The organism is Nakamurella sp. UYEF19 (assembly GCF_040546275.1).
GTDB lineage: Bacteria > Actinomycetota > Actinomycetes > Mycobacteriales > Nakamurellaceae > Nakamurella.
The window spans coordinates 115,344-230,166 of record NZ_JBEPNO010000007.1 but is presented as its reverse complement, the minus strand read 5'-3'; the positions used below and the strand labels follow the sequence as shown (position 1 = coordinate 230,166).

Below are 114,823 nucleotides of genomic sequence, written 5' to 3'. Positions count from 1 at the left end.
CGGCATCGCCTACACCGCTTTCCGGCTCTTCACCGACGTCTCCGGCGGTATCTTCGAACGGTTCCAGTCGATGCCGATCGCCCGGTCGGCCCTGCTGTGGGGCCATGTGCTGACTTCGGTGGTGGCGAACCTGATCTCGCTCGTCCTGGTCGTCCTCGTCGCGCTGGCCATGGGTTTTCGTTCCGGCGCCGGAGTACTCGCCTGGCTCGCGGTCCTCGGAATCCTGTTGCTGTTCACCCTGGCGCTGACCTGGCTGGCCGTCATCCCCGGGCTGACCGCGAAGTCCGTCGACGGGGTCAGCGGATTCTCCTACCCGCTGATCTTCCTGCCGTTCATCAGCTCGGCATTCGTGCCCACCGCCGGCATGCCCGGCCCGGTGCGCTGGTTCGCCCAGCATCAGCCGGTCACCCCGATCGTGAACACCCTCCGCAATCTGTACGCCGAACAACCGGTCGGAAACGACGGCTGGATCGCTATCGTCTGGTGCGTCGGCCTGCTGGTGGTGGCCTATGCACTGGCGATGAGGACCTATCGCCGCAAGATGGCTTGACGCTCGGAGATCCTTTCAGCCGAAAAGGGAATTCATGACCGATATCCTGACGACATGCTGACCATCAGCCAGCTCGCGTCGTATGCCGGCGTCACCGTCCGCGCAGTGCGGCATTATCACGCGAAAGGTCTGCTGCCCGAACCGGACCGGGATCACTCCGGCTACCGGCGTTATGGCGCAGCGGCCGTGGTGGAGCTGATCAAGATCCGCATCCTGGCCGATGCCGGTGTACCGCTGTCCCAGGTGCACGAACTACTCGCGGCAAGTGACGAGGAATTCCACGCTTCCATCGCCAATATCGACCGGCGCCTGCGCGGGGAGATCAGAGAGCGGCAGCAGCACCGGGAGCGGATCGCACAACTGGCGGCCGGGGACAGCCTGGCCCTGCCACCGGAGGCGGTGGCCTATCTCGAGAGGCTGAGCGAGTTCGGGCTGCCGCCCCTGTTGATCGAGGCCGAGCGGGACGCCTGGATCCTGGTCGCAGCCAAGCTTCCGGAGCAGATGCCGATGTACATGAAGTCGAAAGAGCACCAGCTGGACGACCCGGCAACCATCGGGCTCTACCGCGATCTCGCGTCAGCGATCGATTGGGAGGCAGACGATCCGCGGGTGACGGCGGTCGCAGACCGGCTCGTCGGCCTGCTCGAGGCTGCCGATGCAGCGGGCTGGGACCCCTACGACGACGAGATGACCGACGCGCTCGCCCAGCTTCTCGACTCTGTCTTCCTGGACTCGCTGCCCATCGCGCGGCGGCTCATCAGCCTTCTCGAGGCCCGCGGCTGGACCGGCTGGACCACCATTAGGCGCACTCAACCGCGGTCTTGAGGAGGCTCCTCTCCGGCGGACCGCAGTCTACGTTCGGCACTTCGTCAGGACTTGCGATAGGCGGCGACCAACTCGGCCATCCGGTCCGCAAAGCTCTCGGGTGCGCCGCATTTCACCGCGACAGCGTCTGCGCCGGCCGCCTCGAACCCGCGGACCTCGGCCACCACCTGGTCGAGTTGCGCGGTGCCGTCCCACTCGATCCTGGTGCCGACCCGGATGGGCCGGTCGGTCGAGGACCGGATCGTCGCGACGTGGGCCGCGAACTTCTCCGGGGACAGGCCGAGTCCCTGCCACTCGTCGGCGTAGGACGCGACCCGGCGCAGGGCCCGCGGGGTGACGCCGCCGATCATGATCGGGATCGGGTGTCGGGGGACCGGTGCGAAGACGCCGGACTCGTTGCGATGGAACCGACCCACGAACGGTCCAGCACCCTCGAACAGGTGCCGCAGCAGGGTGATTGCCTCGTCGGTGCGGGCTCCGCGCTCGGTGAAGTCGACCCCGACGGCGGCGAACTCGCTTGCCTCCCAGCCGATGCCGACCCCGAGCGTGAGCCGGTCACCCGACAGGTGCGCCAGGGTCGCGGCTTGTTTGGCCAGCAGGAAGGGATCCCGGAGCGGGAGGATCAGCACCGACGTCCCGAGCCGGATCGTCGTGGTCGCCGCGGCCAGGTAGGTGAGCGTCACGACGGGTTCGTAGACCCCGCCGTAGACATCGCCGTAGGCACTCGGAGGCAGCAGATGATCGGGTAGCCAGACTCCCTGGAAACCCAGCCGCTCGGCGGTGACCGCCAGCTCGACGATCTGCGCGACCGGCATCGCCGGGTCTTCATCGGGCAGCACCACTTGGAGGTCCATGACCTCGAACATAAGGCACGCTGCAATTCGTCGACGTGGGGATGCGGCTTACCGAGTTGCGTGCAGCGGCAACGGGTGTCCGGCGGGAACGCCCAGCCAGCCGCGTACCCCGATCATCACGTCGCGGCCGGCGTCCTCGTTCACGTCACGCGCGAGGTCAGCGATGGTGCTGGCGCGCAGGGCTTCCCGCCAGGCCCGATCGGCCGCTGCCATCGCCCGGGCGATCGCACAGGGCTTGACGCACTTCTCCACCGGCGTCGCCAGCGGTCCGCGCTGACGGATCTCGGTGCAGTGGAACGCCGGCTCGCCGCCGTCCACGGCGTCCACGACGTCGAGCACGGTGATGCTGTCGGCGGAGCGGGTGAGGACATACCCGCCCGCCTGGCCCTGCACCGAGCGCACCAGCCCCGCGCGGGACATGCTCTGCAGCTGCTTGGCCAGGTAGGTCGGTGAAACATCGTGGAACTCGGCCAGTTTGGCTGCGGGCACCGGCACCGTGACTCCGCTCAGCACGACGCAGCAGTGCAGCGCCCACTCGACACCGCCGGACAGCTTCACCCTTCGATCGTACTTGACTCGGACACTCCATATCCGAGTAGTATTCCGGACAAGAGTTATCCGAGTTGAGGGAGACGCAGATGTCCATCGCCGTTGCCGGTGCCACCGGTCTGGTCGGGAAGGCGCTGACCCGCGCACTCCAAGAACACGGTCACGCGGTGATCCCGCTGTCCCGGTCCTCCGGCATCGATCTGCTGTCGGGCGAAGGCCTGGAGTCCCGACTGCGAGGCGTGACCACGATCATCGACGTCACCAACTCGCCGGACCAGGAGGAGGGGCCGGCCACGCACTTCTTCACGACCGTGGCCCGGAATCTCGGCGAGGCGGCGGGCCGCTCCGGGGTTCAACACCTGATCGTCCTGTCGATCATCGGTGTCGACCTGTTGCCCGGTGGCTACTTCGTTGCCAAGCACGCGCAGGAAGTGGCTGCCCGGCAGGCGTTTCCGGGCACGGTCGTGCTCCGCGCGGCGCAGTTCCACGAGTTCGCGGAGCAGTCGTTGGGCTGGGGGCGGGACGGCGACCGTTGCTCGGTGCAGGACATGCCGGTGCAGTCGGTCGCCTTGTCGTCGGTGGTGGACGAACTGGTGGCCAGGGTCGGGTCGCCGGGAATCGACGGCGAGATCGCCGGTCCGCAACGAGAGGCCCTGCCGGACATGGTCCACCGACTGACCGTCAGGCTCGGGGAAACGCTCGAGATCGTGCCCGTGGCGGTCGACCGGCCGACGCACGATGGCGGCCTGCTGCCCGGCCCGGACGCCAAACTTGTCGGACCGACCTTCGACGAGTGGCTCGCGAGGCGATAGCCCCTTCGCCGTTGATCACCCGACCGGTGGGTGATATGTCTGAAAAGCCGCTTTCGCAGCATCGTTTTTTCTGGGGTGGCTGAACGTCCGTGCATGATGGGCGACATGGATGAGGCGCTGGCGCGAGCCATGGAACCGGTGCTGCGGGACATCGCGGGCACGGGCGCTCCTCGGCCGACGATTCGGGACGGCAACTGGCAGATCAGCTCTGAATACCCCTGCGCGATGCTGTGGGGCCGGGACGGCAGTGGAATGGGGGTGAGCGTGTACCTCGGCGATGCGGAGTCCGTCCGGATCGTCGCCGCCGCCGAGAATGTGCAGCAGTGGGTGATCGACGAACTGTGGGCCGCGTCCCGGACGAATTGGCCGGTGTGCCCGGGGCACCCTTCCACCCACCCGCTCACGCCGACTGAGAGCAACGGTGTCGCAACGTGGGTGTGCCCGCTGGACCGAGCGGTCGTTGCGGAGATTGGATCGCTCTGATCGCATCCCTGCATCCGCCGGCGAGGCAGAAAGCATTTGTCGCCGGTATCGACCGCACGACAACCCGACAGGTGACCCACGCGTGCGACTACAGCGCAAGCGTCGCCGCCGCGACCTGATCGGCGGCTGCGTCGGGGATCGCGGTCGAGGCGTCGAGGACAAGGAGCCGGGCGTCGGGGATCTCTCTCGCGATCGCTTCGCCGTTGCCGAGCGGGAAGAACGGATCGCGTCGGCCGTGCACCACCAGTGTCGGGATCGTCAGGTGGGGTAGCCGCTCGCGCCAGCGCGGCGTGCAGTCCAATTTCGAGAACACCGTTCTCATCTGGTTGGCCATCTGCACTGCGGGCTCCGTACTCGGCGTGCGGTCCCAGATGCGTCCGGCGGTGACGTGCGCGGCGGCGGGGTCGTCTCCCAGGATCCCGGCGCTGGTGGCGATGAACTCCTGGACGGCAGCACGGTCGGACCAGTCCGGCATCGGGCGCGAGAACATCCGTTGCATGGTTGCCGCGTCGTGCTCGGGCAGATCAGCGTCGACCGGGCCCGGAGCGACGGGTCTGGTCCCGATGAGGGTGAGCGCTCCGAACGCGGAGGGGTGGTCGAGCGCCGCGACCTGGGCGACCATCCCGCCGACACCGATTCCCGCCAGGTGCGCCGGCCGGTCGTCGAATTCGTGGGCGAGCGTCGCGGCGTCGGCTGCCAGATCGCGCAGCGTGTAGGCCGGGGCCTGGGGGTCGACGGTGCTCGATTTCCCGGAGTCACGCAGGTCGTACCGGACGACATGGCGCCCACCGCGGGCCAGTGCTGCGCAGAGCGCGTCCGGCCACGAGAGCATGGTGGTTCCGCCGACGAGCAGAATCAGCGGCGCCGCCGCATCCCCGAAGTGCTCGACCCCGTAGGTGATATCGGTGATGTCGATCGTTGTCATCCTGAAATCCTCTCTGCTGCATGCTGTCTCGTCGGAAAACGATGCCCAGCGCGGGGTCCGATCGCCGTAGGTGGACCGATCGGTTGCGAAGGTATCGAAGTCCTTTCACCTGTTCTACGTCCGCCGCGCCGACAATTCATCGGTGGGCCTCCCGCCGGGTGCCGTCAGGGTGGGCGGTAGGCCGAATTCGGTGAATCGGTCGGCGGTGCCCAGGAACGTCACCACGTGGGTGACGGCACCCTGGTAGATCTCCACCAGCACGATGCCGAACGGGCGGAGAACATCGTCCGCATCCGGTCGATACTGGCCGAAGCCTGGTGAACCGTTGATCGCAGTGGGCACGAGGCGGGCGCCGTCGCAGGCACCGTTCGTCATCAGCTCGGCCAGGACGCGAGCGCAGTGGACCCACCACAGGAACGGCGGCATGGAGCTACGCGCGTCGGCGCGAAGCACCGCCGTCAGCTCGTCGATGTCGTGCCGCTGGAAGGCATTCACATACCGCTCGAGCAGGGCGCGCTGGGTTTCGTCTGTCTCGTCGAGAGGATCCGTCATCTCCGGGCGGTGCCGCGCCATCGTCGCCTTGGCCCGCTGCAGAGCACTGTTCACCCCAGCGGTCGACGTGTCGAGAATTTCGGCGGTTTCACCTGCCGAATACTGCAGCACATCGCGCAGGATGAGAACGGCACGCTGCCTGGGTGGCAAATATTGCAGCGCAGCGATGAAGGCCAGCCGAACCGTTTCCCGTTCGACGACGACCGCTGCCGGATCCGACGCCGCGATGACCCGGCTGTCCGGCATGGGTTCGATCCACCGCTCCGGCGGAAGGGCAACACCCAAGGGTGAACCGGCCTCGGCGGCCGGCCCCAGATCCATCGCCAGTGCTCGACGGCCCCGGCTCCGCAGCATGTCGAGGCACACGTTCGCTGCGATGCGGAAGATCCACGGACCCACCGCTCCGCGCGCAGCGTCGTAGCGACCGGCATGCGCGATGACCCGGATCATGGTCTCCTGCACCGCGTCGTCGGTGTCGGCCGCCGAACCCAGCATGCGGTAGCACAACCCTGTCAGGGGCCGCCGCTGCTCCTCCAGCACGACCGAGAGGTGATCCATGCGGCCGATGCTGCCACGGTCGGTCGGCGGGGAGCGCAAGTTTCGCGGACGAACCCTCCACCCGGTGAAACATGATCAGAGGGCTGGGCTGATCCGATGGGTGGGATCGGGTGCTGCTGCGAGGAGCGTTTTGGTGTATTCGTGCTGCGGGTTGAGGATCACGTCGTCGCTGGGCCCGCGTTCGACGATCCGGCCCCGGTAGAGAACCAGGATCTCGGAGGAGAAATGCCGGGCGGTGGCCAGGTCGTGGGTGATGTAGAGAACCGCGAGGTTGTCCTCCCGCTTGAGGGTGTCCAGGAGGCTCAGCACCTCGAGACGGATCGACACGTCCAACATGGACACGGGCTCGTCGGCGAGCAGGACGCTGGGCCGCGAGGCCAGCGCCCGGGCGATGGCGACCCGTTGCCGTTGCCCGCCGGACAGCTCGTGCGGGCGCTTGCGCATCATCTCCTCGACGGGGGTGAGATTGACCCTCGTCAGCAGACGTCGGACCTCTGCCCGCTCCGCGTCGGATCCCTCGGCGATTCCGTGAATGCGGATCGGTCTCAGCAGGTGGTGTTCGACCGTGTGAAAGGGGTTCAGCGAGGCGAATGGATCCTGGAAGACCATCTGCACCTGGTTGCGGTAGTGCTGCAGTGCCTTCCCCCGCCGGCCGATCGGCGCGCCGTTGAGCGTGATCTCGCCGCTGCTGGGACGTTCCAGCTGAGACAGCATCCGTGCCAGGGTGGACTTTCCCGAGCCGCTCTCGCCCACGAGGGCCACCGTCCGGCCAGAGGTCAGTTCGAACGACACATCGTCCACGGCAACGATCTTGCCACTGCGGACCCGGAACTCCTTGGTCAGATTGCGCACCACGAGTGAACTGTCGGCGGTGTTCCGCTGCGCGAATCCGGTACCACCGGCCCGGGAGTAGTCGCGGCGCGGTCCGGTCAGGCTGGGGAACGAACCCAGCAGCTTGCGGGTGTAGGCGTGCTGTGGTCGGAGGTAGAGATCCTGCGCCGCAGCCAGTTCGACGATCTGTCCACGCAGCATCACCGCGATGCGGTCGCTGATCTCCAGCAGCAGGGCGAGATCGTGGGTGATGAAGATGACCGCAAACCCGTATTGATCCCGGAGTCGCAGCACCTCGGCCAGGATCTCCCGCTGGACCACCACGTCCAGGGCCGTGGTGGGCTCGTCCATGATCAGCACGTCAGGCCGCAGGGCCAGCGCCATGGCGATCATCACCCGCTGCCTCATCCCACCGGACAGTTCGTGGGGGTAACTCGAGAGGCGGGACGGATCGACGTTCACCGTTCGCATCAATTCGATGCACCGGGCGGCCCGGTCACGCCTCGACATGTCCGGTTGGTGGGCGGTGAGGACGTCTTCGAGTTGCGCTTTGATGCACAGCACCGGATTCAGAGCATTCATCGCGCCCTGGAAGACCATGGCCATCTTCTGCCACCGGAAGGTGCGCAGGCCCTCCCCGGACAGGGCAAGGACATCGGTGGTGGTGCCGTCCTTCTCACGCAGCAGCACCGAACCGGCGGTGATCAGGGCCGGCGGACGGGTCAGCCGGTTGATCGCGTAGGCCAGGGTCGACTTGCCGCAGCCGCTCTCGCCGGCCAGGCCGAGGATCTCACCTCGACGTAGGCTCAGATCCACGTCGACGACGGCATGGGTATCGCCGAATTCCCCCTGGTAGTCCACCGACAGCCCGGAGATGGTCAGCACCGGTTCGTGATCCTCCGCCGGGGCCCGGACACCGGACATCGGAGGGGCTGATTGATTCGCGGGAGCGTTCATCTGACGGATTTCCTTCGTTTCATCCGACCGGCGACCTTCAGCTGTGGATTGATCACCTCGTCGATCGAGAAATTGATCAGGGAGAGGCCGCAGCCGAAGAGCGCGATCGCCAGTCCGGGTGGTACGAACCACCACCAGGCCCCTACCGTCAGGGCTTGGCCGTTCTGCGCGAAATAGAGCATGGTGCCCCAGGTGATGGAGTTGATGTTGCCCAGGCCGAGGTAGGACAGGCCGGCCTCGGAGAGGATGCCGAGAATGACGGCGAAGACGAACTGCGAAGCGATGATGGGGAGCAGATTGGGCAGGATCTCCACGCTGATGGTGCGGGGAGTGCGCTCCCCGATGGTGCGGGAGGCGTTGACGTAGTCCCGGCTGCGCAGTGACAAAGTCTGCGCCCGCAGCACTCTCGAGGATGCGGCCCAACTGGTGATGGCGATGATCAGGGCGATCACCACTTCGCCGCTGTTCTTGAGGTAGGCGGTGATCATGATCAGCAACGGCAGCCCGGGAATGACCAGCACCACGTTGGAGAAGAGGGACAGGGCCTCGTCCCACCTCCCCCCGAGGAAACCGCCGACCACCCCCACCAGCACCGAGAGGATGGTTGCGGTCACTCCGACGATCAGTCCGACGAGCAGCGATGATCTCGTCGCCACCATCATCTGCGTGAAGACGTCCTGGCCGGTCTGCGTGGTACCGAGCCAGTGGGCGGCACCGGGGGAGGCCAGCAGATCGTCCGTCTGGTTCTGCGGGTCCCCGGTGAAGATCGGCCCGAGCACGGCGATCAGCAGGAAGAACCCCACGATGATGCAACCGATGGTGAGCTTGACGCCCGGGCGCCACACCTTTGCGGACTTCGTCTCAGCCGACATTGCGCGTCCTCGGGTCGATGAATCCGTACAGCAGATCGACGATCAGGTTCGCCCCGAGCACGGCCAGCGTGATGATCAGGAAGATTCCCTGCATCAGCGCGTAGTCGTTGTTCTGGACGGCCTGCAGCAGTGCGAATCCGATTCCTGGATAGGAGAAGACCGTCTCGGCGACGATCGAGCCACTCACCACGAATCCCAGCGAGATGGCGAACCCGGCCACCGACGGCAGCACCGCGTTACGGGCGGCGTAGCTGACCAGGATCCGGCCGCTGCGCAGACCCTTGGCCTCCGCGGTGACGACATAGTCCTCGGACAGCGTCGTCACCATCATGTTTCGCATGCCGAGCAGCCATCCCCCGACCGAGGAGATGACGATGGTGATGGCCGGTAGAACAGCGTGGTAGAGAGCGCTGCTGATGAAATCCGAATAGAAGCCGATCTCGGTGTTGTCGACGTCGTAGCCGCCGGCCAGCGGGAACCAGCCCAGCTTCAGAGCGAAGAAGTAGATCAGGACCAGCGCGAGCCAGAAGTACGGCACGGAGGCGAGGAATGTGGTCGAGGGCACGAGGGAATCGAGCCAGCTACCCCGCTTCCACCCGACGAACGTCCCGAGCACCACCCCCAGGACAGAGGAGATGACGGTGGCGACACCGATCAGGACCACCGTCCAGGGCAGGGAATCCTTGATCACCGAGCCGACTGACGACGGGTAGAAGGTGACCGAGGTGCCGAAGTCGCCACGGACCAGATGTGCCCAGTACGAGAAGTACTGGCTCACGATGTTCTGGTTCCCACTGACACCCAACATGGCCTCGATGGCCTCGCGCTGAGCCGGCCCGGTGGCACCGCCTGTTTTCTGCAGGCGGGCCAGCAGGGCATCGACCGGGCTACCCGGCATCAACCGCGGGAGGGCGAAGTTCAACGTGATCGCGGCCCAGGCCGCCACCGCGTAGAACGCGACCTTTCGCAGGACGTATCGCATCGGCGGCTATTTTGCCGTCAGGTTGGCGGCCACGATGCCGAGGTCCGGATGGGCCCACGGTGCCGGAATGGCGAAGAGATTCTGCGCAGTCGGCCACCCGCCGGTGCTTCCGTCGCGGAACTCGGTGAGCGAACTGGACTGCCCGATCGGAATGTACGGCAGGTCCTTCACCACCTGGGTCTGGATCACGCCGTACGCCTTCTGCTGCACTGCCGCATCATTGGTGCCGGCAATGGTCGCCAGTGCCTTGTCGACCTCGGGGTTGGAGTAGCGCGCCGAATTGTTGCCGTTCGGCGCCTGACTCGCGGTGTTGAGCCACGTGTTGTAGAGGTAGTAGGGGGTCGGTCCACCGAAGAGGTTCTGCAGCGCGAAGGTGAAGTTGCCGCTGGTCAGATCGGCGTTCCAGGCCGTGTTGGAGACGCCGGTCGGGCGCAGGTCGATACCGACGGCCTTCAATTGCTGCTGCATGACCTGCAGGGCCGCAACCCAATCCGAGTATCCGGAGGGAATCTCCACGGGGAAGGACAGCTTCTTCCCGGCCTTGGCGTAGATGCCGTCCGATCCCTTGACCCATCCGGCGGATTCGAGCGTGCTCTGTGCCTTCGCGGTGTCGGTGGCGATCTTGGCGCTCGCGGCGACCGACGGGTCGAGGTACTTGCTGTCGCGGGGGGACAGCAGCAGAGCCGTGTTGGCCTCGGTGTCCAGGCCGGAGAACGCCTTCTTGTTGATGCCGTCCCGGTTGAGCGCCAGGTTGAGTGCCTGCCTGACCACCGGGTCGTTGCCGGGGAACTTGGTCAGGTTCGGGAGCAGCACGGTGGTGAACAGGGGCGTGTTGATGTACTTGTTGTTCGGTCCCTTGGTCGCGTAGACCTTGTCGATGTCGGCGATGAAACCGCCCTCCCAGTCGATCTGGCCACCGATCAGGCTGGTCAACGACGAGTCGTTGCCCGAGAACGCCTTGAACCGCAGTCCGGAGATCTGGGGCTTGCCGGCCTGCCAGTAGCCGGGGTTCTTGTTCAGCACGTAGACCTGAGGAGCGAATGACTGCAGCATGAACGGGCCGGTGCCCACCGGCTTCGAGTTGAGATCGGTCACCACGTCGGACATCTTCGAGAAGATGTGCTGGGGAACCATGTACGTCTGTCCGGCGATGTACCAGAGGTTCGAGTACGACGGAGCGGTGAAGGTGAGCTTGACGTGGCTCGCGTCGGTGGCGGTGATGCTGCCGAACGGAATCCCGTTGCCGTTCAACGCCTTGTGGTCCTTGAGGACCTGGAAGGAGTAGGCCACGTCGGCGGCGGTGAACGGCTGGCCATCCGTCCACTTGACGCCGTCGCGGATGGTGAAGGTCAACGTCTTCCCGCCGTCCGACCACGCATAGGCCGTGGCCAGGACCGGTTTGGGTGGATCCGCCCGTAGCTGGTTGAAGAAGTACAGGGTCTCGTAGATCGGCCCGGGAGCACCCGAGTTGACGCTGGTCGCCTGCAGAGGATTGAAGTTGGCGGTGTACGAGCCGCTGCGGCCGTCGTTCACGTTCAGGATCGTCGAGCTTCCGGCTGCTGCGGGAGCGCCCGACGCCGGTGTACCCGCGCCGCCGGCGGCGGACGAGCTCTGAGATTTGGGACTGCTGGTGCAACTGCTCATCACCAGTGCGGCAGAGACTACGACTGCAAACACCGTCGCACGACCGCGACGCCGTGACCATCCGATGGTCGCCATTGATCCTCCTTGATCGGGTGCGCCGGCCAGCACGACGGAAGGACCGAACCCGACCCCGACGTCAAAGAAGCAAGCACAGAAGCTAGACCTTTCTTTCTTAACCGATTTGGTGAACTAAGTCAATGTCGACGGCCGGACGAAGCCGTTCAGGGACCCGTGCGGGTGACGAGGGCTGCCGAATCAGACTTCTCGGTGGCCGGCGTTCCACGTCGGGCCGACGACAGGGCATCATCAGCATCGACAGTCACGAGAATCGGAGATGCGATGGCGGGCGGCGCGAACCTTCCTCTGGTCAGCAGCTACAACCGAAGTGTCGTGCTCGACGCGATCCGCTCCGCGCACGACCTGAGCCGCGTCGAACTGGCGACGATGACCGGACTGACCGGGGCGACCGTGTCCAACATCGTCCGTCGCCTGATCGCCGAGCAGTACGTGATCGAGAGGGGTCAGAGTGTGTCGACCGGCGGCAAACCCAGAACCCTGCTGAGGATCAATCCCACCGGTGGCTATGCGGTGGGTGTGCAGATCGACGTGGATACGACGACGTCGGTGTTGACCGATCTGCTGGGAGCGCCGTTGGGTCGGCTGCGGACAGCGGCCGGGCAGACCAGCCGCCCGGCCACGGTGATCGCCCATGTCGCCCGCGATGTCCGTCGTCTGGTCCAGGACGCGGGAATCGATCCTGCGCGGGTCGTCGGCGTCGGCGTGGCCACTCCGGGTCCGATCGACCAGGCCACGGGGATGGTGCTCAACCCACCGAACATGGGGCGGTGGCAGCACGTCCCGCTGCGTGATGAACTCGAGCGGCTGCTGCCGTGGTCGGTGACGGTCGACAATGACGCGACGGTGGCGGCGATGGGAGAGCGCTGGGCGGGTGGAGCATCGTCGAGCAACAACTTTGCGTGCATCTACATGGGGACCGGTATCGGGGCCGGGATCTTCGTCGGGGGGCAGGTCTGCCGCGGTAGCTCCTCGAACTCGGGCGAGATCGGCCACATCTCGTTGGACCCACGGGGCGAACTGTGTTTCTGCGGCAATCGGGGCTGCGTGGAGCTCTTCTCCGCTCCTCCCGCGGTGGTCGCCGCAGCCCGGGCCAGGGTGGCCGGTGGCGAGGGTGCCGAACTGCGGCTGACGGGGACCAGCGTCCGACAGGACTACGCCCGCATCGGTCAGGCCGTCAACCGTGGTGATCCGCTTGCCATCGAACTGATCTCGCGTGCTGCCGACTATCTGGGTTACGCCGTCGTGACGCTGACGAACCTGTTCGACCTGGACCTGGTCGTACTGGCCGGACCGGCATTCGCACGGGTCGGGCAGCTGTACCTGAACGCGGTCAGGCGCGAAGTCGCGGCCACAGCGTTGGCCAGGGACAGTCATGCGGTCGAGGTCCGGCTGTCGGAGATCGCCGAAGACGTCGGGTCGATCGGCGCCGCGTCGCTGGTCCTGCACAGTGAGTTCGCACCCAGGCTGATCAGCCTGAAGGATAGAGCCGGTTGAGGCCCGGCGCCTCCCGGAAATCACATGCAGCACCATGACAGGAAGAGGAAAGACGGATGCCGCTGTTCGACCTGCCCGATGCCCAGCTTCGTTCCTACCGCACCAGCACCGTCGAACCGCACGGTCTCGACGCCTGGTGGTCCGGTCGGCTGACCACGGCCCGCGAGCTGGCCCGTCCAGTTCGGATGACGAGGTACCGACCGGAGATCTATGGTCCGACACCGGTCTGGGACGTCGAATTCAGCGGCGCGGGCGGTGATCCGATACGGGCCTGGTATCTCCGTCCCGCGGGCAGCGGGGAACGCCGGCTCCCGGCGGTGGTGACCTTCATCGGCTACGGGGGAGGGCGGGGGGTTCCGACCGAGCACATGGTGCTGCCGGGTGCCGGGTTCGCCCACCTGGTGATGGATACGAGAGGTCAGGGTGGCCGGTGGACGGTCGGGGCGACCGGCGATCGGACTCGCGGCGTCGACGGCCCGGAGTTCCCGGGATTCATGACGAGGGGTATCACCGATCCCGAGAATTACTACTACACCAGGCTTTTTGTCGATGCGGTGCGGGCCGTCGAAGTCGCCGCCGAGTTGCCGGGCGTTGATCCCGACCGGATTGCGGTGAACGGTGGCAGCCAGGGCGGCGGCCTGGCGCTGGCCGCCGCCGCTCTGGCCGGGTCGATGGTGCGTGTCTGTCACGCAGATGTCCCCTTTCTCTGCGACATCCAGCGCGGGGTCACGGTGGCCGGGACCGCGCCCTACAACGAGGTGGCCGACTTCCTTGCCCAGCACGTGGATCTGGTGCCGGCCGCGCTCGACACACTCCGCTACGTCGACTGTGCCCTGCTGGCCCGCCGCATCACCGCGGACTGCCTGCTGTCGGTCGGGCTGATGGACACCATCTGCCCGCCGTCCACGGTGTTCGCCGCGTACAACGAGATCACTTCGCCCAAGGAGTTGGCGGTCTTCGACTTCGGGGTGCACGCGACACCGCAGCTCCATGCCGAACGGAAGTTGGCGCACCTTCGCGCCCGACTGCTCGACTGAGACGTTCAGACGTTGACTTAGCTCAACAAATGAATTAAGAAAGAACCCAGCAACCGCTCCCGCCGCGATCCGGCCTGTACCGGTCGCGGCTTCGCTCCGCAACGCCGGACTCCCCGGCGGTGCGCCAGGCCCACATCGACGTGGAGGCAAACCATGACCAGAATTTCCCGGCCGGCTCGAGACGGCGATCATGTCGAGGAGCCCGAGGTACGAGGTGATCCGGGGGCCCTGGCGGGTCCGTCAAGGCGAAAGTTGTTGGCCGGGGCGGGAGTTCTGACCCTGGCCGGACTGGCCGGGACCGTACTCGACGGCGGGGTGGCGTCGGCAGCCGTGCCCGCAGCGCCGGTCGTCCCCTCGGTACGGAACCCGGCGCCGGCCGGTGCGTGGCCGAAGCTGGGCTTCGTCGGTGTCCGCAACGGCCAGTTCCAGCTCGCCGGCAAGCCGTGGCACTGGGGCGGGACCAACTGCTACTACCTGCATGCCCAGTCGCACTACATGATCGACAGCATGCTGAACGACGCGAAGGCCATGTCCATGCAGGTGGTGAGGGCGTGGGCGTTCTTCGACGGCAACACCACCGGCGCGCTGCAGACCGGGCCCTACGAATACGACGAAGCGAACTTCGATTCCCTGGATTACGCGGTGTACAAAGCCGGTCAGCTGGGGATTCGCCTGGTTCTGCCACTGGTGAACAACTGGCCCGACTACGGTGGCATGCAGCAGTACGTGAAGTGGTTCCTCGACCTCCCTGACGACAGCTACGGCGCGGCGGTCAACCACGACCGCTTCTACACCGACACCCAGATCCGGCGCTGCTATCTGGCCTATGCACGTCACGTGATCAATCGACGGAACCGCTACACCGGTCTCCGCTACCGGGACGATCCGACCATCATGACGTGGGAGCTCGCGAACGAACCCCGGAACCGCTCCGATTCCACCGGCCGGAGCATTCTGAAGTGGGCGGACGAGATGAGCCGCGCCATCAAGCATCTCGCGCCGCGGCAGTTGGTGGCAGTGGGAGACGAGGGCATGGGTCTGCAGGTCGGGAGTGCCGACTACCCCTACAGCACCTACGAGGGGAACCGCTGGCCGGCCCTGAGTTCGCTGAAGGCGGTGGACTACGCGACCGTGCACCTCTACCCACAGGGTTGGGGTCGCAATGCCTCGAACGGTGTCGACGCGATCGCGTGGGGGAGCAAATGGATCAGCGACCACATCGCCCTCGGTCGTACCACCCTGCACAAGCCGGTCGTCATCGAGGAGTTCGGGCTGAAGATCGAGGCGGCGACCGGCATCGCAGACGGAGCCACCCGCGATCGGGGTTACGACGCCTGGTTGACCGCGGTGGAGACCTCGGGCGGAGCAGCCACCCAATTCTGGATCCTGACCGCGTTGACGGATGCCGGTGTCCCCTATGGCGACTACGACGGATTTCGGGTCCTCTATCCCAGTGACACTGCGACTCTGCTGACGAGCCACGCTCGGACCCTGGGTGCCACCGCGCACTGAGTCCGACGTCGGGGCGACGGGGGCATCCCACCGGGCGGGGACCGGTCTTCACCAGGGCGCGATGGTGCCGTCCCAGGAGAAGAACCCGCCGGTGGGGCCGTCGTCCGGCAGCAGGGCCAGCCGAACGGCTTCGGCGGCCGCCTCGGCCGGGTCTCCACCGCTCCCGGCGGCGCGGCTGTTGAGATTGGTCGACCGCAGTCCGGGGGCAAAAGCGTTGACCTTGAACGCTTTCTCCTCGGCCAGTGCCTGCGCGTAGTAGACGGTGAGTGCATTCACCGCAGTCTTCGACGACCGGTAGGCCGCGGCGACGCCGGGCCCGCGGTGGTCGAACTGCGGGTTGGGCGACGTGCTCCAGGTGAGGGACCCGGTGCCGCTGGACACGTTGACGATGCGCGGGTGCGGCGAATGACGTAGGACGGGCAGGAAAGCGTTGGTGACGGCGAGGACTCCGAACACGTTGGTCTCGTAGACCCGTCGAAACGTGTCGACGTCTGATTGGGGCGCCGGTCGCCCGTCGTCGCTGATGCCGGCGTTGTTGATCAGGACGTCCAACTGGTCGATGCGGGTGACGGCGGCAGCGATCGACTGCTCGTCGGTGACATCGAGCACCAGCAGGCGAGCGCCTGCACCCAGTTCTTCGACCGCGGCCTGACCGCGAAGCGCATCCCGGGAACCGACATACACGGTGAAACCCGAGCCGAGAAGCTGTCGGGCGATCTCCTTCCCGATGCCGCTGTTCGCGCCGGTCACCACGGCGACCTTCGATGAATCGTTCATCGCTACCTCCTGAGGCAATCTCCAACGAAGCCGTTGGAGTTACCACGTTACGACTCGCGGTGAGAATCTGCAACGCTGGCGTTGGAATCCTCTACCGTGAGCAGATGGCCTGGGACACCGAAGGAACGCGGCGCCGGCTCAAGGAGGCCGCGACCGCGGAGTTCGCCGAGCGCGGGCTCGATGGCACCACCATGACGCGGATCGCCGGTCGGGCGGGCATCAACAAGGAGCGGCTCTACAGCTACTACGGCGACAAGAACGCGCTGTGGGAAGTGGTACTCACCGACGAACTCGACCGACTGGCCACCGCGGTCGGACTGACCGGGGCGGGGCTGGGCGACATCGGCGACTTCGCGGGTGCGACCTACGACTACCACGCGGCTCACCCGGAATTGGGGCGCCTGCTGCAGTGGGAGGGGCTGAGTCGCGGTCCCGCAGCCGATGTCGTCCGGCGCTCGGCGCACTACCGGGAGAAGGTCGAGCGGTTCGAGAAAGCCCAGCGTGAGTGCGTTCTCGATGCCGGACTCGATCCGGCACATCTGGTGTTCGCGCTGATCGCCCTGGCCGCCTGGTGGCAGGCCGTGCCCCAACTCGCCGAGATGATCACCGGCGTCGCCGGCGACGAACCGGTGGAACGTGATCGTCGGCGGGCGTTCGTCGTCGAGGCCGCCCGCCGTCTGGCCGCCGCCCGGTGACCCACGCCGACCGTCTGGATCACGGTGACGGTGGCCGTCCGGGCTGAAAGAACCACACCGATTGCCGTGAGCCGGAAATCGACTTACGTTCTATGCCATGAGTACATCCGGGTTGAGCATCGACGGCTATCGGATCGAGACGCTGGGTCCTCCGACTTGGGACGCGTACGCGGGCCTGGCCGAGCGTCACAACGGCGTGTGGGGCGGATGTTGGTGCGTCTACTTCCACGCGTTTCCGGATCCGCCCGAGCGGAAGGAACTCGGCAATCGCGAGTTCAAGCATCAGCTGGTCCTGCGGGACGGAACCCATGCGGCCCTGGTGTTCGACGGCGACCTCGCCATCGCCTGGGCGCAGTACGGGCCGGTGGCGGAGCTGCCGAACATCCATCATCGCAAGGAGTGGGAGAAGGGTGTCGTCGACGTGCCCGACTTTCGGATCACCTGCCTGTTCGTGGACCGGAAGTACCGGCGCCAGGGGATGGCCGCGGTCGTCGTGCGGGGCGCGCTGGCCCTGATCGCAGCGGCCGGCGGCGGTCTCGTCGAGGCGTACCCGCACGATCTCCCGCCGGGCAAGAAGACTTCGGCCTCGTTCCTCTACAACGCCACCCGCACCATGTACGAGCAGCTCGGGTTCACCTACCAACGCCCGAAGGGCAAGGGCAACTGCGTCATGACGACAGTCATCGGGCCGAGTTGACCACCGGTCCACGGCTGGAAACCGCAATCTCGATCGCCTCTGCCGTTCCCTCGATTGCCTAAATCAGGTGCGCAATCCGGCTCGCAGGAGGATCGTCATCCCAGGCGGCAGGCCTGCCCCAGAGATCCGATGCGACGGAGCAATCGTGACGACCACGCGCACCTTCACCATCTCGCCGGTGCAGATCCCGACATCCATCGAATCCGCTGACGCTGCAGACTTCATCGCGGCCATCGAAGTGCGGAACCTGGTCGAGGCGCACAGCTACGGCACCGACGAGCTCAGCTACTCGCCGGCGGAGATCCTGCCGCGGTGGCTCGATCCCCACAAGAAGCATTGGATGTTCGTCGCGTGGCTGGACGGCCGCATCGTGGGTCGCGGCTGCATCGACGCATTGCTGGACGAGCCGGACACCTGCTGGCTGGACCTCCGGGTGTTGCCGGAATACCGACGGCTCGGCATCGGCACGGCGCTGGCCCAAAGGGTCGAGGATGCCGCCCGCGAGGACGGCCGCACGAAGCTGATCGTCTACGCGGTGTCTGCCGGGAGCTCGGGTGAGAAGCTCCCTTCGCCGACCGGCTTCGGATCGGTGCCGCGGCAGAACCCGGAGGTGCGTTTCCTGCTGGGTCGCGGCTACAGCCTCGAGCAGGTCGAACGGGGCAGCCGGCTGGCCCTTCCCGTCGACAATGTCGAGCTGGCAGAGCGTCTCGCTGCATCCGCCGCGGCAGCCGGCCCTGACTACCGGCTCCACGAGTGGTCCGGCCGCGTCCCAGCCCGCTGGCTCGCCGACATGGCGGCGCTGTACACCGCGATGAGCACGGAGGAGCCGTCGGCCGGTCTGGAGGAACCGGAGAGCGTGTGGACGCCCGAGCGGATCACCCAGACGGAAGAGTTGCAGGCCGGCGACGGGCGGATCAGTCTGTTCGCCGTTGTCGAACACCTGCCCACCGGGAGGCTTTGTGGTCTGACGGTCCTGTCGGTGCCGGCGGAGAGCAGCCGCGTGGTCTCGCAGGAGGACACCCTCGTCATGCCCGCGCACCGCGGACACCGACTCGGCACCTGGATGAAGATCGCCAACCTCCGGCAGCTCCAGCGGGACCACCCCGGGCACTCCGCGATCACCACCTTCAACGCCGAGGAGAACCGCCCGATGCTCGACGTCAACGAGGCGGTCGGGTTCCTGCCGATGGGCTACGAGGGTGCCTGGAAGAAGCTGCTGGGGGTCCCGGAGAGCTGAGCACCCGCACCTGGGCCTGCGAACTTTCCGGTGACGGACCATACTGGGCAATCCACCGCCGGAAAATCGTGGAGGTGTTCAGCGAATGTCGCACATCTTGTGCATCGGAACCGAGAAGGGTTTGTTCACGGCGCGGAGCGAGGATGACCGCAAGACCTGGGAGATCGGCCCGCCGCAGTTCCAGATGACCAACGTCTACGCGGTCGGCGTCGACAAGCGTTCCAGCACAACCCGATTGCTGGCCAGCGTGACGAGCTCGCATTTCGGACCGAGCGTGGCGGTCAGCGACGACCTCGGCGCGACGTGGAGCGAGCCGGACGAGCCGCCGTTGGCTTTCCCGGACTCGGCCGGTGTTGCGCTGGTAAGAGTCTGGCAGTTCGCGGCCAGCCCGACAGCGGCCGGCGTCGTCTACGCCGGTACCCAGCCGTCGGCCCTGTTCAAGTCCACCGACGGTGGGGAGAGCTACGACCTGGTGCCCGGTCTGTGGAACCACCCGCACCGTCCGGAGTGGGGTGCCGGGTTCGGTGGGCAGGCGATCCACACCGTCCTTCCACATCCCAGCGACCCGGACCGGTTGCTGGTGGCCATGTCCACGGGTGGTGTCTATCGCTCGACGGATGCAGGCGAGAGTTGGAGCCCCGCCAACAAGGGCATCAAGGCCTACTTCTTCCCCGATCCCTGGCCCGAGTTCGGCCAGTGCGTGCACAAGGTCGCCCGCGACGCCGGCGACCCCGAGAGGCTCTACGCGCAGAACCACCACGGCGTCTACCGTTCCGACAACGGCGGGGACAGCTGGGAGAGCATCGCGGACGGGCTGCCCACCGACTTCGGTTTCACCATGGTGGCCCACCCCTCGAAACCCGGTGTGGTGTATACCTTTCCGATCGAGGCAGATGGTAGTCGCTACCCTCCCGACTTTCGTTGCCGTGTCTATCGTTCCACCGACGCCGGAGCCGCCTGGGAAGTCCTGCAGAACGGGCTGCCGCCGAACGACTTCTATCCCGTGGTGCTGCGGGATGCGATGTGCACCGACGACGCAGCCGTCACGGGCGTGTACTTCGGGACCCGGTCCGGCGAGGTGTTCGGCAGCGCCGACGAGGGCGATTCCTGGTCGATGATCGCCGAGCACCTCCCGGATGTGCTGTGCGTGCGGGCCTTCCAGGTGTGAGCATGGCCGACGATGCCTCGACCGTCCCGGTCACAGTGTTGGTCCCGGGCGTGCTGCGCGCCGAATGTGGGGGAGAGTCGACGCTCACCCTGCGGTCCGGGCCGACACTTGGTGCACTGCTGGATCAACTGGGCGCGACCCATCCGCGACTGCACCGCCGGATCCGGTCCGAGCGGTCGGAGATCCGTCGGTACGTCAACGTCTACGTCGACGGTGAGGACTGCCGCCTGACGGGCGTGCTCACCACGCCGCTGCGCGCAGGTGCGGAGGTCCAGATCCTTCCGTCGGTGGCCGGCGGCTGACAGCGAAGCCGTCCACCTCGGCCGCTGTTCGGATGATCCGCTGTGCGGGTGCTGGTCGGAGATCGGTCAGGCGGCGGGGCTCAGGCGGCGGTTGCGCGGCGGAACTTTGCCATGAGATGTGGTCCGGCCACAACTGATTCGTACTTCGCTGTTTCCCCCGGTGCCAGACAGGAGGGCAGACAGACGACTTCGGCGTCCCAGTTGGCGTTGTAGAAGAAGGGGATGCTCTGACGGCGGACGGCTGCGGCTGCCCCTTCGACAGGATTGACCACGCGGTGCAGGGTCGACCGCCAGCGGTCGTTCGTCCAGCGGGCCATCAGATCGCCGATGTTGATGACGTAGGCGTTCGGGACACTCGGCACCCCAACCCAGTTCTCGTCCTTGTCGACGACCTGCAGTCCGCCCACCGCGTCCTGCTTGAGGATCGTCAGGAGGCCGTAGTCGGTGTGGGCTCCGGCCCGGAGTTGTCCGATGGCAAGGGGTTCGGTGGTGGCCGGGTAGTTGACTCCACGGAGCGCGCTGGGCGCGTGGTCGATCATCGAATCGAAGTGGTCGGGGGACAGCCGTAGTGCCCGGGCGAACAGAGTCATGATCCGCTCGCTCAAGGTCGTGAGTTCTTCGTAGTAGGCGCCGCAGATGCTCTTGAGCTCCGGCATCGAGGCCGGCCACCGGTTCGGCGTGTAGATGATGGCCTCGTCCGGTCCCGACAGGGTGTGGTCCGGGCGTTCCAAGGGGCCGATGTTGATGCTCTCCTTCACATCTCCCGGTGCCTGCATGCCCAGCGACTTCGACAGCGACTCGGCGCTGACCGGGATGTAGCCGTACGGATCGCCGGCGTGCTCGGCCTGCAACGCGCGCTTCTCCTCCAGAGGGACGTCGAAGAATTGCTGCAGCGCATGCCAGGTGCGTTCCTCCACCCCTGAGTTCACGCCGTGCTCGACCACCTGGAAGAAGCCCACCTCGGTGCAGACCTGGTCCACCGCGGGCGCCAAGACCTCGTCGTCCTGGGACAGGTCGAGAATCGGAACGTAGGTCATCGTGTTCCTTCCGGTGTCGGTCAACGGGTCAGCAACCGGCTCTCCACGGGCCGCGAGCATCCCCGTCGCAGCCGTTCGTCTAGCGTGAGGATAGTCAATTCGTCGGAAGCGGTCCTGACCTTGCCCGTTCCTGATGCCGTCCTGATCTGACCACCACCACTACCCCGAGGACCAGACGATGCCACGCAAGATCATCCTGGACTGCGATCCGGGCCACGACGATGCACTGGCGATCCTGGCGGCCTACGGCAGTCCGGCGATTGAACTGCTGGCCGTCACGACGGTCTGTGGCAATCAGACTGTCGATCTGGTGACCCACAACGCACTGGTGATCGGAACAGTCGCGGGTATGCGCACGGTCAAGTTCGCCAGGGGCGCGGAGAGTCCGCTGCGCCGCGAGCACAAAGCTGCGCCGGACATCCACGGCGACAGCGGCATGGACGGGCCGGCGCCGCGGGAGGCCGACATCCAGTTGGATCCACGCGCCGCCACCCAACTGATCGTCGAGACGGTGATGACGTCGGATCCTGGTGAGATCACCTTGGTGGCAACGGCTCCGCTGACGAATCTTGCGCTCGCACTGCGACTGGAGCCGGCCATCGCCGGACGGGTAGCCGAGGTGGCGATCATGGGCGGAGCCATCGGCCAGGGCAACATGACGGCGTCGGCCGAATTCAACATCCTGGTCGACCCGGAGGCGGCGAAGGAGGTGTTCGAGGCCGCGTGGCCGATCACCATGATGGGGCTGGAGGTCTCGCACCAGGCCCTGGCCACCCCTGACGTGCGCACTCGGATCCGCGCTCTGGGCAACGATCTCGGCACTTTCGTCGACGAATTGCTGGAGTTCTTCGAAGCGCGTTATCTTGAGCACCAGCACTTCGAGGCGGCGCCCGTGCACGATCTCTGCCCGGTCGTCTACCTGATCGACCCGACGGTGTTCGACCTTGTGCGAGCACCCATTGCGGTCGAGACGAAGGGCGAGCTCACCGACGGGCGGACAGTGGTCGACCTGCGACTGCCCGCCGGGCTGGACTGCCGTCACCAGGTCGGGACGGGCCTGGATCACGCCAGGTTCTGGGACATCGTGGTGGAGTCGATCGCCGCCATTGGGTGATTGGCGGCGAACTGGACGTGCGCCGGCGGTGAGATCGCCAAGGCTCTGCTCTGATCGGGGGTTTGTCGGGTCCGAATTGGCGGTCATCGCCCAGACGTCGCAATCCGGGCTTAAAGTGCCGGTCATGACTTCCCGTCGGCTGGTCTCGTTGTGCACTGCCACTCTCGTCCCGATGCTGGTCGCCTGCGGTGGTAGCTCGACGGGAGGGACGGCCGTAGTAGCCAGGCCAGGCCAGGCCGATACCACCGGGTCGCAGACGGACGCTCCGTCAGCTGCGGGAGGCGCTTCGAATCGGGCCGGATCCATCGACGTCTGCGCCTTGCTGAGCGAGGCGGATGCCGTTGCTGTCGCACGGGAGCAGATGGCGGCCTCCCAGAGGGCGGCCGGTGTGTACACCCTGCAGGCGACGCCGACGTCCGGCAGCGGTATCAAACCCAGCTCGGGCTGCAAGTTCAACATCTCCGGCCTCGGGGGCTCCGGCACGGTGGAGATCGACATCACCGAGGGCGACGACATCGGTCTCTACCGGAGCGGCAAGAAGGTTCCCGGGCTCGGCGACGAAGCCTACAGCGGAATCGGGCAGACCGTCGTCCGCGTCGGTGATCTCATGCTGCAGACATCCGAGAACTCGTTCACCGACGCGTTCGCTGTCGCGCTCTACAAGAAGATGATCCCGAAACTCAAGTAGCCGGCACCTCACCCGGTCTCGACAGTCCTCCGGTACTCGGCAGCAAGGCCGGAAAGACGTCGGTGGACGGAACTGGTGGCCGATTCCCCCGGCACCCAGTCCTTCCGGATTTTGGCCACCGACGTGTAGTTGGTGTCGCAGACGTTGGCCAGCGGCGACTCGACCGCCTGCGAGAGCAGTTGGTAGGCATCGAGTTCGGACAGTCCGCAGTCACTTGACACCCACCGGACGAGATCGAGCTGGGCGATCCGGAAGGCGTCCTCCAGCGGGCGGGCCGAGCCCAGCGACATCAGATGGGTGTCGGACTCGATCCGCGGCCATGGGGTGGATCGGCCCTTGATCAGGTCGATCACGATGACGGTGTCCATCGCCGCCTCGACGGCGACGCCGCAGGTCTCGCCCTCACCCTGCCGGGCGTGGCCGTCCCCGAGGCTGAACAGGGCGCCAGGCACCGACACCCCGAGGAAGACGGTGACCCCGGCTCGCATCTCGGGCGAATCGAGGTTCCCGCCGTGCGCATCCGGGACCAGCGCGGAACGGACCTCCAGATTGGCCGGCGCGACGCCGATCGTCCCGTGCATGGGATCCATCGGCAGTTCGACCTGGTGGTCGGAATCCTGCGCGGTGAACAGACAGGTGCCCTTCTCCCGATCGAGCTTCCAGATCCAGACCCGTTCCGGCAGTGGTGGTTGGAGGGACGCGGTGGTGGTCGTCGAGGTCAGCGCCCCGAAGAGCGGAACCGTGGTGGACGCCGCCCAGTCACGGGCCGGCTGGATGGAGACGAAATGGATCGCCAGCGTGTCACCCGGTTCCGCGCCCTCGACGTGGAACGGGCCGGTCTGCGGATTGAGGAACGGGAAATGGCAGACCTCCGACACGAGGTCGCTCTCCTGCTTGACGGCGCCGGCGAAGCAGTCCTCGGTGAAGAGTTCGAGAATCGTCCCGGGCCGGACGGTGGCCTTGCTCGCCGCTCCGCCGAAGGTCCACACGAAATCCTCGGGACCGGGCCGGTACGTGAAGATCTCGGGCGCCATGGCTGTGCCTTCCTCTGCCGATCAACGGTTTCAATCCGACCAGCGTGATTGAACCAGATCTTTCGAAGCCGCGACGATCTCGGCCAGCCGATCCGGCCGGCGATCCAGCGCCCAGCGTGGGAGATCCAGCGCCGACAGCAACAGGAGGTCTTCGACCGTGCCCATCACCGAGCCCAGCGCGATGCCCGCCCCGTCGGCGAAGGCCGCCAACTCGTCCGTCGACGGCGAGCCATCCGACCGGTGAGCCTTCACCAGGTGCAGGAGGTCACCGAAGGGCACCGGCCCGGCCGACGCGGAGCCCCAGTCGATCAGCACGGGCGCGACCCCGTCGGCCACCAGCAGATTCCGCGGAGCGAGATCGCCGTGGCAGAGCCCGAAGTGCAGATCGAGGTCGGTCAGTCCGCCCACGAACTCCCGCAGCAGCGGCTGCTGCGCAGAGGTGTAGACGCCGAGTTCGATCAGGGGGTCCGCCGGGACCAGCTGCCGCCGGTTGTAGTCCAGATGAGATGTCCAGGCGCCCATCAGGTCGCGACCGAAACGGGTGAACAGGCCGTCCGGCGCGGAGGTCAGTGCGATGGTGCTGATCGCGTTCGAATACTCGCCGAGCACCCGCCACAGCTCCACCGACGGCGCCGAGCTGCCGGGAACGCCATCGACGAAGGTCTGGATCAGGTAGGGCACCCCCCTCGTGGTACCCCATCCGACGGGAATCGGACTGGGTATTCCCTGCTCGGCGGCCCGGGCCAACGCCCACGCCTCCGTCTCGAAGCTGTTGTCCCGCAATGGGTCGATCGGGAACCGGACGACGTACCGCTGTCGATCGCCGTGCACCAGGAAGACGTGATTGGTGAAGCCGTTGCCGACGATCTCCTCGATCCGGCCAGGTCGTAGACCATGCATGCGGGTGACCTCGTCGGCCAGCGCGAGATCCCTCGCGATCGTGGGCATCTCAGATCAGGGACGGCGCCGGGATGACGGCGCCGTCGGCGGACGTCCAGGCCTGCTCGTAGTGGTTGAAGCAGATCGAGTTGTCGATGGCGGCCCGATCCACGGCGGAGGCCGAGACCAGCTTTCCCGGTCGCTCGGGGTCGGGGGCGGCCTGCCGCAGCAGCTGGGTATAGGGATGCCTGGCCCGCAGGATCACGTCGTCCGACGGACCGCGCTCGACGATCCGCCCCCGGTACATCACCAGGATCTCGTCGGAGAAATGCCGGGCGGTGGCCAGATCGTGGGTGATGTACAGGACCGCGAGGTTGTCCTCCCGCTGCAGGCGACCCAACAGGTTGAGGACCTCCAGGCGGATCGAGACGTCCAACATCGACACCGGCTCGTCGGCGATCAACACCTGCGCGCCGGGGGCGAGGGCCCGGGCGATGGCGACCCGCTGACGTTGCCCGCCGGAGAGTTCGTGCGGACGTCGGGCCGCGATGTCCTCCGCCGGATTCAGGTTGACCCGCTCCAGCATCTGCACCACCCGGTCATGGGTCGCCTTGGCGCCCTTCGTCCGCTTGTGCAGCAGCAGCGGCCGCGCGATGTGGTGCTCGATCGAGTGGAACGGGTTCAGCGAGGCGAACGGGTCCTGGAACACCATCTGTACGTGCCGCCGGTAGATCGCGCCGTGCACGCGGGTCCCCTCGTCGAGGGTCACGTTGATCTCGCCGGATGTCGGCTTCTCCAGCCGGGCCAGCATGCGGGCGATGGTGGACTTCCCCGAGCCGGACTCACCGACCAGGGCCACCGTCCGCCTGGGCACCAGATCGAACGAGACCCGATCGACAGCATGGAGTTTCGTCCGTTTCAGGCCGTCCCTGAGCAGGAAGGTCTTGCTGAGGTTCTTCACCTCGATGCTGGTCACGATGTACCCAACTTCTTCTCGGCGACGCCGGATCTGATGAAATCCCCGCGCTCGCCCGTCAGGCTGGGAAAGGACCGCAGGAGCTTTCGGGTGTATTCGTGTTGCGGGTCGGAATAGATCAGCTGCGCGTCCGCCAGTTCGACGATCTCGCCGGCCAGCATGACGGCGATGCGGTCGCTGATCTCCAGTAGCATCGGCAGGTCGTGGGTGATGAAGATGACCGCGAAGTTGAGATCGTCCCGCAGCCGGACGATCTCCCGCAGGATCTCCCGCTGCACCACCACGTCCAGCGCGGTGGTGGGTTCGTCCATGATCATCACCTGCGGTTGCAGCAGCAACGCCATCGCGATCATCACCCGCTGGCGCATCCCCCCGGACAGTTCGTGGGCGAAGGACCTGAGCCGGGAACGGTCAACGCCGACGAGTTCGAGGGCGTCGCCGGCCCGACGGCGACGTTCGGCCCGGCCCATCCCGGGGCGGTGCGTGGTGAGCACGTCCTCGAGTTGGGCGCGGATGTTGATGACCGGGTTGAGAGCGTTCATCGCGCCCTGGAAGACCATCGACAACTTGTCCCACCGAAAGGCTCTCAGTGCTTCCGGGGCCAGGTGCAGCAGATCGGTGTCGGTGCCGTCCCGGTCGTGCCAGGTCACCCGGCCGGCGGAGATCCGGGCCGGGGGACGGTGCAGCCGATTGACGGCGTACGCCAGGGTGGTCTTGCCGCAACCGGATTCGCCGGCAAGTCCGAGAATCTCGCCGGCCGCCAGCGTGAGGCTGACATCCTTCACCGCGGCCACCGGGTGCGCGACCTCGTAGATCACCGAGAGGTTCTCCACCGTCAGCACCGGGCGACCACGTCGACCCGAAACCGGTTGGGCCAGCTCTTCGGGTCGGATGAGGTTGTCGGACAACGAGTTCGTCATGCGGCGACCTTCCGACTTGCCTTGGCCAGCTTGCGGTAGCGACGGGCGTTCTTGAGCTTGGGGTTGATGATTTCGTCGATGCTGAAGTTGATCAACGCGAGGCCGGTGCCGAACAGCGCGATCACCGCTCCCGGCGGGATGAACCACCACCAGGCGCCCAGCGGCAGGGCAAACCCGTTCTGGGCGTAGAACAGCATGGTGCCCAGGGTCGAGGAGTTGGACGCGCCGAGGCCGAGGAAGGAGAGCCCGGCCTCGCCCAGGATCGCCGAGATCACCGCGAAGACGAATTGGGAGGCCAGCACCGGCAACAGGTTCGGCAGGATCTCGACCGAGATCACCCGCCAGGAGGGCTCACCGGCGACCCTCGCGGCCGCCACGTAGTCCCTGGTACGCAGGGAGAGCGTCTGGGCTCGCAGCACCCGCGCCGAACCGGCCCAACTGGTCAGCGCCAATACGATGGCGATCGTCCACAACCCGCGGTTCTCCGGTGGCACGAACCCCGAGATCACGATCACCAGCGGCAGTCCCGGGATCACCAGGATGACATTGGAGAACAGCGAGAACGCCTCGTCGACGAATCCGCCGATGTACGTACCGAAGATCCCGAAGAAGGCCGACAGGACGGTCGCAAGTACCCCGACAAGCAGGCCGATCTCCAACGATCCACGGGTGGCAAAAGCCAACTGGGCCAGCACATCCTGTCCGGTCTGGGTGGTCCCCAGCAGGAAGTCGCCGTCCGGTCCGGCCATGCCGAGGTTGCGGATCGTCGTCGGGTCGCCGACCAGGAACGGGCCGAGGATGCCGAACAGTCCGATGACGCAGACCAGCCCGAGACCGATCGCCAGCCAGGGGGTCATGGTGGGCAGCATCAATCGCCAACCGGCGCGTGGTCGACCACCGCTCGGGGAGGACTTCTCGGCGGCGGCGAGCTGTTCGGGGGCATCGGCCACCGAGGGTTCCGTGGTCGGGGTCAGGTTCGTCATGCCGGCCTCCTCAGCTTCTCGCCCGGGTACGGGGATCGATGATTCCGTAGAGCAGGTCCACCACCAGATTCGCACCCAGGACGGAGAGGGTGATGAACAGGAAGAGTCCCTGCATCAGGGCGTAGTCGTTGTTGGTGACCGCGGTCAGCAGCTTCGACCCGATGCCGGGGTAGGAGAACACCTGCTCGGTCACCACCGACCCGCCGACCACGAAACCGAGCGAGATGGCGAACCCTGCGACGGACGGCAGCACCGCGTTGCGTGCCGCGTAGGTGCGCAGGATGCGGCCTTCGTGCAGGCCTTTCGCCTGCGCGGTGAGGATGTAGTCCTCGGACAGGGTCGACACCATCATGTTTCGCATCCCGAGCAGCCAGCCACCGACCGACGCGATGACGATGGTCAGTGCCGGCAGGATCGCGTACTTGAGGGCGGAGGTGACGAAAGGCCAACTCCAGCCCGGATCCAGGGCGACGTCGTAGCCGCCCTGGACGGGCAACCAGTGCAGCTTCGTCCCGAAGAAATAGACCAGGATGAGAGCCAGCCAGAAATAGGGCACCGCCGAGAGCAGGGTGGTGGCCGGCACCAGGGAATCGAGCCAGGTACCGGGCTTCCACCCGACGAACGCGCCGAGAGTCACCCCGATGACGGTGGACAGCACGGTGGCCAACCCGATCAGCACGATCGTCCACGGCAGAGACGTGGCGATGACGTCGGTCACCCTGGCCGGGAAATAGCTGACCGATACCCCGAGATCGCCTCGAAACACGTTGCGCAGGTAGGAAACGTACTGCGAGATCAGTGAGGTATCGGTGTCACCGCCCAGTAGGAGCTGATAGGCCTTGCGGGTGGAGGCATCGACGATCCCACCGTGCTGCTGGAATTTGGCCAGCAGGATGTCGACCGGATTACCGGGCAGCAGGCGTGGAATGATGAAATTCAACGTCAGTGCCGCCCAGATCGCCACCAGGTAGAAGGCCAGTTTCCGGACGTAGTAGTTCATCTCGGCCGACCGGACGTCAGTTGGAGGTCGGGACGAGGTTCTTGTAGATCTGCGCGTTGTCGGGGGAGGCCCAGATGGCCGGGAAGGCGTAGAGATCTTCCTTGGTCGGCCAGCCGGTGAACTTCTTGGCGTTGTACTCACTGGTGGTGCCGCCCGTCATCACCGGGATGTAGGGCATGTTGGCGACGATGGCCTTCTGGATGATGTCGAACTGGGTCTGCCGGGCCGCCGCATCTGTCGGGGCCGTTGCGGCAAGGGTCTTGACGGCGGCGTCGACCGTCGGATCGGAGTACCGGGCGAAGTTGTTGCCGGCAGCGGTCTTTCCGTCGACCTTGGCGGTGCCCGCGGTGGTGAAGTAGTTGTTGTAGACCCAGTAGGGGTCGGAGTTGCGTCCCTGGCCGAGCGAGTCGATCGCCAGCTGGAAGCTGCCCTTGGCCTTCTTGTCCGTCCAGTCGTTCCAGGAGCTCTGCGAGGTGAGGACCGCGATGCCGGCGGCCTTGAGCTGCTGGGTCATCGTGTCCAGGGCGGTGATGTAGTCGGTCCAGCCACTGACGACGGCGACCGTGAGCGAGAGCTTCACGCCGCCCTTGGCGTAGATGCCGTCAGCCCCCTTGACGTAACCGGCGGCGGTGAGAATGCTGTCGGACTTGGCCACATCGGGAGTCATCGGCACCATCGGATCGGTGATGGCCTTGGAGATCTGGTCCTTCTGGCTGAAGGGGAGCGCAAAGGTCGACGACATCTCGCTGGAGGTGTTCTGGAAGGCGAGGGAATTGACCTGGGTCCGGTCCATCGCGTAGTAGATCGCCTGCCGGACGGCCGGGTCGGTCTGAGGTCCCTTGCAGCCCATGGCCACACTCGAGCAGGCTCCGAGAACCACCTGGTTCTGCGGAATGGTGATGGCCTGGTAACCCGGATAGATCTCGGCCACCTTGGCGATGTCGGGGACCGGGCCGGTCTGCCAGTCGACCGTTCCGGCCGCGAGTGCGTCGGCGCCGGCGGTATTACCGGACAGGGACAGGAAGCGAATGGCCTTCACCTTCGGCTCACCGCCCCAGTACTTCGGATTCGCGGTGATCGTATAGGCCTGCGGCTTGAAGTTGGACAGCACGAAAGGGCCGGTACCGACCGGGGTCTTGTTCAGTTCCGTGGTCGGGTCCAGCCCCTTCCAGATGTGCTCGGGAAGGATGTAGGTCGAACCAAGTACGGCGGGACCGCTGACGAAGGCGGGGTGGCTCCAGTTGATGACGATGTGGGTCGCGTCCGGCGCGGACACCTTCCCGTCGAAACCACTCGTGTTCAACGAGGCGGTCTTGAGCAGCAGGTTGAAGGTGAACAGGACGTCAGCAGAGGTGAAAGGTGTGCCGTCGGACCACGTGACGCCACTGCGGAGTGTCACCTTCAGTTCGGTACCGGCCGTGTTCCAGGTGTAGTCGGTGCCCAGCAGCGGCGTCGGCTTGTTGGAATTCACGTTGGTCACGAAGAACAACGATTCGTAGATGGTGCCGATACCGCCGATCGATGACGGAGAATACGGGTTGAAATTGATCTGGTAGTCACCGGATTGTCCGGTATAGGCGACCAGCGTGTTGGCTTTGGTGGCTACCACGGCAGCGGGTGCGGCCGACCCTGCCGACCCTGCCGAGCCTGCGACGCCGGAGGGAGCAGCCGCGGTCGGATCGGAGGTGACGGCGATCGCAGTGGTCGAGCTGCCGCCACTGCAGGCGGCGAGGGAGAGGGCGGCGACGGTGAGTGCAACGACGAGCGTCGGCCTGCGACGTCTGGCGAACGACGTCCGGGGTGGTGCCTGTGCGCGGAGCGGGAGACGGAGAAGGAACATCTTTGGCCCTTTCGTGCGCTGATCACCACGACGTGACCGGCGGCTTGTTGTCCGAGGTTGTCGGCTTCCGACTAGCGAATTTGATTCTTAACCAAGTATCCTAAGTAAGTCAAGGATGAGATTCGGTGGAGCGCCGGCGGGGTGATCCACGAACCGGTCAGAGGGCAGGAACACATGACAGCGCCACCGAGCAGGCCGCGGACCCGCGGCGTCGTCCTGGATCTGGTGCGCGCCGCCGGCACCATCAGTCGGGTCGAATTGGCGCAGGGATCGGGTCTCACCGCCGCCACGATCACGCACGTGGTGCGGGAACTGATGGTCGACGGTCTGCTCATCGAGGTCGGTCAGGGTGAGTCGACCGGCGGCAAGCGCCGCACCCTGATCGAACTCAACTCGGGGTCCCGGTATACGGTCGGTGTCCAGCTCGACCGGTCGACCTCGTCGATCGTCGTCGTCGACCTGGCCGGTCGGCCGGTGATCAGGTCCTCCATCGGAGGCGCCGGGAATCGCTCACCCGCAGCAACTCTCGAGGCGATCGCCGCCGAGGTCGACAGCCTGCTCGTGCGGGCCGGAGTCGATCGCGGGTCCGTGCTGGGCGTCGGGCTCGTCACCCACGGGCCACAGGACCGGGCCGCCGGAGTACTGCTCAATCCCCAGCCGACGCCGGAGTGGTACGGCTACCCGCTGGTGGCCACCTTGAGCAAGATGCTGGACCTGCCGGTGTTGCTGGACAACGACGCGTCGGCCGCGGCGATCGGCGAATACTGGGTCGGCGGGGTGGACCCGGCGAGCACCCACGGGTGCATCTACATGGCCGGTGGGATCGGCGGCGGAGTCGTGGTCGAGGGCGAACTCTACCGCGGCGGAACCTCCAATCCCGTGGAGATCGGCCACATCTCGCTCGATGCCGGCGGTATCGAGTGCAGTTGCGGCAACCGCGGCTGTCTCGAGAACTTCGCCGGGCCGTTGGCCGTCATCCAGGCCGCGCGCGCGGTTCCCGGACTGCCCGACCGCATCGGGCTGACGGAGGCGGCGCAGGACATCCTGGTGGACTTCGACAAGGTGGCCTCCGCGGCGATCGCCGGCGACGCCGACGCGCTGGCGATCATCGAGCACTCGGCGCGCTATCTCGGCATTGCTGCGCTGAATTTCGCGAACCTGTTCGACCTGGACCTGGTGGTGCTGGCCGGTCCGACGTTCGGCACCGCCGGCCCGATCTACCAGCCGATCATCCACGCCGCTCTGCAGCGGGGTGCGTTCAACCGGCCGGTGCGTCCGGTCCGCGCGGTCCTGTCGGCCAGTGGGGCCGATGCGGCTGCGGTGGGCGGGGCAGTGCTGGTGCTCCGGAGCGAGCTGACGCCCTTGCAGCGGCTCCGTCCCGACGGCAGATCCCTGACCTATCAACACTGGTGACCGCCGTCCGTCGGGCGTGGTCACTCGCTCCGGCGCACGGCCGCCCCTGCTCTCCGGGTCGCTTTCGCCGGTCCGGCGACGGTCGATCGGGCGGTTCGTTTCGTTGGTGGGACCGCTGGTGGTTTCGCGGTTGTTTCGGTGGGGACGAAGCCAGGGGCGACGGTGGTGCTGCCCCGCGCGATGATCCGGGACGGCGGGGCTGCCCTGCTCGCCGCCGGGCGGCCGGCGATCAGTTCCAGCAGGAGCGTCGCCACGATCTCGCCGAGTTGGTAGAGGTCCCGGTTCATCGCCGACAACGGCGGTGCCGTCATCCGGCAGGTGGTGGAATCGTCCCAGGCCAGGATGGACAGGTCGGCGGGCACCCTGACGCCGCGGGCGGTCGCGCAGTCCAGTCCCGCAGCCGCCATCACGTCGTTGTCGTAGAAGATGGCCGTCGGCCGGGTTTCCAGGTCCAGCAGTTCCGCGGTCGCCCGCGCACCCCCCTCGGCGGTGTAGTCGGCCGCGACGACGACCCCGGTATAGCCGGAAAGCTCGAGCGCATCGGTGAAAGCCTTGCTCCTGGAGCGGGTGTGAAGCAGTTCCGGCGGTCCGGAGACTCGGCCGATGTGCCGGTGCCCGAGCGTTCCGAGGTAGTTGACGGCGTCGATGGTGGCGCCGTAGTTGTCCACCCGCAGGGCGACCGCGGACTCCCCGGCGGCCGGTTCACCGAGAACGACGGCGGGTAGCTGCAACGACCGGAGGAACGCCGCACGATCGTCGCCCTCGACCAACTCGATGATCAGGACGCCGGCGACGTGGCCGCCGTTCCCCCATCTTCGGTAGGTCTCGCGTTCGGCCTCGAGGTCCGGTGCGATCTGCAGCAGGACCGAGCCTCGGTGGTGCTCGGCGACCTCCTCCATGCCCGCGATGAGGGATTCGAAGAAGGGCTCCAGCCCGAGGGTGCCGGCCGGCCGACGCAGCACCAGCCCGATGGTCGGGCCGCCGCGGGTGGAGAGCAGATCGGGATGAGGGGACACCAGGGCAGTATGGCGTCCCGGTTGGGCACTGGCCCGTCGACGTCACGGGGCCGACTTCTAGACTGATCTCCGAGTCGACCCCGGTGTCGGCTCCGTCGTCGGAAGAGGAGAGACCGTGCCGGCACGCAAGTCGCTGTTCACGGCCACCAATCGCGGCATGGTGCTCGACCTGATCCGATCCCGCGCGCCGATCAGTCGGGTGGAACTGGCCATCGAGACCGGGCTGACGTCAGCGACCATGTCCAATGTGGTGCGCCGGCTGCTGGCCGACGGTCTGGTCCTGGAGATGGGTCGCGGCGAATCGACCGGCGGTAAACCCCGCACCATGCTGGAGATCAACCCGGTGGCGCGTTTCGCCGTCGGCATCCAACTCGGGGCCGACTCCGTGACCTACGTCGTCAGCAATCTTGCCGGCGCGATGGTGGGCCGGCAGAGGACTCTCGGTGCCCGTGCGGTCGACCCGGACACCGCGACCGGCGCGATAGCCTGGCAGGTCAGAAGACTGCTCGACTCGTTGGGTGTCGATCCGGTGGCGGTGGTCGGTGTCGGCGTGGTCGCACCGGGTCCACTGGACCTGGTGAACGGGACCATCCTGGCCCCGCCGACCCTGGGCAACTGGGCCGACTTCCCGATCCGCGACCGGCTGCGGGCCGCGACGGGGCTGCCCGTGCTGCTCGACAACGACGCGACCGCAGCGGCTATCGGAGAATTCTGGACCGGCGCCCTGTCCGATTCAGTGGCGCACTGCAGCATCTACCTCGGGGCCGGACTCGGCGCCGGCATCGTGCTGGACGGCACCATCTACCGCGGTGCGAGTTCCAACAGCGGCGAACTCGGTCAGATGCGATTGATGGCCGGATCCGGGCGTCCCACCGTCGAGCAACTCGTCGCCCCGGCGGCGGTCGCGGCGAAGGCCAGAGAGGCACTGGCGGCCGGCCGGGTGGCCGGATTTGCGCTGACCGCCGAGTCGGACCCATTCGACGATTTCCGGATCATCGCCACCGAGGCCGCCCACGGCGAACCCTTTGCGGTCGAACTCATCACCGAGTCGGCCGGTCATCTGGCGATGGCGGTCGTGTCCCTGGCGAACCTGCTCGACCTGGACTCGATCACCCTGGCCGGGCCCTCGTTCGTCGTGGCCGGCTCGCTGTACGTCGAGGCCATCGTCGAGCAGCTGCGTACGGACTTCTTCGCCCGGCCCGTGCACGACGTCCGGGTCACGCTCTCCGCGCACGTCGCGGACGCCGCCGCAGTAGGGGCGGCGGCGCTCGTTCTGCAGCAGGAACTCTCGCCCCGGTCCTTCGGCGTGGCGCCGCAGGTTGACTTACTTCCCCAAAAGCGTTAAGAAAGTACCGAGGCTTCTGAGAATGCGTCGGGCATCGGTGATCGCCCGGCAAGTCGACCCCGACCCCGGCCACCACGACATGGCCGACACCGGTCGTCGGTGTTCGTCCTGCTGAGATCGATCCCCTCGTGCAGCGCCGGATTCGACGCGCGTGTGCACTCATCGACCCGAAGGAACTCCGTGAAAACATTCCTGTCCGAACGGTGGACCGTCCAGGCGCTGACGCCGGAGGCCCGCCAGATCCTGCCCGCCGACCCGGTGCCCGCCACCGTTCCGGGCTCCGTCCACACCGACCTGCTCACCGCCGGCCTGATCCCCGATCCCTATCTGGCCGACCACGAAGACAGCCTGCGATGGATCGGCCACACCGACTGGAAGTACGCCACCACCTTCGACGCCGAGCCGCCGGCGGTCGGTGAACGGGTCGACCTCGTCTTCGAAGGCCTTGACACCATCGCGCTGATCGAACTGAACGGGCACGAGGTGGCCCGGACGGTGAACATGCACCGCAGCTATCGCTTCGATGTGCGGGACCTGCTGGTGGTCGGCGAGAACCGTCTCGTCGTCTCCTTTTCCGCGCCGATCGAGGCCGCATTGCGGCTCAGCGCCGAACAGGGCGCCCGGCCCCATGTGAATTCCTACCCCTACAACGCCATTCGGAAGATGGCCTGCAACTACGGCTGGGACTGGGGTCCGGAGTTGGTCACCTCCGGCATCTGGAAGCCGGTCTACCTCGACCGCTGGAGTCACGTCCGGATCGCCGGAGTGCGCCCGTTGATCACCATGAGGAGTGCCGATGCCGAACTCGACGTACACGTCGACCTCGAGTGGGCCGGCCCGTCGAACGGGCTGTCGGCCGGTCTGTCAGCCGACGCACCGGTAGAGGTGGTGGTGACGGTGGCCGGCGAGGAGCGCCATGTGGTCGTCGCGCCGGGGCAGCCGGCCGCGGTGCTCGCCGTCGAGGTGGCGGCGCCTGACCTCTGGTGGCCCCGCGGATATGGACTGCAGCCGTTGTATCCGTTGATCGTGTGCTGTTCCTCGGGTGGGTCGGAGGTGGATCGATGGAAACAGGAGATCGGTTTCCGCACCGTCGCTCTCGACACCACCCCGGAACCGGACGGCTCCGCTTTCACCCTTGTCGTCAACGGTCGGCCGGTGTTCGCGCTGGGTGCCGACTGGATTCCGGATGATTGTTTCCCGCATCGTATCGACCGGGCGCGTTACGGCCGCCGGATCGACCAGGCGGTGGCCGCCGGGATGAATCTGCTCCGGGTGTGGGGCGGCGGCATCTACGAGTCCGAGGACTTCTACGCCCTCTGCGATCAGGCGGGACTGCTGGTGTGGCAGGACTTTCTCTTCGCCTGCGCGGCCTACCCGGAGGAGGAACCGATGCGCGGCGAGGTGATTGCGGAGGCCAGGGAAGCGGTGACCAGACTGTCGTCTCACCCGAGCCTGGCCGTCTGGAACGGCAACAACGAGAACTTCCCCGGCTATCACGACTGGGGTTGGAAGGAACGCCTCGGCGATCTGACCTGGGGGCTGGGCTACTACACCGACATACTGCCCGCCATCGTGGCTGAACTGGATCCGACCCGTCCCTATTCGGCCGGGAGCCCCTCGTCGCCATCACCGGACCTCGACCCGAATGACCAACACCATGGCACCATGCACATCTGGGACGTGTGGAACAAGTTGGACTACCGGGCGTATGCGAACTACGTGCCCCGTTTCCTCTCTGAATTCGGATTCCAGGGCCCGCCCACCTGGGCGACGCTGACCCGGGCCATCGACGCCGATCAGTTGAGCTTCGACTCCCCGCAGATGTTGCTGCACCAGAAGGCCGACGACGGCAATGCCAAACTGGCCGCCGGTCTTGCGGATCATCTCCCCGCGCCGGCGTCGTTCGAGGACTGGCACTGGGCCACGTCTCTCAACCAGGCCCGCGCCGTGCAGTTCGGGATCGAACACTTCCGGTCGAACGCCCCACGCTGCGCCGGGACCGTGGTGTGGCAACTCAACGACTGCTGGCCGGTGACCTCGTGGGCGGCCATCGACGGCGACGGGCGCCTCAAGCCGCTGTATTTCGCACTGCGGCACTCCTACGCCGATCGATTGCTGACCGTCCAGCCTCGGCCGGCCGGTCTGTCGCTGGTGGCCATCAACAACACCGACGCCGAATGGCAGAGCACCGCCCTGATCCGCCGCACCGATCTCGGGGGCGCGGTGTTGGCGGAGCAGAAGGAGACGCTGCAGGTGCCGGCGCGGGGGACGGCGACACTGCCCCTGGAGAACGCGGTTGCGGTGGCCGATCAGATTGCGCGGGAGCTGATCTCGGCGGACGTCGACGACCAGCGCGCCTCGTTCTTCTTCGCCGAGGACCGAGCGTCGGAGCTCGCGGTACCGGATCTGCAGGCCACCGCATCGGCCGTGCCCGGTGGCTACCGGGTGCAGGTCCGCGCCCTGAATCTGGTCAAGGACCTGGCCCTGCTGGTCGACAGGGTCGACCCCGACGCCGAGGTCGATGACCAGCTGGTCACGTTGCTGCCGGGGGAAACCGTCGTCTTCCGCGTGCGGTCGGCGGTCGCCTTCGACCCGGAGCTCCTGCTCTCTCCGGCGGTGCTGCGCTCGGCCAACCAGCTGCTGTCGCCCCGGCCGCGCGGATGAACTCGTTGACTCCTGTCCCCCACAGGTCCGTTTCGGGGCGAGTTGATCCGCGCAGGGTTGGTTGATCCGCGCGGGAGGGGGGCGGGGGCAGGGGTCGGTCAAGTGTCGTTCGGGGGCCGGTCGAACAACTAGCATGGTGAACCATGACTGCGACAAATGCGTCGAACACGCTGGGGTCCTCGCACCTGCCCCTGCGTGAAGTGGTCGCGGCAGAGATGCGACGAATGATCCTCGGCGGGGAACTGCTGCCCGGTGAGCGCCTGATCGAGGACCGCCTCGCCGAGAGGCTCGACGTGTCCCGCAATCCCATCCGCGAGGCGATGCGTGTCCTGAGCACGGAGGGCTTCCTGGAAGTAACCGCACGACGTGGCGCCTTCGTCGCGAGCATGTCGGCTCAGGAAGCCGAGAACCTCTTCGATGTGCGGCTGGCGTTGGAGCCACTCAGTGCCCGACTCGCCTCGGTGCAGATCACCAAGGTGGGAATCAAACGGCTGGAGGAGATCCAGTCCCGAGCCAAGAAGGCCTACGCCAAGACGGATCTGGACGCTCTCGCCGATCTCAACACCGAGTTCCACACCTGCGTGTTCGAATTGAGCGAGAACACCTACCTCGCTGGAATCGGTGCGCCGATGGTCAAGCGGAGCCAGTGGCTTTTCCGGCACAGCGCCTCTGATCGGGCTCCGCAGTCCTGGGCCGAGCATCAAGGATTGATCCACGCGATTGCGTCCGGCGACGGCGACCTCTCGGAAACAGAGGCGCGTCGCCACGTGTTGGCTGCACGTGCGTCGTACCGGCAGCGCGCCTGATCTTGTGGCCGCAGGGTGGCGTCGGCTGACCTTTTCTTGTATACATTAGCCGAGAAGCGAGGGTCGACGACGGGCTTCATCCGAAGACCGCAGGGTGCGCTCGACGAGTCGGTCGGAGGCAGCCCGTGATCTCCCTGCGACTGGTGCGGGACCAGCCATGAATGTGGGCACCGGGGTCCTGCTGGGAGCAGCCGGGGTCGTCGCCGGTTCGTTCAACGCCGTTGCCGGCGGTGGTTCGCTGATCTCCTTCCCGGCGTTGCTGGCCGCCGGGTACGGGGGAGTGACCGCGAACGTGACCAACACCGTTGCTCTCTGGCCGGGATACCTGGGCGGTGCCATCGGGTATCGCAGCGAGCTGGCGAGGGATGCACCCCGGGCGGTGAAGCTCGCTGCGGTCGCCGTGGTCGGATCGGCCATCGGATCCATCGTCCTGCTGACCACACCGGCGACCGCCTTCACGGCGCTGGTGCCATGGCTGATCCTGGCCGCCACCGCCGTGTTCGCCATGCAGCCGCTGCTGGCGGCCCGGATCAGCAGGACCAGGGGGGCGGCGCAGACAACTGGCAAGGTCGCTGGACGGGACCGCGAACCGGCGGCCGAACGGGATGGCGAAACGGCGGCCGAACGGGATGGCGAAACGGCGGCCGAACGGGATGGCGAAACGGCGGCCGAACGGGATGGCGAACCGACCCCCGGACGGGAAAGTCGACAGGCCGCCAGAAGGGACGCTGGATCAGGCCAGGTTCTCCTGTATGCCGGAGTGTTGGTGTCCTCCGCCTACGGCGGCTACTTCGGCGCCGGCCTCGGGATCCTGCTGCTGGGGGTACTGGGGGCCCTGCTTCCGTTCGGTCTGCAACGGATCAACGGCCTGAAGAATGCGCTGTCGCTGGCCATCAACACCCTGGCGATGGTCGCCTTCGTCCTCTTCGGTCCGGTGGCCTGGCTGCCGGTGCTGATTATGGCTGTGGCCAGCCTCTTCGGCGGCTACGTCGGCGCCAGAGTGGCGCGGCGCCTCCCTGTCGTTGCGCTGCGGATCGCGGTCATCACGTTCGGCTCAATCGTCGGGCTGAAGTTGCTGTTCTGGCCGTGACATGCAGGTGCAATCGGGCGAATCTTCCCCGTCGCCACGACCTGTTGATCCGCACGAAACAAATCTGCGCTTGACTTCCCGTATACAACATACGGAGCTTGGAACTGCTCCTGTTGAGACCAAGGGAGTCCTGCAATGACAGACCACCGCAATGGCGATTCGTCCGGCCGTCCCAGCGAAGTCGGGTCCCCGGAAGACGCCGGCATCGTCAACCCACTCTTTCTCCGCCCGTCGGCCGGGCAACATTTCTCTCGGCGCAGGATGTTCGGCCTTGGCGGAGCAGTTGCCGCGGGGTTCGTGCTGAGTGCCTGTGGTGCAACGTCTTCGACAGCATCTTCGTCGAGCTCGCCGTCCGCCGCTGCCGACTCCGGTGCTGCGGCGGCACCGTCGGCGCCCTCCGCCGCGCCGGTGGCAGCGGCGGCCGGCGGCAAGCTGGTGATGGGTATCCCGTCGACCCCGGACACCCTGGACCCGGGCGCGACCGGCCTGGCGCTGACCCTGTTGATCACGTTCGCACTGTTCGATCCGCTGGTCTGGTGGCTCCCGGGCAAGAACGGCGGAGCCAGTGAATTCCACCCCGGTCTCGCGACCAGTTATACCGTGTCGGCCGACGCCACCACCTACACCTTCAAACTCCGCACCGACGTGACCTTCCACGACGGGACGAAGTTCGACGCCGCGGCCGTGAAGGCCACCTACGACCACGTCGTGGATCCGGCGACCAAGTCCAAGAGCGGTCTGGGCGCCCTCGGACCGTACAAGGAAACGAAGATCATCGACCCATCGACGGTCGAGATCATCTTCTCCGAGCCGAATGCGGGTTTCCTGCACCAGCAGGCCGCCGGCAACTTCGGCATCATCTCGCCGACGGCTCTGGCCAAGTACGGCGCCACCGGATTCGGCAATCATCCGGTGGGAACCGGCCCGTTCATGTTCAGCGAGTACGTGTCCGGCGATCATCTGACGGTGCTGAACAACCCGGCCTACAAGTGGGGACCGCCGGCGCTGGGCACCGGCCCGGCCAAACTATCGGAGCTCACCTTCCGCATCGTGCCCGACGACAGCGGGCGGTACAACGCCATGCAGGCCGGACAGCTCCAGATCGCGATGAACCTGCCGGCCAACGACATCTCGGCCGCGTCGAAGTCCGGGAAGTTCACCCAGCTCACCGTGCCGTCCATCGGCACGCCCAGCGGGATGCCCATCAACGTCACCAAGTTCCCGACGGACGACATCAACGTCCGGCAGGCGATCATGTACGCCGTCGACCAGGAGAAGCTGACCAAGGATGTGCTGTTCGGGGTGGACGTGCCGGCCCACAGCGTGCTGACCCCGATCACCCCCGGGTACAGCAAGCCGTCGAGCACTCTGTACTCGTACAACCCGGACAAGGCCAATGCGCTGCTGGATGCCGCCGGTTGGGTCAAGGGCTCGGATGGGGTTCGGGCCAAGGACGGGAAGAAGCTGTCGCTGGAGATCCTGCTCTTCACCGGCGGCGGATTCGAACTGCCCGCGCAGTTCGTCGTCTCACAATTGTCCAAGGTGGGTTTCACCTCCACCACGACGGTGCAGCCTTTCGCCACGGCGCAGGGATCGTTCAATGCCGGCACGCACAACCTGGGCGCCTTCGGCTATTACGGCGCCGACCCGTACCTGCTCAACATCTGGGTCAATTCCGACGCCATCAAGTCCGGGTTCAACTGGAGCCACTACGCCAACCCCGCGGTGGATGCCATGATCGCCAAGGCCAACGCGACGGCGGCCGACACGGCGAGAAATGCACTGTACGAACAGGTTGGCACCACGTTGATGAAGGACGCCATGTACCTGCCGCTGTGGGACGTGAACGGCGCCTTCACCATGGCCCCGACGGTGAAGAACGTCAGCACCACTCTCAACGGGTACATCCTCTTCCACGGCGCCCAAGTGGGCTGAGGAAATGGACTACGTACTGCGTCGACTGGCCGCCGCCCTGCCCGTGCTGTTCGGCATCACCGTGCTCGCGTTCCTGCTGATCCACCTCATGCCCGGTGATCCCGCCCAGATCATCCTGTTCGGGTCGAATTCGACTCCCGAACAGATCGCCGGGTTGCGGCAACAGCTGGGGCTGAACGATTCCCTCCCGCGGCAGTATCTGGATTTTCTGGGCCAGCTGCTGCACGGGAATCTGGGAACCTCCTACCTGACGCAGAACTCGGTCGCCCACGAACTGCTCTCCCGGGCGCCCAGCACCCTGGTCCTGACGTTTTCCGCGCTCGCGGTGGCGATCGTCATCGGGGTGCCGCTGGGTCTGGCGGCCGGCGTGCGGCCGAACTCATCGTTGGACAGACTGTGTCGGGGGTTCTCGTTCCTGGGTGTTGCGATCCCCTACTTCTTCCTGGCTCTGGTGCTGGTGTTGTTCTTCAGCGTGAAACTGCAGTGGCTACCGGCCATCGACGACGGGACCGTCTCGTCGTTGATCATTCCGGCCGTCTCGCTCGGCTGGGGATACTCGGCGATCCTGACCAGGCTGATCCGGGGCAAGATCATCCAGGAATACCGGTCCGACTACGTGAAGGCCGCCAGAGCGCACGGGGCTTCGGAGTCCAGAGTGCTGATGCGGCACGCGCTGCGGAACTCGTCGATCCCGGCGATCACGACCATCGGCTTGCAGTTCGGCAACATCCTGACGGGAGCAGCCATCACCGAGGTCATCTTCGGGCGGGCCGGTATCGGTAGTTTCCTGGCCACCTCGATCACCAGCAAGAACATCCCGGTGGTGCAGGGCGCGGTGGTGTTGATCGGCGGCGGATACGTGGTGATCAACCTGATCATCGACCTCATCGTCGGGGCAGTCGATCCCCGCACGCGCCTCGCGACGGCTGTCGCATGATCGCCACCGTGACTCCCCGCGCCCGGTTGGCCGGGGCGGCAGGGTCTGTCCGCCAGCAGTTGTCGAGGGTCGTGGTAGCCGTCGCGGTGCTGCTGATCCTCGCGGTACTGCTGGCGCCCGGGCTGCTGGCCCATCAGGACCCCATCAACACCGGCGACGACATCCTCACCGGTCCCAGCGCCGCGCACTGGTTCGGGACCGACCAACTCGGTCGGGACGTATACAGCCGGACCGTCTACGGTGCCAGACCGGTGCTGCTGGCCAGCGTCCTCGGCGTCATCGTCGCCGCCCTCGCCGGTGTCGGGATCGGCGTGATCGGCGGGTCGGGACCCCGCTGGGTCCGCGCTGTCACGATGCGCGTCGTCGACGTCCTGCTGGCTCTGCCTGTCCTGCTGATCGCCCTCATCCTCATCGCAACCGTGGGATCCGGTGTGCCGTCGATCGTGCTCGCCGTCGGCGTCGCCTTCACGCCCGGTTTCGCCAGAGTGGTGGAATCCTCCGTGCGGCAGCTGCGTGCCGTCGAGTTCGTCCAGGCAGCAAAGGTTTTCGGATCCCGGTCCTCCCGCACGGCCGTGCGGCACCTGCTGCCGAACCTGGCCACCGAGGTGGTCGTCCTGATCAGCAGCGGCATCGGCTGGGCCGTGCTGACCGCCACCACGCTGAGCTTCCTCGGCCTGGGTGTGCAACTCCCGGCCGCCGACTGGGGCAGCGATCTGGCCGCCGGCGCGTCGAATCTGTCGATGGCCTGGTGGCTCTCGACGTTCCCCGGGATCGCAATCACCATCACCATCCTGCTCACCAATTTTCTCGGCGACTACGTGATGACGGTGCTGGATCCGCGGCACGGGCACCGGCGGATGCTGTTCCGCCGGTTCGTGCTGCCCATGTTCCGTCGGGAGAAGGCGGCAGCATGAATACCCCGGGACAGTCAGTGGCGGTCGTCGGCCTTCGACCGGCGGCGACCTCCGGGCCGCTGCTGGAGATCAGCGATCTGCAGACCGAGATCGTCACCCGCGGCGCGAAGATCACACCAGTGGACGGTGTGTCGCTGACCATCGCCCCCGGTGAGACGGTCGGTCTTGTCGGAGAGTCGGGCTCCGGCAAGACCATGACCGCCATGTCGATCCTACGACTGCTACCCCCGGGCGGCACCATCACCGGCGGCAGCGTCAAGTTCGCCGGCCGGGAACTGACCGGTCTCGCCGACCGCGAGATGCGCCGCCTGCGCGGCAGCGACATCGGGATGATCTTCCAGGACCCGATGACCTCCCTCAACCCGACCCGCACGGTCGGCAGCCAGCTGATGGAGGCCTACCGCATCCACCGTGGCGGATCGCTGAGGGCGGCCAGGAACCGGGCTACCGAGGTGCTCGGGTTGGTGGGAATGCCTCGGCCCGCAGAGCGGCTCGGCGACTACCCACATCAGCTGTCGGGCGGCATGCGGCAGCGGGTGATGATCGCGCTGGCGCTGGTCTGCGAACCGGCGCTGCTGATCGCCGACGAGCCGACAACGGCTCTGGACGTCTCCATCCAGGCGCAGATCCTCGAGTTGCTGGACGACCTCAAGAGCCGGCTGTCGATGGGAATCCTGCTGGTGACCCACGATCTCGGTGTCATCGCCGGCCACAGCGACCGGGTGGCCGTCATGTATGCGGGCCGGGTCGTCGAGCAGTCCTCGACGGTCGAGCTCTTCCGGGCACCGGCTCATCGGTACACCGAGGCCCTGTTCGAGTCCATGCCCACGCTGGAGCTGGACGCTCGTCGTTCGCTGGTGGCAATCGCCGGAGCACCGCCGAAGCTCAGTGGTCTGCCTGCGATGTGTCGCTTCGCACCTCGGTGCCGGTTTGCCAGCGACATCTGCCGGGACCGGGACCCCGTTCTAGAGGAAGTCGGGCCCGGTCACACCTATGCCTGCTTCCACCCGCGGGTCGAGGGCGAAACAGCCCGGGTGGCCGAGGATCTGGGCCTGCGTGCGCCCCGTCCGCAGGCCTCGGAGACGCCGTTGCTCGAATTGGTCGACGTGCACCGGGATTTCCGGCTGCGCAGCGGTTCGCCGTTCCGGCCCCGCCGGGAACTGCATGCTGTCTCCGGTGTGACCCTGAGCGTCCGGTCGGGTGAGACCCTCGGCCTGGTCGGTGAATCCGGTTGCGGCAAGACGACCATCGGCCGGATGCTGGTCGGGCTGGAGACACCCACCGCCGGGACCGTCCGGTTCGAGGGTGCCGACATCGCCGGGTTGGCCCCGCAGGATTTCCGGAAGCGGCGACGCAATCTCCAGATGATGTTCCAGGATTCGTCGGCGGCGCTGGATCCGCGGATGACGGTATCCGCCCTCGTCGAGGAACCCCTGGCCGCGCAGGGCATCGGCAGCGGGGCCGAGCGGCGGGCACAGGTGGCCCTGATGCTCGAGGCGGTTGGCCTGCCGGCCGACGCCGGCACCCGCTACGCGCACGAATTCTCCGGTGGACAGCGTCAGCGGATTGCGATCGCCAGGGCATTGTCGTTGCGGCCGAGCGTGATCGTGGCGGACGAACCCGTCTCCGCCCTCGACGTGTCCATCCAGGCACAGATTCTCAACCTGATGCGCTCGCTCCAGGACGAGTACGGGCTGACGTACGTCGTCATCTCCCACGACCTGTCGCTGCTCAAGTATCTGGCCGACCGCATCGGGGTGATGTACCTGGGCAAGCTGGTCGAGCTGGGCGACAGCGAAAGCGTGTACTCCTCGCCTCTTCACCCCTACACAGCCGGTCTGATCGCCGCCATTCCCGTCCCCGACCCGCTGCGGGCGCGGCAGAAGGTGGCTACCAGGCTCGGCGGCGAACTACCATCGGCCATCGATCCACCCAGCGGGTGTCGTTTCCGCACCCGCTGTCCGTTGGCCACCGACCTCTGCACCGAGAAGGAGCCGGAGCTGGCCGCATCCGACGACCGGCATGCGGTGGCCTGTCACCACCCGTTGGCACCTTCGGCAGTCGTGCCCGTGCCCCAATTCCTGGGAATGCCATGACAGTGCATCATCTCGACCCGGAGCCCGGCACCACCGTCGACGTCTTCTCCGGCGCCATCGCGCCGGTCCTGACAGTGGATCCCGGCGATACCGTCGTCGTCCGGTCGCTCGACGCATCCGGCTACCTCGAACGCCAGACCGAACCGGGCGAGGCGCGCCCGACGATGTTCGATGCTCCGCGTGGGCACTGTCTGACAGGGCCGATCGCCGTCACGGACGCAGCACCGGGCATGGTCCTGGCGCTGCGTCTCACGTCGATGCAACCGGGCTCGTGGGGCTGGACTGTCGCTGCGGCCCGGGACAATCTGCTGAACCGCCGGTTGGGCCTGGCCGACGGTCCGCCCTCGTGGCTGCTGTGGGAGCTCGACGCCGCGACCGGCCTTGCGACCGATCAGCGCGGGCACCAGGTTCGGATGGCACCGTTCCTCGGAGTGATGGGGTTGCCGCCCGTCGAACACGGTGATCACTCGACCATCCCGCCGCGGGCCGTCGGCGGCGGCAACATCGACTGCCGGAGCCTCGTCGCCGGCTCCACCCTGTACCTGCCGGTGACGATGCCCGGAGCGCTGCTGAGCCTCGGAGACGGGCACGCCGCCCAGGGCGACGGTGAGGTTGGCGGCACCGCGATCGAGTGCCCGATGACCACGGAGGCCGTGCTGGACCTGATCACCGATCCCGTCATTCCGGGTATCCACGCGGAGACACCCAGCGGACGAATAACCTTCGGCTTCAACGAGGACCTGAACGAGGCCACGGCGGAAGCGCTCGACGCCATGCTGGGCTGGATGCAGGTGCTCTACGGCGTGGACAAGGCAACCGCGCTGGCCATGGCCAGTTCGAGCGTCGACCTGCGCATCACCCAGGTGGCCAACGAGGTCTGGGGGGTCCACGCACTGCTGCCGACCGGAGCGATCTCGTGACGTGGCCGGTGGAGAGCGGAACCTTCGAACTCGGGGACCTGGCCGTCGAGCGGGGTGGGACGATCAAGGACGCCCGTCTGGTCTGGCAGACCCACGGCACGTTGTCGCCGGCCCGCGACAATGTGATCGTGTACCCGACCAGCTATTCGGCACAGCATGATGATCTCACCTGGCTGATCGGGCCGGACCAGATCCTGGACCCCGAGCGCTATTTCATCGTCATCGTCGACATGTTCTCCAATGGACTTTCCTCCGGTGCCGCCGATACCCCGGACTTTCCCTCGGTGGTCACCCCGGGGGACAACGTCGAGGCGCAGCGACGGCTGCTGGTCGAGCAGTTCGGTGTGCACAAGGTCGCTGCGGTCTATGGGTTCTCGATGGGAGCGATCCAGGCCTACCACTGGGCCGCCAGGTTCGGCGACGACGTCGAGCGCATCTTCGTCGTCTGCGGGAGCGCGAGGACCTCCCGCCACAACCGGGTATTTCTCTCCGGCCTGTTGCGCACCCTCGAAGCGGCCCCGGAACATCTCGGCAACGGCCGCTTCAGCGCCGAGCCGATTGCGGCGCTCCGCGCCTTCGCCCACATCTATGCCGGATGGGGGCTCAGTCAGGACTTCTATCGGTCGGAGCTGTACGAGAGTGCCCTTGGCTACGCTGATCTCGACTCGTTCCTGCAGGTCGACTGGGTGGAATCGTTCGGTCGGAACCGGGCTGCGAACCTGTACGCCCAGGCGGTGACCTGGTCGGTGGCGGACATCAGCGACGTCCCGGCCCATGGCGGCGATCTGGCGGCGGCGCTGCGGAGAATCACCGCGCGGGTCCTGCTGCTGCCGAGCGACACGGATCTCTACTTCCGGGTCGCCGACAACGAGGCCGAGCTGACGCATCTCACCGATGCGGAGCTGCGGGTGATCCGTGGGGTGTGGGGGCATCGCGCCGGCAATCCCCGCACCGTTCCCGACGCATTCGTGTTTCTCCAGGCCGCCGTGCGGGAGTCGCTCGCCCGCTGAGGATGTCGGGTGCTCAGCCGTCGGACCCGTCCACCGGCGGTGTCTCCGCCGCCAGCGCATGGGTGGTGTTCAGGGCGGCGAACGAGGGCGCGCGGTCCCGTTCGATGTGCGCGTAGGCGAGAGCCTCGGCGACGCGCTCGTTCCCGGAGATGATCGCCTCGCACAACTCCACGTGATCGGAGAAGGCGTCGTCCACGTCGAGCTGGGACGTCAGGTAGAACAGCCAGGTCATCCGCCCGAGGATCGATTGCATCAGGGTGGTCATCAACGCGTTGTCGGCCTGGTCGACGACCGCCTCGTGGAATTCCGCGCTGGCCGCGGCGATCCCATACGGGTCGCGGTCGTGCACCACCCGGCGGGTCTCGGCGAGCACCTCCTCGAGCCGGTGGGTCGGCGCGCCGTTCGCGACCTGACGGGCCGCGTACCGGGTGGCACCGACCTCCAGGCACAGCCGCAGATCGAAGAGATCGTTGACCGCCTTGGCATCCCAGGTGCTGACGACGGCGCCGCGGCGGGGGAACGTCCGGACGAATCCGTGCATCTCCAACAGCGGCACCGCCTCCCGCAGCGGGATGCGCGACACTTCGAGCTCCTCGGCCAGGCGCTGCTCGGTCAGCCTGCTGCCCTGCGGATACCGGCCCAGGATGATGCCTTCCCGGATGGACAGGTAGATCTGCGAGGACAGCGAGACCTTCTCGATCAGCGGCGGGGCGGCCGTGGGATCCGCCCCCCCGGAAGTCCTCGTCCGGTGCGCGATCCCGGTGCGCAGGGCGTTCTCGGGAGAACGGGTCATCGTCGTCGGCGCTACTTCTTGATCGACAGCAGGCTGAAGTCGAGTTCGTTGGCCCCGATGTTGTGGGCCTCCGCCACTCCGGCCAACCACTTCTGAGCAACCACCCAGTCCTTGTTGTAGGACAGGTTCAGGTAGCAACCGGTGGCCGAGTACTGCTGCGCCGCCTTGACGAAAAGTGCGGTGGCGCCGGACTTCACGGCCGCGTCCAGGTCGGCGTCGACCGCCGGGTCGTCACACAGGAAGTAGTTGATGCCGCCCGACTTGTCCCAGAAGACGTGACCCCACATGTAGGGGTTGCCGCCGTCCGGTCCGTTGTTGCCGTCGATGAACGCATCCGGGCCCTTGGTCGGATCATTCGCCCAGCCGAACACCTGCGACGTCGGGAAACCCTGCGCGGTGGCCTTGATCCCGGCCGCCTGAGCCTGTGCCGCGACGATCGCGGCCATCTGCTGCGCGTTGGTGTTGTCCGAGGCGTACCCGATCACCATGGCTGTCCCAGCCGGGACGGTCTTGGCGTAGGCGGTGAAGACCGCCGGGTCGTAGCTGATGTTCTGCTTGTCAGCGCCGCCGGGGATCATCCCCTTGGCGTACAGCGTGGTGGCGACCTCCGACCGCGCGCCCAGCACCTGCGTGACCAGCTTCTGCTGGTCGATGAACTGCATGAAGGCCGTCCGGGCGGGCTTGCCGGCGAAGAACGACTTGCTGGGATTCAGCGTCACCAACGCCGACTGCAGCGTCGGCAGCAGGTAGCTGCCGTACGCCGGATTGTTGTTGTACTTCGGCAGGCTGGAGGACGGCAGCGCCGCGACGATCGCGGAGACGTCACCCTTGTCGAATGCCAGCTGGATCGAGGACGCGTCGTTGTAGACCGGCAGGTTGATCGTCTTGAACGGCGACTTGGTGCCCCAGTAGCCGGCGTACTGCGTCATCCCGTACTTGGTGCCGGTCTGCGCGGACGTGAGCTCGTACGGGCCGGTGCCGAGATCGTGTGTCATCAGGTAGGTCTGGGCGTTGTCCGTGCCGGCGTTCTTCGTCAGGCCGGTCGGCGACTCCATCTTCGGGCCGAAGGGCGAGGCCAGGTAGTCCAGGAACGCCGCGTTGCCCTCCTTCAGGGTGACGACCGCGGTCTGGGCGTCGGGGGTGGCCACCGACTTCACACCCTGGACCATGTACGCGGCACCACCTTTCACGGCGATGCGGCGGTCGAACGCGACCTTGACGGCGGCCGAGGTGAACGGCGTGCCGTCGTGGAAGGTGACGCCGGTGCGCAGCTTGAACGTGTAGACGGTGTTGTCCTTGCTGATCGTCCACGACGTCGCCAGGCGCGGCGCGATCTTCACCGTGTCGATGTTGTTCTGGTACTGGACCAGACCCTCGTAGGCGTTGAGCACGATCGCCAGACCGTTGTTGGCGTAGTAGATGTCGGGGTCCGGTGGCTGCCCGATGTCGCCCAGCAGACCGATGGTCAGCGACCCGCCGGTCGGCGCCGCGTTCGCCGAGGTCGAGGCGGTCGTCGATGACGACGACGAACACCCGGCCAGCACGAGCAGGGGGACGGCGGCGAGGACGGCCGCCCGGCGCAGGACGCCGGATCGGAAGGTTCTGGTGTCTGGCATCTTCAGGGCTCCTGGGGTGTGGTGCGGGCGGGCGGGCGGGTCTGTTGCGGTTCGGGTCCGTGCGTGGATTGCTTGTTCAGGCGTTGAGCCGCGGATCGGCGAGGGCTTGGAGGATGTCGACGGCGGCGTTGACGATGATGTAGAAGGCGCCGAGCACCAGGGTGACGGCGGCGATGGCCGGGAAATCCGAGACGGGAATGCTGGCCGCCAGGTAGTTTCCGATGCCGGGCCAGCTGAAGATCTGCTCCACCACCACGGTTCCGGCGAACATGAAGCCGAGTTGCAGTCCGCCCATCGACAGACCGGGGCCGATGGCGTTGCGGGCGACATGTTTGCGCAGCACTGCGATCTCGCGAAGTCCTTTGGCCCTGGCGGTTCGGACGTGATCCGCGGTGAGGGTGGCCTGCAGACTCGACCGCAGCACCCGCCCGATCGCCACCGACGGCGCGATGGCCAGTACCAGCGCCGGCATCACCAGGTGCGAGAACGCCGAGCCGAATTGGGCGAAGTCACCGTGCAACAGGCTGTCCAGCAACAGGATCCCGGTCGGCGAACTCGAGTCCGCGCCCTGGCCGGACGCCGGCAACCAGCCGAGCTGCGAGTAGAACAGCACGATTCCGCCCAGCGCGAGCAGGAACGGGGGCGCCGTCGCCGCCAGCAGCATCACCCCGCGGAAGATCCCGGTCCCGCGCCAGCGCAATCCGCCGGAGAGCGCGAACAGCACGGCCAGCCCGATCGCCAGGACGAACGCGACGGCGACGAGTTCGGCGGTGGCGGGCAGGAAGTCGGCGAGATCGGAGGTGACCGGACGGTGCGTGCGGTAGGAGATGCCGAGGTCGCCGTGCAGGAGATTGCCGAGGAACTTGAGGTACCGCACCGGCACCGGAGAGTCAAGGCCGAGTTCGTGCCGCTTCGCGGCGATATCGGCGGGTGAGGCGTTGGCCCCCAGGTAGGCCTTCACCGGATCGCCGGGAGTGATCGTCTCCAGGATGAAGATGATCAGGGTCAGCAGGAGCAGCAGAACGATCGCAGAACCCAGGCGTCGCCACAGGAATTTCTTCAGCATGGCCGGCTACCGCCGGCCGGCGAGCAGGGTGCGGATGGCATCGCCGCCGAGGTTCGCGATCAGCGAGAGCAACAGCACCGCGATGCCCGGGATCACCGGCACCCACCACTGGCTCAACAGCTGATCCAACGACCGCGCGGTGTCGGCGCCGAGTTCCGGGGCCGGTTCCGCCTGCCCGAGCCCGATGAACGACAGGCCGGCCAGCAGCAGCACGACATTGCCGATGTCCAAGCTGGCAGCGACGATGGAAGTCGGCACCACCCCGGGCAGGATGTGCCGGAAGACCAGCCGGAACCGGCCGACCCCGGCCAGTCTGGCCGCCTCGACATGCGGTCTGGCGGCCAGGGAACGGACCTCGCCGCGGATGATCCGGGCGTAGTACGGCCACCACACGATGGCGATGCCGATCAGGGTATTGGTCAGGTTCGCGCCCAGTGCTGCGGCGATCGCGATGGCGACCAGCGTGCCGGGCAGCGCGAGAAACAGGTCGGTGAAACGCATCAGCAGTGAATCGACGATCCCGCCCGATACCCCGGCCACCACTCCGATGAGGCCGCCGATGATGAGTCCGGACAGCACCACCGCCAGCGCGGCGAACCAGCTGGTCTGGATGCCCCACAGCGTGCGGCTGAGCAGGTCCCGGCCGATGGCGTCGGTGCCGAGCAGGTGCCCGGCCGAGCCCGGCGGCAGGTTGAGGTCGCCGATGGGCTGGATCGGGTCGTAGGGGGACAGCAGGCGGGCGAAGATCGCCACCAGGGTGACCAGGACGAGCAGCCCGACGAGTCCGAGGTTGGCTCCTTTGCCTGCCCGCGCGCCGAAGTTGCTGCCGCGCAGGTTGAATCGTCGGGCGATGTCCGGCCGGCCGGTCTCTGGCGGCGCGCTCCCAGCGGGGGTGACTTCGGTCGTCATCCCGTCACCCCGATCTCCGGGACAGCGGCCAGCAGGGAGCGCGTGTAGGGGTGGGTCGGCGCGCCGATGACGTCGAGAACGGTGCCCTGCTCGACGACGGCGCCGTTCGTCATCACCACGATCCGCTCACCCATGAGGCGCGCGACCGCCAGGTCGTGGGTCACGAACAGCACGGTCATGTTCAGTTGCGCGCGGAGTTCGCGGATCAGGTTGAGCACGGTGGCGGCCAGCGAGGCGTCGAGGGCGCTGGTCGGTTCGTCGCACAGCAGCACGGCCGGCGGGATGATGGTGGCGCGGGCCAGGGCGACCCGCTGCCGTTGCCCGCCGGACAGTTCCGGTGGACGGACCCGCGCGACCTCGGCGGGTAGACCGATCCGCTCCAGCGCCTCGATGACGCGCGCGTCTGCCGCGGCCCGGCCGAGTCTGAGTGGCCGCAGGCGTTCTCGCAGCAACTCGCCGACCGTCAGCCACGGGGTGAGCGAGGAACCGGCGTCCTGGTAGACCATCTGGGCGCCGCCCGCCCCGATCGTCACGGTGCCGCTGGTCGGCAGCAGGATGCCGGAGATCACCCTCAGTAGCGTCGACTTGCCCGACCCGCTCTCCCCGACGATCGACACCGCCTCCCCGGCCGCGATCGTCAGGTCGACGCCGTCCAGGGCGACCATCGGGTGCGCCTTCCGCGCCCCTGACTTGGGGCGGAAAACGACCCGGAGGTCGGAGATCTGGACGGCTGCTCGGGGTGCGATGGTGGTGGCGCCCTGGGGGTGCGCCACCGGCGGTTCGTGGTGGGTGGCCAACTGCTGGACGTCGGCCTCGGCGCGCCAGCAGGCGCGTCGGTGGGCGGTGGACGCTCTTGCAGGTGCAGGTGCAGGTGCAGGTGCAGGTGCAGGTGCAGGTGCAGGTGCAGGTGCAGGTGCAGGTGCGGGGACCGGGGCCAGCGGCGGCACCTCGGTCGCGCAGCGATCGAGGACCACCGGGCAACGGGCGTGGTAGGCGCAGCCGTCCAGCCGCAGTGCCACCCCGGCCGCCGCCGGCCGCATCGTGGCCAGCACCTCGTCCCTCGGGGTGGCCAGCGACAGGCGGGATCGGAGCAGTCCGACGGTGTAGGGGTGCGCCGGCGTGGTGAGCACCGTTCGGGTGGGCCCGATCTCGGCGAGCCGCCCGGCGTAGAGAACCGCTATCCGGTCGGCGATCTGGGCCGCGACGGCGAGGTCGTGGGTGATGAACAGGACGCTGCAGCCGAGTTCGTCGCGGAGCCCGCGCAGCAGGTCGAGAAGCTGCGCCTGGACGGTGACGTCGAGTGCCGTCGTTGGCTCGTCCGCGATGATCAGCGAGGGTTGCCCGGATACCGCGATGGCGGCCATCACCCGCTGCCGGAGACCGCCGGAGAGTTCGTGCGGGAACACGCGGATCCGCTGTTCGGGATTGCTGACGCCGACCTCGGTGAGCAGCCGGACGGCTTCGCCTTCGTCGCCGTGCATCTCGATGATCTGCCGGCCCACCCGCATGGTCGGGTTGAGCGATGTCATCGGGTCCTGGAAGATCACGCCGAGGTGGTCACGCCGGACGGCGCGAATGGCAGACACGCTGCCGTGGACCATGTCCGTGCCCGCGATGCGGATCGCGCCCTGCACCCGGGGCCGTGACCGCGGCGGCAGGAGACCCATCATGGCCAGGCCAAGCACACTCTTGCCTGATCCGGATTCACCGACCAGGCCTAGGATCTCGCCGCGGGCAATCTGGAGGTCCAGACCGCGGAGCACCTGTGACGCCTGTCCGCGGCGGGTCAGCGTGATGGTCAGGTTCTCGATGACGGCGACCGGCTCTCGAGCCGTCTCGCCTGGCATGGTCATCGGGTCGCCTGCAGCGCTGCGTAGATGTGGCGGGGTTGCGTGAGCCACACATCCTGGCTGTGCTGCGCGATGTGCGCCAGCGCCCGGGTGAGTTGCCGCAGCCGGAATGGTGCACCGGAGATGAACGAGTGCACGACGATGCTCATGACCAGCGACTGGTCTTCGGCAGCGGCGAGCAACTCGTCGAACTCGTCGATGATCATGTCGGCGAATTCCGAGGCGGACACGCCTCGTCCGACGATCGAGGAACTGTCGTTGAGCTCCAGGGCGTAGGGCATCGCCAGTAGCTCGCCACGGCTGGTGTTGAGCCGTACCGGATGATCGTCGAGGCGCAGGTCGAGGACATATCGATATCCGTTGTCCACCAGTAGTTCCAGGGTGTTGGCGGTCTGGGTGAGCCAGGGGCTCGACCAGCCCAGCGGGCGCGTGCTCTCCTCCCGTTCGATCCGGTCGGCCACCGCCTGCAGGTAGCGCGACTCCTCGGATTCGCCGAGTCCGGCCAGCGAATCGGAGTTGGAGATGCCGTGCCCGACGATCTCTGCGCCGACCTTCCGGGCCAGCGCGAGCAGGTCGGGCGCCGAGTCGTAGAGGGCCGTGTTCAGGAGAATGGCGGGCGAGATGCCGAGGCTCTGCAGGCGATCGATCAGGCGGAACGCGCCAACGCGGTTGCCGTAATCCCGCCAGCTGGCGTTCACCAGGTCGGGCTGCGGAACCCCGGGTAGCAGGTCCTCGGTCTCGCCCTCGCCGAACCGGTAGTCCTCCAGGCCGAGCGCGACGTAGACGGCGAGACGCTTGCCGCCGGGCCACCGCGGGCCGCCGGTCGGAAGCGGGGTGAAGTCCCACCGGCCGTGCCCGATGACAGGCGCGTCGAGGTTGGTCATACGTTCACCCACCGGCTCATCCCGACATCGGTGCCGGCGGCTCGCTGGACCATTGCCTGGTAATCGGCGGCAGCGCTGTCGCTCTCGCGGCGGGCCGCCGAGATCTGCGGACGGCGACGGGCGAAGACCTCCCTGGCCTCGGCCAGCAGAGCATCCTCGTCCACGGTCAGCATCTTCCCGTTCTCCACGACGACCTCGCCGGCCACCATCGTCAGCCGCACGCTGTTGCCGTCCTGGCAGTAGACGAGCTGACCGGCCAGGTCGTTGAACGGAGTGAACGGGAGGGTGTGCAGGTCGAGCATGGTGAGATCGGCGAGGTAGCCCTCGCGGACCTTCCCGAGGGAGTCGCTGCGCAGCATCGCGGCCGCGCCGCCGGACCACAGGCAGTCGAGCACTTCCGTTGCCGCCGGCCAGGTGTGGCTGGGCGAGCCGGTGATGTTGTGGATCAGACCGGCCATCTTCACCACCCCCCACATGTTCACCGAGTCGTCGCAGATGGCCTCGTCGACGCCCAGGCACGTGGAGATACCGCGGTCGCGAACCCGGCGGAACGGCATCACGCCGCTGCCCAGACGCAGGTTGCTGACCGGGTTGTGGGCGATGACAGAGCCGGCCTCGGCAATCAGGTCGAGGTCGGCGTCGTCGGTCCAGACCGCGTGGATCACGTTCATCCGATCCGACAGCAGCCCGAGGTCAGCGGTATACCGCACCAGCGACCGCCCCTGGAAACGCGGTTGCTCGAGGGCCAGGGTGCGTTGCACCTTGGTCTCCAGCATGTGCGCGAACAGCGGGAGGTGGTGGGCCCGGGAGAGATCGTCGATTTCTCCGAAGTACTGCTCGCTGACCCGCTGTGGCGCCGAGATCGACACGGCGGCAGTCAGTCTGCCGTGGTGGGTATCGTGCCATGCCGAGATCAGGTGACCGTAGGCCTCGAGCAGGCCGATCCGGTCCATCGGAGCGGGTGCTTCCAGAGCCCGACGCAGCGCGGGGGAGGTGTCGGTTGCCCGGAAGGGGAGCTTGTCGATCTCCGGCAACTCCGGCTGGTCCAGTGCGACCGAGGCCCGGATGCCGGAATCGGCGTAGGCGGACATCACCGCGTCGATGATCTCCGGCGTCGGGTACGGCATCAGAAACGCGTCATCCTGCACCGAAGTGGTTCCGGTGCGGAGCATCTCGATCGCGGCCAGCATCGTCCGCAGGTACGCCTCGCGCGGGGTCGGCGTGAGCGCGGGATCCGCCGGCGATTCGTAGAGCATGAACTCCTCGAGCGGCAGGCTCGGCAATGAACCCTTGAGATGGTTTGCGGGGGAGTGGAAATGACCGTTGATCAGACCGGGCAGTAGGACGTGGTGTCCGTTGCCCTGGATGACACGGTTGGCTGTCGTGGGGTTCTCACTGACTTCGGCCCGGTACTTCTGTTCGGCGCCCGCGCCGATGCTGACGATCCTGATGCCGGAAACCAGCACGTCGGTCGGGGCGCAGATGGTGTCGGGGGCAGCCGGGTCGTACAGGCAGACACTGGTGAAGAGCACAATCATGGGGCTTCTCCGGCAGTCGCGAAGGTGTTGGCCCGCGAGGTCGACAGACGCTGCGCCAAGAGAGCTTCCACCTGACCCACCGCGGCGGCGACACCCTCGATCACCGGGATGCCGAGCGCTTCCCGGAGTGGGACGAGCAGGTCGGCCAGGCCGGCGCAGCCCAGGATGATGGCCTCGGCGTTGTCGTCCACGAGGGCCGCTCTGGCCTGCGCGAGGAAGAGGTCCAAGAGGTGCAGCGAGCCTTCTGCGACTGCGGCGACGTCCTCGTCGACGGCGCGGACGGTGCAGCGGTGTTCCAGGCCCATTTCGCGCACGACCCGCTGCGACATCGCCAGGGTGCGGCGCGGCATGGTGATGATGCAGAAGTGTTCGGCGATCAACGCTGCCGTGACCAGGGCAGCCTGCGTCATCCCGACGACGGGCCCGCGGGCGCTCTCCTTGGCTGCGGCCAGGCCGGTGTCGCCGAAGCAGGCGATGACGTAGCCGGCGGGAACGTCCGGGGCGGCCTCGGCGCGGCGGACCTCGGCGAGAACAGCTGCCGCACCGGCGACCTCGTCCGCATTGGTCTCCACCGTGACCGGACCGACCGTCGGCGTGATACCCACCAGTTCGGTGTGCGGGCCGGCGACTGCCGATGCCGCGTCCACGACCGCGCGGGTCATCGACTCGGTGGTGTTGGGGTTGACGATCGCGATCACTTGTTCGCTCATCGTCGAACCGCCTGTGCCGCCATGCTTCTTGCGGTTGCCGCGTCCAGCAGGCCGTTGATTCCGAACGCGCCGATGGCAATCCGCGCGGCGGTTGCGCCCGCTTCGATGGCTGCGATCGGATCCCCGGTGGTGAGGTGCACCGCGGCGAAGGCACCGCAGAAGGCGTCACCGGCCCCGGTGCTGTCCACCGGATCGACGGTCTCTACGGGGATCTCGACGGCAGGACCGTCACCGGTGAGCAGGAGGACTCCGCGTTCGGCCCGGGTGATCACAATCGTCTCGGGCCCCAGATCCCTGAGCTGACGGGCCGCCTGATGAAGGTCGGTCGAGCCGGTGAGTGCGAGTGCCTCGATCTCACTGGGCAGGAACACATCGCAGCACGAGATCATCCGGTGCAGGTCCGGCAAATTGCCGTCGAGGTAGTCCTCCTGGACGTCCAGGTAGAGAGTGGCAGCGGAGTGCTCGCGCAGCCACGGCGTCAGGGCGAGTTGGGCCTCGAGACTCATGGCCAGCAGCACGATGCCGTCGGCGGCCAGCACCGGGGCGGGCACGTCCTCGGGGTAGATCGACATGCGGTCGAAGTCCTCTTCGCTGCACTGCAGGTGCCAGGTGCGGCTGCCGTCGTCGGCGTAGTCGATGATGTTGCGGACCGTCGGGAGGTCGCGGGTGGGGAGGTCGGCGGTGTTCACCCCGGCGACGGACAGGTCGTCGAGCAGACCGTGCGGCAGGTCCGGTCCGATCGGCGCGAGCATGTGTACGTCGTCGAGCCAGAGTCTTGCCGCGAGCGCTGAGTAGGCGGCGTCCCCGCCCATCGCCGGGCCGCTGTTGACGCCAGCGTGAATCGCCTCGTCGATGGTGAGATTGCCGATGCAGACCAGGCTCTGCTCGGTCATGACGGCTTGCCTTTCGAGGCTGCCGACTCGGCATCGGCGAACTTGGCCATCCCGAGGTGATAGCCGATCAGCTGGGCGGGCAGCAGGTAGAGCAGCGGCGCGAAGGCCTCGTCGACCGCCGGGAGGTAGAGGGTCCGTTCGGCGTGGTCGTCGAGTCGATGTTCGTTTACGGTCGTGCAGACGTAGAGCCGACCGCCGAAGCGCTTGGCATCCCGCCCGGTATCCATCGCACGAGGCAGGCTCGGGCCGGTCGGCGCCAGCAGGAACAGGGGTTCGTCGGCCTTCTGCGAGTTGTAGTGGTGGTACTCCTCGACCTGGATCTCGACCGCATGATCCGGCGTGCACTCCTTGACCTTCGCCGCGCCGACGATTGCGGCCGGCCAGGTGGGTCCGCCCGCCGAGAACAGGTACATGCTCTGCGCAGATTCGGTAGCCGCGATCTCGGCGATCGGGTGGTCGAGTTCGGTGAGCACGTCGGCCACCAGTTCCGGGAGCGCCGCCAGATCGGTTGCGCCAAGGCCCGTCTGCGAGAGGCCGTTCGCAGTTCCGATCCGCACCGCCAGGTCCAGGAGTAGCGCGAGAGCGGCCGTCGAGGATTGAGTGGGCCAGCCGACGCGGGTCGCCCGGACCAGGAGCGTCTGCTGGCACTCGGTGGCCAGGGACGATCCCGGTGTGTTGGTGATCGCGACGGTGGTGGCGCCAGCGTGCTGCGCGACGAGGGCGGCCTCCACCGTCCTCGTCGTCTCACCGGAACTCGACAGGGCGATGACCAGCGATCGATCGTTGACCAGATGCCACTGGTAGTAGGCGAACTCGAGGCTCTGCACCGGCTCGCACGGCACACCGAGTGCAAGTTCGAGAGCTCGGCGGGCGGCGATCATGACGGCCAGCGAGTCGCCGGCACCGACCAGGAACGCGCGGTTGATGTCGGCGGCGGCGAGCTGCGTCGCCAGCTTGTCCAACTCGGTCAGGTTGTCGGCCCAGGTTCGCTCGATGGCCTCGGGCTGGCCGAGCATCTCGCCGTGGGTCGCTTCCACCCGGCGGCGACGCCTGGGGTCGAGGGGATCGTCGCTCGGCAACGCCAGGATGCCGGCCCGCTCGGCTGCGGTCACCCTGGCGATCACGCTCTTCTGGCGCTCGTTCAAGGGACTGTCCGCACCGAGAAGCGGGCTGTCAGCGCCGGTGTCACTCTGATCGTGCGGTTCGCCCTGTGGTGGGGTCGGCTCCCCGCCGGGCGTGGATGGGGGTGCGCCGGGCTGCTGCACGCTGCACCTCGCCCTCTTGGCTACGATCCCGCGACACCCGGGTTGGCTGGACCAAACGGTATACAATCAGGCGAGTCGATGGGGTAAACAACGGTTACAACTGCGTTACGGCCTGCAAACGGTATTCAACCCAGCAATGCGCCTGGGTGCCGGACGCAGGCGGGGCTGCCCGTCAAGGACGCTGTATCCGTTGACAGTAACTTCATTCACGCCCACTTAAGCCGCTAAGTGGGCGTAAAGCCCGAACCGAGACCTCGGGACCATGGCCCGCTCGGAAGTGGCGTTCAGCCAAGGAACCTATGCCTCGGCCATCCCTGCCGACATCGCTGCCGCGGACTACGCACCCGCTCGGGCGGTGTCAGCCGCTGCGGAAGACGCATCCAACGAGATCGCACGGTTCGACACGGAGATGGGCAACGAGATCGCCCCGTTCGCTGCGATTCTTCTTCGCTCGGAATCTGTTGCCTCGTCGCAGATCGAGAACCTTTCCGCCTCCGCCCGGTCGGTCGCCATGGCCGAGTTGGGCGACACGAGCCCGTTGTCAACACGGCGGTGCTGAGCAGCGAACTGAGGATCACGGCCAACCACGCGAGCAGGTACTGGACCAGTTGCGGGACGGCGGAGCAATCACGAGTTTCAACGTTCACCGTCGCGGTCTTCACTGGAAAGCGGATGCCGTGCTCGAGGCTCTCGATGCGTTTGCATCCCGCAGTTCTCGCCGCCGATTTCCGACGGCGCTGAGCTAACCACCGCCCGCCTGTGGGAATCTGTGGACATGCCTGAGGATCCACTGCCCGCCGCGGAGACAGTCTGGTTGACCGAGCGGTGGGCACTCGACTCGCTCCGCGGCGTACTCGAGCTCGTCGTTGCCGGGCGGTTGAACTGCAGTGCGCAGACCCGGCGACCGTCACTCGCCTCGGTGCAGACCGTCGCCAGTGCGCTCCCGGGAGGCGACTTCTACCCCCACCATGCCATCGCCGCCTTCGCCTGGCCGTTGTTGTTGCAAGCCGGCGGCCTGGCAAACCTCAACGGTGCCAGGCTTCAGCTCACTGCAAGGGGACGTGTGGCCCTGCTGTCGCCCGAACCGCAGGTCGTTCGTGAGCTCTGGCAGCGGTGGATCCTCCGCGGACTGATCGACGAGTTCAGCAGGGTCGACCAGATCAAGGGTCAGCGATCGGCGAATGTCCTCACTGCCGTCAGGGGGCGACGGCAGATCGTGGCCACCGCTTTGTCACTCCTGCCTCCGGACGAGTGGATGGACGTCGACGACCTGTTCACCTGGATGCGTCGCAGGCGACTCGACCCTGCGATTGCACGTGGTGAGCGTGCGATGTTCCGCCTGCACATCGGGCATGCCGAACATGGCAGTCTCGGATACGACGGATATGGGCAGTGGTCGATCCTCCAGGGTCGCTACACGATCGCGCTGATCTTCGAGATCGCGGCCACTCTTGGCCTTGTCGACGTCCGGTTCGTCGACCCGACGGATGCGCGAACAGATTATCGGAAGCACTTCAGCGAGGCCGAACTACCGTACCTCAGCCGGTACGACGGCCTCCGAGCAATTCGAGTGAATGCTCTTGGGGTCCATGCGCTGAGGGATGCCCCGATCTCGACTACGGGAACAGAGTAGGGGCTTTCGGCGGCGGGCTGCGGAACACCCGCCCGGCCAATTCGGCGATCTTCCACTTGACTGTGGCGTGGAGCTGGTTTCCGTCAGGGGCCAGCAGGTCGTTGATCCGGTTCTTGGTAGTGGCGGGTTCAGCGGTCGGCGTTCCGTGATGGTCGGAACCATGGGGCTGCCCGCTCGAGGTTCGGACTACCGCAACGACGCCATCATCCCCCGGCGCCGGCATGTACCCGGCAGTCCGTAATGCCGCCAAGGTCGTCGCCGAGTCCGTATTCGCGGCCAGCACGGTCGGGGCGAGCAGTCTCAGGCCCAACGTTCGGAGCGCCCGTGCGGCGCACAGTTCGACCAGGAGGGCGGCGTCCTCGCTGATGATGCAGCATCCGGCCGGAGTGACCTTGACGTGGCCATGCCGACGGGCCACATCGCCGATCAGGTAGGTGACAGGCTGCGGTAGGGGAGCGGAGGCGATGCCCCGCAACGCTTCTGCCAGCTCATCCGCACCCCATCCGTTGTCCATGGCGCGGCGTACTCCGGCTGGTGACAGTCGCCAGAGCGAGGCCTGACCACGGCTTTCGCGGTCCGCACAGGCATCGAGCAACTCGGCCACCGCTGCCGTCGGAGCTCCGGCGACCATGACCGTCAGGTCGGATCCGAAACTTGCCGTGGTCGTGGCGGCGGGCAGCATCGTTGCGATCGCCTGTCGCAGAGCCTCGCCATCGAAAGTCAGGAGTGCCCGACCGGCCGGCGTGCAGGCGCCGTCCGCGAAGACCCCGAGAAGGTGCGCCTCGACCCAGATTGCTCGCGGAAGAACCGGTGTGGATCCCATGACCACCGGTCGCTCCCACGCGAGCCGGGTCAGGAACGCCTCCCGATGGGTGCCGGTAACCTGCGTCGCATTGTTGGACTGGGGCAATTCAGCCAACAGCTGGACCCCGCGGTGACGCGCCTCGGCACCTTCACCGCCGCGGGAGGTGTTGGTCAGCGCGGGTTGTGCCTTGCCATCGGCACTGCGGTAGACCGACGGCACGTGGGAGAGATTCCACCAGGCAGCCAGCAGTTCGGCTACCCGGTCTGCCGGCTCGGCACTGCGCCAGCGTGCGAACTCCGGGCCGGTGACAAGACGCGAATCGCTGCGCACCAACAGTTCTGCCGAGAAGGCCAATTCGATGACGATGCGCACCTCGTCGACGCCGGCCTTGGTCCGTTCGGCGAGCTTGGCCACTTCGCGGACCCCGACACCGCCCTTGGCCAGGAGCGGAATTGGAAGCGCGGCGATGGCATCCAGGACGGACAAACTGAGGCTGTCGACGTTCGTCGCCGCAGCGCCCGCCTTCGCGTCCAGCTGATCCGGTCTTGCTTCCGCCGATGGCAGGTCCGGCGGCAATGGATGGAATGACGCGCGGAATGTTCTACTGCGCAACGCCATCGCAATCGGTGCCGGCATTTCGGCCTCGGAAACCGAGTATCCGAACAGAAGACCGCGAGCCTGCCCCCATCTGAAGCTGACGTGCACCCGCATCATGTTCGCTGGGTCGTAGTTTTCGGTGAACGGGGATCCCCCGGCCGCCCACTGGGCCAGGTCGTGCTGCACGTCTACCGGGGCGCCGGCCACCAAGGCGAGAATTCGGTCAACGTCGAGGTAGAAGTCGAGCACACGCCGGACGAGGTCGGCACGTTTCCCGACATGGTCCAGCCCGGCGTTGGACAGAATCATCTTGAGAACGTCGACGGTGAAGTACTTCACCTGGCGATCGACGCCGCTCCCGAGGCCGAGCGGGCGAGGAATCATCTCGTCGATGTCCTGCGAGATCCAGATACCGCCGTCCTGCCCCACCCAGGCCAGCCCATGGTCTTGGAGGACCCCGAGCGTACCGCGGACGTGATTCAGGTGATCGTCCGGCTTGCCGGTCTGCTCCAGGCGGTCGGACAGCTGGCCAATCTTGACGCCCTGCACCAGCGCGGCGAGAGTCCCGAGCATCTCGATCGCGGGAAGGGGGAGGTAGGGAACGGACTGCGCCATCGACCACGGAGTTTCCCAGGCCGTGGCCAGATCGGCGAGATTTCTCAGCGGCCAGCCGGTCAGCGTCTCGGGACGGCGAGCAAGCAGCACTTCGAACTCGCTGCGACTCAGGGTCGACAGGTGCCCCGCAAGGGTGAGTGTGCTGACCATCAACCCCATCCAACACGGCGTGTCCGCCGGGTGGAAACCGGGGCATGCATCGTGCAGAACGGATGGGCAACGACGTGAGACCGGCGGGACAGATGTCCGAATTGCCGCTTTCGCGGCATCGTTCTTTGCCGAAAAGCTTTGGGCCGGGGTGATGACGAGAACGACCGGCCTTGACGTCTGCAGCTGCCGAGTCGGTCAAGGCCCTTCGTGGATCCAGATTCTTAGCGGTCCGACGGCCCGGAACCCGCTGTCCAGCGCGACCATCAGGTCCGCACCATGCTCGTAACCGACCAGTGGCATTCCGGACGCGAACAGGTCGACGGCGCGGAGCAGACCCGCCCAGGTCTGCTGGCTGACGCCTTCAAGAGCGAAGACGTTGGAGATCCCGACCACTGATGACGACCGGTTCGCAATGGCGCCCGCGACGATGTGCCCATTCGACCGCTGAGCCAGAACGCAGACGTCCCGTTCTCCCAGCAGGTCGGGGCGGAACAGGTCCGCGTTGCCGTCGTCACCGTCCCACGCCTGCGCCCACTCAGCCAGCTCCGCAGCATTGGACACCCGATCCCAATTGGCCTCCCCGGAAGTCTGTGAGCTGTCCCCTGACGCCTGGCCGGGCTCACGCCAGATCCACTGCGCTTCGAAGAGAATGCGGAACCCGTGACCGGACAGGTCCAGGTCCGCGAAGCTGTCCTTGATGGACGCGCCCGGCTCCGACAGGTCGATCGCGTCGAGGACCGCCGCCGCCGAGACCCCGTGCCGCAGGGTTACCGCGTCGGGGTAGAACATCGGGCTCCGGGTGGAGGCCGCCCAAACCTGCGCCCCAAATGTGCTCGGGATGCCGTGCCGCCGGCACATGGTCTCGCACCACAGGGCGTTGTTGTATGCCGCGAGGCGAGTGTCGTCATCGCCTGTCGAGGACTTGTCTGTAGAGATGCCTACCAGCATGGCAAGACCCCAGCCGCGGCGCCACGGAATTTCGTGGGCAACGGGTCAGACCGCGTCACGCAGGAAGAACGCGCCGGCGGAGGGGGGCAGGGGCGCGTCGGGCCTGCGCGTGAACAGCGCAGCGGGTTTGCCGACGACATCGCGTTCGACGTCGCCGGTAGGGTCGATGTGGTCCTTGATGTGGCGGCGGAAGGTGTCCTTCACCAGAGGGTGGCCGAAGATGGCCTCGTAGAGCTGCCGAAGGCTGAGCACGGTGAACCTTTCACCCAGGAGTCGGTCGGGATCGACGAACCGGCCGTAGTGATCGCGTAGATCCTGCACGGCCGCCGTCACGATCGCAGCGTGGTCGAACAGCATTGCCTGCTGAACGACGTCGCCGCGCAGGGCGAGCAACTCGGCGCGCTCAGGAAGCAGCTCGGCGGCGATGGCGGCCACATGCCCGACCGAGAGCACCCAGCCGCGGTCATCCCGCTTCGGATCGTCGAAGACCCGCAGCTGACGGAACTTGATCCCATCCAGGCCGGCCTTCTCGCGCAGTGCCCGTTCTGCTGACACCGCAAGGGTTTCCCCTTCGTGCAGGAAGGTCCCGGGTAGCGCGAGCCCACCCCGTCGGTGCTCGACAGCGAGCGCCTCGAGCTGACCGTCGCGCACCGTCAGGACGGCCACATCCACCGCCACCGACGGCCGTGGGTAGTCCGTCAGAGGCTTCTCCGGCAACTTCGTTCCGACCATGGGTTGACATTAGCGCGATACTGCTCTTATAGTTAGCGCAACATCACGCTAACCTACTGAGGTTGGCCAACCCGAGGGAGTCACCATGACCAACCACCTGAACAACCAATTGCACGTCGGAGCGGGCGAACGGCGCGGCGCGCTGACCGTGTTCCCGGTCTGGCAGCCCCGGACCGTCGGTCGACCCGTGACGTTGGCCGAGGTCGGGTCGGTGATGGTCGAGGAACTCGCCCAGCCGACGGTGCCGAAGCTCCAGGTGTCTGGCCTGAGCGAGAAAACCGTCCTGGTCCTGGAGGGCGACCTGATGCTCGGCGGCCAGCAGAATCGGGTGGCGATCGGGTCCACGTTGATCGGCCGGGGTCAGACGGTCGAGATCGACGTGCGGTGCGTCGAGCAGGAGCGATGGTCCGGGGACCGTCATCACGAGACCGGCCGTGAGCGGGCGAGTGCCTTGGTCCGGTCGAGGACCGACCAGCACGAGGTCTGGCGTCGAGTGGCAGTCGAACGCGAGACTCGAGGGGCGTCGGTGGATGTCACCGGATTGGAACCGCTGCCCGGCCAGTCGGGGGTGTTGATCGCCGTCGGGGGAGTGCCCGTGCTGCTGGAGCTGTTCGCCGACGAGGAGATGCTCGCCGCTGCCTGATCCCGGATCCTGGCTGCGGCAGCCCGTGATGCATCGAGCCGACCGTCGCGTGGCACCACCGGTCAGGCCGCAAGGGATTTCCTTCAGACCGTGATGAGCCTGCGGCCGGCGGACGTCGGTTCGGCGGGTCTGGGGCGCCGGATCGCGGCCGGCAACGGCCGGGTTGAATTGCGCGGTATCAGGGATGCTGATCGTGTCCTGCACCTGTCCGTCCTGGCCCTGGGGAGTGCCGCATGACCGCGATTCAGAGTGACCGCGCCGCAGGCGTTCTGCTGGGTACCGCCGTCGGGGATGCGCTGGGTGCCGGCTACGAATTCAGCTACCCGCGCGCCGATCAGAAGATCGACATGATCGGCGGCGGACCTTTCGGTTTCGAGCCCGGCGAATGGACCGACGACACCACCATGGCCATCGGGGTCGCGCTGGTGACCGCGGAGGGCTTCCACCTGCGGACCGCGGAGGGCCTGGACAAGGTCGCGGCCAACTGGTCCGCCTGGTACGCCTCGGGTCCGAAGGACATCGGCAACCAGACCAGCGCGGTGCTGTCCCGCCGTGACGCGACCGCCGAGGCGATGGCCTCTACCGCCCGAATCCTGACCGGGCTGAAGGGCGGCAACGGTTCTCTGATGCGGACAGCACCGGTGGCGCTGGCCTACCTCGACGACGCGAAAGGCTGCGCCGAGGCCGCACTGAAGGTCAGCGCCCTCACCCACGACGACCAGCGGGCCGGCGAAGCCTGCCAGATCTGGTGCGCCGGCATCCGTCATGCAGTCCTGCACGGCAGTTTCGACGGGGTCCGCAACTACCTGCGCGCCACCAGCGGGGAGGTCCAGGACTTCTGGGGACCGTTGTTCGACCAGGCCGAAAGCGGATCTCCACGGGACTTCTCGAAGAACGGCTGGGTGGTGCACGCCATCCAGACCGCGTGGTGGGCGATTCACCAGACGCCGGCGGACGACGCCACCCACCTGCAGGCCGCGTTGGAGGCCGCCGTGCGGGCTGGCGGCGACACGGACACCACGGCGGCGATCGCCGGTGGACTGCTCGGCGCCCGCTGGGGAGCCTCCGCGATCCCGGCGAGGTGGCGACGGGTGCTGCACGGATGGCCGGGTCTGGACGCAAAGGCATTGGTGACGTTGGGAGTTCGGTCTGCGACCCGGGGCCGGTCGGACTCCTCGGGGTGGCCGACGGTCCCCAGGATGGACTACTCCAGTGGGGAGACCGGCAATCTCACCACCCATCCCCACGACTGCGGTGTGACGGTCGCCGGAGCCGATGCTCCGTACCAGGGTCACTACGACGCGGTGGTCAGCCTGTGCCGCATGGGTGCTGAGCAGCTGGACGCCGAACACATCGAGTTCTGGCTGGTTGACAAAGGTCCGGCGGACAACCTCAACCTGGAGTTCGTCCTCGACGACGCCGCCCGTACCGTGCAGGCCCTTCGCGCCGAAGGAAAGACCGTCCTACTGCACTGCGTCGAAGGAGCGAGCCGGACCCCCAGTGTGGCGGCGCGCTATTCGATGCTGCTGGGGGAGGACCCGCAGGAGGTGCGGGCCGCCATGCCCTGGGCCCGGCCCAACCGTGAACTCTGGACCGCAGCCGTCAAGGGTGGAATATCCCAATAGCCGCCTTCGCGGAAGCCCTCCTGCCCAGGCGACTTCGAACTCGACGGCAGGTCAGGAAGCAGCGCGCCGCTCGGCCCGGCGGGCCTGCTGGACAGCCGGGTCGGGCACGGGCGCGGCCGAGAGAAGTCGTCGCGTGTAGGGATGGACCGGGCGGCGCAGGATCTGTTCGCGGAGCCCCTGCTCGACGACCAGTCCCTGTTCCATCACCGCGACGCGGTCGCAGAGTTGATCGATGACGGCCAGGTCGTGACTGATGAACAGGCAGGCGAATTCGAACTGCTGCTGCAGGTCCTGCACCAACTGCAGCACGGCCGCCTGCACCGAAACATCAAGCGCGGACGTGGGTTCGTCCGCGATGAGCAGCCGCGGTGCCAGACTCACGGCCCGGGCGATGCTGACCCGCTGCCGCTGGCCACCCGACAGCTCGTGCGGGTACCGCTGAGCCCAGGACGCGGGCAGGCGCACCGACTCCAGCAGGGACGCAACCCGGGACTCCAAAGCGGACCCTCGCAGGCCGAGATGGGCGCGGGAGGGTTCGCCGATCGACTGCCCCACCGTGTATCTCGGGTTCAGGCTGCCCGCCGGGTTCTGGAACACCACGCCGATCTTCTTGCGCATCTCACGAAGCTGCGCGCCGGACGTACCGGCCAGGTCGACGCCGTCGACGCGGATCGTGCCCCCGGTCAGCGGTGCCAGTCCGAGCACCGCCCGACCGATCGTGGACTTCCCGGACCCGGATTCTCCGACCAGGCCGAGGATCTCGCCCGATCCGATGGACAGGTCGACGCCGCGGACGGCCTGCACCGCCGCGCGCCGTCCGGCGTAGGTGACCCGGAGATCGACGACGTCCAGGACGGGAGTCACGCCGGCATCGGCGACCACACTCTCCGCCGGTGGCGCGACAGCAACAGGTTCAGCGTCATCGGCTTCCATCTCCTCGAGTCGCGGCACTGCGGCGAGCAGTTTCCGGGTGTAGTCGGCCTTCGGGTGGGCGAACAGCTCTCCCGCAGGTGCCTGCTCCTCGATCAGTCCGTCGTGCATGACGACCACCCGGTCGGCGATGTCGGCGACGACCCCCATGTCGTGGGTGATGATCAACACCGTGGTGCCGAGGCGGCTGCGCAGATCGAGCAGCACGTCCAGGACCTCCTGCTGCACCGTGACATCCAACGCGGTGGTCGGCTCGTCGGCGATCAGCACGTCAGGATCACACGACAGCGCCATCGCGATCATCACCCGCTGGCACTGCCCGCCGGAGAACTGGTGCGGGTACCACCTCAGCCGCTGCCGGGGATCCGGAATACCCACCATGGCCAGCAGTTCGACCGCCCGCGCCCTGGCCTCCGCCCGCTTGATGCCTGGACGATGACGCCGGATCGCCTCCACCAGCTGGTATCCAACGGTGAAGACCGGGTCGAGGGCGCCGACCGGATCCTGGAAGATCAGCGCGATCCGGTTCCCGCGCACCGAGCGCATCGCGGCCTCGTCCAACGCGAGCAGATCCAGCCCGTCGAGCAGGACCCGACCGCCGATCCGGGTGCCGCGGGGGAGCAGCCGCACTGCCGCAAGCGCGGTGACGGTCTTGCCGGACCCCGACTCCCCGACGAGTGCCACCACCTGACCGCGCAGCACGTCGAAGTTGATGCCGTGCACCACCTCTGAACCCGTGCCCTTGCCGGCACCCGGAAAGGTGATCGTCAGGTCCTGGAAGCTCAACAGCGGTTCGGCACTCATGATGGGTCCTCCTGCGGGGCAACGTGCGACGCCAGATGCTCGTGCCAGTCACGCAACATCTTGAGGTTGTAGCCGCCCAGCCAGTTCATGTACTCGGCGGCGACGTGCACACGCCGGTCGGCGCCGGGCGCCAGCGGCATCTGCTGACGGGCGTTGTCCAGCACCGATTGCATACGATGGACCCAGCGACGCTCGGCGGAGAGGAATCCACCCCAGACGTCATCGGCGGCGGCAAAGTAGTGCGACCGGTCGCCCGGTACCCGCAGCCGGCGGATGAAACCCTGTTCCACCAGCGCGCGGGTAGCCATCGAGATCGCGCCGGTACCGGCGCCCATCGCCTCTGCCAATTCGGCGGACGACACCTTGTCGGCGCTCACCACCAGCAGATAGGCCAGCAATCGGCCCTCCATCCGACCCTGACCGCTGGCATGCCAATTCTCCGAGAAGGCGGCGATGAACGCCTCGATGTCGTCCGAGAACTCAACTGCCATCGGGCGTCTCCTCCGGCGACCGGGCCATCTGGGTCCGACGGCGGGCGAGGAACGTCTCGATCGGCCAGGCCTGCATGCCGGCGACCGTTCCCGCGACGATCGACCCGTCCCCGTCCCGCTCCAACTGCACCGTCTCGCCGGCGACCGCGTAGCCCGCGGACGCGAGAACGGTCAGCGTGTCCGCATCCACCACCTCGAGGTAGGCGGCCTCGGAGGCCGGGTCGGCCATGCCCGGGTGCAGCAGGGCCAGTCGTCCACCGACGTCGACGATGTCCAGGTAGCCGAATCCGGCGGCCAGGCGGGTGGTGAACGAGGAGGCCTCCAGGGCGTCGGGGACGGCGGGCCACTCGGCGCCGACCGCCGGCGCCGTCACGGCCAGATCGATCATGGCCAGGACGCCGACGGCGATCTCGTGGGCCGGACCACCGCTCTGATTGGTCAGCACCGAGATGACCAGCTGGTCCTGGGGATCGACGAACGTCCGGGTGATGAAACCGGGAAAACCGCCGCTGTGGCCGAAGGTCTTGCGCTTGCCCAGCGTGTGCAGCTCCAGACCCAGCCCGTAGCGTCCCTTCTCGACCCCACGGACCTCGACGATGGACTCGGTGCGCTGCATCAGCCGCTTGCCGGCATCACTGACCAGTCGCTCGTCACCGGGCAGGTGGGCCGAGGCGTAGGCGGTGAGATCGTCGGCACAGGCGACGAAACCGGTCGCCGCGGACATGGCGCCGGTCGACGGATTGCGCATCACGAATTGCTCGTCGTCGCCATCCAGCCGCAGCGAGTGCCCCGCCGACAGCTCGGCGGGATCGATCCCGTCGACGTCCGGGTACAGCCTGGGCAGGTTCAGCCTGTCCAGGATCTCCGTGCGGACGAAGTCGTTGAAGGTGCTCCCGGAGACCCGTTCCACGATGAGTCCGACGATCGAGTAGCCGTAGTTGGAATACTTGAAATGCTGGTCCGTCGCGAAGGTGGAACCGTTGGTGTGCAGTGCTTCCAGCAGCCCGGCGGAGTCGGGGAAATCTCGGATCAACTGCCAGTAGTTGCTGTCGGCTCCGTCGCGGATCACCCCGGCCTGGTGGCCGAGCAGCGCGCGGACGGTGACACCGGCCAGGTCGGTGTCGGCCAACTCGGGAACCCATGTGGCCACCGTGTCGTCGAGGCGGAGCTCGCCCCGCTCGGTGAGGATCAGGCAGGCCGTCGCCGCGAATGTCTTGGAGTGCGAGGCGATCCGGAACAGGTGCTCGGTGGTCAGCGGCACGTCCCGCTCTTCGTCCGCGGTTCCGAACGCCTCGCTGTACAGCAGTTCGCCGGCGACCCGGATGCTCACCTGCACACCTGGCACCCGCAACATCCTGCGGCGCAGCTCGATCCAGCCGGGCAGCCAGTCCGCCAGCGTGGTTACCGCTGCCTTGGTGGCCCTCGCCGCCGGCGTCTCCTCGGTGGCCGAGGAGGACGTCGTCGAGGTGGTACCGGTGGGAGCGAGCTGTTCGCGTTGCATGGCTGTTCGTTTCCTCTTCTGTCAGCGGGTGCGGGGGTTGAGGACATCCCGCAGCAGGTCGCCCAGAGCGATGAGGCTCAGGACGGTCACGGTGAGGAACACACTCGGGAACACCAACATGTGAGGGTAGTTGTCGAACTGGGCCTGGGCGGACGCCAACTGCAGTCCCCAGCTGATCGAAGGTGATTGCAGCCCGACCCCGAGGAACGTCAGGGTGGATTCGGCGACGATCACCGCCCCCACCAGAATGGTGGAGAGGGCGAACACCGGGCCCATCGCAGCTGGTAGCACGTACCGCAGCAGGATCCGGCTGTTGCGCAGACCCATTGCCCTGGCGCTCATCACGTACTCGGCGTCCCGCACCTGACGCACGCACGTGCGCACCAGACGGGCCATGCTCGGCCAGCTGAACAGCGCCAGCACCAGCGACACGGTGACCGGTCCGCGGTCGTTGAGGCTGCCGAGCACGACGACGGCGCCGAGCAGGAACGGGAAACCGAGGAAGACGTCCGTCAGGCGGGCCAGCACCGAATCCACCCAGCCGCCGAAGTATCCGGCCACCGTCCCCAGCACGAGCGCCACCACCAGGCATGCCGCGGTGGTGAGCACGCCGACGCTGACGGAGGTCCGGGTGCCGTAGATGACGCCCGAGTAGATGTCACAGCCCTGGAGGTCGTATCCGAAGGGGTGACCCGCTGCTGGGCCGAGCGCACTGCTGAGCAGATCGCAGTCGGCCGGGTCGCCGCTGCCGAACCAACCCGCGAACCATCCCGGCGCGAGCGAGATCAGTGCCAGCAGGCCGATGACGACCGAGCACAGCCAGAATGTCGGGCGACGACGGACAGCGCGCCAGAAGCCCCGCCTCGTGACGGCGGGCTGGTCGGATTCGGTCGCCATGGCGAGCTCGGTCATGCTCGATCCTGCCTCTTCGCGTAGGTGATCTCAGGCACGCCGCATCCGCGGGTCGAGAGCGGAGTTGATGATGTCGACCAAAGCGCTGAGGACCAGGAAGATCAGGATCAAGGCCGTCGAAACGCCGACCACGGTGGGCCCTTCGTGGTTGCGGATGGCCTGGAACAGCAACCCGCCGATGCCCGGCATGTTGAAGATGCCCTCGACGACGATGGCACCGCCGAGCAGGTAGCCGAGGTCGACGGCGAGGAACGTCAGGACCGGGATGCCGGCATTCCGGAGCACGTGCACGCCGACCACCCGTCGGGCACTCAGGCCCTTGGCCCAGAGCGTCCGGACGTAGTCGGATTCGAGCGAATCGATGACGCTGCCACGCATCAGGCGTGACACGGCGGCCAGACCGAAGATGGCGATCACCGCCGCGGGCAGGATGAAGGCGGCCGGCCAGCCTTCTCTCGTGCCGGCGATGGGGAACCAGCCGAGCCGCACCCCGAGTCCCAACTGGGCCGTGACGGCGACGACGAAGATCGGCACCGACGACACCAACACGGTGCCCAGCAGGATGAGTCGGTCCGGCACCCGCCCATGGGTGAGGCCGGCGATCAGCCCGAGGGCGCAGCCGAAGAACACTTCGAGCGCCCAGGCGGTGAGCGCCAGCACGATGGTGGTCGGCCAGCGGGATGCCATCCGGGCCGCGACCGACCGTCCGGTGAAGTCGGTCCCGAGATCGAAGTGCAGCAGACCGTTGAGATAGCGGACGTACTGCTGCCACAGCGGATCGTCCAGGTGGTATCGGGCGCGGAGCGTCGCCACCACCGAGGCCGGCAACGGCCGGTCGCCGGCGAGCGTGGCGATCGGGTCGCCCTTGAGGGCGAAGACCATCGCGTAGATCAGGAAGGTGACCCCGAAGAACACGATCAGCAGTTCGCCAACGCGTTGCAGCACGGGTCTCAGCACGACGTTGTCCCTCTCGGAGTGGTTGTTGCGGTGAGTGTTTCGCGACGTGTGTGACCAGATCAGCAGCCCACAACCGTCCGGCCCCGCGGGGGGCCGGGGCCCGGACGGGGTGCGGGATGGTCAGCCGACGGTGACCTCGGACCACACCGGCGAGCCCTGGGAGGCGGGCAGCGACGTGATCTTGGGGGACGTCACGAACATGTACTTCTCGTAGAACATCGGGATGATCGGCAGGTCACGGGCGATCACCGTCTGCACCTTGACATAGCCTGCGATGGCCTTGGTCTGGTCGACCTGGGCGTTGGCGCTGTCGAGAAGGTTCTTGACCTCGTCGGTGTAGTACGCGGCGCAGTTGGTGCAGCCGCCACCGCCGCCGCCCTTGATGAAGAAGGCATTCAGGGTGTTCTGCTGACTTGGGTACAGCGCACCCCAGCGTGAGAAGTACGGCCCGCCGAGCTTGGAATCCGCTCGCAGCTGGGCGAACTCGGCGAAATCGGTCGTGGCTTTGGTCGTGACGTCCGCGATGCCCAGGTTCCGCTTGATCTGGTTGGCGTAGGCCTTGTAGAGCTCGTCGAGCCCAAAGCCACCGGGGTAGGTGATGACCATGGCGCCGGTCCAGCCGCCGCCCTCGGCGAGAAGCTGCTTGGCCTTGGCCGGGTCGTAGGTGCAGACCTCGCCGCAGGCGTTCGCCGGGGTACCCGGCTCGGTCGGCGGGGTGAAGGAGGTGGCCGGGGTGTAGAGGCCGGCGTAGATCACCTTGTTGACGGCGTCGCGGTCGATGGCCATCGAGATCGCCTGACGGACCTTGACGTTGCTGTACCGCCTGTCCCACAACGGGAGTCCGAGGAAGGCGATACCGGGCGCGTCGTTGACGTGCAGCCGGTCACCGAAGTCCTTCTGGGCCGAGGTGGCCTTGGCTGCGCCGATCCCGACGACGTCGATGTTGCCGGCGAGCGCGTCGTTGTAGGCGGTGGCCGGGTCGGTGTAGTTGCGGAAGGTGACCTTGGCAGTCTTGGCGGGGGTGCCCGCGTAGTTCGGGTAGGCCGTCAGGACGATGTCCTCGTTCTCCTTGTGCGGCGCGGTCATCATGTACGCGCCATCACCGATCGGCTGCTTGTTGTACGCGTCCAGGTCCTTCGAGGCAGCCTTCGGCATCGGGAAGAGGCCGGTCTGCGCCTGGCTGAGCTGCAGCGGGAACTGCCCGTCCGGTGAGATGAGCTTGACGGTGAACGTGTTGGCGTCCAACACCTTCAGGCCCGACATGGTCTTGGTTTTCGGAGTGCCGGTGGTCGGGTTCAGGTCGGCATAGCCGGCGATCTTGGCCAGTTGGCCGGTGTTGGCCCAGGCGTTCGGGCCGTAGGCGGTGGCGTTCCAGCCGTCCACGTAGGACTGCGCGGTGACCGGCTCGCCGTTGTGGAAGGTCCAGCCCGACTTGATCTTGATGGTGAAGTTGGTGGCGTCCGTGGACGTCACGGACTCGGCCTGCGCCATGCTGACGACACCGTCGGTGGACACGTTGGTGAGTGACGTGTAGAGCGCCATCACCTGGTCGTAGGCGGTGATCTGCTTGCCGGGGTTGAGGTCTCCCGGCTCGGACTCGGAGACGATGTAGGACGAGTTCGCCGCCGGCTGCACGCGGGCGGTGCTGGACGCCGGCGCGCCGCTCTGCGGAGCCGCGCCGCTCGTGGCCGCTCCGGAGGTCATGGCACCTGAAGTGCCGGCACCTGCAGTAGCGGCACCGGAGGTGGTGGCGCTGGAAGCTGCGGAGGTAATGCTGGAGCCGCTCCCGGCCGGCGCAGCGGCGGTCGACGAGCTGGACGTGACATTGTCATCCGAGCCGGCCGACACCGAGCAGCCACCGACCACCAGCGCTCCGGCCAACGTGAGGACGAGACGGGCACGCCACCGTGGGTGACGCATCGTAAGGATCATCAGGAGACCTCCGTGATGCTGGCGGGGCCAGGGCGGCCACCGAGTGCCGGATGGGTGCGCCGGCGAACGCTGGCGACGCTGCTGCATATCCGAACATTCAAATATTTCGGATAGTTGCTGTGCGTGTTTCGATCAGGTGACCTGGCCGGGCATCGGTCGGCCTCCGGTTCGGGATCTGGCAGGCGACCGCGGTTCTCCGATGCTGCGGCGCCGGGGTGTCGATCTGCGGCAATCTGCCCGTCTGGGGTTGCCGGATAGTTACTCAGGCTTTACCTTGATCAAGTCGGCCTCGGGGTTCGCCTCCCGAGGCCATCAGATGCATTCGCGAATCACGGCGCAAGGGAGCTCCGATGGTTGTGCCCGTCGGCACCACGAATTCTCCGATGCTCGGCGATCCGACCCAGGTGGAGTGGGAGGAGATCCAGCGAAGCTCGGAGTTTCTACGGCTGCGGAAAGCTCTGCGCAGCTTCATCTTTCCGATGACGGCTGCCTTTCTCGCCTGGTATCTCCTGTATGTCCTCTGTGCGGCCTATGCCCGCGGATTCATGAACGTTAAAGTATTCGGCAACGTGACGCTCGGGCTGCTGTTCGGCCTCCTCCAATTCGCCTCGACCTTCGTCATCGCGATCCTGTACGCGCGGTACGCGAATCGGAAGTTCGATCCGCTGGCCGACGAGCTGCGGAACAAGATCGAAGGGGAGACCCGATGACCGCCGGCACGATGACGCTGGCCGCCGAAGCCGCCGCCGCCGCGCCTGACACCTCCCACCAGACGCTGACCGTCATTCTCTTCGCCGTGTTCGTGGCGATCACCCTGGGCATCACGCTTCGCGCCAGCCGGCAGAACCGCACCGCCGCCGATTTCTACGCCGGTGGCCGATCATTCAAGGGCTGGCAGAACGGCCTCGCGATCGGCGGCGACTACATGTCGGCGGCGTCGTTCCTCGGCATCGCCGGACTGATCTCGCTCTACGGCTACGACGGGTTCCTCTACTCCATAGGCTTTCTCGTCGCCTGGCTCGTCGCGCTCCTGCTGGTCGCCGAACTCATGCGCAACACCGGCAAGTACACGATGGCCGACGTGCTCAGCTTCCGGATGCGGCAGCGCCCGGTCCGGACCGCAGCCTCGATCTCCACCGTCGTTGTCTCGATCTTCTACCTGCTGGCACAGATGGTCGGCGCTGGAACGCTTGTCGCGCTGCTGCTCGGCATCACCTCGCCCGGCGCGAAGAACATGGTGATCGCCGGTGTCGGCCTGCTGATGATCATCTACGTGGTGTTCGGCGGGATGAAGGGCACCACCTGGGTGCAGATCGTGAAGGCCGTCATGCTGATCACCGGCGCGGCCGTGATGACGTTCTGGGTGCTCGGCAAGTACGGCTTCAACCTGTCGTCCCTGCTGGGTGCCGCCCGCGACAACTCGGGCAAGCCAGGCTTTCTCGAGCCGGGACTGTACTACGGCAAGGAGAATGCCAGCGTCTGGAAGACCCTGGTCTCCAAACTCGACTTCGTCTCGCTCGGCCTGGCGCTGGTGCTCGGAACCGCCGGGCTTCCGCACATCCTGATCCGCTTCTACACCGTCCCCGACTCGAAAACCGCTCGGAAATCGGTGAACTGGGCCATCGCCATCATCGGGGTCTTCTACCTGATGACCCTGGTGATCGGTTTCGGTGCGGCTGCGCTGCTGAATCAGAAGGACATCACCGATCGGAACCCGGCGGGGAATACCGCCGCACCACAACTGGCCGAGGCGCTCGGGGGCGCCGGCACCAATCTGGGGGCGGTGATGCTGGCCGTCATTGCCGCGGTCGCCTTCGCGACGATCCTCGCGGTGGTGGCGGGTCTCGCCTTGGCCTCGTCATCCTCTCTCGCACATGATCTGTACGCCAACGTCATTCGCAAGGGCAAGACGACCGACGCCGAAGAAGTGCGGGTCGGCCGGATCTCGGCCGTCGTCATCGGCGCGGTCTCGGTGGCGCTGGCGATCCCGGCGCAGAGCCTGAACGTCGCCTTCCTCGTCGCACTGGCGTTTGCCATCGCCGCGTCGGCGAACCTGCCGTCGATTCTGCTGTCGTTGTTCTGGAAGCGGTTCAACACCCGCGGAGCGACCTGGGGCATCTACGGGGGACTGGGTTCGGCGCTGGTGCTGCTGGTGTTCTCGCCCAACGTCTCCGGTGGCGTGGTGAACGCAACGACCGGCAAAGCGGCGAGCCTGATCAGCAACCCGGCCGTGGATTTCGCCTGGTTCCCGCTGTCCAACCCCGGACTGGTCTCGATCCCGCTGGGCTTCCTGTTCGCCATCGTCGGGGCACTCACCAGCAAGGAGAACGACAAGGCGAAGTGGGCCGAGATGGAGGTCAGATCCCTGACCGGCGCGCACGCCGAGAAGGCCGCCAAGCACTGACGAAGAAGTAATGCCGGCGCCGGTTGTTGCGGCATGGGCCAGGTCTACGGTGGGTCGATGAGCCCAGGTGACATCCGCTTCTACTTCGACCCGGTCTGTCCGTTCTGCTGGTTGACCAGCAAATGGGTCCGGATGGTGCAGACCGAGCGAGGGTTTGCCGTTGACTGGCGGTTCATCTCGCTGCGGCTCATCAATGCCCACATCGACTACGACGCGCACTTCCCGCCGGAGTACGAGGCTGGACACACGGCCGGGCTGCGACTGCTACGGGTGGCGGCCCGCGCCCGGGCCGAGCACGGTCGGCAGGCCATGGACCCGCTGCAGGCCGCGTTCGGTGCGCACATCTTCGACACGGAGCCTCGCACTGGCGTCCTGGACGAGCGGGAGCGCCGAGAACAGCGCGGCACCCGGGAGTTCGTCGAGCCGATCCTGCGCGAGGCCGGGCTTCCCGTCGAACTGGCCGATGCCCTCGACGAGGACCGCTGGGACAGCGAGATCCGAGCAGATGGTGAGGAGGCACTTGCCCTGACGGGCAAAGATGTCGGTACGCCGATCATCCACTTCCAGCCTCCGGACGGTGTGGCCTTCTTCGGCCCGGTGATCAGTCGGCTTCCCGAACCGGAGACGGCGGGTGAACTGTGGGACCACGTGGTGGGCCTGGCCAGTTTCCCCGGATTCGCTGAGCTCAAGCGCAGCCTGCGGGAACAGCCTCAGTTGGTGGGATTCGGTGTGCCCGCGGGCGCCACCGGTCAGCAGGAGGATTGGCACGCCGGCAGTCGCCGACAGAAGAAGTAAGGGTCTGATGACGGAGGCGCCCATCCGCACCCACGAGAAGTCCATCATGGTCGACACCACCGCGCCGGCGCTCTACGACCTGGTCAGCGACGTCACTCGGACCGGCGAGTGGAGTCCCGTCTGCACAGCGTGCTGGTGGGACGACGTCAGCCGGGCGGGCCAGGTCGGGGCCTGGTTCACCGGCCGCAACCAGTTGCCCGAGCGGACCTGGGAGACCCGTTCCCAGGTCGTCGTGGCGGACAGGGCCCGCGAGTTCGCCTGGCTCGTCGGAAGCGGCTTCGTCCGGTGGGGCTTCACCTTCGAACCGGACGGCGGGACGACGAGGGTGACCGAGAGCTGGCACTTCCTGCCGGCCGGTATTGCCATGTTTCACGAGAGATACGGCGACACGGCGGAAATCGAGATCGACGAGCGCATCCGGCTGGCTCACGACGGGATCCCCCGGACGCTGGAGGCGATCAAGCGCATCGCGGAGACCTCCTGACGACGGGCCGGATCGCACCGGCATTTCACCGGTGCGACGATTCCCGAGGCCACGTTCCGGCCCACCGCCTGAGATCCGCAGCCCGCAACGCCGGCCAGCTGCTGTGGGTCGCCGTCAGATCGTGGCGGCCGACGGGACGACCGGCTCAATGAGGGGGTGGACCGCACCGGCGACGCGCACGTGCACCGTGGAATCCAGTGCTACTCGGGACGGACTGTGGCACACCAGGGGATCTGGGACACCGTCGACCATCAGCTCGAGGCGATGGTCCTCACCGCGGAACTCCTGCCGCCGGACGAGCGCCGCCACCGCGCCGGGTTCGTCGCCACCACACAGCACCACCTGCCGGGGCCGGACCACTACCGTCACCTGACCGGTCGGCGCACCGCATGTCGCCGCGTCCGCAAGCACTGGGCGGTCCAACAGAAGCTCACCGAGAGCCGTTGAGACCGAACGACTCCGGTAGAGTCCGGCGATCAGGTTCGTGTCGCCGAGAGCGCGTGCCGCCGCACTCGACACCGGGCGCGCGTGCAATTCAGCGGGTGAAGCGGTCTGCACGATCCGGCCAGAGGCCATGATCGTCACCTGGTCGGCGATGGCCAGCGCCTCGGCAGGGTCGTGGGTGACCAGCACCGCCGCCGTCCCGGTCGAGCGCAGCAGATCGACGACATCCGTCCGCACCCGCGCCCGCAGGCCGGCGTCCAGTGCGGTGAAAGGCTCGTCCAGCAACAACAAGTCAGGCTCCGGGGCGAGCGCGCGTGCCAGCGCCACCCGCTGCTGCTGACCACCGGAGAGCTGGTGCGGGTGCCGATCGGCCAGGCCCACCAGATCGATCAGCTCGAGTAGTCGGGCAACGGCGGCGGCCCGGTCGGCGCGGGGGAGCCCGAACCCGATGTTGGCGGCCACACTCAGGTGGGGGAACAGTGCGCCGTCCTGCGGGATGTAGCCGATGCTGCGCCGTTCCGCCGGCACCCGCACCCCGGGTGGCTGGTCCAGCACCCGGCCGTTCAGTTCCACCCGGCCGGCCGCAGCGGTGTGGAAGCCGGCGATCACGCGCAACAGGGTCGTCTTGCCGCAACCGGACGGGCCGACCACACAGGCCAGCGCATGATCCGGCACAGACAGATCGATGTCGAAAAGCGTGGGCCTACTGCCGTGGGCCGCCTGGAGCCCCGCAACGAGCAGGCTCATCGAACGGCTCCGCGGCGCGCCAGGATCAGCACGGGGACGGCGGACAGGCCGATCATCATCGCGGCGTACGGAGCGGCCTCGCCGTAGGCCAGGCCCGAGGTGAAGGTCCAGAACTGGGTGGCCAGGGTGTGGGTGCCGATCGGACGCAGCAGCAGGGTCGCGGTCAACTCGGTGCTGGCCGCGAGCATGACCATCGCCGCGGCCACGCCGAGTCCGGGCGCGATCAGGGGAAGCGTCACCCGGATCAGGACGCGGCTCGGGCGGACCCCGAGGGACCGGGCCACCTCCTCCACGCCGGCCGGAACCGCGGCCAGCGCGGCGCGCACCCCGGTCAGGGCCAGCGGGAAGAACAACACCACATAGCCGGCGATGAGCATGGGTGCGGTCTGGTACCAGGGCCGGAGGTAGTGGATGAAGAGGTACACGATCGACAACCCGACGGCGATGCCGGGCAGCGCCCTGGTCAGATAGGCGCCGCGCTCCACCGTTGCGGCCCACCGGGTGCGACGCCGCCAGGAGTACAGCGCGACCGGAACCGCGCCGAGGGTCGCCACCAGCGCGGCGGCGAGCGAATAGCCGACGGTGGAGAGGATGTCGGACCCGATGGACGCCGGGGGCAGCGTGCTGGACGTCCCGCGCGCCCACCAGTAGACCAGGGCGCCGATGGGCACCCCCAGGGCCAGCACCATCAGGGCGAGCAACGTCGCCAGTGCGGGGAACCGGGCTGCTCCCAACCGGACTCGCGCACCCGTCCGACCCGACGAGGAGGCGCGGGCAAGGGGACGTCGCCCGCTCACCCGGATCTCGCCGGCGACGACCAGCAGGGCGATCAGGCAGAGCATGAGCGTCAGCACCGAGGCCGACGCAGTGTCGTAGGCGACCTTGTACTCGGTGAAGATCGCGGTCGCGAAGGTCTGGAACTGCAACGCGGCAAAGGCGCCGTACTCGCCGAGCAGGTAGAGGCAGACGAGCAGCGCGCCACCGCCGAGTGCCGGTCTGGCCAGCGGGAGCGTGACCCGGAACAGCGTGGCCCACCGACTTCGGCCGAGGCTGCGGGCCACCTCCTCGACGCCGGTGTCACTGCGGCGCAGGGCCGCGGCCACCGGCAGGTACACGAGGGGGTACAGCGCACAGGTCATCACGAGTACGGCGCCCCAGTACCCGCGCACGGAGGAGGTGAGCGACACCCAGGAGAACCCGGCCACGAACTCCGGGACGGCCAGCGGCATCACCAACACCACCGAGAGCACCCGCCGCAACGGAAGATCCGTCCGTTCCACCAGATAGGCGGCGCCGAAACCGATCACGGCGGTGGTGGTGGTGACCGCGACCGTCAGGGTGATGGTGTGCCAGAGCAGCGTGGCGGCGATCGGGCGATGCAGCAACGCTTTTGCCGGGGCCCAGCCGGCTCTGGTGGCCTGGATGACCACGAAGATCAGCGGGCTACCGACCGTCAGGAGAACGCCGGCGGTCAGCAGGCCCAAGGGTGACAGCAGTCGACGACGCAGGCCCGACAGGTGACCGTGCCGGCGCGTCGACGACATCCCGGCAGTGGGAGTCGTTCCTGTGCCGGGCGTCCCGCTGTCGGGTGTGCTGTGACCGGGCGTCCTGCTGCCGGCCGGCGCCGTGGTGGTCAGAGCAGCCCCACATCCTGCAGCATCGACAGAGCGGGCTTGCCGTCGCCGAGTTCGGTCGGCGAGACGATGGTGCCGATCGCCGGGAGGTGCGCGGCCGACGTGACCCCCGGCCGCAGCGGGTATTCGTAGCTGTGCGAGGTGGCGATGATCTGCTGGGCCGGAGCGCTCACCAGATACGCGACGAACGCCTGTGCGGCCGCCGGGTGGGCGCTGGACTGCAGGACTGCCGCACCGGAGACGTCCACCAACGCACCGGGATCACCCGCGGGGAAGTAGTGCAGGGCCGAGTCGACCTTGGCCGCGCCGACCTCGTCGCGCAGCCGGTACCAGTAGTAGTGATCCACCAGTCCACCCTGCACCTCGCCCTTGTCGATCGCTGCGATCAGGGTCTCGTTGTCCCCGTAGACCTTCCCGTTGGCTTTGATGCCCTCGAGCCAGGCCTTCGCCGCGTCGGCACCCTTGTCCTTGATGATCGCGGTGATGACGGGCGAGAAGTCCGTCTCGCTGGGGGCGATACCGAGCTTGCCTTTCCAGGACGGTCCGGCCAGGTCCATCACCGACTTCGGCAGGTCGGCTGCGGCAACCGAGTTGGCAGCGGCGAACGCCACTGCCCGTGCGGACACCCCGGCCCACACACCGTCGGGTGAACTGGCGGCGGCCGGGACCTGGGTGAGGGTGGAGGAGTCGATCTTGGCGAGCAGGCCGTTCTCCTGCAGGGTGGTCAGCGAGGGTGGGTTCTCGGCGAAGAACACGTCGGCCGGGCTGGCCGATCCCTCCTGCAGTACCTGGCCGGCGAGCGAGGCCTCGTCATCGGACTTGAGCTTGACGACCGCGCCGGTCCGCTTCTGGAAGTCGTCGACCAGCAACTGGGCGGTCTGCTCGTGCTGCCCGCTGTAGACGGTGATGGTCTGACCGGCCAGGCTCGGGCTCGGTTCTGACGCGGCGGCGCCAGAGGTGGCCGCACTGCTGGTGAGGCTCACCGAACTCACAGCCGCGCTCGATGTCGGTCCTGACGCGGTCGTCGAGCTGTTGGCACAACCGCTGATCAGCACCACCGCGCCGACCGTCGCGGCGACAACGGCAGCGCCAGGCCGTCCTCGGCTGTTCCGTCTGCTGGTTCGTTCGCGTTCACACCTCATGAAGCACCTATTCCCGTCTCAACCTCAGGTTAGCCATACCTCACCAGAAACGGCGGCCTGACGGAAATCGTTCACACAGTTGAAGAGGATTGCCGGCTCGGTCGGCAGCGGAGCGTGGTCACCCGGTGATGGGCCCGTCCTCCGGTACGCCGTCCTCCGGTACGCCGGCCTGGGCCCGCCACCAGGGCGTCTCGACGAAGCCGCGTTTGAGAAACATCAGCTCCATGGACGCGCTCCACCCGAGCACCCCGTCGAGCTTGGCCAGGACCGTGGTGATGAACTCGAACAGCGACGACGTCGACGTGGCGATGACCTCGCAGAGCAGCGCGTTCCCGTCCAGGGTGGCCGCCAGGTAGCGGACGGCGCGGTGCCCGGCCAGCTCGGCGGCGACGGAGCCGATCGAGCCCGGCGTCACCTGCACCGTCATCAGAGTCTCGGACTCCAGGCCCAGCGCCGCGGCGGGGATCAGCGTCAGGACGGTGATGCAGCCGTTCTCCTGGAGCCGGTCGAAGCGTCTCCGCACGGTGCTCTCGTTCAGGCCCAGCTTCTCCGCGACGACCTTGAACCCGGCCCGGCCGTCGTCACGCAGCATGCCGATGATCTGCCGGTCGGTGGCGTCCAGGTGGGTGGGTTGGCAATCCGCCGGCTCGTGCGGGAGCACCTCGTCGACGTCGTCCTCCAGGAGTTGGCGGCTCCAGTCGTGCGCCACCTTGTAGACGTGGAGCAGCAGATCGCTGTGCCACCGCACCACCCCGTCGATCGTCTGCATCTCCTTGATCAGCCGCGGGTAGTTGCTCGCCCCCCTCGGGACGATCATCTCGAAGACCAGGTCGTCCGGCCCGGTGACGACGGCCAGGAAGCGCACCTCCTCGCGCTGGACCAGCTGGGCGGCCACGTCGAGCTGCGAACCCGGCCGGCAACCCAGTCGGACGATGAACGACTCCACCGGTCCGGAGCTCCCCAGCTCCGGCATCACCGCGATCCGCACCACGCCGTCATCGATCAGCTGCTGCGCCCGGCGGGCGACCGTCGGTACCGACGTGTGGCATACCTCGGCGATGGACGTCCAACTGGCCCGCCCGTCCTGCTGCAGCGCGACGATGATCCGGCGGTCCAACTCGTCCAGCGTCTGTGCCGTCCCCATCAGCGACCCAGCGGCACGGCAGCCGGCCGTTCGACCCGGGAGAGGAAGTCCCGTACCGTCGCCGTCCATTCCTTCGCCTGTTCCACCTGAGGAGAATGCCCCGACTCCTCGAAAATCACCAGTTCCGAACCCGGGATCAACGAATGGATGGTCTCGCTGCAACTCACCGGGGTGATCCAGTCCGTCCGCCCGACGGTGATCAGGGTCGGACAGGTGATGTTCCGCAGCTTGTCCTTGATGTCGTAGTTCGGGATGTTGTGCGCGAAGGCGAAATTGTGAGTAGCGAAACGGTAGGGCGTCGCCGCCACCTTGGCTTCGACGTTCGCCGGGTCGTAGTTGAAGTCGTACAGCGGCAGGATCTCCCGCCAGCAGTCACGGAGATCCTCGTCGTCGCGGATCAGGCCCGCGTTGATCCGGTCCAGCTTCTCCACGTCGACCTGGATTCTCCTCGACGCCAACGCATTCACCCGGGACAGTTCCTCGTGCGCGTGATCGGCGGCGGTGTCCCGCAGCACCAGAGCGCGCACCCGTCCGGGGTAGCGGGTGGCGTACTCCAGCGAGATGAAACCGCCGTAGGAGCCGCCGGCCATGACGATCTGCTCGACGCCGATCCATTCCCGGAGCCCGTCGACGTCGGCCGCCCACTGCTCGTGCGTGAACGGCCCGGCGCCGCCGCTTTCCCCCGACCCCCGTGCGTCGAACACCACCACCCGGTGCGTGTCGGCCAGACGTCCGAAGCTCGCTCGTGGTTCCGACCTCGATCCGAGCCCGGGCGCGCCGTGGTGGGCGATCAGTACCGGCGCTCCCTCTCGGCCGAGAACCTCGACCGACAGCTGGTTTCCGTTGATCTCTACGAACACGTCGATCTCCTGGGTGTCTGGTCTACGGGGTGGTGCAACGGGCTAGAACGGTATGACGGCGTTGGTCAGATCCCGCGGGTAGGACGTCAGCGGACGGGATCCGTCAGCCGTCACCAGCATGCTGTCCGAAATCCGGTACCCGGCACGGCCGCGCACGTAGATGCCGGGTTCGTTGGAGACGATCATCCCCTCCGCCAGGAGCGTCTGGTCACCGTCCTCCAGCCACGGCGGCTCGTGCATGCCGAGCCCGATACCGTGACCCTGCCGGTGCCGTATGAACTCTCCGAGGCCGGCATCGCGAATCACCTGCAGGCAGATCCGATTCGCCTCTGCGCAGGGCACTCCCGGGGCGATCGCCTGCCCGCCGATCTCCTGCGCCGAGCGGACCGCCTCGTAGTAGCGGAGCTGGTCGGCACCGGGTTCGCCGAGGATGAAAGTTCTTTCCCCCTCGACGAACCGGCCACCGACGGCGCATCCCAGGGACAGCATGAAGGTGTCGCCCGCCTGCAGCCGGTAGCCGGACGGCAGTCCATGGGGATACGCGGAGTTGGGCCCGGCGTAGACGAGGCCGCCGGCGAGTGGGCTGACCACCACGACGTCGTCGTGCTCGGCGTACATCGTCCGCACTCTGGTGGAGGTGACATGCGAGGCCAGCTCCGCCTCGCTGGGCATCGTCCCACCGCCGGTGATCGCCTCCGCGACCCACTCGACACCGGCCACCAGCATCAGATCGGTGATCCGGGCTGCCTCCTGGTGGAGCGCGATCTCCTCGGGATGCCTGATCCCGCGCGTGGTCACCAGGAGCTCGGTGGGGCGAAAGTGCCACTGCGGCAACTGTTCGCGGGCCTTCGCCAGTCGTTGGTAGGACGTCGACACCGAGTGCCCGACGGAACCGCCGGACCCGGCCCTGGCCGCGAGAGCCGCGAAAGGCGGCACCACGCCGGGATATTCGGCGTAGGCGGCGAGTTCCGCCCTGGCCTGCTGCGATTCCGCGTGGTCGCGTTCGAGTTCGGGCAGCAGCAGGACGCAGGGCCCGTCCACCGGCAGCCAGACGGCCACCGGCCGCTCGCACGGATGGTGGAAGAAGCCGGTGAGGTAGGCGACGTCCTCGGGGTCGTCGGTGAACACCGCGTCCAGGCCCTCCTCGGCGGCGCTCTCGCGGACGTGACGCTGGACCCGGTCGAAGAAGTCGGGCAGAAGACGCTGGGTGAAACGGGTCCCGGTGGTCGTCATGAGGTCCTCCTGGTGTGCGGCATTGCGCTTGTTCGCCCTGCTCAGCGCCGGCGGGAGCGAGGGTTGCGGGCGTCGTTGTACGAGATGGACAGCAGGGTCGCGGACAGTACGAGCAGCAGGATCGCCACGGAGGGGAACAGCGTCAGCCACCAGGCGCTCGACATGGCTCCGGACTGCTGTGCCTCGTAGAGGATTCGTCCCCAGGACCAGGTGTTCGGATCGCCGAGCCCCAGGAACGACAGTCCGGCCGCCGAGAGCACCGCACGGGAGGCGGTCAGCACCACCGACACCACGATGACGGGCGTGACGGCCGGGATGATGTGCCGGGTGATGATCCAGAACGGCGAGGTGGTCATCAATCGGGCGGCGTCGACGTAGGGGAGCCTGACGACGGCAAGTGCCTGAGACCGAACGACTCTGGCGACTTCCGGCCAGCTGAACGCAGCGACCACGCAGATGATCGTGACCGTGCTCGGGCCGACCAGGGCGGCGACCAGGATCATCAGCGGGAGCACCGGGAGGGAAAGGGTCAGGTCGACGAGCACGCCGATCGGGCCGTCGGTGCGGGGGAAGTAGGCGCCGATCATGGCCAGTGCCGTGCCGATCGCGATGGCGATGAACGAGGCGGCGAACGCCACCAGCATGCTCTGCTGGGAGCCCCAGATCACCTCGGCCAGCACATCCCGGCCCAGGCTGTCCGTCCCGAACAGGTGTGAACCCGAGGGGGGAGCCAGCACGAGTTCGCCGTAGCCGGAGGGATACTCGGCGAGCAGCGGCGCAGCCAGGGCGACCACCACCAGTAGGGTCATCACCGCGAGACCGATGATGCCCAGCGGCTCCCTGCGGATGGCCTGCCAGGTAGCGCGGGCCGCTCCCGGGAGTTCGGTGGCCACCGGTTCCAGGCCATGCATCACCGACCCGGTCATTGGCACGGTGGGCAAGGTCGCCTTGGTCTCCACCGGGCGACTGGTCGGTGCCTGCGGCGTGCTCATGCTGTTTTCACCCGGGGATCCAAGAGGCCGTAGGCGATGTCGGTGATCATGTTGGCCACCACCACCGCCGCGGCGAGGAGTACGAAGGCGCCCTGCAGCACCGGGAAGTCGAGCTGGGTCACGGCTTCGTAGATCGCGCGACCGATACCAGGGTAGGCGTAGACCGTCTCGGTCAGTACCGCGCCGCCCACCAGGAAGCCCAGTTGCAGGCCGATCAGCGTGGTGGTCGGCAGCAATGCGTTGCGCAGTGCGTGTTTCCACAGCACCCGCCGCGGCGAGAGCCCGTTCGCCTTGGCCAGGGTGCAGTAGTCCTCACCGAGCGCGTCGATGAGGGTCGCACGCAGCGTCAGGACGTAGGAGCCGATCTGGATCAGCACCAGGGACGCGCAGGGCAGCACCAGGTGCGTGAGGACCGAGAGATACCAGGCCAGGCCGTAGGTCCCGTCGGTGAAGGCGCCGCCGATCGGGAAGATCCGGAGGACCAGGCCGAAGACGTAGAGCAACAGGACGCCGACGCTCGGGACGAAGAGCGATTGCCCGACGACACTGCCCATCTGGACCAGTCGGTCGAGGAATCCGCCGCGACGCGACGCCGCCAGCACCCCCAGCGGAATGCCCAGCACCACCGTGACGACCAGGGCCGCCCCGGTGAGCAGGAGCGTCCACGGCAGCCTGCTCATCAACGCGTCGGTGACCGGAACCGACTGTGCGAAGGAGACTCCCAGATTTCCGTGGACCAACTGCCAGAGGTATTTCGCGTACTGCACGATCAGCGGCTGGTCGAGCCCGTACTGCGCGAGCAGGGTCGCCCGCATGCCCGCCGTCATGTTCGGATTCGCGACAGCCAGTGCCGGATCGCCGGGGAGCAGGCGTAGCAGCAGGAACGTGACCGTGACGGCGAACCAGATGGTCAGCAGTCCCCGGCCGAGGCGACGGAGAACGAAAACGGCGAACGGCATGCGGGCGACCCTTCTTCCAGCCTGCGGGCGTCAGGAGGTCTTGGTGATCACGGCGAGGGACGCCGGATCGACGACCGACAGGAGCTCACTGGGCTTGACGACCAGCCCGCTGATCGTGGAGCGGTAGGCGATGTAGAGGTTCTGGGTGTACATCACGTTGTCGTAGACGTTGTCGTGCACGATCTTTGCGGCTTTTTGCAGCAGTTTCAGCGCAGTCTGCTGATCGGGCGCGACCCTGGACTGCTCGATCAGGGCGGACAGGGCCGGGTCGTCGACGTAGGAGTAGTTGATGGCCCCGTCCTTGAGATATGTCAGCGCCATGTTGGTGGCCGGATCGTCCATGATGGCGAAGTTGCCGGCGTAGATGTCGAAGTCCCCGGCTGCGGTCTTGGCCAGATAGGTGTTGCGCTCCAACCCCTGCAGGGTGATGGTGATGCCGGCCTTGGCCGCGCCGTCCTTGACCAGGTTGACCCACTGGGAGGTGACCGCGTCCTGCAACGAGTAGATCAACCGGAAGTTCAGTGGGAAGTTGCCGCTCCCGTCGGCCTTGTAGCCGGCGTCGGTGAGGAACCTGCGGGTCTGGGTCGGGTCGTACGGGTACTCCTTGAGACTGGCGTCGTAGTAGGTCTTCAGCACCGGCATGATCGGGCTGCTACCGGTCGAGACGCCCTGACCCTGCAGCACCACGCTGCGGATCGCGTTGTAGTCCACCGAGTAGGCCAGAGCCTGCCGGACGGCGAGCTTGTCCAGCGGCGGCTTCTTCATGTTGTACGTCATGTGGGCGTAGCCGAGGCCGGGAATCTCGGCCAGCTTGATGCCGTCGGAGTTCTGCAGGTTCTTGACCTGGGCCGGCGGGATCGCGTTGGCGATCATGTCGACGTCACCCTTCTGCAGGGCGAGGATCTCGGTGTTCACGTCCGGGTAGACGCGGTAGACGATCTTGGCGGCCTTCGGCACCCCACCGGCGACCATGGGGTAGGACTTGACGGCGTCCAGGGTGTAGCTCTGCCCCTTCACCACATTCGTCAGCACGTACGGTCCGACCGAGACCCAGTTCTTGTCGTTGGCGAACTTCGCGACATTGCCGGCCTTGGAGAACACGTGCTCCGGGACTATGTTTCCCCAGAAGCCGACCTCGTTCACGACTGTGCTGTCCGGCTTGACCAGGGTGATCTCGACGTGGGTGTCGGAGGTCGCGGTGGCCGACTTGACGTTGGTCAGCTGGCCGTAGAGCGTGCCGCCCGGCTTGTCCTTGATCACGGCGTTGATCGTGTAGGCGACGTCCTTGGCGGTCAGCTTGACGCCGTCGCTCCAGGTCATGTCGTTACGGATGTCAAAATATCCGGTGGTGGGGTTGGTGTATCCCCACTTCGTCGCCAGGGACGCCTGTTTGGAGCCGTCGGAGGAGATGGTCAGCAGGTGCGGGTACATCAGATTGGTGACCCAGTAGTCGGTCCGGCTGTTGCCCACCAACGGGTTGTAGTTCACGACGTCGGTGGTGGTGGCGATGTTGATGGTCACACCGGTCGCGCCCGGGGTCGCCGAGGCCGAACCGCCGGAGGACGCCACGGAAGAACTCTGGCTGCTGGGCGCACTGGGTGCGCAGGCGGTGACGGCGATGACCGCCGCCAATGCGGTCGCGCCGATCGCGATCCGGCGGGGAATGCTGCGCATCAGACCCACACATCCTTCAGAACTCGCAGGGTGTTGCCGCCGACGACGGCGCGGATCTCGTCGTCCGAATAGTTGTGCTCGACAAGCCAGCCGATGATGTTGAAGAAGCCCTCGGCGGGGTTCTCCAGACCGTCGACGTAGGGCACCTTCTGGTACTGGACCTTGCCGTGCGCCTGGCCGAGGGAGAGGTTTGCCGCGAACGCGTCGTGCAGGCCGACGTGATCGCCGAACAGGGTGTCCGGTCCGAAGCTCACGTGCTCGAGGCCGACAAGGTCGACGCAGTAGGTGAAGTGGTCCATCACGGACTCCAGGCTGTGGAGCGGATGTGCCTCCGACAGGGTGGTGTGGGGGGCCGCCTCGATCCCGATGACGCCACCGCGTTCGGCGCAGGCCTTGATCACCTCGTCCGGCTTCATCCGGTTGGTCGGCCAGATCGATCGTGCGCCGGCGTGAGTGATGAAGACCGGTGTCCTGGACCGTTCGATCACCTCGAGCGAGGTGCGATCTCCGCTGTGCGAGACGTCGATCGCGATGCCGAGCTTGTTCATCCGCTCGACGGCGCGGTCCCCGAAGTACGTCAGGCCGCCGTCGCCGCGTTCCTTGAGGCCGCTGCCGAGCGTGTTCGCCTCGGAGTAGGCGATACCCATCTGGCGAACACCGAAGCCGTAGAGCACATCCAGCCGGTCGACCTCGTTCTCGATCATGGTGGCGGCCTCGAGCGCGAAGATGTGGGCGATCCGCCCGGTGGCCCTGGCGTGCTCGATGTCGGCCAGGGTCTCGCCCTTGATCACGAAGTCCTGGTGGGCCAGATCGGCCATCCGCACGCCGAGATCGAAGAGCACGTCCTGGTACTTCCAGCCGGCGTCGCTGCTGATGCAGCAGGTGCCGTCCATGCCGTTGTCGAACACGGCCGTCAGTCCGGAACGTGAAAGCCCCTGGTAACCGGTGGGTTCGCGGCCCTGACGGATGTGATCACGCAGGTGACCCATGTCGGCCGGGAACGCCTGCACGTGCTCGTGCAGGGAGATCACGGTGGATTCGGCCAGCAACGTGGTGGTCCGTGCGGCCTGCTCCGCCGACAGGTTCAGGCCCTGGTATGCCGGGACCCGGCCGATCTGCTCGGCGTACTCGAAGGCGCGGTAGTCCTTGCCCGGCTCGAGATAGTCGTAGGCGGTGTAGCCGGTGTAGCGATCTGCTGGTTCGAGCATGGCGACTCCTCTGAGCGCTGGGTGGTCGATGGGCGGAGCCCGGCACGCTCAGGACCCTTCTCAGGTCGATCCCTTGGCCGGGCGGAAGATCTCCGATCAGTTGGAATCTTCGGGCGGCCGAACTGGCTATGACGAGTGATTCCGGCTCTGATACTGCCTACTGTGGTCAATGTCGGCAACAATAGATCTATGATTGTTACATTGCGGCAATCTGGGAGGTGGCAGTATGCACCGTGTGGAGTTGCGAGAAGCGAGGAACGAGGCCGCCCTCGGCATCGAGATGGGCTCGACCGGGGCCGAGGTGCCGGTGCTGCTGGTGCGCGACCTCTTGGTCGAGTTCGGCACCGGCGACGGCCGCCTCCGTGCGGTCCGCGGGGTCGATCTGGACGTCCGCCGGGGTGAGTTGGTCGCCCTGCTGGGTGAGTCGGGTTCGGGTAAGTCGGTGACGGCCCGTGCTGTGATGGGACTGACCGAACCCGGCCAGACCGTCGAAGCCACCGAAATGCGTTTGAGTGGAACCGATCTGCTCACTTCAACGGAGCGAGCCCGTCGTGCGTTGCGCGGCCGCCGCATGAGTCTGGTGATGCAGGACGCACTGTCCGCGCTCAACCCGGTGCTGTCCATCGGAGACCAACTCGGCGAACTCTTCCGCGTGCACGAACGGTCCTCCCGCCGGGTGGCCAGACGCCGTGCGGCCGAGATGCTCTCGCTGGTCGGCATTTCCGACCCCGGCCGACGTGTTGATCAGTACCCGCACCAGTTCTCCGGGGGCATGCGTCAGCGCATCCTGATCGCGATGGCCATCGCTCTGGAACCCGACCTGCTGATCGCCGACGAGCCGACCACCGCCCTCGACGTCACGGTGCAGGCGCAGATCCTCGAGCTGCTCGACCGGTTGCGCGAGCAGCTGGGAATGGGGGTGCTGCTGATCACCCACGATCTGGGCGTGGTGAGCGAGGTGGCCGACCGGTTGTTTGTCATGTATGCCGGGCGGATCGTCGAGACCGGAGCGGCGGCCGAGGTTCTCGACCATCCACGACATCCGTACACCCGTGCGTTGCTGAGATCGGTACCGCAGGCCGGCGATCTCGGCCGTGACCTGCTCACCATTCCGGGTTCGCCACCCAGCCCGGCTCAGGTCCCGGCCGGCTGTTCCTTCCACCCGCGCTGCACGTTGGCCGTCGATCGGTGCCTATCGGAACGTCCGTTGCTGGAACTCGTCGAGGTCGGTCGCGGCGCGGCCTGCCACCGCAGTGAGGAGTTGTCCGATGCCGCAGCGATCTGAGGTGGTACTACGGGCCACGGAGCTGAGTCGGACCTTCCGGGTCGGCTCCAGATTCTCGCCATCGAAGGTGTCGGCTGTGGACGGGGTGAGCATCGAGTTGTCAGCCGGCCAGTCCCTGGGCATCGTGGGTGAGACCGGCTGCGGCAAATCGACTCTGGCGCGGATGCTGGTCGGCTTGGAACGCCCGGACGGCGGCACGCTGACCTACCGTGGGGAAGATGTCACGGCGGGCCGCCGCGCCGATCGTCGACTACTGCGCCAAGGCGTGCAGATGATCTTCCAGGATCCGTACACCTCGCTGGATCCCCGGATGACGGTGCTCGACCTGGTCGCCGAACCGCTGGCTGCCGCCAGATCGATGAATGCCGCCCGACGTCGTGACCGGGTGGCCGAACTCCTCGACCTGGTGGGTCTGTCGACGGAGATGATGAGCCGCTACCCACACCAGTTCTCCGGAGGGCAGCGCCAGCGAATCGGCATCGCCCGGGCTCTGGCGCTCGACCCGCAGGTGCTGATCTGCGATGAACCTGTTTCTGCGCTTGACGTCTCGGTGCAGGCGCAGGTGATCAACCTGCTCCGGGACCTGCAGCACCGGCTGGGCGTCGCGCTGCTGTTCATCTCCCACGACCTCTCGGTGGTCAGGCACGTCGCCGACCGGGTGGCGGTGATGTACCTGGGGCGGTTGGCCGAAGTCGGCCCGGTGGCGCTGATCTTCGACGAGCCCCGACACCCGTACACGCAGGCGCTACTGTCGGCATCGCCCTCCGTCGGAAGTGAAGCCCGGGGCCGGCTGGGTCGCCGCCTGGTGCTGACCGGTGAACCGCCGTCGCCGGTGAATCCGCCGCCCGGCTGCCGCTTCCACGAGCGCTGCGCGATGGCCGAGGACCGCTGTGCCGCCGAGGTTCCGCGGCTGCGCACCGTCGACGGTGACGTCGTCGGAGCTGACGTCTCTGCCGGTCGCCTCTCTGCCTGCCACTTCGCCGAGCAGGTGGTGGTGCGCTCCTGAGGGACGTTGCCCGAGATGTCTGAAAAGCCGCTTTCGCGGCATCGTTTTCGCCTGCCGTGGTATTCATGGACGCATGGGTCCAGGTTCGAGTCGCGGGGCGTCATCGACCCGGTGATCGTGCAGTTGCTGGTCTCGTCGATCCACCGGTACGAGGGCCGGCCGTCCGACGGTCCACTCCCGGAGCCACCAGGCGAACTCGTCGACTCCGTTCGGGTGCGGGCCGGACTGGGGATCGTCGGCGACCGCTTCCGGGCGATGCGCGGCAGAGGCGGTGTCCGCTGCGTGCCGCTCAACGACGGCGTGCTGCGAATCGGTCCGGTCACCGCCGTCGTCGCCTGAGCAGCAAAGACCAAGACGCCGATGCCAGGGCTTGCGGATATCTTGCCAGCCGATATATTGGCGGGCATGGCATTGCCCGTCACCGAACCCGCGTTCTTCACCCTGGCTGCGCTCGTCGGCGCCCCGCGTCATGGCTACGGCATTCTCGGTGAGGTCGAGGAACTCTCGGAGGGTCGGGTGCGGATGAAGGTGGGCACCCTCTACGGCGTTCTCGATCGTCTCGTGACCGAGGGGCTGGTCGAGCGTGATCGCGAGGAGCTGCACCAAGGGCGGCTGCGGCGCTACTACCGCCTCACTCCGGAGGGAAGCCGCACGCTCACCGCGGAAGTGGCCCGGCAGACGGCAAACGCCCGCGCGGCCACTCGACGCCTCGAGTTGCATCACCGGAACGTGCTGGGCGGAGCGACATGATTTCTCTCGAGCGGCGCTATCGGGTGCTGCTGCGTCTCCTGCCGCCGAGCTATCGGCAGGCCTGGGAGCCGGACATGGTGGCCACCTTCCTCGAGACCGAAACAGCCCGGCTGCCCGACGAGCAGGCCGAGTTGGAGATGTATGGGAGATCCTTCCCGTCGATGGCCGAGATCGTCAGCGTGGTGGGGCTTGCCGCCGGACTGCGCCTCGGGATCATCGGTCCGCACGCCTCCCTTCGCGCGACGGCGTGGCGAACTGCGTTCCGCCTCGTCGCCCTGATCGGATTGTTGGTCCCGGCTGCTTTTGCGGTCACGGTGGTGCCGGCGACGGTCTTGACGACCGCCCGGATACCCCGCGAACACATCGTTCTCACGGTGGGGACCGGCCTGTGTTGGATGCTGGCCATGCCAGTGGCTGCGGCGGTGCTGGTCGCCGTCAACGTTCCGGGACTGTTCGGTGTACTCATCTGGTGGAACCCGCCGGGCGCACTCTGCCTGGCGGCGGTGATCGCGGCCATCGTGCTGCCGGTCCTCGGCCGACGAGAAGTGCTGGAGCCTCTCTCGTGCTGGTTGGCCGTCGCTGTCCTTGGTCCCATTGCTGCTGTGCTGCAGGGACTCACGCTGCTGACGATGATGTGGACCCTGGGAGGCACTGCCGGGTGGGGCTACCTGATCCTGGGAATGCTCGTCCAGGCCTGTGCGGCCGGGACCGTCGGGGTGATCGCCGTGCTGAGGGTGGGACGACTGTTCGGCGGCAGCACGCCGGACCGACTCGAGATTGCCACCGCCTGATCGTTTCTCAGCTCGACTGGCGCACCACCAGGCGAGCCGGGACGACAGTGGTGCCGGAAGTGGGGGAGCGGTCGATGGCACCCAGCAGTAGTTGTGCTGCGATACGGCCGATCACATCGATGTTCATGTCGACGGTGGTGAGCGGTGGGCGGGTCGCGGTGGCCATCACCTCCCAGTTGTCGAAGCCAACCACAGCAACGTCGTCCGGAACGGAGCGACCGGCTTCGCGGAGACCGTCCATCACGCCGCGGGCGATCTGATCACTCCCGCAGAAGACGGCGTCGAGATCGGGGGAATCGCGCAGCAGGTCGGCAACCGCTTGACGGCCCCACTCCTCGGTCCAGGCCCCGAAGCGGACACCACCGTCCACCCGAAGTCCGGCCCTGCGCAGGCGGGCGGTCGTCGTGGTGGCGCGGATGGCGGCCGAACGGTGCCGGCGAGGCCCGGTGACATGCGCGATTCGCTTCCGCCCCCCGGTCAGCAGGTGCTCGACGGCGAGTCGGGCGCCGTTGGGTTCGTCGGCGATCACCGAGCAATCGGCCGGGTCCTGCGAAGGCGAGAAGGCATACACCACCGGCAGTCCGCGGGTTCCGATCAGCGGTGGACGCGCTTCGGTCCGTCGTCCGTTGACGATGATCCCGTCCACCTGACGGTGGAGCAGAGCCTCCAGCTGCCGTGCTTCCCGCTCCGGGTCGTCGCGCGTGTCGCAGAAGATGATGGCCACCTCGCCGGATCCCAGGGCGTCCTCCGCGCCGAGCATCACCGGGATGGAGAACCGGCCGAAGCTGTCCGTCGTCAGCAGGCCGACGGAAAAGCTCCGTCCGGTGCGGAGGGACCCGGCCATGGCGTTGGGTCGGAACTGCAGTCGGGCGGCGATCGCCAGGACACGTTCGCGGGTGGCTGCGCTGACGTCGGAGCGTCCGTTGAGGGCCTTGGACACGGTGGCGGCCGAGACACCGGCCGCCAGCGCGACATCGCTGATCTTGATCGGACCGGTCGAGCCGGCCTCGGGTGGCGCCACCACCGCTCCTCTCTTCCTGACGGACTTCTTCGTGCCTGACGGACGGTGCCCACTGCATTCTGGCCGGACCCCGTACGGCCCGACCCCTTGACACCTGTTGAAACCTGGTCGTAACCTTCGACCGTCTTCGAAATCGATTTCGATAAGTCTAGCCCACGTCCCGCGTGTTGGCGTCCGGATTGCCCGGATCCCACGTCTGGTAGGAGATCTGCATGGTTGTGCATCCTGATTCGACCCTGCTCGCCGGCGGCGGCCCGGTGGCTCCCACGGCCGGCGCGCGGGTCACCCTGCGACCGCTACCGCTGCGCGCTGTGCGGATCGAGGGCGGCCTGTGGGCCGAGCGGCAGCGGATCAACCGCGACGTCAGCATTCCGATCGGATCCCGTCGTCTACGGGAAGCGGGTAATCTCGCCGACCTCGAGGCCGCCGCGAACGGCACCACCACCGCAGCCGGTGTGGAGTACCAGGGCCCGCTGTTCATGGATTCCGACGTCTACAAATGGCTGGAGGCGGTGGCCTGGGAGAATGGCCGGGAGCCCGCCGAGGGCCTCGGTGCCGAACTCGAGACGTTCACCGCCGCAGTGCAGGCGGCGCAGCAGGCCGACGGGTACCTGAACAGCTTCGTGCAGGTGACCCGCGGTGGGCGGGAGCGTTACCGGGAGTTGGCTTTCAGCCACGAGATGTACTGCTACGGCCACCTGATCCAGGCCGCCGTGGCGGGCCGTCGCGCCGGGTCGGACGCCGGCCTCTGGGACGTCGCGATCCGGGTGGCCGACCATCTGGTCGAAACCTTCGGCCCGACCGGTAATACCGACATCGACGGGCATCCGGTGATCGAGATGGCGCTCGTCGAGCTCTATCGCGAGTGCGGCGACGCCCGCTACCTCGACCTGGCAGCGCATTTCGTCGACGCCCGGGGTCACGGGCTGAACCGGGCCTACGGCCGGGAGCCGATCTACTTCTCCGACCGGGTCCCGGCACGCGACTCCGAGACGGTGGAGGGACATGCGGTGCGGGCGTTGTACTTCGCGGCCGGGGTGGCCGACGTCATCGCCGAGGGCAAGGATCCCGGCCGCACCCTGGACGCCGCGCAGCACCGGCAGTGGGAACACATGGTGGCGACCAAGACCTACCTGACCGGCGGCAACGGTTCACGGTGGGACGGCGAGGCTTTCGGTGATCCCTACGAGCTGCCGACCGACGTGGCCTACTGCGAGACCTGCGCCGCCATCGGCAGTGTGCAGTGGAGTTGGCGACGGCTGCTGGCCACCGGCGACGTGCGCTACGCCGACCTCATCGAACGGACGCTGCTCAACGGCTTCCTGAGCGGGGTCTCGCAGAGCGGTGACGAATTCTTCTACGTGAACGCGCTGCAGGTCCGCGCAGATGCTGTTCCCGACGACCACCGTCAGCCGGCGACCGGCCGGCAGGGCTGGTTCCAGACCGCCTGCTGCCCGCCCAACGTCATGCGGACGATCAGTTCGATCCAGACGTACCTGGCCACCACCGACGACAATGGGATCCAGCTGCACCAGTACGCCGCCGGCACCGTCTCGCTGGACGAACGGCGGTTGTCGATCCGCACCGAATACCCCTGGCAGGAGGCGATTTCGGTGACGGTCGACGCGACCGACGCAGGCCGGTGGGCGCTCTCGCTCCGCATTCCGGCCTGGTGCCACGGCGCCACCATCGCGATGGCCGGAGACGAACCCGCACCGGTGCTGTCGCAGGTGGGATACGCAGTGGTGGAACGGGAGTGGACTGCCGGGGACACTGTGGTGCTGACCCTGCCGATGCCGGCGCGACTCACGGCCGGCCACCACCGCGTCGACGCTGTCCGAGGCGCCCGCGCCATCGAACGGGGACCGCTGGTCTACGCCGTCGAGCAGATCGATCTGCCTACGGATCTCGCGGTGGACGACCTCGAACTGGCCAGTGCCTCGGCTGCCGACCTCACCGCGGTACCCCGTCCCGACCTGCTCGGCGGGATCGTCACCATCACCGGATGGGGCTCGACCGTCGACGGGGCCACGGGAGAGTTCACGGCGGTGCCGTACCAGGTCTGGGCCAACCGCGGAGTCGGCCCGATGCGCGTCTGGATCCCATTGGCGCAGAACCTGTTCCAGACCCTGACCCCGGACGCGATCCGGTGAACGCAGGGCTGAGTCGCCGCGCAGTGTTGCTCGGTGGCGCGGGACTGCTGCTGGCCGCGTGCGGGGGTGCCGGCGTGCTGGACTCGCCAGATCTTTCCGCCGCCGGCTTCGGGACGAAGGCGACCGGCACCGTCCAGCTCTGGGTTCGCGCTGCGACGCAGGCGCTCTCGGCGCCGATCGTGACGAAGTTCAACAACACCCATCATGATCTGAACGTCGTGATGACCGCCATCCCGGACACCCAGTACGTCACCAAACTGGCGACTGCGATCCGCGGCCGCAACGTCCCGGACGTGGTGGACGTCGACGACATCAATTCCACCCTGCTGGCCTACCACGACGCGCTCACCGACATCACCGACCTGGTCAAGCCTCTGCCTTACCTGGACAAATTGAGTCCGGGACACCTGAACCTCGCCACCCTGGGCGGCCGCATCTACGCGCTGCCCTACGCGGCGGACGTCAGCGTGCTGCACTTCAACAAGACCCTCTTCACCAAGGCCGGTCTCGACCCGGCGAAGCCACCGGCGTCCCTCGCCGAGGTGGTCGCCGCAGCCCGGGCCATCACCAAACTCGGTGACGGTATCAAGGGCATCAGCTTCGGCGGGAACAACCCCGGCATCATGGGATTCATCGGTCTGCCCTCGGTCTGGGCCAGCAAGGACTATCTGTTCCGCGGCGAACCGGGGAACCAGACGGCGAACGTCGCCGACAACCGCGCGCTGCGAACGTTTCTCCAGGCCTACCAGACGATGTGGGCCGAAGGGCTCGCGACCACCAGCAGTCGGACCGAGAGCGGCGCGACCTGGGGCAAGGACTTCCTGACGGGCAAGATCGGGATCTGGCCCGGTAACGAGGGTGCACTGGTCGGCGGTGGCCTGACGAAAGAATTCGCCACCGAGGTCGGAGTGGTCCCGCTACCCGGCGCCGTCAGCGGAACCTGCGTCTTCGACGGCGGCGACAACATCGCCATTCCGCGGGGCGCGAGGAATGCCTCCGGCGCCTGGGAGTACATCCAATTCGCGCTGCAGACCGAGCAGCAGAGCCTCCTCCCCGAAGCCGGCTACACCCCCATCCGGTCCGACGTCGCCACGGCCGTGTTCCGGGCGAAGTACCCACGGACCGCGGTGGCCGTCGACGCCCTCCCGACCGGATACGCCGAGAAGACCATCGCCTACAACACCGCGGTCAACCAGACCAGCGGCCCGTTCTTCACCATGTGGACCAGAGCGGTGTTCGACGGCGACGTCGACGGTGCCTTCGCGGCCGCTCAGACCGGGTTCACCCGAGCACTCGGACAGGCCCAGACATGATCCACACCGATCTCCCGCCGGTGCAGGCTGCCGTCACACCGCCGCCGGCCAAGCGTCGACGGGGAACGCTGACCCACCCGTCCCGCACCGGAATGCTCCTGGTGGCACCGGCTTTCCTGTTCACCCTGGCCCTGGTGGTTTTCCCACTGGGCTTTGCGGTGTACATCTCACTGACCAACTGGCCGCTGATCGGCCGAGTCAAATTCATCGGCTTCGACAACTACCGGGCCATCGGCCAGGACACCACCTTCTGGCACGCGACGCTCTACACGCTCATCTACACGGCGATCGTCACGGTACCGATCTTCCTGCTGGGCTATGGCATGGCCGTCCTGGTCCGCAGCAACCGGCGCGGATCGGTCTTCTTCCGCACCGCGGTGTTCCTGCCGTACGTCATCGGGCTCAGTACTCTCAGTTTCATCACGCTGCTGGAGGTGCAGCCGGGAACGGGCGCCGTCAACACGGTGCTGAAGTTCCTCGGTCTCACCGACGGGCAGACGGCATGGCTGGTCGACACCATTCCCGCCACCGCGGTGATCTGCGTGCTGGTGATCTGGGCGGCCTCCGGTCTCACCATGATGCTGTTGATGGCCGGCATGCAGGCCATCCCGCAGGAGGTCTACGAATCCGCCGACCTCGACGGGGCCGGCTGGTGGGCCAAGGAGCTGCGTGTCACCCTTCCGTTGTTGCGGAGAACCATTGCCCTGACACTCATCCTGTCGGTGATCGGCTCGTTCCTGGCGTTCAACCAGTTCTACATCCTGACGCAGGGCGGCCCGGGGACCAGTACCACGACGGTCGTCATGTGGATCTACGAACGTGCCTTCGTCGAGCTGCACCTCGGCGCGGCGACCACCCTGTCGATCATCCTGGTCGTCGTGGTCGGCATCATCAGCGCCATCCAGTTCTTCGCCCTGCGTCAGGAGGACTGATGGCCACCCACACCCTGGGGCGGACCATGCGGCCGGCCCAGCACCCCCGTCGCACCGGCACGATCTTCTACTGGACCGCCGGGATCCTCGTCAGCATCATCTTTCTCGTCCCGTTGCTGTGGGCGGTCATCCGGTCCCTGCAGCCCGCCGCGAGCATCACCGCCGCCCCGTCCTGGAACAATTTCACCGACTTCACCGGCTCGAACTACTCCGACCTGTTCTCCGGCCAGATCCATCTCTGGCGATACATCGGCAACAGTCTGATCGTCTCCATCGGAACGGGTGTGCTCGTCGCCGTGTTGTCCGCGCTGGCCGGCTACGGTTTCGCGAAGTTCAGGTTCGCCGGTTCCGGTCTCGTCTTCGGGCTGATCATCCTGACGTTGATGGTGCCGTTCCAGGCGGTCCTGACGCCGTTGTTCCTGGAACTCAACGCACTTCACCTGACGGACAGCCGGATCGGGTTGATCCTCTTCTATACCACCTTCAACCTGCCGTTCGGAGTGTTCGTGATGCGGAACAGCTTTGCGTCGCTCCCGCCGGAACTCGAGGAATCCGCCTTCATCGACGGCTGCGGCCCGATCAAGACGCTGCTGCTGGTGCTCCGTCCGCTGATCCTGCCCGGGGTCGCCACCACGATCCTGTTCTCGTTCCTCGCGTCGTGGACGGAGTTCCTCGGGGCGTTGACCTTCCTGACCGACACGAACCTGTTCACCCTGCCGGTGGCGTTGCTGAACATCCAGAGCGGAACCTACGGCAACCTCAACTACGGGTACCTGGTCGCCGGGTCGGTGATCGCAATGGTGCCCTGCGTGATCCTCTACGTTGCGCTGCAACGCTTCTACATCGGCGGGCTGTCCAGCGGCGCGGTCAAGGGCTGAGCCCCGCCCGACAGTCGACGGCCGTCATCCGCAGGGCGTCGGCAGCACGTCGGCGTTGGGCCTTCGTCTTCCACTTGCGCGGACGGGTCCGGAACGGCGGCAACGGTTCTCCGGTGGCGGGCATCTCGTCCAACGGCACCGGCACCCAGTCGGTCCGTGATCCCTTGGTGCGGTTGCAGGACTGACAGGCCGACACGCAGTTGACCAAAGTGGTCCGGCCGCCCAGGGAGACCGGCCAGATGTGGTCGATCTCGATGACGTCCGGCTTGCCGGCGCAGTAGCGGCACAGCCCGCCGTCGCGCGCGACGATCGCGGCACGGACCTCGACGGTCGACCTGGCCCAGCGCGGGTCCCTCACCAGCATGCTGCTCACGCTACCGGGGCCTCTTGACAATCCGCGTCTAAACCGGTTTAGTCGTCTTCACCATTCGAGGACGAAGGGAGACCGGGGTGAGCGCCAAGCCGACCATTTCCGACGTCGCCGCGCGCGCCGGGGTGTCCAAAACTCTCGTCTCCTTCGTCCTCAACGATCGGCCGGGCGTCTCCGCCGACGCCAGATCCCGGATCCTGCAGGCCGTCGACGACCTCGAGTTCCGCCCGAGTCGTGCCGCCCGAGCGTTGTCGTCCTCGAAGACCTCCGCGCTCGGCCTCGTGCTGGCCAGGCAGCCGGAGATGCTGCGCGCCGATCCCTTCTTCCCGCCGTTCATTGCGGGGGTGGAGAAGGTCATTGCGCCGGCCGACATGGCGCTGATGCTGCGTTTCGTGCCGGACGCCGTCGCCGAACGCGCCGCGTATACCGAACTGTCCCATGGCCGCGCCGACGGCGTCATCGTGACCGATATCCGCAGCGACGATCCGCGTCCGGAGCTCTTGGCGCGGCTCGGTCTGCCGGCCGTCACGCTGAATCGCCCGGCACCCGACTCACCTGCTCCGGCAGTCTGTCTCGACGACACCCAGGGCGTCAGGGAAGCGGTCGACCATCTGATCGCGCTCGGTCACCGACGCATCGCGCACGTGGGCGGCCCGACCGAGTACCTGCACGCCGATCACCGCCGGCGGCAGTGGGCCGAGACCATGGCCGCGGCCGGCCTGCCGTCCGGCAGCTACGTCGAGGCCGACTTCACCGCAGCCGGGGGAGCCAGGGCCACCGCCCAACTGCTCGATGGTGCTGACCCTCCCACCGCGATCCTCTACGCCAGCGACCTGATGGCCATGGCGGGCATGGCCGAGGCCCACCGCCGCGGCATCCGGATTCCCGACGATCTGTCGGTGGTTGGGTTCGACGATTCGGAACTGTCAGCCCACCTGCACCCGCCGCTCACGACCGTGCGCACCGACGCGTTCGGATGGGGGCAGGCCGCCGCCACTGCTCTCCTTTCCTACCTGGCAGGACAACACGTAGCCGACGTGGAACTGTCGGCCGCGGTCTTCGTCCTCCGGGAGTCGACCGCCCCACCGCCTTGACCTGCTGCACCGCAACAGTTTCTAGACCAGTACGCTCCGGGCCGGAACAGTGGCCACGGAGTTCGACGCCGCACGCCCGCAACCCCCGATCACCCCACGACAAGGGAAACGTCATGAAACGCACCTCCTTGGCCGTCGCCGGCCTGCTCGCAGCATCCATCGCGCTGACGGCCTGCGGCAGCAGCAGTACCGGCGCCGCGGCCGGATCCGCCACCACCGGACCGATCAAGATCTGGTACTCCAACAATGCCCAGGAAGTGACCTGGGGCAAGCAGGTCGTCAGTGCCTGGAACACCGCCCATCCGGATCAGACGGTGACGGCCCAGGAGGTCCCGGCCGGCAAGTCCTCGGAGGAGGTCATCGGTGCGGCGATCACCGCCGGCACCGAGCCGTGCCTGATCTACAACACCTCCCCGGCTGCCGTACCGCAGTTCCAGAAGCAGGGCGGGCTGGTCGATCTCAACTCGTTCGCCGACGGCGCGTCCTACGTCGAGGCGCGGACGGGCGATCTGGCCAAGCAGTACCAGTCCAGCGACGGCCACTTCTACCAGATGCCCTGGAAGTCGAACCCGGTGATGATCTTCTTCAACAAGAAGGTGTTCGCCAAGGCCGGGATCAGTACCACCGCTCCACCCCTGAGCACGTACGCCGACTTCCTGACCACCTCGGAGAAGATCGTCTCCTCGGGCGCCGCGAAGTACGCCATCTATCCGGCGCCGAGCAGCGAGTTCTACCAGTCCTGGTTCGACTTCTATCCGCTCTACGCCGCGCAGACCGGTGGCAAACAGTTGGTGGTGGACAACAAGTCGACCTTCAGCACCGCGGACGGTCAGGCGGTGGCCACCTTCTGGCAGTCCCTCTACACCAAGAAGCTCGCCGGCACCGAGACCTACAACGGCGACTCCTTCGCCGCCGGTGTCGCAGCCATGGCCGTCGTCGGACCCTGGGCCATCGCCAACTACAAGGGCAAGGTCGACTGGGGTGTCGTCCCGGTTCCGACCGAGAAGGGCATGACGGCGGCGCAGACCCACACCTTCTCGGACGCGAAGAACGTGGCCATGTATGCAAGCTGCCAGAACCGCGGCACCGCCTGGGATTTCCTGAAGTTCTCCACGAGCCAGGCGCAGGATTCCCAGCTGCTCACCCTGACCGGCCAGATGCCGCTGCGCAAGGATCTCTCCACGGCCTTCGCCGCCTACTTCACGGCCAATCCGGACTACAAGTTGTTCGCCGACCAGGCCGCCCGCACCGTCGAGGTGCCCAACGTCGCCAACTCCGTGCAGATCTGGCAGACCTTCCGGGACGCCTGGTCTTCGTCGGTGATCTTCGGAAAGTCCGACCCCAAGACGGCGCTCCCGGGGGCGGCGACGAAGATCGATTCGCTGGCCGGCCAGTCCTGAGAGCGCTGCCATGACAACGCCTGTCATCAAGCGGGCGGCGGCCCCCCCGCGCCGGCCGGATCGCCAGGGAGATGGTGCGGACAAGGCCCGCCATGATCGGTTGCTGGTCAGGATCTTCGGCCGGCAGCCGATCGGGATCGCCCTTGCGGCACCGTATGCCGTCTTCATCGGGGCGATCTTCGCCTTCCCGCTGGGGTTCGCGGTGTACATGTCGTTCCACGACTACTTCTTCACCGCACCCGGGGTCAACGTCCCGCACCCGTTCGTCGGCTTGACGAACTACAAGACCGCACTGTCCGATCCCGACGTGCTCAATTCTTTCGTGCACGTCGGGGTCTTCCTGATCATCAATGTCCCACTCACCGTCGTCCTCTCGCTCGGCCTTGCCGCAGCGCTGAACCAGGCGATCATCGGGCGCACCTTCTTCCGGGTCGCCTACTACGTCCCGTACGTGACGGCCAGCGTCGCCGTGGTCGGGGTCTGGCTGTTCCTGTTCAACTCCGACGGGTTCATCAACACCCTGCTCGGGCCGCTGGCCCCCAGCCCGTCCTGGTTGGTGAACTCGTTCTGGGCCATGCCGACGATCGCGATCTTCGTGACCTGGAAACAGCTGGGATTCTTCATCCTGCTCTATCTGGCTGCCCTGCAGAACGTACCGAAAGAGCTGTACGAATCAGCTGCCACCGACGGCGCGGGCAAGTGGAAATCCTTCACCGCGGTGACGATTCCGGGTGTTCGCCCGGCGACCGGACTGGTGGTCCTGCTGGCCATCGTCACCGGTGCGAACCTCTTCACCGAGCCGTATCTGCTGACCTCCGGCGGCGGTCCGGACAAGGCGTCGACCTCTCCGGTGCTGCTGATGTACCAGAAGGGCATCCAACAGGGCAATCCCGACGTGGCCTCGGCCATCGGGGTGGTGCTGGTGATCGTGGTGCTGATCATCGCGTTGATCGGTCGACGGTTCACCGAGGGAGAGAAATGACCAGCCAGGTGGTCAAGGCCACACCGGACATCGTGAAGCCGATGAAGCGAACACAGGGCCGTGGAAGCCGCATCCTGACGACGGTCGTGCTGTTGATCGGTGCGGTCGCGTTCCTGTTCCCGTTCTACTACATGGTCATCGGGTCGCTGCAGAAGGAACCGGACACCACCCTGGCGGGTGCGTTTCCGCGCTTCTCCAACATCACCGGACACAACTTCGCCCAGATCAACGGGTCCATCGATCTCTGGCGATCGCTGCTGAACTCCGGCATCTTCACCGGCGGAGTCCTGCTGTGCACCATGTTCTTCGGGGTGCTCGCTGGCTACGCGTTGGCGCTGCTGCATTTCCGGGGCAAGGGAACGGTCTTCGGCGCCATGCTGCTGATGCAGGTGGTGCCGTTCCAGCTGCTGATGATTCCGCTGTACGTCCTCATCGCCCGCACCTACGGATTGGCTGACAACTACCTCGGCATGATCCTGCCGTACGCAATAAACTCCACCGCGGTCTTCATCTTCCGGCAGTACTTCCTGCAATTGCCAGGGGAACTGTTCGACGCCGCCCGCATCGACGGGGCCAACGAGCTCCGGGTGCTGAGATCCATTGCCCTGCCGCTCGTCCGGCCCGCCATGCTCACGGCGGTGCTGCTGACCTTCATCGGCCCGTGGAACGAGTTCCTGTGGCCGTTCCTGATCACGAAGGACCAGAAGAAGCAACCGCTCGCCGTCTCCCTGGCCAACTACATCTCGACTGTCTCCGGCTCGGCCTCCAACCCGTTCGGAGCCATCCTGGCCGGCGCCGTGGTGCTCGCCGTTCCGGCCGTCGGCCTGTTCATCCTCTTCCAGCGCAAATTCATCTCCACCGATCTCGGATCCGGTGTGAAGGGATAACTCCTTGTCCAGCCAGGTTCTACCCGAACAGATCTCGTCCATCGGGACAACCGTTCCCTACTCCCTGAACCGGGTGGGCACCCTCATGGTGCCCGACCCCGGTAATCCCGACGAGGCCGAAGGCGTACTGAATCCGGCGAGCGGGCGCGGCCCCGACGGTCAGCTGTACCTGCTGCCGCGACTTGTCGCTTCCGGCAACGTCTCGCGGGTCGGTCTGGCCACCGTCGACCTCGTCGACGGTGTTCCCACTGGCGTTTCGCGCCGCGGAGTGGTGCTCGCGCCCGAGACCGGCTGGGAGCAGAGCCCCAGCCACAGCGGTGTCGAGGATCCACGGGTCACGTTCGTCCCGATGCTGGGTCGGTTCCTGATGACCTACGTCGCCTACGGTCCACTCGGCCCGCGGCCGGCGTTGGCCACCTCCGTCGACCTGCTGAGCTGGAAGCGGCTGGGGCCCCTGCACTTCGAGTACCAGGAGGACCTGGACGTCGATCTCAACCTGATCCCGAACAAGGATGTCGTCTTCTTCCCGGAGCCGGTTCCCGGTCCGGACGGCGAACTCTGCTTCGCCGCGCTGCACCGCCCGATGTGGGATCTGGACTGGATCGTGCCCGGTGCCGGTTCACCGCTGCCGACCGGGGTGACCGACGACCGACCGGGGATCTGGATCTCCTACATCCCGGTCGCGGCGGCCATTCAGAACGTCTCCGCGATGACGCATCTCGGCCGCCATCGGCTGGTGGCCATGCCCGAGTACGACTTCGAGGCACTGAAGATCGGCGCCGGACCGCCCCCCTTGCGTGTCCCGGAGGGTTGGCTGTTGATCCATCACGGCGTCGCCGGCGCTCTGGTTCCGGGCGTCGACCAGCAGCAGGCGGTCCACTACGCAGCCGGCGCGATGATCCTGTCGGCCGGGGACCCGTCGGTCGTTCTTGCCCGAACGGCCAAGCCGCTGCTGGAACCGGCACTCGGGGCCGAGATCAACGGCATCGTGCCCAATGTCGTCTTCCCGACGGCGATCGAACAGATCAACGACAGGACCTTCGTCTTCTACGGCATGGCCGATTCGCAGATCGGTGTCGCCACACTCGACCGCTCGGAGGAAACATCACCATGACCGCTACTCGTTGGAGTCGCAGGAGTCGTTGGGGTAGCAGGGTTGTCGCGATGACGGCCACCGCCGTGCTTGCGGCCGGGTTCGTGACGCCGTCGGCGCAGGCCGCACCGGTCAGCACTGCAGTGCAGGCGAACGCCGACGTCGGGCACGCCGCCGCGCCACTCACCAATCTGGCCCATCTGAACTACCTGACCGACCGGGTGACGGTGCCGGCGACGGCTGCCCACAACACCTATCGACTCGACACGCAGCCATCGGTCGGGGTGCTGTGGGTGTACGCGGATCCCCGTCCCGGCAACACCTTCGCACGGGTCGGCGGTGGCGCCTTCGATCCGGCCACCGGGCACTGGGGTCAGGGCTCCTTCGACGGCGACGACATCGCCAGGGCGGCCATCGTCTACCTGCGCCAGTGGAAGGCAACGGGTGATACCAGCTCGAAAACCGAAGCCTACGAGCAGCTTCGGGGCCTGGCCTACCTGCAGACGCTGAACGGGCCGCACGCCGGCGAGTCGGTCCTCTGGATGCAGCCCGACGGGACCCTCACCCCGTCGCCGACCCCGCCGGACTCGCCGAACCCGTCCGACTCCGGGGCCTCCTACTGGTTGGCCCGCAGTCTCTGGGCGTTCGGTGAGGGCTTCGCCGCCTTCCGCGACACCGACCCCGCGTTCGCCGCGTTCCTGCAGAGCCGGATGGATCTGGCGGTCACGGCGCTGCACCGCGACGTCCTGACCGACTACGGGAAGTACCAGATCATCCACGGGGTCAAGGTTCCTGCCTGGTTGATCGTCGATGGCGCCGACGCCTCGTCGGAGGCGATGCTGGGGTTGGCCTCCTACGTCAGGGCGACCGGATCCCGGACCGCCGACGGCGCTGGGGCCCGCACGGCACTCGGTCAGTTGGCTGCCGGTGTCGCACAGATGTCCGCCGGCACCACCACGACCTGGCCGTACCGCGCGGTGCTGCCGTGGGCGCTTTCCCGCTCCGACTGGCACGCCTGGGGTGCGCAGATGCCGGCCGGGCTGGCTGCGGCATCGACTGCGCTGCAGAACAAATCACTACTGACACCGGCGATCGGTGACGCCGCCGGATTCACCCCGCACCTGCTCACGGCGGCCGGACCCGACAACGGGTGGCTTCCGAGCCCGGTGGACGGCACGCAGATCGCCTACGGTGCCGATGCGCGGGTGCAGAGCCTGCTGGCCGTGGGGAAGGCCTCCGGTAGCAGCGGAATCCGGACGCTCGCCGGGGTGGCCGCCGGCTGGTTCTTCGGCCAGAACACCGCCGGCACACCGGTGTACGACCCGGCGACCGGCGTCACCAACGACGGCATCTCCTCCACCGGCGCCGTCAACCTCGGCAGTGGCGCCGAATCGACGATCCACGGACTGCTCACCATGCAGGTCCTCGACGCCAACCCGGATCTCCTGGCGATCGCCCGCGCTTCTTCCCATCTGGTGTCCCGGGACGGTCAACAGGTGATCGAGGCCGAAACCGCTGCGCTGCAGGGCAACGCAGCGGTGCAGACGCCGGCGTCCGCGTGGACCGGTGAGTCCCAGTGGAGCGGTTCGTTCGTCGCGGCCGGTGCCGGCAGCACCGTCACGTGGCCGTTGCCGGCGGCCGGTCAGCCACGACTGGTGCAGCCGATCGCCGAGCTCACGCCCGGATCGAAGGCGCAGTCCACCTTCTCGGCCGACGGTCGGATGCTGGGGCGGGTCCGCTTCGGTGCGGTGGGGGCGCAGGGCAATGCGCCGTCACCAACTGCATTGCTGCCGATCGACCTGTGGGTGCCGGCGCCCGCGAAGGCGACCACCCTGACTGCCACCACCAAGGGCGGCACCGGGAATCTCGATGCCCTGCTCGTCATCCCCCTCGTGTCGACGTTGACCACGCAGGGCAACGGACACGGAACCGTGCTGCTGAGCAGCGTCGTGTCGAGCAGCCAGCTTCACCGTGTCGCGGTGCCGGGCTCCGGTCCGTTCGTGGTGCGGTCCTACGACCGCAATGGCGTGCTGCATCGTTCGTCCACCTGCGGTAGCGGCGCGCTGGTGGAGATCCTGCCGGGCGGCTTCACCATCGCCAGTCGATAGGAGTCGGAGTCGACGAGACGGCCCGGGTTCGGTCGTGGGGTAACTCGGGCCGTCAGGGCGAGAGTCGAGCACCCCCGGCTGCCCGCTCGCCGTCCGCGGTCGGACACCGGTCGAGCGAAGTCGGCTGACGCCAAGCGTCACGAGTCCTTCGGAACGCCCTTGACGGGTCGGGGGCCGCCGCCACGCCGGGACGGCACGCGGGGTCCGGGGATCGAGATCAGTTCGGTGGGCCGCGACACCAGATGCTCGCGAGATCGCAGTAGGGGAAGCAACGAGTTGACGTGCTCATCCTGCTCGGGGTCCAGGGCTGCGGAGGGTGAAGTCAGCGCGGCGTCGAGGATGTTGCCGGCCTGCGTACCGGAGTACTTGACGAACGGGACGCCGGCAGCCCCGGCCCGTCCGGCCATCTCGTCGTGGAGCGCCACGACGTCGTCGAACAGCGTGCAGTCGCGGACCCCGCCGCCCTGGGCGTGATCGATCATCAGGCTGAAACCGTAGGCGAACCCGTCGATCCGGAATTGCAGCGCGAGAGATTCCTCGGCCTGGAAGGGATCTGCGAAGCCCTGGGCATCGATCCACTCCCCGGAACCGAGATGGGGCGCCCAGGGTAGGTCCGGCAGACCTGAGGCCACGAGTTGCTCCGCGGTTGCCGTTGCGGCGGCATGGATCTGGGAAGGGCCGACGCTGGCGAAGACCCGGGCCATCGCCACCGCCTCCGGACGTCCGGTGTCGGCCGCCTCCGCGAGCAGGTGTGCCATGGTCTCCAGCGCCTGACCATCCTGGTCGTACATCGCCAGGAAGGCGGCCCCGAACTGCTCGGCGGCAAAAGCCCTCGTATCCGGTTCCAGGAACACGGTCCAGTGGTCGAGTAGATCGGTCGCCCACTGTCGTTCGGAGAACACCGGCCCGTAGTCGCGGAGCCAGAGGAACAGACCCTGGACGTCGTCGCCGAACGTCGCCGCGTGATTGATGAACGGTTGGGGAGCGCCGGATTCGACCAGCGCCCGACGGAGATCCGAAGCGGTCGTTCCCGGGGGTGGACCGTCCGCGTCGGGTGGACCGTCCGGGACGGATGGACCTGCCGGGACGGATGGGCCTGCCGCGGCCGGTGGGATCGTGGGCGTCTCCCGGTGGGTCGACGCCCCCTGCTCGGTCAGCGCCTTTCCGATCCTCCGCTCGGGTGTGGGCCGGTGGGTCGCTGCGACTGCCTCGCCCGGTGCCGGAGAACCGGCGGCGAGGTCTTCGGGAAGGTCAGGGACCACCGAAAGATGACGTCTCCGCCTGCGCCCCCCCTCGCTCATGGCCCTGATGATGCCAGCCCAAGTCCGGGACGAACGGTGGTTCCGCGGATTGCTTATCCGATATGCCCGATGAGCGGCTTTCGCGGACTCGCTTTCCCCCGGACGTGGAACGGCGCGGCGCCCGCGCCCGACCATCTCTACTGTGGAGCGGGAGCAGGAGTGGCGCGGGTCGGAAGGGGCGGGCGAGATGGACGAGGACCAGTACCTGCTCGGACCGCCCGACCCGGCCTGGGCGAAACGTATGGCCAAGATCGAGAAGAAGTTCGTCAGGGCCGAGCAGCGCCAGGCCGGATACGTCGGTGCGCCGCCGTCACGCCGAGGTGTCCGGGCCGCCTACGTATCGGGCGCGGTGATCCTGGTCCTGCTGGTCTACGCCGCTGTCGTTCGGCCGTTCGGTGATCGCCCGGCGGTCGCGGGTTCTACGGTCGTCGGCATCAACGGTGGCCCGAACGCCATGGGCGGTATCGGCAGCAATGGGCCCAAGGCGACGAGCACCGGGTCCCGGGTCCCGGTCTCGGGGCTCACGTCGGCGGGCGAGGCCGCGCCGGGCGTCGGAGGCGACGATCCATTCAGCGGGACGCCGGCGGAGAGCTGGCACACCGCTGAGCTGGGCGTCGCCATGCCCGCCGCGTCGGCGGTCGGTTCGTACTCGGCCGCGCAGGTGCGGGACGGGCTCGATCTGGCCCACCGCTACATCGTCGCTGCGCGCACGGACCGCTCGGTACTCGTCGACCACCGGCTGCAGACCCTCGAGAACCTACTGGATCCGCGACAGGTCGCGGAGGAAAGCAGCGTGGCGACAGGACCGAACTCCTATCTCTCGCCGACCCTGCTCGCACCGGGGTTCGCTCTGGCCGCGCCGGCGAGGGTCACCGGCGCGGTGACGGTCGCGCAGGTCGAGCCCACGGCGACTGTGCCCGCACGACATCTGGCGGTGCAGGCGAACCTGGTCTGGGCCTACCCGTTGGTTCCTCATTCCGACACCTTGCGTGGTACCGGCAATCTCACGGTCCTGCACGAGCACCTGACGCTTGCCGTGTTTCCCGCCGCGCAGGGGTCCGCGACCCTCCGCGTCGAACGCGAGGACCGGTACGAGTCGAATGTCGATTGCGCTTATCTGGCGCAGGGGCTGATCGGCCTTCCGCGCATCAACGATCCGTCGGCGAGCCCCACCACCTCGGGGACGGTCCCGACCGGCACCCAGGTCTACGACCCCCGCACCCCGCTGACGGACGGCCGGACCTGTCGATAGCAGGCTCGCAGTCCTACCACTTCGCCTCGCCCGTCCGGCCGACATGGCAGGGTGAACCGCATGACCACCCTGACCCGCGGAGCCAACACCGCCGTCCCCGCCGCAGCTCTCGACGTCGCCGTGACCGGAGCAGTGCAAGGCTCGGTTGACCTGATGGTCTTCCAACTCGGCGCCGACCGGAAAGTCCGCAGTGACCACGACTTCGTGTTCTTCAACCAACCCACTTCGCCGGAGGGAGCGGTCACCCTCGCGGCGGCAGACCGGGTGACGGTCGCGCTCACCGGCGTGCCTGCCGACATCGAGGTGCTCGCCGTGGCAGTCTCGCTGGCCGACGAGATACCAGGCACGCTGGCCGATGTCACCGGTCTCGGAGTCGGAGTGTCGGGTCCCGGGTTGCAGATCGACGCGCCGGTGCTGGGTCTGACCACCGAACGTGCCGCGGTGCTGATCGAGATCTACCGGCGCGGCTCGGAGTGGAAGCTGCGCAATGTCTCCGCCGGCTGGACCGAGGGTTTGGCCGCGCTCGCCCAGGAACACGGCGTCAGCGTCGACGGCGAAGCGGCCGCACCAACGCCGCCGGCTGCACCAACTTCCAAGGGTCCGGCCGTCGATCTCGGCAAGCGCACTGGTGCGGTGAATCTGGCCAAGGGCCAGCGGGTCTCGATCGAGAAGTCGCCGGTCATCACGGCGAGCGTCTCCTGGCCGCCGTCGACGGACTATGACGTGTACGCGCTGGTCCGCTACCGGGACGGGCACACCGAGACGGTGTCCCAGTTCGGGACGAAGCAGGACAAAAAGTTTCAGACGTCCACCCGGGACCAGGCGGTTCGCCACCTCGGCGACATCAAGCGGGACAAGAAGGCGACCGAGGCCGTGGAGAAGGTCGAGATCCGGATCAATCCGGACATCGTCGCTGTGGTGCCGGTGGCCTATTCGGCACAGTCGAACGGCGCCGGTTCGTTCTTCCAGTACAAGGTGTCGATGGCGATCGACAACGGACTCGGTACCAGGGTGCAGGTCGACGCGGCGAACGGCCACCAGAATCCGATGGTCTTCACGTGCGTGCCCGGGATCATCGTCAATGCCGAGAACGGCATCGACATCGTCTCCCTCGAGCTCTACTCCGCCGAGGGCTCGGAGAACCGGCCGATCGTGAATGCGGACCTGTCGATCACCATGGATGCCGGCCCGACGAACGCCTTCAAGTGAGCCGACCGGACCACTCTCCGGCTCTGACGTGGCCGAGTTCGAAATCGGGTGAACGGCCGTGAGACGATGAAGCGGTGATGCCACCCGAGCGCACCGAGACGATGCGGTTTATCGGGCCCGTCGCCGGGCCGCGCCGTTGATCCTGCGCGCACACCCTGGGCCGACGGGCGCCCCGCCATCACCAGCGCCGAATCCCAGTCGAAGAAGGTTTCATGTCAACGCCATCCCCCACGTCGGCCGCGCAGGCCGGCGTTCCTGACCCGACGGACGCCGGTTCCATCGGTGCCGTCACCGATGATGCGCTCCTCGCCATCGCTGCGGCCACCGACCTGGACGACCTGAAGTCCGTCCGCCTCGCCCATGCCGGCGACAAGAGCCCGCTGGCCCTGGCCAACCGGGCGATCGGATCGCTCGACAAGGCGCAGAAGGCGCTTGCCGGGCAGCTCGTCGGGCCGGCCCGTGGTCGGGTGAACAAGGCCATCGCCGCTCGCGAGCTCGAACTGGCCGCCGAGCGGAACGCACGGGTGCTGGCCCAGGAACGGGTCGACGTCACGCTGCCGTTCGACCTGCACCCGGCCGGCGCGAGGCACCCGATCTCCTCCGTCATGGAGGACATCGAGGACATCTTCATCGGTATGGGCTGGGAGGTCGCGCAGGGCCCCGAGCTCGAAGCCGACTGGTTCAACTTCGACGCACTGAACTTCGGTCCCGACCACCCGGCCCGGGCCATGCAGGACACGTTCTACGTGGCCGGGCCCGACGGCGAGGAATCGGGTCTGGTATTGCGGACGCACACCTCCCCGGTCCAGGTCCGCACCATGCTCGGCCGGAAGTCGCCGATCTACGTGGTCTGCCCGGGCCGGGTCTACCGCACCGATGAACTGGACGCCACCCACACCCCCGTCTTCCACCAGGTCGAGGGTCTGGCCATCGACCGGAACCTGACGATGGCGCACCTCAAGGGGACGCTGGATCACTTCGCCCGGGCCATGTTCGGGCCCGAGTCGGTCACCCGTCTACGCCCGTCGTTCTTCCCGTTCACCGAGCCGAGCGCCGAGATGGACGTCTGGTTCGAGAACAAGAAGGGCGGCGCGGGGTGGGTCGAGTGGGGCGGCTGCGGCATGGTCGACCCCGACGTGTTGCGCGCGGCCGGGCTCGACCCGACGGAGTACTCCGGATTCGCCTTCGGCATGGGCATCGAACGAACCCTGCAGTTCCGCAACGACATCCCCGACATGCGGGACCTGGTCGAGGGCGACGTCCGATTCACGTCCGCGTTCGCCGCACCCTCCCGTGCTGTAGTGAAGGAGGTCTGACAGACATGCGCACACCGATCGAATGGCTGTCGCAGTACGTCTCCCTGCCGGAGGGCATCAGCGCCTCCGACGTGGCGAATGCTCTACTGCGCGTGGGATTCGAGGTCGAGGACATCCACACCGTGCCGCCGACCACCGGCGATCTGGTGGTCGGCCAGGTGCTGACCATCACCGAACTGACGGAGTTCAAGAAGCCGATTCGCTTCGTCAGCGTCGACGTCGGACCTGGCCACGGTCCCAACGGCTCCAACGAACCACGGGAGATCATCTGTGGGGCAAAGAACTTCGCGGTCGGGGACAAGGTGGTCATCGCGCTGCCCGGATCCGTCCTGCCCGGCGGCTTCGCAATTGCCTCGCGCAGCACCTACGGCCACATCTCCGACGGGATGATCTGCTCGGTGCGCGAACTGGGCGTCGGCACCGAGCACGACGGCATTCTCGTCCTCGACGACGATACCGAGATAGGTATCGACGCAAGGGATCTCCTCGGTTCGCACGACTCCGTGATCGAACTGGCCATCACCGCCGACCGGGGGTATGCGATGTCGATCCGCGGCCTCGCCCGAGAGGCCGGTGCCGCGCTGGATGTCCCGTTCGTCGACCCGGCCGCGGTGGACGTCCCGGAACGCGAGGGGACCGGCTGGCCGGTCGTCATCGCCGACCCGGCGTGCGGTCGTTTCGTGACGGTCCGGATCAGCGGCATCGACCCGTCCGTCGCCTCGCCGTTCTGGATCCGTCGGCGACTGCAGGCCGCCGGTATCCGCAGCATTTCGTTGGCCGTCGACGTCACCAATCACGTGATGCTCGAACTCGGACATCCGTTGCACGCCTTCGACTCGGCCAAGATCACCGGCGACATCACCGTGCGGCGGGCGGTCGAGGGCGAGAAGCTCAAGACGCTCGACGGCGTGACCCGCACCCTGGTCGCCGACGATCTGCTGGTCACCGACGAGTCGGGGCCGATCTCGATGGCCGGGGTCATGGGTGGGGAGGCGACCGAGATCTCCGCCGGCACCACCGATGTGGTGATCGAGGCTGCGTACTGGGACCCGTTCGTCATCTCCCGGGGTGCTCGCCGGCACAAGTTGCCGAGCGAGGCGTCGCGGCGCTACGAGCGCGGCGTCGATCCGGCCATCTCGCTGGTCGCCGCGGAGCTGGCGGCGCAATTGCTCACCCGGTACGCCGGCGGAACCATCGTCGGCCGTTCGGATGTCGCGGGGACCCTGCCGATCCTGCCGGTGATCCCACTGTCGCTCGATGAGCCGGAACGGCTGGCTGGCCGGCCGTACGCGCCGACCGTCATCGTGGCGCGGCTGGAGCAGATCGGTTGCACGGTAGCCGATCCCGCGGCAGATCCGCTCCAGGTGACGCCGCCGACCTGGCGCCCCGATCTGGTGCGTCCGGCCGACCTGGTGGAGGAGGTGGCCAGGCTGGAGGACCTGTCGACGATCCCGTCGATCCTGCCGTCCGCCCCGGCCGGAACCTCGTTGACCGCCGCGCAGCGTCGTGAGCGCCGGGTGTCCGACGACCTGGCGGCCGCCGGTCTCACCGAGGTGCTGTCGTTCCCCTTCGTCGGGGTGGCCGACTTCGACGCGCTGGGTCTGCCGGCCGACGACGTCAGGCGGGTCACCAAGAACTTGGTCAACCCGCTGGACGCCGCCCGCCCGTCCATGCGCACCACAGTGCTGCCCGGACTGCTGGAAGCGGTCACGCGCAACATCTCCCGTGGCGCACGTGACCTCGCGTTCTACGAGATCGGACAGGTGTTCCTCCCCAGGGCGAACGCCCCTCGGCCCATTGCCGTGCGGGTGGATCGTCGCCCGACGGATGACGAGATCAACCTGCTGAACGCCAGTCTGCCGCTGCAGCCGCGGCACATCGGCGTCGTGCTGGCGGGTGCCTTCGCGCGCGCCGGGTGGTGGGGTGTCGGCCGGAACGGCTCGTGGGCCGATGCCATCGAGTTGGCGCGCCGGATCGGATGGACCGCCGGTGTCGAACTGCGGGTCTTCCCGGCGGAACAGGCGCCGTGGCATCCCGGCCGGTGCGCCTCGATCCGGGTGGGCGACTGGATCGTGGGCTATGCGGGTGAACTGCATCCCGAGGTGGTCGAACGGCTCGGTCTGCCGGCCAGGTCGGCGGCTCTCGAGCTGGATCT

103 protein-coding genes (2 of these 103 only partly in view) are annotated in these 114,823 nt (G+C 67.1%); 53 read left to right on the top strand and 50 right to left on the bottom strand.

Features of this window, described 5'->3' with window-relative positions:
- Positions 1-550, top strand: the 3' portion of a protein-coding gene (locus ABIB25_RS12730; protein WP_354528829.1) for an ABC transporter permease. The gene continues 212 nt to the left of window position 1, outside the view; 550 of the gene's 762 nt are visible here — the last part of the coding sequence; the start codon falls outside the window, past its left edge; it ends in the stop codon at positions 548-550.
- Positions 551-604: 54 nt separating this feature from the next.
- Positions 605-1,375, top strand: coding sequence for a MerR family transcriptional regulator (locus ABIB25_RS12725; protein ID WP_354528828.1), 771 nt, complete (start codon positions 605-607; stop codon positions 1,373-1,375).
- Between the two features lie 44 nt (positions 1,376-1,419).
- On the opposite strand, the gene ABIB25_RS12720 is transcribed toward ABIB25_RS12725, so the two are convergent.
- Both ABIB25_RS12720 and ABIB25_RS12715 read right to left on the bottom strand, forming a co-directional pair.
- Positions 1,420-2,229, bottom strand: a complete 810-nt coding sequence (locus ABIB25_RS12720; RefSeq protein WP_354528827.1) for a TIGR03619 family F420-dependent LLM class oxidoreductase — start codon at positions 2,227-2,229, stop codon at positions 1,420-1,422.
- Positions 2,230-2,277: 48 nt separating this feature from the next.
- Positions 2,278-2,787: an RrF2 family transcriptional regulator gene (locus ABIB25_RS12715; RefSeq protein WP_354528826.1), complete on the bottom strand. Its 510-nt coding sequence runs from the start codon at positions 2,785-2,787 to the stop codon at positions 2,278-2,280.
- Between the two features lie 80 nt (positions 2,788-2,867).
- Between ABIB25_RS12715 and ABIB25_RS12710 the strand changes: the two genes are divergently transcribed.
- Together ABIB25_RS12710 and ABIB25_RS12705 are read left to right on the top strand one after the other, a co-directional pair.
- Positions 2,868-3,590, top strand: a complete 723-nt coding sequence (locus ABIB25_RS12710) for an SDR family oxidoreductase (RefSeq protein WP_354528825.1) — start codon at positions 2,868-2,870, stop codon at positions 3,588-3,590.
- 105 nt (positions 3,591-3,695) lie between these two features.
- The gene (locus tag ABIB25_RS12705; protein WP_354528824.1) at positions 3,696-4,073 is read left to right on the top strand and encodes a hypothetical protein; all 378 of its coding nucleotides are present in this window, start codon (positions 3,696-3,698) and stop codon (positions 4,071-4,073) included.
- Positions 4,074-4,161: 88 nt separating this feature from the next.
- On the opposite strand, the gene ABIB25_RS12700 is transcribed toward ABIB25_RS12705, so the two are convergent.
- The 6 genes from ABIB25_RS12700 to ABIB25_RS12675 all read right to left on the bottom strand — a co-directional run bounded on the left by ABIB25_RS12700 (position 4,162) and on the right by ABIB25_RS12675 (position 11,283).
- Complete coding sequence (locus ABIB25_RS12700; protein ID WP_354528823.1) at positions 4,162-4,998, bottom strand: alpha/beta fold hydrolase; 837 nt, start codon at positions 4,996-4,998, stop codon at positions 4,162-4,164.
- A gap of 114 nt (positions 4,999-5,112) precedes the next feature.
- A complete protein-coding gene (locus ABIB25_RS12695; protein ID WP_354528822.1) occupies positions 5,113-6,108 on the bottom strand; it encodes an RNA polymerase subunit sigma-70 in 996 nt (331 codons plus the stop codon).
- A 75-nt stretch (positions 6,109-6,183) separates the two neighbouring features.
- On the bottom strand, positions 6,184-7,896 hold the full coding sequence (locus ABIB25_RS12690; RefSeq protein ID WP_354528821.1) for a dipeptide ABC transporter ATP-binding protein: 1,713 nt from the start codon (positions 7,894-7,896) through the stop codon (positions 6,184-6,186).
- Positions 7,893-8,768: an ABC transporter permease gene (locus ABIB25_RS12685; protein WP_354528820.1), complete on the bottom strand. Its 876-nt coding sequence runs from the start codon at positions 8,766-8,768 to the stop codon at positions 7,893-7,895. Before ABIB25_RS12685 ends, ABIB25_RS12690 begins: the two co-directional genes overlap by 4 nt.
- The gene (locus ABIB25_RS12680; RefSeq protein WP_354528819.1) at positions 8,758-9,750 is read right to left on the bottom strand and encodes an ABC transporter permease; all 993 of its coding nucleotides are present in this window, start codon (positions 9,748-9,750) and stop codon (positions 8,758-8,760) included. Before ABIB25_RS12680 ends, ABIB25_RS12685 begins: the two co-directional genes overlap by 11 nt.
- Positions 9,751-9,756: 6 nt before the next feature.
- A complete protein-coding gene (locus ABIB25_RS12675) occupies positions 9,757-11,283 on the bottom strand; it encodes an ABC transporter substrate-binding protein (RefSeq protein WP_354528818.1) in 1,527 nt (508 codons plus the stop codon).
- 450 nt (positions 11,284-11,733) lie between these two features.
- Between ABIB25_RS12675 and ABIB25_RS12670 the strand changes: the two genes are divergently transcribed.
- The 3 genes from ABIB25_RS12670 (at position 11,734) to ABIB25_RS12660 (ending at position 15,515) form a co-directional block, all read left to right on the top strand.
- On the top strand, positions 11,734-12,966 hold the full coding sequence (locus tag ABIB25_RS12670) for an ROK family transcriptional regulator (protein ID WP_354528817.1): 1,233 nt from the start codon (positions 11,734-11,736) through the stop codon (positions 12,964-12,966).
- A 56-nt stretch (positions 12,967-13,022) separates the two neighbouring features.
- The gene (locus ABIB25_RS12665; protein WP_354528816.1) at positions 13,023-14,003 is read left to right on the top strand and encodes an acetylxylan esterase; all 981 of its coding nucleotides are present in this window, start codon (positions 13,023-13,025) and stop codon (positions 14,001-14,003) included.
- Positions 14,004-14,156: 153 nt separating this feature from the next.
- Complete coding sequence (locus ABIB25_RS12660) at positions 14,157-15,515, top strand: glycoside hydrolase 5 family protein (RefSeq protein ID WP_354528815.1); 1,359 nt, start codon at positions 14,157-14,159, stop codon at positions 15,513-15,515.
- A gap of 48 nt (positions 15,516-15,563) precedes the next feature.
- On the opposite strand, the gene ABIB25_RS12655 is transcribed toward ABIB25_RS12660, so the two are convergent.
- Positions 15,564-16,292 carry an SDR family oxidoreductase gene (locus tag ABIB25_RS12655; RefSeq protein WP_354528814.1) on the bottom strand — a complete coding sequence of 243 codons (729 nt, stop codon included), beginning with the start codon at positions 16,290-16,292 and terminating at the stop codon, positions 15,564-15,566.
- 104 nt (positions 16,293-16,396) lie between these two features.
- Between ABIB25_RS12655 and ABIB25_RS12650 the strand changes: the two genes are divergently transcribed.
- From ABIB25_RS12650 to ABIB25_RS12630, 5 genes are all read left to right on the top strand, one after another.
- Positions 16,397-16,987 carry a TetR/AcrR family transcriptional regulator gene (locus ABIB25_RS12650; protein ID WP_354528813.1) on the top strand — a complete coding sequence of 197 codons (591 nt, stop codon included), beginning with the start codon at positions 16,397-16,399 and terminating at the stop codon, positions 16,985-16,987.
- Between the two features lie 97 nt (positions 16,988-17,084).
- Positions 17,085-17,684, top strand: a complete 600-nt coding sequence (locus ABIB25_RS12645) for a GNAT family N-acetyltransferase (RefSeq protein ID WP_354528812.1) — start codon at positions 17,085-17,087, stop codon at positions 17,682-17,684.
- A gap of 145 nt (positions 17,685-17,829) precedes the next feature.
- The gene (locus tag ABIB25_RS12640) at positions 17,830-18,921 is read left to right on the top strand and encodes a GNAT family N-acetyltransferase (RefSeq protein WP_354528811.1); all 1,092 of its coding nucleotides are present in this window, start codon (positions 17,830-17,832) and stop codon (positions 18,919-18,921) included.
- Positions 18,922-19,006: 85 nt separating this feature from the next.
- Complete coding sequence (locus ABIB25_RS12635; protein WP_354528810.1) at positions 19,007-20,089, top strand: WD40/YVTN/BNR-like repeat-containing protein; 1,083 nt, start codon at positions 19,007-19,009, stop codon at positions 20,087-20,089.
- Positions 20,090-20,091: 2 nt separating this feature from the next.
- The gene (locus tag ABIB25_RS12630) at positions 20,092-20,391 is read left to right on the top strand and encodes a MoaD/ThiS family protein (RefSeq protein WP_354528809.1); all 300 of its coding nucleotides are present in this window, start codon (positions 20,092-20,094) and stop codon (positions 20,389-20,391) included.
- A gap of 80 nt (positions 20,392-20,471) precedes the next feature.
- Here ABIB25_RS12630 and ABIB25_RS12625 read toward each other — a convergent pair whose 3' ends face one another.
- The gene (locus ABIB25_RS12625) at positions 20,472-21,428 is read right to left on the bottom strand and encodes an isopenicillin N synthase family dioxygenase (RefSeq protein ID WP_354528808.1); all 957 of its coding nucleotides are present in this window, start codon (positions 21,426-21,428) and stop codon (positions 20,472-20,474) included.
- Positions 21,429-21,606: 178 nt separating this feature from the next.
- Here ABIB25_RS12625 and ABIB25_RS12620 point away from each other — a divergent pair, with 178 nt between their 5' ends.
- Positions 21,607-22,542 (top strand): nucleoside hydrolase, encoded by a 936-nt coding sequence (locus ABIB25_RS12620; protein WP_354528807.1) that lies wholly within the window; start codon positions 21,607-21,609, stop codon positions 22,540-22,542.
- A gap of 124 nt (positions 22,543-22,666) precedes the next feature.
- Positions 22,667-23,230 (top strand): hypothetical protein, encoded by a 564-nt coding sequence (locus ABIB25_RS12615; RefSeq protein WP_354528806.1) that lies wholly within the window; start codon positions 22,667-22,669, stop codon positions 23,228-23,230.
- Between the two features lie 8 nt (positions 23,231-23,238).
- Here ABIB25_RS12615 and ABIB25_RS12610 read toward each other — a convergent pair whose 3' ends face one another.
- The 7 genes from ABIB25_RS12610 to ABIB25_RS12580 are packed head-to-tail and all read right to left on the bottom strand — an operon-like array spanning position 23,239 to position 30,862.
- The gene (locus ABIB25_RS12610) at positions 23,239-24,264 is read right to left on the bottom strand and encodes an acetamidase/formamidase family protein (RefSeq protein ID WP_354528805.1); all 1,026 of its coding nucleotides are present in this window, start codon (positions 24,262-24,264) and stop codon (positions 23,239-23,241) included.
- Positions 24,265-24,294: 30 nt separating this feature from the next.
- Complete coding sequence (locus ABIB25_RS12605; RefSeq protein ID WP_354528804.1) at positions 24,295-25,212, bottom strand: aminoglycoside phosphotransferase family protein; 918 nt, start codon at positions 25,210-25,212, stop codon at positions 24,295-24,297.
- Position 25,213: 1 nt separating this feature from the next.
- Positions 25,214-26,119: an ABC transporter ATP-binding protein gene (locus ABIB25_RS12600; RefSeq protein ID WP_354528803.1), complete on the bottom strand. Its 906-nt coding sequence runs from the start codon at positions 26,117-26,119 to the stop codon at positions 25,214-25,216.
- The gene (locus ABIB25_RS12595) at positions 26,116-27,039 is read right to left on the bottom strand and encodes an ABC transporter ATP-binding protein (protein ID WP_354528802.1); all 924 of its coding nucleotides are present in this window, start codon (positions 27,037-27,039) and stop codon (positions 26,116-26,118) included. Before ABIB25_RS12595 ends, ABIB25_RS12600 begins: the two co-directional genes overlap by 4 nt.
- On the bottom strand, positions 27,036-28,022 hold the full coding sequence (locus tag ABIB25_RS12590; protein WP_354528801.1) for an ABC transporter permease: 987 nt from the start codon (positions 28,020-28,022) through the stop codon (positions 27,036-27,038). The genes ABIB25_RS12595 and ABIB25_RS12590 overlap by 4 nt, the downstream gene beginning before the upstream one ends.
- A 10-nt stretch (positions 28,023-28,032) precedes the next feature.
- On the bottom strand, positions 28,033-29,022 hold the full coding sequence (locus tag ABIB25_RS12585) for an ABC transporter permease (protein WP_354528800.1): 990 nt from the start codon (positions 29,020-29,022) through the stop codon (positions 28,033-28,035).
- A 16-nt stretch (positions 29,023-29,038) separates the two neighbouring features.
- On the bottom strand, positions 29,039-30,862 hold the full coding sequence (locus tag ABIB25_RS12580) for an ABC transporter substrate-binding protein (RefSeq protein WP_354528799.1): 1,824 nt from the start codon (positions 30,860-30,862) through the stop codon (positions 29,039-29,041).
- 174 nt (positions 30,863-31,036) lie between these two features.
- Here ABIB25_RS12580 and ABIB25_RS12575 point away from each other — a divergent pair, with 174 nt between their 5' ends.
- Complete coding sequence (locus ABIB25_RS12575; protein ID WP_354528798.1) at positions 31,037-32,275, top strand: ROK family protein; 1,239 nt, start codon at positions 31,037-31,039, stop codon at positions 32,273-32,275.
- 20 nt (positions 32,276-32,295) lie between these two features.
- On the opposite strand, the gene ABIB25_RS12570 is transcribed toward ABIB25_RS12575, so the two are convergent.
- Complete coding sequence (locus ABIB25_RS12570) at positions 32,296-33,291, bottom strand: LacI family DNA-binding transcriptional regulator (RefSeq protein ID WP_354528797.1); 996 nt, start codon at positions 33,289-33,291, stop codon at positions 32,296-32,298.
- A gap of 115 nt (positions 33,292-33,406) precedes the next feature.
- On the opposite strand from ABIB25_RS12570, the gene ABIB25_RS12565 reads away from it, so the two are divergent.
- From ABIB25_RS12565 to ABIB25_RS12520, 10 genes are all read left to right on the top strand, one after another.
- A complete protein-coding gene (locus tag ABIB25_RS12565) occupies positions 33,407-34,636 on the top strand; it encodes an ROK family transcriptional regulator (RefSeq protein WP_354528796.1) in 1,230 nt (409 codons plus the stop codon).
- A 180-nt stretch (positions 34,637-34,816) separates the two neighbouring features.
- Positions 34,817-37,300, top strand: coding sequence for a glycoside hydrolase family 2 protein (locus ABIB25_RS12560; protein ID WP_354528795.1), 2,484 nt, complete (start codon positions 34,817-34,819; stop codon positions 37,298-37,300).
- Positions 37,301-37,443: 143 nt separating this feature from the next.
- The gene (locus ABIB25_RS12555; protein WP_354528794.1) at positions 37,444-38,106 is read left to right on the top strand and encodes a GntR family transcriptional regulator; all 663 of its coding nucleotides are present in this window, start codon (positions 37,444-37,446) and stop codon (positions 38,104-38,106) included.
- Positions 38,107-38,263: 157 nt separating this feature from the next.
- Complete coding sequence (locus ABIB25_RS12550; protein WP_354528793.1) at positions 38,264-39,196, top strand: sulfite exporter TauE/SafE family protein; 933 nt, start codon at positions 38,264-38,266, stop codon at positions 39,194-39,196.
- 135 nt (positions 39,197-39,331) lie between these two features.
- Entirely contained in the window at positions 39,332-41,131 is a 1,800-nt protein-coding gene (locus ABIB25_RS12545; protein WP_354528792.1) for an ABC transporter substrate-binding protein, read from the top strand.
- Positions 41,132-41,135: 4 nt separating this feature from the next.
- Positions 41,136-42,068 (top strand): ABC transporter permease, encoded by a 933-nt coding sequence (locus tag ABIB25_RS12540; RefSeq protein WP_354528791.1) that lies wholly within the window; start codon positions 41,136-41,138, stop codon positions 42,066-42,068.
- Positions 42,065-42,982 (top strand): ABC transporter permease, encoded by a 918-nt coding sequence (locus ABIB25_RS12535; protein WP_354528790.1) that lies wholly within the window; start codon positions 42,065-42,067, stop codon positions 42,980-42,982. The genes ABIB25_RS12540 and ABIB25_RS12535 overlap by 4 nt, the downstream gene beginning before the upstream one ends.
- Complete coding sequence (locus tag ABIB25_RS12530; RefSeq protein ID WP_354528789.1) at positions 42,979-45,078, top strand: ABC transporter ATP-binding protein; 2,100 nt, start codon at positions 42,979-42,981, stop codon at positions 45,076-45,078. The genes ABIB25_RS12535 and ABIB25_RS12530 overlap by 4 nt, the downstream gene beginning before the upstream one ends.
- Positions 45,075-45,998, top strand: coding sequence for an acetamidase/formamidase family protein (locus tag ABIB25_RS12525; RefSeq protein WP_354528788.1), 924 nt, complete (start codon positions 45,075-45,077; stop codon positions 45,996-45,998). The genes ABIB25_RS12530 and ABIB25_RS12525 overlap by 4 nt, the downstream gene beginning before the upstream one ends.
- Positions 45,995-47,008: an alpha/beta fold hydrolase gene (locus ABIB25_RS12520; protein WP_354528787.1), complete on the top strand. Its 1,014-nt coding sequence runs from the start codon at positions 45,995-45,997 to the stop codon at positions 47,006-47,008. Before ABIB25_RS12525 ends, ABIB25_RS12520 begins: the two co-directional genes overlap by 4 nt.
- A gap of 13 nt (positions 47,009-47,021) precedes the next feature.
- On the opposite strand, the gene ABIB25_RS12515 is transcribed toward ABIB25_RS12520, so the two are convergent.
- The 10 genes from ABIB25_RS12515 to ABIB25_RS12470 all read right to left on the bottom strand — a co-directional run bounded on the left by ABIB25_RS12515 (position 47,022) and on the right by ABIB25_RS12470 (position 58,412).
- Positions 47,022-47,801, bottom strand: a complete 780-nt coding sequence (locus ABIB25_RS12515; protein ID WP_354528786.1) for a GntR family transcriptional regulator — start codon at positions 47,799-47,801, stop codon at positions 47,022-47,024.
- 11 nt (positions 47,802-47,812) lie between these two features.
- Positions 47,813-49,417, bottom strand: a complete 1,605-nt coding sequence (locus ABIB25_RS12510; RefSeq protein ID WP_354528785.1) for an ABC transporter substrate-binding protein — start codon at positions 49,415-49,417, stop codon at positions 47,813-47,815.
- Positions 49,418-49,493: 76 nt separating this feature from the next.
- Entirely contained in the window at positions 49,494-50,483 is a 990-nt protein-coding gene (locus ABIB25_RS12505; protein ID WP_354528784.1) for an ABC transporter permease, read from the bottom strand.
- A 6-nt stretch (positions 50,484-50,489) separates the two neighbouring features.
- Positions 50,490-51,392: an ABC transporter permease gene (locus ABIB25_RS12500; protein WP_354528783.1), complete on the bottom strand. Its 903-nt coding sequence runs from the start codon at positions 51,390-51,392 to the stop codon at positions 50,490-50,492.
- Complete coding sequence (locus ABIB25_RS12495; protein ID WP_354528782.1) at positions 51,389-53,245, bottom strand: oligopeptide/dipeptide ABC transporter ATP-binding protein; 1,857 nt, start codon at positions 53,243-53,245, stop codon at positions 51,389-51,391. Before ABIB25_RS12495 ends, ABIB25_RS12500 begins: the two co-directional genes overlap by 4 nt.
- Positions 53,242-54,126 carry a polysaccharide deacetylase family protein gene (locus tag ABIB25_RS12490; RefSeq protein ID WP_354528781.1) on the bottom strand — a complete coding sequence of 295 codons (885 nt, stop codon included), beginning with the start codon at positions 54,124-54,126 and terminating at the stop codon, positions 53,242-53,244. Before ABIB25_RS12490 ends, ABIB25_RS12495 begins: the two co-directional genes overlap by 4 nt.
- Positions 54,123-55,664, bottom strand: coding sequence for an amidohydrolase family protein (locus ABIB25_RS12485; protein WP_354528780.1), 1,542 nt, complete (start codon positions 55,662-55,664; stop codon positions 54,123-54,125). The genes ABIB25_RS12490 and ABIB25_RS12485 overlap by 4 nt, the downstream gene beginning before the upstream one ends.
- Positions 55,661-56,374, bottom strand: coding sequence for an aspartate/glutamate racemase family protein (locus ABIB25_RS12480; protein ID WP_354528779.1), 714 nt, complete (start codon positions 56,372-56,374; stop codon positions 55,661-55,663). The genes ABIB25_RS12485 and ABIB25_RS12480 overlap by 4 nt, the downstream gene beginning before the upstream one ends.
- Positions 56,371-57,267, bottom strand: coding sequence for a carbohydrate kinase family protein (locus ABIB25_RS12475; protein ID WP_354528778.1), 897 nt, complete (start codon positions 57,265-57,267; stop codon positions 56,371-56,373). Before ABIB25_RS12475 ends, ABIB25_RS12480 begins: the two co-directional genes overlap by 4 nt.
- Complete coding sequence (locus tag ABIB25_RS12470) at positions 57,264-58,412, bottom strand: SIS domain-containing protein (protein WP_354528777.1); 1,149 nt, start codon at positions 58,410-58,412, stop codon at positions 57,264-57,266. Before ABIB25_RS12470 ends, ABIB25_RS12475 begins: the two co-directional genes overlap by 4 nt.
- Positions 58,413-58,794: 382 nt before the next feature.
- Here ABIB25_RS12470 and ABIB25_RS12465 point away from each other — a divergent pair, with 382 nt between their 5' ends.
- Entirely contained in the window at positions 58,795-59,091 is a 297-nt protein-coding gene (locus ABIB25_RS12465; RefSeq protein ID WP_354528776.1) for a hypothetical protein, read from the top strand.
- Between the two features lie 216 nt (positions 59,092-59,307).
- Positions 59,308-60,165, top strand: coding sequence for a hypothetical protein (locus ABIB25_RS12460; protein WP_354528775.1), 858 nt, complete (start codon positions 59,308-59,310; stop codon positions 60,163-60,165).
- Here ABIB25_RS12460 and ABIB25_RS12455 read toward each other — a convergent pair.
- From ABIB25_RS12455 to ABIB25_RS12445, 3 genes are all read right to left on the bottom strand, one after another.
- The gene (locus tag ABIB25_RS12455; RefSeq protein WP_354528774.1) at positions 60,149-62,332 is read right to left on the bottom strand and encodes a helicase-associated domain-containing protein; all 2,184 of its coding nucleotides are present in this window, start codon (positions 62,330-62,332) and stop codon (positions 60,149-60,151) included. The two genes, ABIB25_RS12460 and ABIB25_RS12455, sit on opposite strands and share 17 nt — an antisense overlap.
- Positions 62,333-62,527: 195 nt before the next feature.
- Entirely contained in the window at positions 62,528-63,121 is a 594-nt protein-coding gene (locus tag ABIB25_RS12450; RefSeq protein ID WP_354528773.1) for a hypothetical protein, read from the bottom strand.
- Positions 63,122-63,325: 204 nt separating this feature from the next.
- Positions 63,326-64,012: an NUDIX hydrolase gene (locus ABIB25_RS12445; RefSeq protein WP_354528772.1), complete on the bottom strand. Its 687-nt coding sequence runs from the start codon at positions 64,010-64,012 to the stop codon at positions 63,326-63,328.
- A gap of 85 nt (positions 64,013-64,097) precedes the next feature.
- Here ABIB25_RS12445 and ABIB25_RS12440 point away from each other — a divergent pair, with 85 nt between their 5' ends.
- The 3 genes from ABIB25_RS12440 (at position 64,098) to ABIB25_RS12430 (ending at position 66,280) form a co-directional block, all read left to right on the top strand.
- On the top strand, positions 64,098-64,655 hold the full coding sequence (locus ABIB25_RS12440; protein WP_354528771.1) for an ARPP-1 family domain-containing protein: 558 nt from the start codon (positions 64,098-64,100) through the stop codon (positions 64,653-64,655).
- Positions 64,656-64,745: 90 nt separating this feature from the next.
- On the top strand, positions 64,746-64,892 hold the full coding sequence (locus ABIB25_RS12435; RefSeq protein WP_354528770.1) for a hypothetical protein: 147 nt from the start codon (positions 64,746-64,748) through the stop codon (positions 64,890-64,892).
- Positions 64,889-66,280 carry an ADP-ribosylglycohydrolase family protein gene (locus ABIB25_RS12430; protein WP_354528769.1) on the top strand — a complete coding sequence of 464 codons (1,392 nt, stop codon included), beginning with the start codon at positions 64,889-64,891 and terminating at the stop codon, positions 66,278-66,280. The genes ABIB25_RS12435 and ABIB25_RS12430 overlap by 4 nt, the downstream gene beginning before the upstream one ends.
- 51 nt (positions 66,281-66,331) lie before the next feature.
- Here the strand turns inward: ABIB25_RS12430 and ABIB25_RS12425 are convergent, their stop codons facing one another.
- From ABIB25_RS12425 to ABIB25_RS12400, 6 genes are all read right to left on the bottom strand, one after another.
- The gene (locus tag ABIB25_RS12425; RefSeq protein ID WP_354528768.1) at positions 66,332-68,014 is read right to left on the bottom strand and encodes a dipeptide ABC transporter ATP-binding protein; all 1,683 of its coding nucleotides are present in this window, start codon (positions 68,012-68,014) and stop codon (positions 66,332-66,334) included.
- Positions 68,011-68,505, bottom strand: a complete 495-nt coding sequence (locus tag ABIB25_RS12420; RefSeq protein ID WP_354528767.1) for a GbsR/MarR family transcriptional regulator — start codon at positions 68,503-68,505, stop codon at positions 68,011-68,013. Before ABIB25_RS12420 ends, ABIB25_RS12425 begins: the two co-directional genes overlap by 4 nt.
- Complete coding sequence (locus tag ABIB25_RS12415; RefSeq protein ID WP_354528766.1) at positions 68,495-70,006, bottom strand: serine hydrolase domain-containing protein; 1,512 nt, start codon at positions 70,004-70,006, stop codon at positions 68,495-68,497. The genes ABIB25_RS12420 and ABIB25_RS12415 overlap by 11 nt, the downstream gene beginning before the upstream one ends.
- A 21-nt stretch (positions 70,007-70,027) precedes the next feature.
- Positions 70,028-70,918: an ABC transporter permease gene (locus ABIB25_RS12410; protein ID WP_354528765.1), complete on the bottom strand. Its 891-nt coding sequence runs from the start codon at positions 70,916-70,918 to the stop codon at positions 70,028-70,030.
- Between the two features lie 30 nt (positions 70,919-70,948).
- Positions 70,949-71,875, bottom strand: a complete 927-nt coding sequence (locus tag ABIB25_RS12405) for an ABC transporter permease (protein WP_354528764.1) — start codon at positions 71,873-71,875, stop codon at positions 70,949-70,951.
- Positions 71,876-71,995: 120 nt separating this feature from the next.
- A complete protein-coding gene (locus ABIB25_RS12400; protein ID WP_354528763.1) occupies positions 71,996-73,795 on the bottom strand; it encodes a peptide ABC transporter substrate-binding protein in 1,800 nt (599 codons plus the stop codon).
- Positions 73,796-74,190: 395 nt separating this feature from the next.
- Between ABIB25_RS12400 and ABIB25_RS12395 the strand changes: the two genes are divergently transcribed.
- Genes ABIB25_RS12395 through ABIB25_RS12380 form a run of 4 tightly spaced genes read left to right on the top strand, consistent with a single transcriptional unit; the run spans position 74,191 to position 77,490 of the window.
- Positions 74,191-74,517 carry a DUF485 domain-containing protein gene (locus ABIB25_RS12395; protein WP_354528852.1) on the top strand — a complete coding sequence of 109 codons (327 nt, stop codon included), beginning with the start codon at positions 74,191-74,193 and terminating at the stop codon, positions 74,515-74,517.
- Positions 74,514-76,211 carry a monocarboxylic acid transporter gene (locus tag ABIB25_RS12390; protein ID WP_354528762.1) on the top strand — a complete coding sequence of 566 codons (1,698 nt, stop codon included), beginning with the start codon at positions 74,514-74,516 and terminating at the stop codon, positions 76,209-76,211. Before ABIB25_RS12395 ends, ABIB25_RS12390 begins: the two co-directional genes overlap by 4 nt.
- A 57-nt stretch (positions 76,212-76,268) precedes the next feature.
- Positions 76,269-77,006, top strand: coding sequence for a mycothiol-dependent nitroreductase Rv2466c family protein (locus ABIB25_RS12385; RefSeq protein ID WP_354528761.1), 738 nt, complete (start codon positions 76,269-76,271; stop codon positions 77,004-77,006).
- A 7-nt stretch (positions 77,007-77,013) separates the two neighbouring features.
- Complete coding sequence (locus tag ABIB25_RS12380) at positions 77,014-77,490, top strand: SRPBCC family protein (protein ID WP_354528760.1); 477 nt, start codon at positions 77,014-77,016, stop codon at positions 77,488-77,490.
- A gap of 114 nt (positions 77,491-77,604) precedes the next feature.
- Here ABIB25_RS12380 and ABIB25_RS12375 read toward each other — a convergent pair whose 3' ends face one another.
- The 10 genes from ABIB25_RS12375 to ABIB25_RS12330 all read right to left on the bottom strand — a co-directional run bounded on the left by ABIB25_RS12375 (position 77,605) and on the right by ABIB25_RS12330 (position 89,527).
- On the bottom strand, positions 77,605-78,681 hold the full coding sequence (locus tag ABIB25_RS12375) for an ABC transporter ATP-binding protein (protein WP_354528759.1): 1,077 nt from the start codon (positions 78,679-78,681) through the stop codon (positions 77,605-77,607).
- Positions 78,678-80,225: an ABC transporter permease gene (locus tag ABIB25_RS12370; RefSeq protein ID WP_354528758.1), complete on the bottom strand. Its 1,548-nt coding sequence runs from the start codon at positions 80,223-80,225 to the stop codon at positions 78,678-78,680. The genes ABIB25_RS12375 and ABIB25_RS12370 overlap by 4 nt, the downstream gene beginning before the upstream one ends.
- An 89-nt stretch (positions 80,226-80,314) precedes the next feature.
- Positions 80,315-81,307, bottom strand: coding sequence for an extracellular solute-binding protein (locus ABIB25_RS12365; protein ID WP_354528757.1), 993 nt, complete (start codon positions 81,305-81,307; stop codon positions 80,315-80,317).
- A gap of 268 nt (positions 81,308-81,575) precedes the next feature.
- Complete coding sequence (locus tag ABIB25_RS12360) at positions 81,576-82,601, bottom strand: Lrp/AsnC family transcriptional regulator (RefSeq protein ID WP_354528756.1); 1,026 nt, start codon at positions 82,599-82,601, stop codon at positions 81,576-81,578.
- Positions 82,601-83,461 (bottom strand): alpha/beta fold hydrolase, encoded by an 861-nt coding sequence (locus ABIB25_RS12355; RefSeq protein WP_354528755.1) that lies wholly within the window; start codon positions 83,459-83,461, stop codon positions 82,601-82,603. The genes ABIB25_RS12360 and ABIB25_RS12355 overlap by 1 nt, the downstream gene beginning before the upstream one ends.
- A 42-nt stretch (positions 83,462-83,503) precedes the next feature.
- Positions 83,504-84,694: a M24 family metallopeptidase gene (locus ABIB25_RS12350; protein ID WP_354528754.1), complete on the bottom strand. Its 1,191-nt coding sequence runs from the start codon at positions 84,692-84,694 to the stop codon at positions 83,504-83,506.
- Positions 84,695-84,735: 41 nt separating this feature from the next.
- A complete protein-coding gene (locus tag ABIB25_RS12345) occupies positions 84,736-85,686 on the bottom strand; it encodes an ABC transporter permease (RefSeq protein WP_354528753.1) in 951 nt (316 codons plus the stop codon).
- Positions 85,683-86,645, bottom strand: coding sequence for an ABC transporter permease (locus ABIB25_RS12340; RefSeq protein ID WP_354528752.1), 963 nt, complete (start codon positions 86,643-86,645; stop codon positions 85,683-85,685). The genes ABIB25_RS12345 and ABIB25_RS12340 overlap by 4 nt, the downstream gene beginning before the upstream one ends.
- Positions 86,646-86,675: 30 nt before the next feature.
- Positions 86,676-88,319 (bottom strand): ABC transporter substrate-binding protein, encoded by a 1,644-nt coding sequence (locus tag ABIB25_RS12335; protein ID WP_354528751.1) that lies wholly within the window; start codon positions 88,317-88,319, stop codon positions 86,676-86,678.
- Positions 88,319-89,527 carry a dipeptidase gene (locus tag ABIB25_RS12330; protein ID WP_354528750.1) on the bottom strand — a complete coding sequence of 403 codons (1,209 nt, stop codon included), beginning with the start codon at positions 89,525-89,527 and terminating at the stop codon, positions 88,319-88,321. The genes ABIB25_RS12335 and ABIB25_RS12330 overlap by 1 nt, the downstream gene beginning before the upstream one ends.
- Before the next feature lie 280 nt (positions 89,528-89,807).
- Between ABIB25_RS12330 and ABIB25_RS12325 the strand changes: the two genes are divergently transcribed.
- The 5 genes from ABIB25_RS12325 (at position 89,808) to ABIB25_RS12305 (ending at position 93,359) form a co-directional block, all read left to right on the top strand.
- On the top strand, positions 89,808-90,812 hold the full coding sequence (locus tag ABIB25_RS12325) for an ABC transporter ATP-binding protein (RefSeq protein WP_354528851.1): 1,005 nt from the start codon (positions 89,808-89,810) through the stop codon (positions 90,810-90,812).
- Positions 90,796-91,818: an ABC transporter ATP-binding protein gene (locus tag ABIB25_RS12320; RefSeq protein WP_354528749.1), complete on the top strand. Its 1,023-nt coding sequence runs from the start codon at positions 90,796-90,798 to the stop codon at positions 91,816-91,818. The genes ABIB25_RS12325 and ABIB25_RS12320 overlap by 17 nt, the downstream gene beginning before the upstream one ends.
- Before the next feature lie 102 nt (positions 91,819-91,920).
- Entirely contained in the window at positions 91,921-92,157 is a 237-nt protein-coding gene (locus ABIB25_RS12315) for a hypothetical protein (protein ID WP_354528850.1), read from the top strand.
- A 66-nt stretch (positions 92,158-92,223) separates the two neighbouring features.
- Entirely contained in the window at positions 92,224-92,568 is a 345-nt protein-coding gene (locus ABIB25_RS12310; RefSeq protein ID WP_354528748.1) for a PadR family transcriptional regulator, read from the top strand.
- Positions 92,565-93,359, top strand: a complete 795-nt coding sequence (locus ABIB25_RS12305) for a hypothetical protein (RefSeq protein ID WP_354528747.1) — start codon at positions 92,565-92,567, stop codon at positions 93,357-93,359. The genes ABIB25_RS12310 and ABIB25_RS12305 overlap by 4 nt, the downstream gene beginning before the upstream one ends.
- A gap of 7 nt (positions 93,360-93,366) precedes the next feature.
- On the opposite strand, the gene ABIB25_RS12300 is transcribed toward ABIB25_RS12305, so the two are convergent.
- A complete protein-coding gene (locus ABIB25_RS12300; protein ID WP_502919803.1) occupies positions 93,367-94,383 on the bottom strand; it encodes a LacI family DNA-binding transcriptional regulator in 1,017 nt (338 codons plus the stop codon).
- A 209-nt stretch (positions 94,384-94,592) separates the two neighbouring features.
- Here ABIB25_RS12300 and ABIB25_RS12295 point away from each other — a divergent pair, with 209 nt between their 5' ends.
- The 4 genes from ABIB25_RS12295 to ABIB25_RS12280 are packed head-to-tail and all read left to right on the top strand — an operon-like array spanning position 94,593 to position 99,656.
- Positions 94,593-96,533, top strand: a complete 1,941-nt coding sequence (locus tag ABIB25_RS12295; protein ID WP_354528745.1) for a glycoside hydrolase family 127 protein — start codon at positions 94,593-94,595, stop codon at positions 96,531-96,533.
- Complete coding sequence (locus ABIB25_RS12290; protein WP_354528744.1) at positions 96,530-97,846, top strand: extracellular solute-binding protein; 1,317 nt, start codon at positions 96,530-96,532, stop codon at positions 97,844-97,846. Before ABIB25_RS12295 ends, ABIB25_RS12290 begins: the two co-directional genes overlap by 4 nt.
- On the top strand, positions 97,843-98,778 hold the full coding sequence (locus ABIB25_RS12285; protein WP_354528743.1) for a carbohydrate ABC transporter permease: 936 nt from the start codon (positions 97,843-97,845) through the stop codon (positions 98,776-98,778). Before ABIB25_RS12290 ends, ABIB25_RS12285 begins: the two co-directional genes overlap by 4 nt.
- Positions 98,778-99,656, top strand: coding sequence for a carbohydrate ABC transporter permease (locus ABIB25_RS12280; RefSeq protein ID WP_354528742.1), 879 nt, complete (start codon positions 98,778-98,780; stop codon positions 99,654-99,656). The genes ABIB25_RS12285 and ABIB25_RS12280 overlap by 1 nt, the downstream gene beginning before the upstream one ends.
- Here ABIB25_RS12280 and ABIB25_RS12275 read toward each other — a convergent pair.
- Positions 99,646-100,020 carry an HNH endonuclease gene (locus ABIB25_RS12275; protein WP_354528741.1) on the bottom strand — a complete coding sequence of 125 codons (375 nt, stop codon included), beginning with the start codon at positions 100,018-100,020 and terminating at the stop codon, positions 99,646-99,648. The two genes, ABIB25_RS12280 and ABIB25_RS12275, sit on opposite strands and share 11 nt — an antisense overlap.
- Positions 100,021-100,106: 86 nt before the next feature.
- Here ABIB25_RS12275 and ABIB25_RS12270 point away from each other — a divergent pair, with 86 nt between their 5' ends.
- The 6 genes from ABIB25_RS12270 (at position 100,107) to ABIB25_RS12245 (ending at position 107,590) form a co-directional block, all read left to right on the top strand.
- A complete protein-coding gene (locus ABIB25_RS12270) occupies positions 100,107-101,120 on the top strand; it encodes a LacI family DNA-binding transcriptional regulator (RefSeq protein ID WP_354528740.1) in 1,014 nt (337 codons plus the stop codon).
- Between the two features lie 113 nt (positions 101,121-101,233).
- A complete protein-coding gene (locus ABIB25_RS12265) occupies positions 101,234-102,520 on the top strand; it encodes an extracellular solute-binding protein (RefSeq protein WP_354528739.1) in 1,287 nt (428 codons plus the stop codon).
- A 10-nt stretch (positions 102,521-102,530) separates the two neighbouring features.
- A complete protein-coding gene (locus tag ABIB25_RS12260; protein WP_354528738.1) occupies positions 102,531-103,502 on the top strand; it encodes a carbohydrate ABC transporter permease in 972 nt (323 codons plus the stop codon).
- A 41-nt stretch (positions 103,503-103,543) separates the two neighbouring features.
- Positions 103,544-104,389, top strand: a complete 846-nt coding sequence (locus ABIB25_RS12255; RefSeq protein WP_354528849.1) for a carbohydrate ABC transporter permease — start codon at positions 103,544-103,546, stop codon at positions 104,387-104,389.
- A gap of 85 nt (positions 104,390-104,474) precedes the next feature.
- Entirely contained in the window at positions 104,475-105,503 is a 1,029-nt protein-coding gene (locus ABIB25_RS12250) for a glycoside hydrolase family 130 protein (protein WP_354528848.1), read from the top strand.
- Positions 105,504-105,553: 50 nt separating this feature from the next.
- Positions 105,554-107,590 (top strand): hypothetical protein, encoded by a 2,037-nt coding sequence (locus tag ABIB25_RS12245; RefSeq protein ID WP_354528737.1) that lies wholly within the window; start codon positions 105,554-105,556, stop codon positions 107,588-107,590.
- A gap of 137 nt (positions 107,591-107,727) precedes the next feature.
- Here the strand turns inward: ABIB25_RS12245 and ABIB25_RS12240 are convergent, their stop codons facing one another.
- Positions 107,728-108,891 (bottom strand): hypothetical protein, encoded by a 1,164-nt coding sequence (locus tag ABIB25_RS12240; RefSeq protein ID WP_354528736.1) that lies wholly within the window; start codon positions 108,889-108,891, stop codon positions 107,728-107,730.
- Positions 108,892-109,033: 142 nt separating this feature from the next.
- Between ABIB25_RS12240 and ABIB25_RS12235 the strand changes: the two genes are divergently transcribed.
- From ABIB25_RS12235 to pheT, 4 genes are all read left to right on the top strand, one after another.
- Complete coding sequence (locus ABIB25_RS12235; protein WP_354528735.1) at positions 109,034-110,143, top strand: hypothetical protein; 1,110 nt, start codon at positions 109,034-109,036, stop codon at positions 110,141-110,143.
- Positions 110,144-110,203: 60 nt separating this feature from the next.
- Positions 110,204-111,352: a TerD family protein gene (locus ABIB25_RS12230; RefSeq protein WP_354528734.1), complete on the top strand. Its 1,149-nt coding sequence runs from the start codon at positions 110,204-110,206 to the stop codon at positions 111,350-111,352.
- Between the two features lie 212 nt (positions 111,353-111,564).
- On the top strand, positions 111,565-112,668 hold the full coding sequence (gene pheS / locus ABIB25_RS12225; RefSeq protein ID WP_354528733.1) for a phenylalanine--tRNA ligase subunit alpha: 1,104 nt from the start codon (positions 111,565-111,567) through the stop codon (positions 112,666-112,668).
- 5 nt (positions 112,669-112,673) lie between these two features.
- Positions 112,674-114,823, top strand: the 5' portion of a protein-coding gene (pheT, locus tag ABIB25_RS12220; RefSeq protein ID WP_354528732.1) for a phenylalanine--tRNA ligase subunit beta. Its footprint extends 328 nt past the window's final position; 2,150 of the gene's 2,478 nt are visible here — the first part of the coding sequence; it begins with the start codon at positions 112,674-112,676; its stop codon lies beyond the right edge, outside the window.

Coding starts and splice junctions, on each gene's coding strand:
- ABIB25_RS12395 (WP_354528852.1), top strand. CDS start 74,191: ATGCTCGGCGATCCGACCCAGGTGGAGTGGGAGGAGATCCAGCGAAGC.
- ABIB25_RS12280 (WP_354528742.1), top strand. CDS start 98,778: ATGGCCACCCACACCCTGGGGCGGACCATGCGGCCGGCCCAGCACCCC.
- ABIB25_RS12500 (WP_354528783.1), bottom strand. CDS start 51,392: ATGACGACCGAAGTCACCCCCGCTGGGAGCGCGCCGCCAGAGACCGGC.
- ABIB25_RS12585 (WP_354528800.1), bottom strand. CDS start 29,022: ATGAACTACTACGTCCGGAAACTGGCCTTCTACCTGGTGGCGATCTGG.
- ABIB25_RS12555 (WP_354528794.1), top strand. CDS start 37,444: ATGACTGCGACAAATGCGTCGAACACGCTGGGGTCCTCGCACCTGCCC.
- ABIB25_RS12660 (WP_354528815.1), top strand. CDS start 14,157: ATGACCAGAATTTCCCGGCCGGCTCGAGACGGCGATCATGTCGAGGAG.
- ABIB25_RS12700 (WP_354528823.1), bottom strand. CDS start 4,998: ATGACAACGATCGACATCACCGATATCACCTACGGGGTCGAGCACTTC.
- ABIB25_RS12605 (WP_354528804.1), bottom strand. CDS start 25,212: ATGCCCACGATCGCGAGGGATCTCGCGCTGGCCGACGAGGTCACCCGC.
- ABIB25_RS12655 (WP_354528814.1), bottom strand. CDS start 16,292: ATGAACGATTCATCGAAGGTCGCCGTGGTGACCGGCGCGAACAGCGGC.
- ABIB25_RS12320 (WP_354528749.1), top strand. CDS start 90,796: ATGCCGCAGCGATCTGAGGTGGTACTACGGGCCACGGAGCTGAGTCGG.
- ABIB25_RS12325 (WP_354528851.1), top strand. CDS start 89,808: ATGGGCTCGACCGGGGCCGAGGTGCCGGTGCTGCTGGTGCGCGACCTC.
- ABIB25_RS12360 (WP_354528756.1), bottom strand. CDS start 82,601: ATGGGGACGGCACAGACGCTGGACGAGTTGGACCGCCGGATCATCGTC.
- ABIB25_RS12505 (WP_354528784.1), bottom strand. CDS start 50,483: ATGCTGAAGAAATTCCTGTGGCGACGCCTGGGTTCTGCGATCGTTCTG.
- ABIB25_RS12370 (WP_354528758.1), bottom strand. CDS start 80,225: ATGTCGTCGACGCGCCGGCACGGTCACCTGTCGGGCCTGCGTCGTCGA.
- ABIB25_RS12575 (WP_354528798.1), top strand. CDS start 31,037: ATGACAGCGCCACCGAGCAGGCCGCGGACCCGCGGCGTCGTCCTGGAT.
- ABIB25_RS12465 (WP_354528776.1), top strand. CDS start 58,795: ATGGCCCGCTCGGAAGTGGCGTTCAGCCAAGGAACCTATGCCTCGGCC.
- ABIB25_RS12230 (WP_354528734.1), top strand. CDS start 110,204: ATGACCACCCTGACCCGCGGAGCCAACACCGCCGTCCCCGCCGCAGCT.
- ABIB25_RS12460 (WP_354528775.1), top strand. CDS start 59,308: ATGCCTGAGGATCCACTGCCCGCCGCGGAGACAGTCTGGTTGACCGAG.
- ABIB25_RS12650 (WP_354528813.1), top strand. CDS start 16,397: ATGGCCTGGGACACCGAAGGAACGCGGCGCCGGCTCAAGGAGGCCGCG.
- ABIB25_RS12425 (WP_354528768.1), bottom strand. CDS start 68,014: ATGAGTGCCGAACCGCTGTTGAGCTTCCAGGACCTGACGATCACCTTT.
- ABIB25_RS12545 (WP_354528792.1), top strand. CDS start 39,332: ATGACAGACCACCGCAATGGCGATTCGTCCGGCCGTCCCAGCGAAGTC.
- ABIB25_RS12680 (WP_354528819.1), bottom strand. CDS start 9,750: ATGCGATACGTCCTGCGAAAGGTCGCGTTCTACGCGGTGGCGGCCTGG.
- ABIB25_RS12430 (WP_354528769.1), top strand. CDS start 64,889: ATGACCGCGATTCAGAGTGACCGCGCCGCAGGCGTTCTGCTGGGTACC.
- ABIB25_RS12450 (WP_354528773.1), bottom strand. CDS start 63,121: ATGTTCTACCCCGACGCGGTAACCCTGCGGCACGGGGTCTCGGCGGCG.
- ABIB25_RS12695 (WP_354528822.1), bottom strand. CDS start 6,108: ATGGATCACCTCTCGGTCGTGCTGGAGGAGCAGCGGCGGCCCCTGACA.
- ABIB25_RS12400 (WP_354528763.1), bottom strand. CDS start 73,795: ATGCGTCACCCACGGTGGCGTGCCCGTCTCGTCCTCACGTTGGCCGGA.
- ABIB25_RS12240 (WP_354528736.1), bottom strand. CDS start 108,891: ATGAGCGAGGGGGGGCGCAGGCGGAGACGTCATCTTTCGGTGGTCCCT.
- ABIB25_RS12380 (WP_354528760.1), top strand. CDS start 77,014: ATGACGGAGGCGCCCATCCGCACCCACGAGAAGTCCATCATGGTCGAC.
- ABIB25_RS12510 (WP_354528785.1), bottom strand. CDS start 49,417: ATGCCAGACACCAGAACCTTCCGATCCGGCGTCCTGCGCCGGGCGGCC.
- ABIB25_RS12375 (WP_354528759.1), bottom strand. CDS start 78,681: ATGAGCCTGCTCGTTGCGGGGCTCCAGGCGGCCCACGGCAGTAGGCCC.
- ABIB25_RS12635 (WP_354528810.1), top strand. CDS start 19,007: ATGTCGCACATCTTGTGCATCGGAACCGAGAAGGGTTTGTTCACGGCG.
- ABIB25_RS12275 (WP_354528741.1), bottom strand. CDS start 100,020: ATGCTGGTGAGGGACCCGCGCTGGGCCAGGTCGACCGTCGAGGTCCGT.
- ABIB25_RS12345 (WP_354528753.1), bottom strand. CDS start 85,686: ATGAGCACGCCGCAGGCACCGACCAGTCGCCCGGTGGAGACCAAGGCG.
- ABIB25_RS12420 (WP_354528767.1), bottom strand. CDS start 68,505: ATGGCAGTTGAGTTCTCGGACGACATCGAGGCGTTCATCGCCGCCTTC.
- ABIB25_RS12385 (WP_354528761.1), top strand. CDS start 76,269: ATGAGCCCAGGTGACATCCGCTTCTACTTCGACCCGGTCTGTCCGTTC.
- ABIB25_RS12485 (WP_354528780.1), bottom strand. CDS start 55,664: ATGATTGTGCTCTTCACCAGTGTCTGCCTGTACGACCCGGCTGCCCCC.
- ABIB25_RS12255 (WP_354528849.1), top strand. CDS start 103,544: ATGAAGCGAACACAGGGCCGTGGAAGCCGCATCCTGACGACGGTCGTG.
- ABIB25_RS12310 (WP_354528748.1), top strand. CDS start 92,224: ATGGCATTGCCCGTCACCGAACCCGCGTTCTTCACCCTGGCTGCGCTC.
- ABIB25_RS12515 (WP_354528786.1), bottom strand. CDS start 47,801: ATGACCCGTTCTCCCGAGAACGCCCTGCGCACCGGGATCGCGCACCGG.
- ABIB25_RS12550 (WP_354528793.1), top strand. CDS start 38,264: ATGAATGTGGGCACCGGGGTCCTGCTGGGAGCAGCCGGGGTCGTCGCC.
- ABIB25_RS12620 (WP_354528807.1), top strand. CDS start 21,607: ATGCCACGCAAGATCATCCTGGACTGCGATCCGGGCCACGACGATGCA.
- ABIB25_RS12580 (WP_354528799.1), bottom strand. CDS start 30,862: ATGTTCCTTCTCCGTCTCCCGCTCCGCGCACAGGCACCACCCCGGACG.
- ABIB25_RS12295 (WP_354528745.1), top strand. CDS start 94,593: ATGGTTGTGCATCCTGATTCGACCCTGCTCGCCGGCGGCGGCCCGGTG.
- ABIB25_RS12690 (WP_354528821.1), bottom strand. CDS start 7,896: ATGAACGCTCCCGCGAATCAATCAGCCCCTCCGATGTCCGGTGTCCGG.
- ABIB25_RS12490 (WP_354528781.1), bottom strand. CDS start 54,126: ATGACCAACCTCGACGCGCCTGTCATCGGGCACGGCCGGTGGGACTTC.
- ABIB25_RS12415 (WP_354528766.1), bottom strand. CDS start 70,006: ATGCAACGCGAACAGCTCGCTCCCACCGGTACCACCTCGACGACGTCC.
- ABIB25_RS12530 (WP_354528789.1), top strand. CDS start 42,979: ATGAATACCCCGGGACAGTCAGTGGCGGTCGTCGGCCTTCGACCGGCG.
- ABIB25_RS12705 (WP_354528824.1), top strand. CDS start 3,696: ATGGATGAGGCGCTGGCGCGAGCCATGGAACCGGTGCTGCGGGACATC.
- ABIB25_RS12265 (WP_354528739.1), top strand. CDS start 101,234: ATGAAACGCACCTCCTTGGCCGTCGCCGGCCTGCTCGCAGCATCCATC.
- ABIB25_RS12610 (WP_354528805.1), bottom strand. CDS start 24,264: ATGGCGCCCGAGATCTTCACGTACCGGCCCGGTCCCGAGGATTTCGTG.
- ABIB25_RS12630 (WP_354528809.1), top strand. CDS start 20,092: ATGGCCGACGATGCCTCGACCGTCCCGGTCACAGTGTTGGTCCCGGGC.
- ABIB25_RS12440 (WP_354528771.1), top strand. CDS start 64,098: ATGACCAACCACCTGAACAACCAATTGCACGTCGGAGCGGGCGAACGG.
- ABIB25_RS12390 (WP_354528762.1), top strand. CDS start 74,514: ATGACCGCCGGCACGATGACGCTGGCCGCCGAAGCCGCCGCCGCCGCG.
- ABIB25_RS12410 (WP_354528765.1), bottom strand. CDS start 70,918: ATGACCGAGCTCGCCATGGCGACCGAATCCGACCAGCCCGCCGTCACG.
- ABIB25_RS12625 (WP_354528808.1), bottom strand. CDS start 21,428: ATGACCTACGTTCCGATTCTCGACCTGTCCCAGGACGACGAGGTCTTG.
- ABIB25_RS12285 (WP_354528743.1), top strand. CDS start 97,843: ATGATCCACACCGATCTCCCGCCGGTGCAGGCTGCCGTCACACCGCCG.
- ABIB25_RS12670 (WP_354528817.1), top strand. CDS start 11,734: ATGGCGGGCGGCGCGAACCTTCCTCTGGTCAGCAGCTACAACCGAAGT.
- ABIB25_RS12475 (WP_354528778.1), bottom strand. CDS start 57,267: ATGACCGAGCAGAGCCTGGTCTGCATCGGCAATCTCACCATCGACGAG.
- ABIB25_RS12480 (WP_354528779.1), bottom strand. CDS start 56,374: ATGAGCGAACAAGTGATCGCGATCGTCAACCCCAACACCACCGAGTCG.
- ABIB25_RS12685 (WP_354528820.1), bottom strand. CDS start 8,768: ATGTCGGCTGAGACGAAGTCCGCAAAGGTGTGGCGCCCGGGCGTCAAG.
- ABIB25_RS12525 (WP_354528788.1), top strand. CDS start 45,075: ATGACAGTGCATCATCTCGACCCGGAGCCCGGCACCACCGTCGACGTC.
- ABIB25_RS12645 (WP_354528812.1), top strand. CDS start 17,085: ATGAGTACATCCGGGTTGAGCATCGACGGCTATCGGATCGAGACGCTG.
- ABIB25_RS12590 (WP_354528801.1), bottom strand. CDS start 28,022: ATGACGAACCTGACCCCGACCACGGAACCCTCGGTGGCCGATGCCCCC.
- ABIB25_RS12540 (WP_354528791.1), top strand. CDS start 41,136: ATGGACTACGTACTGCGTCGACTGGCCGCCGCCCTGCCCGTGCTGTTC.
- ABIB25_RS12535 (WP_354528790.1), top strand. CDS start 42,065: ATGATCGCCACCGTGACTCCCCGCGCCCGGTTGGCCGGGGCGGCAGGG.
- ABIB25_RS12250 (WP_354528848.1), top strand. CDS start 104,475: ATGGTGCCCGACCCCGGTAATCCCGACGAGGCCGAAGGCGTACTGAAT.
- ABIB25_RS12350 (WP_354528754.1), bottom strand. CDS start 84,694: ATGACGACCACCGGGACCCGTTTCACCCAGCGTCTTCTGCCCGACTTC.
- ABIB25_RS12260 (WP_354528738.1), top strand. CDS start 102,531: ATGACAACGCCTGTCATCAAGCGGGCGGCGGCCCCCCCGCGCCGGCCG.
- ABIB25_RS12455 (WP_354528774.1), bottom strand. CDS start 62,332: ATGGTCAGCACACTCACCCTTGCGGGGCACCTGTCGACCCTGAGTCGC.
- ABIB25_RS12340 (WP_354528752.1), bottom strand. CDS start 86,645: ATGCCGTTCGCCGTTTTCGTTCTCCGTCGCCTCGGCCGGGGACTGCTG.
- ABIB25_RS12615 (WP_354528806.1), top strand. CDS start 22,667: ATGACTTCCCGTCGGCTGGTCTCGTTGTGCACTGCCACTCTCGTCCCG.
- ABIB25_RS12725 (WP_354528828.1), top strand. CDS start 605: ATGCTGACCATCAGCCAGCTCGCGTCGTATGCCGGCGTCACCGTCCGC.
- ABIB25_RS12720 (WP_354528827.1), bottom strand. CDS start 2,229: ATGGACCTCCAAGTGGTGCTGCCCGATGAAGACCCGGCGATGCCGGTC.
- ABIB25_RS12710 (WP_354528825.1), top strand. CDS start 2,868: ATGTCCATCGCCGTTGCCGGTGCCACCGGTCTGGTCGGGAAGGCGCTG.
- ABIB25_RS12595 (WP_354528802.1), bottom strand. CDS start 27,039: ATGACGAACTCGTTGTCCGACAACCTCATCCGACCCGAAGAGCTGGCC.
- ABIB25_RS12665 (WP_354528816.1), top strand. CDS start 13,023: ATGCCGCTGTTCGACCTGCCCGATGCCCAGCTTCGTTCCTACCGCACC.
- ABIB25_RS12330 (WP_354528750.1), bottom strand. CDS start 89,527: ATGCTCGAACCAGCAGATCGCTACACCGGCTACACCGCCTACGACTAT.
- ABIB25_RS12495 (WP_354528782.1), bottom strand. CDS start 53,245: ATGACCATGCCAGGCGAGACGGCTCGAGAGCCGGTCGCCGTCATCGAG.
- pheS (WP_354528733.1), top strand. CDS start 111,565: ATGTCAACGCCATCCCCCACGTCGGCCGCGCAGGCCGGCGTTCCTGAC.
- ABIB25_RS12335 (WP_354528751.1), bottom strand. CDS start 88,319: ATGCGCAGCATTCCCCGCCGGATCGCGATCGGCGCGACCGCATTGGCG.
- ABIB25_RS12445 (WP_354528772.1), bottom strand. CDS start 64,012: ATGGTCGGAACGAAGTTGCCGGAGAAGCCTCTGACGGACTACCCACGG.
- ABIB25_RS12305 (WP_354528747.1), top strand. CDS start 92,565: ATGATTTCTCTCGAGCGGCGCTATCGGGTGCTGCTGCGTCTCCTGCCG.
- ABIB25_RS12245 (WP_354528737.1), top strand. CDS start 105,554: ATGACGGCCACCGCCGTGCTTGCGGCCGGGTTCGTGACGCCGTCGGCG.